General features: G+C 36.1%; 121 protein-coding genes, 1 pseudogene and 1 riboswitch (1 of these 123 cut by a window edge). Of the genes and pseudogenes, 91 read left to right on the top strand and 31 right to left on the bottom strand.

Annotated elements, in window-relative coordinates; genetic code table 11:
* Positions 1-1,306, bottom strand: partial view of a translocation/assembly module TamB domain-containing protein gene (locus ACZ9HT_RS12330; protein WP_476040780.1) — the beginning only. The gene continues 3,701 nt to the left of window position 1, outside the view; 1,306 of the gene's 5,007 nt are visible here — the first part of the coding sequence; it begins with the start codon at positions 1,304-1,306; the stop codon falls past the left edge of the window.
* A gap of 187 nt (positions 1,307-1,493) precedes the next feature.
* Between ACZ9HT_RS12330 and ACZ9HT_RS12325 the strand changes: the two genes are divergently transcribed.
* The 3 genes from ACZ9HT_RS12325 to ACZ9HT_RS12315 are packed head-to-tail and all read left to right on the top strand — an operon-like array spanning position 1,494 to position 3,841.
* Entirely contained in the window at positions 1,494-1,907 is a 414-nt protein-coding gene (locus ACZ9HT_RS12325) for a type II 3-dehydroquinate dehydratase (RefSeq protein WP_476040779.1), read from the top strand.
* A 52-nt stretch (positions 1,908-1,959) separates the two neighbouring features.
* Entirely contained in the window at positions 1,960-3,327 is a 1,368-nt protein-coding gene (locus ACZ9HT_RS12320; RefSeq protein WP_476040778.1) for an alpha-amylase family glycosyl hydrolase, read from the top strand.
* 31 nt (positions 3,328-3,358) lie between these two features.
* Positions 3,359-3,841 (top strand): hypothetical protein, encoded by a 483-nt coding sequence (locus ACZ9HT_RS12315; RefSeq protein WP_476040777.1) that lies wholly within the window; start codon positions 3,359-3,361, stop codon positions 3,839-3,841.
* On the opposite strand, the gene ACZ9HT_RS12310 is transcribed toward ACZ9HT_RS12315, so the two are convergent.
* Both ACZ9HT_RS12310 and ACZ9HT_RS12305 read right to left on the bottom strand, forming a co-directional pair.
* Positions 3,842-5,674: a monovalent cation:proton antiporter-2 (CPA2) family protein gene (locus tag ACZ9HT_RS12310; protein WP_476040809.1), complete on the bottom strand. Its 1,833-nt coding sequence runs from the start codon at positions 5,672-5,674 to the stop codon at positions 3,842-3,844. It abuts the gene before it with no gap.
* Positions 5,674-6,195: an NAD(P)H-dependent oxidoreductase gene (locus ACZ9HT_RS12305; protein ID WP_476040776.1), complete on the bottom strand. Its 522-nt coding sequence runs from the start codon at positions 6,193-6,195 to the stop codon at positions 5,674-5,676. The genes ACZ9HT_RS12310 and ACZ9HT_RS12305 overlap by 1 nt, the downstream gene beginning before the upstream one ends.
* Positions 6,196-6,276: 81 nt before the next feature.
* Here ACZ9HT_RS12305 and ACZ9HT_RS12300 point away from each other — a divergent pair, with 81 nt between their 5' ends.
* Positions 6,277-7,428 carry a hypothetical protein gene (locus ACZ9HT_RS12300; protein WP_476040775.1) on the top strand — a complete coding sequence of 384 codons (1,152 nt, stop codon included), beginning with the start codon at positions 6,277-6,279 and terminating at the stop codon, positions 7,426-7,428.
* An 11-nt stretch (positions 7,429-7,439) separates the two neighbouring features.
* Here the strand turns inward: ACZ9HT_RS12300 and recJ are convergent, their stop codons facing one another.
* Positions 7,440-9,149, bottom strand: coding sequence for a single-stranded-DNA-specific exonuclease RecJ (recJ, locus tag ACZ9HT_RS12295; protein WP_476040774.1), 1,710 nt, complete (start codon positions 9,147-9,149; stop codon positions 7,440-7,442).
* Positions 9,150-9,510: 361 nt separating this feature from the next.
* On the opposite strand from recJ, the gene ACZ9HT_RS12290 reads away from it, so the two are divergent.
* Together ACZ9HT_RS12290 and ACZ9HT_RS12285 are read left to right on the top strand one after the other, a co-directional pair.
* On the top strand, positions 9,511-10,224 hold the full coding sequence (locus tag ACZ9HT_RS12290; RefSeq protein WP_476040773.1) for a ferritin-like domain-containing protein: 714 nt from the start codon (positions 9,511-9,513) through the stop codon (positions 10,222-10,224).
* A 27-nt stretch (positions 10,225-10,251) separates the two neighbouring features.
* Positions 10,252-11,079: a ferritin-like domain-containing protein gene (locus ACZ9HT_RS12285; protein WP_476040772.1), complete on the top strand. Its 828-nt coding sequence runs from the start codon at positions 10,252-10,254 to the stop codon at positions 11,077-11,079.
* A 126-nt stretch (positions 11,080-11,205) separates the two neighbouring features.
* Here ACZ9HT_RS12285 and ACZ9HT_RS12280 read toward each other — a convergent pair whose 3' ends face one another.
* On the bottom strand, positions 11,206-12,828 hold the full coding sequence (locus ACZ9HT_RS12280) for an ABC-F family ATP-binding cassette domain-containing protein (RefSeq protein WP_476040771.1): 1,623 nt from the start codon (positions 12,826-12,828) through the stop codon (positions 11,206-11,208).
* 163 nt (positions 12,829-12,991) lie between these two features.
* Between ACZ9HT_RS12280 and smpB the strand changes: the two genes are divergently transcribed.
* The 5 genes from smpB to ACZ9HT_RS12255 all read left to right on the top strand — a co-directional run bounded on the left by smpB (position 12,992) and on the right by ACZ9HT_RS12255 (position 17,694).
* Positions 12,992-13,450: an SsrA-binding protein SmpB gene (smpB, locus tag ACZ9HT_RS12275; RefSeq protein WP_476040770.1), complete on the top strand. Its 459-nt coding sequence runs from the start codon at positions 12,992-12,994 to the stop codon at positions 13,448-13,450.
* 77 nt (positions 13,451-13,527) lie between these two features.
* Positions 13,528-15,006: an OmpA family protein gene (locus ACZ9HT_RS12270; protein ID WP_476040769.1), complete on the top strand. Its 1,479-nt coding sequence runs from the start codon at positions 13,528-13,530 to the stop codon at positions 15,004-15,006.
* A gap of 93 nt (positions 15,007-15,099) precedes the next feature.
* On the top strand, positions 15,100-15,840 hold the full coding sequence (locus tag ACZ9HT_RS12265; protein WP_476040768.1) for a YebC/PmpR family DNA-binding transcriptional regulator: 741 nt from the start codon (positions 15,100-15,102) through the stop codon (positions 15,838-15,840).
* 58 nt (positions 15,841-15,898) lie between these two features.
* Positions 15,899-16,723 carry a UDP-2,3-diacylglucosamine diphosphatase gene (locus ACZ9HT_RS12260; protein WP_476040767.1) on the top strand — a complete coding sequence of 275 codons (825 nt, stop codon included), beginning with the start codon at positions 15,899-15,901 and terminating at the stop codon, positions 16,721-16,723.
* Positions 16,723-17,694: a glycosyltransferase family protein gene (locus tag ACZ9HT_RS12255; protein ID WP_476040766.1), complete on the top strand. Its 972-nt coding sequence runs from the start codon at positions 16,723-16,725 to the stop codon at positions 17,692-17,694. The genes ACZ9HT_RS12260 and ACZ9HT_RS12255 overlap by 1 nt, the downstream gene beginning before the upstream one ends.
* Here the strand turns inward: ACZ9HT_RS12255 and ACZ9HT_RS12250 are convergent.
* Together ACZ9HT_RS12250 and ACZ9HT_RS12245 are read right to left on the bottom strand one after the other, a co-directional pair.
* Positions 17,683-17,973: a GNAT family N-acetyltransferase gene (locus ACZ9HT_RS12250; RefSeq protein WP_476040765.1), complete on the bottom strand. Its 291-nt coding sequence runs from the start codon at positions 17,971-17,973 to the stop codon at positions 17,683-17,685. The two genes, ACZ9HT_RS12255 and ACZ9HT_RS12250, sit on opposite strands and share 12 nt — an antisense overlap.
* A gap of 82 nt (positions 17,974-18,055) precedes the next feature.
* Positions 18,056-18,808 carry an RDD family protein gene (locus tag ACZ9HT_RS12245; protein WP_476040764.1) on the bottom strand — a complete coding sequence of 251 codons (753 nt, stop codon included), beginning with the start codon at positions 18,806-18,808 and terminating at the stop codon, positions 18,056-18,058.
* A 22-nt stretch (positions 18,809-18,830) separates the two neighbouring features.
* Here ACZ9HT_RS12245 and ACZ9HT_RS12240 point away from each other — a divergent pair, with 22 nt between their 5' ends.
* From ACZ9HT_RS12240 to ACZ9HT_RS12210, 7 genes are all read left to right on the top strand, one after another.
* The gene (locus ACZ9HT_RS12240) at positions 18,831-19,805 is read left to right on the top strand and encodes a stage II sporulation protein M (protein WP_476040763.1); all 975 of its coding nucleotides are present in this window, start codon (positions 18,831-18,833) and stop codon (positions 19,803-19,805) included.
* Entirely contained in the window at positions 19,789-20,757 is a 969-nt protein-coding gene (locus ACZ9HT_RS12235; protein ID WP_476040762.1) for a DUF4013 domain-containing protein, read from the top strand. Before ACZ9HT_RS12240 ends, ACZ9HT_RS12235 begins: the two co-directional genes overlap by 17 nt.
* A complete protein-coding gene (locus tag ACZ9HT_RS12230; RefSeq protein ID WP_476040761.1) occupies positions 20,747-21,526 on the top strand; it encodes a DUF4129 domain-containing protein in 780 nt (259 codons plus the stop codon). The genes ACZ9HT_RS12235 and ACZ9HT_RS12230 overlap by 11 nt, the downstream gene beginning before the upstream one ends.
* Before the next feature lie 47 nt (positions 21,527-21,573).
* Positions 21,574-22,731 carry a DUF4350 domain-containing protein gene (locus tag ACZ9HT_RS12225; RefSeq protein ID WP_476040760.1) on the top strand — a complete coding sequence of 386 codons (1,158 nt, stop codon included), beginning with the start codon at positions 21,574-21,576 and terminating at the stop codon, positions 22,729-22,731.
* Between the two features lie 55 nt (positions 22,732-22,786).
* Positions 22,787-23,809, top strand: coding sequence for an AAA family ATPase (locus ACZ9HT_RS12220; protein WP_476040759.1), 1,023 nt, complete (start codon positions 22,787-22,789; stop codon positions 23,807-23,809).
* A 29-nt stretch (positions 23,810-23,838) separates the two neighbouring features.
* Entirely contained in the window at positions 23,839-25,161 is a 1,323-nt protein-coding gene (locus tag ACZ9HT_RS12215; protein ID WP_476040758.1) for a DUF58 domain-containing protein, read from the top strand.
* Between the two features lie 149 nt (positions 25,162-25,310).
* Positions 25,311-25,736: an OsmC family protein gene (locus ACZ9HT_RS12210; protein ID WP_476040757.1), complete on the top strand. Its 426-nt coding sequence runs from the start codon at positions 25,311-25,313 to the stop codon at positions 25,734-25,736.
* A gap of 80 nt (positions 25,737-25,816) precedes the next feature.
* Here ACZ9HT_RS12210 and ACZ9HT_RS12205 read toward each other — a convergent pair whose 3' ends face one another.
* Entirely contained in the window at positions 25,817-28,441 is a 2,625-nt protein-coding gene (locus tag ACZ9HT_RS12205) for an MGH1-like glycoside hydrolase domain-containing protein (protein ID WP_476040756.1), read from the bottom strand.
* A 114-nt stretch (positions 28,442-28,555) separates the two neighbouring features.
* Positions 28,556-28,659, top strand: a riboswitch (SAM riboswitch).
* Positions 28,660-28,712: 53 nt separating this feature from the next.
* Here ACZ9HT_RS12205 and ACZ9HT_RS12200 point away from each other — a divergent pair.
* From ACZ9HT_RS12200 to metF, 7 genes are all read left to right on the top strand, one after another.
* Positions 28,713-29,663: an alpha/beta fold hydrolase gene (locus ACZ9HT_RS12200; RefSeq protein WP_476040755.1), complete on the top strand. Its 951-nt coding sequence runs from the start codon at positions 28,713-28,715 to the stop codon at positions 29,661-29,663.
* The gene (locus ACZ9HT_RS12195) at positions 29,653-31,191 is read left to right on the top strand and encodes an ACT domain-containing protein (protein WP_476040754.1); all 1,539 of its coding nucleotides are present in this window, start codon (positions 29,653-29,655) and stop codon (positions 31,189-31,191) included. Before ACZ9HT_RS12200 ends, ACZ9HT_RS12195 begins: the two co-directional genes overlap by 11 nt.
* Before the next feature lie 100 nt (positions 31,192-31,291).
* Complete coding sequence (locus tag ACZ9HT_RS12190; RefSeq protein ID WP_476040753.1) at positions 31,292-32,461, top strand: trans-sulfuration enzyme family protein; 1,170 nt, start codon at positions 31,292-31,294, stop codon at positions 32,459-32,461.
* Positions 32,462-32,585: 124 nt separating this feature from the next.
* The gene (locus ACZ9HT_RS12185) at positions 32,586-33,596 is read left to right on the top strand and encodes a homocysteine S-methyltransferase family protein (RefSeq protein ID WP_476040752.1); all 1,011 of its coding nucleotides are present in this window, start codon (positions 32,586-32,588) and stop codon (positions 33,594-33,596) included.
* A 247-nt stretch (positions 33,597-33,843) separates the two neighbouring features.
* Positions 33,844-34,296: an IS200/IS605 family transposase gene (gene tnpA, locus ACZ9HT_RS12180; protein ID WP_476040751.1), complete on the top strand. Its 453-nt coding sequence runs from the start codon at positions 33,844-33,846 to the stop codon at positions 34,294-34,296.
* A gap of 182 nt (positions 34,297-34,478) precedes the next feature.
* Positions 34,479-37,139, top strand: coding sequence for a methionine synthase (gene metH, locus ACZ9HT_RS12175; RefSeq protein ID WP_476040750.1), 2,661 nt, complete (start codon positions 34,479-34,481; stop codon positions 37,137-37,139).
* Between the two features lie 247 nt (positions 37,140-37,386).
* A complete protein-coding gene (gene metF / locus ACZ9HT_RS12170) occupies positions 37,387-38,343 on the top strand; it encodes a methylenetetrahydrofolate reductase [NAD(P)H] (RefSeq protein ID WP_476040749.1) in 957 nt (318 codons plus the stop codon).
* A gap of 67 nt (positions 38,344-38,410) precedes the next feature.
* On the opposite strand, the gene ACZ9HT_RS12165 is transcribed toward metF, so the two are convergent.
* From ACZ9HT_RS12165 to ACZ9HT_RS12130, 8 genes are all read right to left on the bottom strand, one after another.
* Entirely contained in the window at positions 38,411-39,088 is a 678-nt protein-coding gene (locus tag ACZ9HT_RS12165) for a hypothetical protein (RefSeq protein WP_476040748.1), read from the bottom strand.
* 63 nt (positions 39,089-39,151) lie between these two features.
* Complete coding sequence (locus ACZ9HT_RS12160; protein WP_476040747.1) at positions 39,152-39,829, bottom strand: hypothetical protein; 678 nt, start codon at positions 39,827-39,829, stop codon at positions 39,152-39,154.
* 118 nt (positions 39,830-39,947) lie between these two features.
* Positions 39,948-40,739, bottom strand: a complete 792-nt coding sequence (locus tag ACZ9HT_RS12155) for an SDR family oxidoreductase (protein ID WP_476040746.1) — start codon at positions 40,737-40,739, stop codon at positions 39,948-39,950.
* A 65-nt stretch (positions 40,740-40,804) separates the two neighbouring features.
* Complete coding sequence (locus ACZ9HT_RS12150) at positions 40,805-41,638, bottom strand: 5'-nucleotidase, lipoprotein e(P4) family (RefSeq protein ID WP_476040745.1); 834 nt, start codon at positions 41,636-41,638, stop codon at positions 40,805-40,807.
* A gap of 31 nt (positions 41,639-41,669) precedes the next feature.
* Positions 41,670-42,902, bottom strand: coding sequence for a 3-phosphoshikimate 1-carboxyvinyltransferase (locus ACZ9HT_RS12145; protein WP_476040744.1), 1,233 nt, complete (start codon positions 42,900-42,902; stop codon positions 41,670-41,672).
* A gap of 15 nt (positions 42,903-42,917) precedes the next feature.
* Entirely contained in the window at positions 42,918-43,244 is a 327-nt protein-coding gene (locus tag ACZ9HT_RS12140; protein ID WP_476040743.1) for a nucleotide pyrophosphohydrolase, read from the bottom strand.
* A 10-nt stretch (positions 43,245-43,254) separates the two neighbouring features.
* Positions 43,255-44,073 carry an alpha/beta hydrolase gene (locus ACZ9HT_RS12135; protein WP_476040742.1) on the bottom strand — a complete coding sequence of 273 codons (819 nt, stop codon included), beginning with the start codon at positions 44,071-44,073 and terminating at the stop codon, positions 43,255-43,257.
* A gap of 16 nt (positions 44,074-44,089) precedes the next feature.
* Positions 44,090-45,475 (bottom strand): hypothetical protein, encoded by a 1,386-nt coding sequence (locus ACZ9HT_RS12130; RefSeq protein WP_476040741.1) that lies wholly within the window; start codon positions 45,473-45,475, stop codon positions 44,090-44,092.
* Between the two features lie 182 nt (positions 45,476-45,657).
* Here ACZ9HT_RS12130 and ACZ9HT_RS12125 point away from each other — a divergent pair, with 182 nt between their 5' ends.
* From ACZ9HT_RS12125 to ACZ9HT_RS12110, 4 genes are all read left to right on the top strand, one after another.
* Positions 45,658-45,909, top strand: coding sequence for a type B 50S ribosomal protein L31 (locus ACZ9HT_RS12125; RefSeq protein WP_476040740.1), 252 nt, complete (start codon positions 45,658-45,660; stop codon positions 45,907-45,909).
* Between the two features lie 126 nt (positions 45,910-46,035).
* Complete coding sequence (locus ACZ9HT_RS12120; protein ID WP_476040739.1) at positions 46,036-47,196, top strand: GlmU family protein; 1,161 nt, start codon at positions 46,036-46,038, stop codon at positions 47,194-47,196.
* A 165-nt stretch (positions 47,197-47,361) separates the two neighbouring features.
* Positions 47,362-48,717: an oxygen-dependent tRNA uridine(34) hydroxylase TrhO gene (trhO, locus tag ACZ9HT_RS12115; RefSeq protein WP_476040738.1), complete on the top strand. Its 1,356-nt coding sequence runs from the start codon at positions 47,362-47,364 to the stop codon at positions 48,715-48,717.
* A gap of 100 nt (positions 48,718-48,817) precedes the next feature.
* Positions 48,818-49,384: a 5-formyltetrahydrofolate cyclo-ligase gene (locus tag ACZ9HT_RS12110; protein WP_476040737.1), complete on the top strand. Its 567-nt coding sequence runs from the start codon at positions 48,818-48,820 to the stop codon at positions 49,382-49,384.
* Here ACZ9HT_RS12110 and ACZ9HT_RS12105 read toward each other — a convergent pair.
* Entirely contained in the window at positions 49,342-49,926 is a 585-nt protein-coding gene (locus tag ACZ9HT_RS12105) for a hypothetical protein (protein ID WP_476040736.1), read from the bottom strand. The genes ACZ9HT_RS12110 and ACZ9HT_RS12105 overlap by 43 nt on opposite strands.
* On the bottom strand, positions 49,913-51,079 hold the full coding sequence (locus tag ACZ9HT_RS12100) for a hypothetical protein (protein WP_476040735.1): 1,167 nt from the start codon (positions 51,077-51,079) through the stop codon (positions 49,913-49,915). Before ACZ9HT_RS12100 ends, ACZ9HT_RS12105 begins: the two co-directional genes overlap by 14 nt.
* 168 nt (positions 51,080-51,247) lie before the next feature.
* Here ACZ9HT_RS12100 and ACZ9HT_RS12095 point away from each other — a divergent pair, with 168 nt between their 5' ends.
* Positions 51,248-51,589 (top strand): hypothetical protein, encoded by a 342-nt coding sequence (locus tag ACZ9HT_RS12095; RefSeq protein WP_476040734.1) that lies wholly within the window; start codon positions 51,248-51,250, stop codon positions 51,587-51,589.
* A 60-nt stretch (positions 51,590-51,649) separates the two neighbouring features.
* Here ACZ9HT_RS12095 and ACZ9HT_RS12090 read toward each other — a convergent pair whose 3' ends face one another.
* The 5 genes from ACZ9HT_RS12090 to ACZ9HT_RS12070 form a co-directional block, all read right to left on the bottom strand.
* Positions 51,650-52,417 (bottom strand): TrmH family RNA methyltransferase, encoded by a 768-nt coding sequence (locus ACZ9HT_RS12090; protein ID WP_476040733.1) that lies wholly within the window; start codon positions 52,415-52,417, stop codon positions 51,650-51,652.
* A gap of 21 nt (positions 52,418-52,438) precedes the next feature.
* Entirely contained in the window at positions 52,439-53,968 is a 1,530-nt protein-coding gene (locus ACZ9HT_RS12085) for a DNA recombination protein RmuC (RefSeq protein ID WP_476040732.1), read from the bottom strand.
* A 469-nt stretch (positions 53,969-54,437) separates the two neighbouring features.
* Positions 54,438-55,619, bottom strand: coding sequence for a nicotinate phosphoribosyltransferase (gene pncB, locus ACZ9HT_RS12080; protein WP_476040808.1), 1,182 nt, complete (start codon positions 55,617-55,619; stop codon positions 54,438-54,440).
* Between the two features lie 86 nt (positions 55,620-55,705).
* Complete coding sequence (locus ACZ9HT_RS12075; protein ID WP_476040731.1) at positions 55,706-56,182, bottom strand: Dps family protein; 477 nt, start codon at positions 56,180-56,182, stop codon at positions 55,706-55,708.
* A gap of 101 nt (positions 56,183-56,283) precedes the next feature.
* Positions 56,284-57,915, bottom strand: coding sequence for a leucine-rich repeat domain-containing protein (locus ACZ9HT_RS12070; protein WP_476040730.1), 1,632 nt, complete (start codon positions 57,913-57,915; stop codon positions 56,284-56,286).
* Positions 57,916-58,024: 109 nt separating this feature from the next.
* Between ACZ9HT_RS12070 and ACZ9HT_RS12065 the strand changes: the two genes are divergently transcribed.
* From ACZ9HT_RS12065 to ACZ9HT_RS12030, 8 genes are all read left to right on the top strand, one after another.
* Positions 58,025-58,288, top strand: coding sequence for a hypothetical protein (locus tag ACZ9HT_RS12065; protein WP_476040729.1), 264 nt, complete (start codon positions 58,025-58,027; stop codon positions 58,286-58,288).
* Positions 58,289-58,543: 255 nt separating this feature from the next.
* On the top strand, positions 58,544-59,398 hold the full coding sequence (locus ACZ9HT_RS12060; RefSeq protein ID WP_476040728.1) for a hypothetical protein: 855 nt from the start codon (positions 58,544-58,546) through the stop codon (positions 59,396-59,398).
* Between the two features lie 103 nt (positions 59,399-59,501).
* On the top strand, positions 59,502-59,915 hold the full coding sequence (rpsL, locus tag ACZ9HT_RS12055; protein WP_039349192.1) for a 30S ribosomal protein S12: 414 nt from the start codon (positions 59,502-59,504) through the stop codon (positions 59,913-59,915).
* 25 nt (positions 59,916-59,940) lie between these two features.
* On the top strand, positions 59,941-60,417 hold the full coding sequence (gene rpsG, locus ACZ9HT_RS12050) for a 30S ribosomal protein S7 (RefSeq protein ID WP_476040727.1): 477 nt from the start codon (positions 59,941-59,943) through the stop codon (positions 60,415-60,417).
* 6 nt (positions 60,418-60,423) lie between these two features.
* Positions 60,424-62,541 (top strand): elongation factor G, encoded by a 2,118-nt coding sequence (gene fusA / locus ACZ9HT_RS12045; RefSeq protein ID WP_476040726.1) that lies wholly within the window; start codon positions 60,424-60,426, stop codon positions 62,539-62,541.
* An 18-nt stretch (positions 62,542-62,559) separates the two neighbouring features.
* Positions 62,560-62,865 carry a 30S ribosomal protein S10 gene (gene rpsJ / locus ACZ9HT_RS12040; protein ID WP_039349183.1) on the top strand — a complete coding sequence of 102 codons (306 nt, stop codon included), beginning with the start codon at positions 62,560-62,562 and terminating at the stop codon, positions 62,863-62,865.
* A 506-nt stretch (positions 62,866-63,371) separates the two neighbouring features.
* Entirely contained in the window at positions 63,372-63,644 is a 273-nt protein-coding gene (locus tag ACZ9HT_RS12035; RefSeq protein ID WP_476040725.1) for a DUF1294 domain-containing protein, read from the top strand.
* Positions 63,641-64,462: a GLPGLI family protein gene (locus tag ACZ9HT_RS12030; protein ID WP_476040724.1), complete on the top strand. Its 822-nt coding sequence runs from the start codon at positions 63,641-63,643 to the stop codon at positions 64,460-64,462. The genes ACZ9HT_RS12035 and ACZ9HT_RS12030 overlap by 4 nt, the downstream gene beginning before the upstream one ends.
* 31 nt (positions 64,463-64,493) lie before the next feature.
* On the opposite strand, the gene ACZ9HT_RS12025 is transcribed toward ACZ9HT_RS12030, so the two are convergent.
* Together ACZ9HT_RS12025 and ACZ9HT_RS12020 are read right to left on the bottom strand one after the other, a co-directional pair.
* A complete protein-coding gene (locus ACZ9HT_RS12025; RefSeq protein ID WP_476040723.1) occupies positions 64,494-67,190 on the bottom strand; it encodes a hypothetical protein in 2,697 nt (898 codons plus the stop codon).
* A 1-nt stretch (position 67,191) separates the two neighbouring features.
* On the bottom strand, positions 67,192-68,160 hold the full coding sequence (locus ACZ9HT_RS12020; RefSeq protein WP_476040722.1) for a hypothetical protein: 969 nt from the start codon (positions 68,158-68,160) through the stop codon (positions 67,192-67,194).
* Between the two features lie 185 nt (positions 68,161-68,345).
* Here ACZ9HT_RS12020 and rplC point away from each other — a divergent pair, with 185 nt between their 5' ends.
* From rplC to rplQ, 28 genes are all read left to right on the top strand, one after another.
* Entirely contained in the window at positions 68,346-68,972 is a 627-nt protein-coding gene (rplC, locus tag ACZ9HT_RS12015) for a 50S ribosomal protein L3 (RefSeq protein ID WP_196080587.1), read from the top strand.
* Positions 68,963-69,592, top strand: a complete 630-nt coding sequence (rplD, locus tag ACZ9HT_RS12010) for a 50S ribosomal protein L4 (RefSeq protein ID WP_476040721.1) — start codon at positions 68,963-68,965, stop codon at positions 69,590-69,592. Before rplC ends, rplD begins: the two co-directional genes overlap by 10 nt.
* A gap of 3 nt (positions 69,593-69,595) precedes the next feature.
* The gene (rplW, locus tag ACZ9HT_RS12005; protein WP_476040720.1) at positions 69,596-69,886 is read left to right on the top strand and encodes a 50S ribosomal protein L23; all 291 of its coding nucleotides are present in this window, start codon (positions 69,596-69,598) and stop codon (positions 69,884-69,886) included.
* A 50-nt stretch (positions 69,887-69,936) separates the two neighbouring features.
* The gene (rplB, locus tag ACZ9HT_RS12000) at positions 69,937-70,758 is read left to right on the top strand and encodes a 50S ribosomal protein L2 (RefSeq protein ID WP_476040719.1); all 822 of its coding nucleotides are present in this window, start codon (positions 69,937-69,939) and stop codon (positions 70,756-70,758) included.
* Between the two features lie 2 nt (positions 70,759-70,760).
* Positions 70,761-71,039 carry a 30S ribosomal protein S19 gene (gene rpsS / locus ACZ9HT_RS11995; RefSeq protein ID WP_039349160.1) on the top strand — a complete coding sequence of 93 codons (279 nt, stop codon included), beginning with the start codon at positions 70,761-70,763 and terminating at the stop codon, positions 71,037-71,039.
* Between the two features lie 2 nt (positions 71,040-71,041).
* Positions 71,042-71,443, top strand: coding sequence for a 50S ribosomal protein L22 (rplV, locus tag ACZ9HT_RS11990; protein WP_476040718.1), 402 nt, complete (start codon positions 71,042-71,044; stop codon positions 71,441-71,443).
* Positions 71,444-71,450: 7 nt separating this feature from the next.
* The gene (gene rpsC, locus ACZ9HT_RS11985; protein ID WP_476040717.1) at positions 71,451-72,194 is read left to right on the top strand and encodes a 30S ribosomal protein S3; all 744 of its coding nucleotides are present in this window, start codon (positions 71,451-71,453) and stop codon (positions 72,192-72,194) included.
* Positions 72,195-72,275: 81 nt separating this feature from the next.
* Entirely contained in the window at positions 72,276-72,701 is a 426-nt protein-coding gene (gene rplP, locus ACZ9HT_RS11980) for a 50S ribosomal protein L16 (protein ID WP_476040716.1), read from the top strand.
* 11 nt (positions 72,702-72,712) lie between these two features.
* Complete coding sequence (gene rpmC / locus ACZ9HT_RS11975) at positions 72,713-72,901, top strand: 50S ribosomal protein L29 (protein ID WP_476040715.1); 189 nt, start codon at positions 72,713-72,715, stop codon at positions 72,899-72,901.
* A gap of 11 nt (positions 72,902-72,912) precedes the next feature.
* Positions 72,913-73,170: a 30S ribosomal protein S17 gene (gene rpsQ, locus ACZ9HT_RS11970; protein WP_126337186.1), complete on the top strand. Its 258-nt coding sequence runs from the start codon at positions 72,913-72,915 to the stop codon at positions 73,168-73,170.
* Entirely contained in the window at positions 73,170-73,538 is a 369-nt protein-coding gene (rplN, locus tag ACZ9HT_RS11965; protein ID WP_476040714.1) for a 50S ribosomal protein L14, read from the top strand. The genes rpsQ and rplN overlap by 1 nt, the downstream gene beginning before the upstream one ends.
* An 18-nt stretch (positions 73,539-73,556) precedes the next feature.
* Positions 73,557-73,883: a 50S ribosomal protein L24 gene (rplX, locus tag ACZ9HT_RS11960; protein ID WP_476040713.1), complete on the top strand. Its 327-nt coding sequence runs from the start codon at positions 73,557-73,559 to the stop codon at positions 73,881-73,883.
* A gap of 12 nt (positions 73,884-73,895) precedes the next feature.
* Positions 73,896-74,447 carry a 50S ribosomal protein L5 gene (rplE, locus tag ACZ9HT_RS11955; protein ID WP_039349138.1) on the top strand — a complete coding sequence of 184 codons (552 nt, stop codon included), beginning with the start codon at positions 73,896-73,898 and terminating at the stop codon, positions 74,445-74,447.
* A gap of 3 nt (positions 74,448-74,450) precedes the next feature.
* On the top strand, positions 74,451-74,720 hold the full coding sequence (gene rpsN, locus ACZ9HT_RS11950) for a 30S ribosomal protein S14 (RefSeq protein ID WP_476040712.1): 270 nt from the start codon (positions 74,451-74,453) through the stop codon (positions 74,718-74,720).
* 156 nt (positions 74,721-74,876) lie between these two features.
* Positions 74,877-75,275, top strand: a complete 399-nt coding sequence (rpsH, locus tag ACZ9HT_RS11945) for a 30S ribosomal protein S8 (protein WP_039349134.1) — start codon at positions 74,877-74,879, stop codon at positions 75,273-75,275.
* A 17-nt stretch (positions 75,276-75,292) separates the two neighbouring features.
* A complete protein-coding gene (gene rplF / locus ACZ9HT_RS11940; RefSeq protein ID WP_476040711.1) occupies positions 75,293-75,838 on the top strand; it encodes a 50S ribosomal protein L6 in 546 nt (181 codons plus the stop codon).
* A 17-nt stretch (positions 75,839-75,855) separates the two neighbouring features.
* The gene (rplR, locus tag ACZ9HT_RS11935; RefSeq protein WP_039349130.1) at positions 75,856-76,203 is read left to right on the top strand and encodes a 50S ribosomal protein L18; all 348 of its coding nucleotides are present in this window, start codon (positions 75,856-75,858) and stop codon (positions 76,201-76,203) included.
* Positions 76,204-76,221: 18 nt separating this feature from the next.
* The gene (gene rpsE, locus ACZ9HT_RS11930; RefSeq protein WP_235142954.1) at positions 76,222-76,743 is read left to right on the top strand and encodes a 30S ribosomal protein S5; all 522 of its coding nucleotides are present in this window, start codon (positions 76,222-76,224) and stop codon (positions 76,741-76,743) included.
* A 9-nt stretch (positions 76,744-76,752) separates the two neighbouring features.
* Positions 76,753-76,929 carry a 50S ribosomal protein L30 gene (rpmD, locus tag ACZ9HT_RS11925; RefSeq protein ID WP_476040710.1) on the top strand — a complete coding sequence of 59 codons (177 nt, stop codon included), beginning with the start codon at positions 76,753-76,755 and terminating at the stop codon, positions 76,927-76,929.
* 76 nt (positions 76,930-77,005) lie between these two features.
* Entirely contained in the window at positions 77,006-77,452 is a 447-nt protein-coding gene (gene rplO / locus ACZ9HT_RS11920; protein ID WP_476040709.1) for a 50S ribosomal protein L15, read from the top strand.
* 8 nt (positions 77,453-77,460) lie between these two features.
* A complete protein-coding gene (gene secY, locus ACZ9HT_RS11915; RefSeq protein WP_476040708.1) occupies positions 77,461-78,846 on the top strand; it encodes a preprotein translocase subunit SecY in 1,386 nt (461 codons plus the stop codon).
* Positions 78,847-78,851: 5 nt separating this feature from the next.
* Positions 78,852-79,067 carry a translation initiation factor IF-1 gene (infA, locus tag ACZ9HT_RS11910; protein WP_031503426.1) on the top strand — a complete coding sequence of 72 codons (216 nt, stop codon included), beginning with the start codon at positions 78,852-78,854 and terminating at the stop codon, positions 79,065-79,067.
* Positions 79,068-79,204: 137 nt separating this feature from the next.
* Positions 79,205-79,321, top strand: a complete 117-nt coding sequence (gene rpmJ / locus ACZ9HT_RS11905) for a 50S ribosomal protein L36 (protein ID WP_007839480.1) — start codon at positions 79,205-79,207, stop codon at positions 79,319-79,321.
* A 9-nt stretch (positions 79,322-79,330) separates the two neighbouring features.
* Positions 79,331-79,708, top strand: coding sequence for a 30S ribosomal protein S13 (gene rpsM, locus ACZ9HT_RS11900; protein WP_235142951.1), 378 nt, complete (start codon positions 79,331-79,333; stop codon positions 79,706-79,708).
* A gap of 12 nt (positions 79,709-79,720) precedes the next feature.
* The gene (gene rpsK, locus ACZ9HT_RS11895) at positions 79,721-80,110 is read left to right on the top strand and encodes a 30S ribosomal protein S11 (protein ID WP_039349111.1); all 390 of its coding nucleotides are present in this window, start codon (positions 79,721-79,723) and stop codon (positions 80,108-80,110) included.
* An 85-nt stretch (positions 80,111-80,195) separates the two neighbouring features.
* Positions 80,196-80,804: a 30S ribosomal protein S4 gene (rpsD, locus tag ACZ9HT_RS11890; protein WP_476040707.1), complete on the top strand. Its 609-nt coding sequence runs from the start codon at positions 80,196-80,198 to the stop codon at positions 80,802-80,804.
* A 34-nt stretch (positions 80,805-80,838) separates the two neighbouring features.
* On the top strand, positions 80,839-81,834 hold the full coding sequence (locus ACZ9HT_RS11885) for a DNA-directed RNA polymerase subunit alpha (RefSeq protein WP_476040706.1): 996 nt from the start codon (positions 80,839-80,841) through the stop codon (positions 81,832-81,834).
* A gap of 6 nt (positions 81,835-81,840) precedes the next feature.
* Positions 81,841-82,371: a 50S ribosomal protein L17 gene (gene rplQ, locus ACZ9HT_RS11880; RefSeq protein ID WP_476040705.1), complete on the top strand. Its 531-nt coding sequence runs from the start codon at positions 81,841-81,843 to the stop codon at positions 82,369-82,371.
* A gap of 347 nt (positions 82,372-82,718) precedes the next feature.
* On the opposite strand, the gene ACZ9HT_RS11875 is transcribed toward rplQ, so the two are convergent.
* Positions 82,719-83,078, bottom strand: a complete 360-nt coding sequence (locus ACZ9HT_RS11875) for a hypothetical protein (protein ID WP_476040704.1) — start codon at positions 83,076-83,078, stop codon at positions 82,719-82,721.
* Between the two features lie 173 nt (positions 83,079-83,251).
* Between ACZ9HT_RS11875 and eno the strand changes: the two genes are divergently transcribed.
* The 9 genes from eno to ACZ9HT_RS11830 all read left to right on the top strand — a co-directional run bounded on the left by eno (position 83,252) and on the right by ACZ9HT_RS11830 (position 93,064).
* On the top strand, positions 83,252-84,547 hold the full coding sequence (eno, locus tag ACZ9HT_RS11870) for a phosphopyruvate hydratase (protein WP_476040703.1): 1,296 nt from the start codon (positions 83,252-83,254) through the stop codon (positions 84,545-84,547).
* A gap of 78 nt (positions 84,548-84,625) precedes the next feature.
* The gene (locus ACZ9HT_RS11865) at positions 84,626-85,912 is read left to right on the top strand and encodes a citrate synthase (RefSeq protein ID WP_476040702.1); all 1,287 of its coding nucleotides are present in this window, start codon (positions 84,626-84,628) and stop codon (positions 85,910-85,912) included.
* 381 nt (positions 85,913-86,293) lie between these two features.
* Entirely contained in the window at positions 86,294-86,581 is a 288-nt protein-coding gene (locus ACZ9HT_RS11860; RefSeq protein WP_476040701.1) for a hypothetical protein, read from the top strand.
* Positions 86,578-89,073, top strand: a complete 2,496-nt coding sequence (gene paaZ, locus ACZ9HT_RS11855; protein ID WP_476040807.1) for a phenylacetic acid degradation bifunctional protein PaaZ — start codon at positions 86,578-86,580, stop codon at positions 89,071-89,073. Before ACZ9HT_RS11860 ends, paaZ begins: the two co-directional genes overlap by 4 nt.
* A gap of 11 nt (positions 89,074-89,084) precedes the next feature.
* Positions 89,085-89,420: a 7(1) septoil knot domain-containing protein gene (locus tag ACZ9HT_RS11850; protein ID WP_476040700.1), complete on the top strand. Its 336-nt coding sequence runs from the start codon at positions 89,085-89,087 to the stop codon at positions 89,418-89,420.
* 29 nt (positions 89,421-89,449) lie between these two features.
* On the top strand, positions 89,450-89,914 hold the full coding sequence (gene tnpA, locus ACZ9HT_RS11845) for an IS200/IS605 family transposase (RefSeq protein ID WP_476040699.1): 465 nt from the start codon (positions 89,450-89,452) through the stop codon (positions 89,912-89,914).
* 955 nt (positions 89,915-90,869) lie between these two features.
* Positions 90,870-91,559 (top strand): SMUG2 DNA glycosylase family protein, encoded by a 690-nt coding sequence (locus ACZ9HT_RS11840; protein ID WP_476040698.1) that lies wholly within the window; start codon positions 90,870-90,872, stop codon positions 91,557-91,559.
* Positions 91,559-92,326: an enoyl-CoA hydratase/isomerase family protein gene (locus ACZ9HT_RS11835; RefSeq protein WP_476040697.1), complete on the top strand. Its 768-nt coding sequence runs from the start codon at positions 91,559-91,561 to the stop codon at positions 92,324-92,326. Before ACZ9HT_RS11840 ends, ACZ9HT_RS11835 begins: the two co-directional genes overlap by 1 nt.
* A 3-nt stretch (positions 92,327-92,329) precedes the next feature.
* Complete coding sequence (locus ACZ9HT_RS11830) at positions 92,330-93,064, top strand: SDR family NAD(P)-dependent oxidoreductase (protein ID WP_476040696.1); 735 nt, start codon at positions 92,330-92,332, stop codon at positions 93,062-93,064.
* Positions 93,065-93,173: 109 nt separating this feature from the next.
* On the opposite strand, the gene recQ is transcribed toward ACZ9HT_RS11830, so the two are convergent.
* From recQ to ACZ9HT_RS11815, 3 genes are all read right to left on the bottom strand, one after another.
* Positions 93,174-95,366 carry a DNA helicase RecQ gene (gene recQ, locus ACZ9HT_RS11825; protein WP_476040695.1) on the bottom strand — a complete coding sequence of 731 codons (2,193 nt, stop codon included), beginning with the start codon at positions 95,364-95,366 and terminating at the stop codon, positions 93,174-93,176.
* Positions 95,367-95,499: 133 nt separating this feature from the next.
* Positions 95,500-97,254: an aspartate--tRNA ligase gene (gene aspS, locus ACZ9HT_RS11820; protein WP_476040694.1), complete on the bottom strand. Its 1,755-nt coding sequence runs from the start codon at positions 97,252-97,254 to the stop codon at positions 95,500-95,502.
* A gap of 231 nt (positions 97,255-97,485) precedes the next feature.
* Positions 97,486-97,641, bottom strand: coding sequence for a hypothetical protein (locus ACZ9HT_RS11815; RefSeq protein ID WP_476040693.1), 156 nt, complete (start codon positions 97,639-97,641; stop codon positions 97,486-97,488).
* Positions 97,642-97,723: 82 nt separating this feature from the next.
* Here ACZ9HT_RS11815 and ACZ9HT_RS11810 point away from each other — a divergent pair, with 82 nt between their 5' ends.
* Positions 97,724-98,104: a 30S ribosomal protein THX gene (locus tag ACZ9HT_RS11810; protein ID WP_476040692.1), complete on the top strand. Its 381-nt coding sequence runs from the start codon at positions 97,724-97,726 to the stop codon at positions 98,102-98,104.
* Positions 98,105-98,173: 69 nt separating this feature from the next.
* On the opposite strand, the gene ACZ9HT_RS11805 is transcribed toward ACZ9HT_RS11810, so the two are convergent.
* Together ACZ9HT_RS11805 and ACZ9HT_RS11800 are read right to left on the bottom strand one after the other, a co-directional pair.
* Complete coding sequence (locus ACZ9HT_RS11805) at positions 98,174-98,839, bottom strand: DUF937 domain-containing protein (protein ID WP_476040691.1); 666 nt, start codon at positions 98,837-98,839, stop codon at positions 98,174-98,176.
* Positions 98,840-98,948: 109 nt separating this feature from the next.
* Positions 98,949-99,458 (bottom strand): DUF2480 family protein, encoded by a 510-nt coding sequence (locus ACZ9HT_RS11800; protein ID WP_476040690.1) that lies wholly within the window; start codon positions 99,456-99,458, stop codon positions 98,949-98,951.
* Positions 99,459-99,554: 96 nt separating this feature from the next.
* On the opposite strand from ACZ9HT_RS11800, the gene lpxB reads away from it, so the two are divergent.
* The 15 genes and pseudogenes from lpxB to ACZ9HT_RS11725 all read left to right on the top strand — a co-directional run bounded on the left by lpxB (position 99,555) and on the right by ACZ9HT_RS11725 (position 115,159).
* Positions 99,555-100,661 (top strand): lipid-A-disaccharide synthase, encoded by a 1,107-nt coding sequence (gene lpxB, locus ACZ9HT_RS11795; protein ID WP_476040689.1) that lies wholly within the window; start codon positions 99,555-99,557, stop codon positions 100,659-100,661.
* 52 nt (positions 100,662-100,713) lie between these two features.
* Complete coding sequence (locus ACZ9HT_RS11790; protein WP_476040688.1) at positions 100,714-102,483, top strand: ComEC/Rec2 family competence protein; 1,770 nt, start codon at positions 100,714-100,716, stop codon at positions 102,481-102,483.
* A 177-nt stretch (positions 102,484-102,660) separates the two neighbouring features.
* Positions 102,661-103,323, top strand: coding sequence for a succinate dehydrogenase cytochrome b subunit (locus tag ACZ9HT_RS11785; protein ID WP_476040687.1), 663 nt, complete (start codon positions 102,661-102,663; stop codon positions 103,321-103,323).
* Between the two features lie 10 nt (positions 103,324-103,333).
* Complete coding sequence (locus ACZ9HT_RS11780) at positions 103,334-105,346, top strand: fumarate reductase/succinate dehydrogenase flavoprotein subunit (protein ID WP_476040686.1); 2,013 nt, start codon at positions 103,334-103,336, stop codon at positions 105,344-105,346.
* 6 nt (positions 105,347-105,352) lie between these two features.
* A complete protein-coding gene (locus ACZ9HT_RS11775; protein WP_476040685.1) occupies positions 105,353-105,931 on the top strand; it encodes a hypothetical protein in 579 nt (192 codons plus the stop codon).
* A gap of 23 nt (positions 105,932-105,954) precedes the next feature.
* Entirely contained in the window at positions 105,955-106,722 is a 768-nt protein-coding gene (locus ACZ9HT_RS11770) for a succinate dehydrogenase/fumarate reductase iron-sulfur subunit (protein ID WP_476040684.1), read from the top strand.
* Between the two features lie 262 nt (positions 106,723-106,984).
* Positions 106,985-107,644: pseudogene (locus tag ACZ9HT_RS11765) on the top strand (TonB-dependent receptor); the annotation flags it as partial.
* A 141-nt stretch (positions 107,645-107,785) separates the two neighbouring features.
* Positions 107,786-109,294 carry a TonB-dependent receptor plug domain-containing protein gene (locus tag ACZ9HT_RS11760; protein WP_476040806.1) on the top strand — a complete coding sequence of 503 codons (1,509 nt, stop codon included), beginning with the start codon at positions 107,786-107,788 and terminating at the stop codon, positions 109,292-109,294.
* Positions 109,295-109,332: 38 nt separating this feature from the next.
* Positions 109,333-109,788, top strand: coding sequence for a thioredoxin family protein (locus ACZ9HT_RS11755; RefSeq protein ID WP_476040683.1), 456 nt, complete (start codon positions 109,333-109,335; stop codon positions 109,786-109,788).
* A gap of 175 nt (positions 109,789-109,963) precedes the next feature.
* A complete protein-coding gene (locus tag ACZ9HT_RS11750; protein ID WP_476040682.1) occupies positions 109,964-111,472 on the top strand; it encodes a TlpA family protein disulfide reductase in 1,509 nt (502 codons plus the stop codon).
* A 76-nt stretch (positions 111,473-111,548) separates the two neighbouring features.
* A complete protein-coding gene (locus tag ACZ9HT_RS11745; protein WP_476040681.1) occupies positions 111,549-111,851 on the top strand; it encodes a hypothetical protein in 303 nt (100 codons plus the stop codon).
* 129 nt (positions 111,852-111,980) lie between these two features.
* The gene (rlmD, locus tag ACZ9HT_RS11740; protein WP_476040680.1) at positions 111,981-113,390 is read left to right on the top strand and encodes a 23S rRNA (uracil(1939)-C(5))-methyltransferase RlmD; all 1,410 of its coding nucleotides are present in this window, start codon (positions 111,981-111,983) and stop codon (positions 113,388-113,390) included.
* A gap of 28 nt (positions 113,391-113,418) precedes the next feature.
* Positions 113,419-113,943 carry a hypothetical protein gene (locus ACZ9HT_RS11735; RefSeq protein ID WP_476040679.1) on the top strand — a complete coding sequence of 175 codons (525 nt, stop codon included), beginning with the start codon at positions 113,419-113,421 and terminating at the stop codon, positions 113,941-113,943.
* 111 nt (positions 113,944-114,054) lie between these two features.
* Positions 114,055-114,534 (top strand): DUF6452 family protein, encoded by a 480-nt coding sequence (locus ACZ9HT_RS11730; RefSeq protein WP_476040678.1) that lies wholly within the window; start codon positions 114,055-114,057, stop codon positions 114,532-114,534.
* The gene (locus ACZ9HT_RS11725; RefSeq protein WP_476040677.1) at positions 114,500-115,159 is read left to right on the top strand and encodes a DUF6048 family protein; all 660 of its coding nucleotides are present in this window, start codon (positions 114,500-114,502) and stop codon (positions 115,157-115,159) included. The genes ACZ9HT_RS11730 and ACZ9HT_RS11725 overlap by 35 nt, the downstream gene beginning before the upstream one ends.
* The last annotated feature ends 184 nt before the right edge of the window (positions 115,160-115,343 follow it).

Genomic DNA, 115,343 nt, shown 5'->3' with positions numbered 1-115,343 from the left:
CGGCTCCGGGATTTGCGGTAAGTTGCTCTATAGAATTATAATTCAAAACCAATTCATCGCGCAAAAGGGTTTTTGAAGTTTGCAGATAAAGGTCTTTCAAATAAGCCTGCTTATCATCATACACGAAATCAGTCTCGAATTTCTGAATATCCAAACCGCGGCTTTCTTTGATCTCAGCCGAATTTACTGTTCCTGCAAAAGTGCCGTCTTTCATTTTGAAATTACGGACTTCCAGATTCATTTTCGAAAAATTTAAATGGTTGAAATCCATTCCGCTCCTCGAAGGAGTAATTGCAGTATTGTCGTAAACAACTTTTACATCGTCTAAAATTAATTTACTCAGGAGAAGAGCCAGAGAATTATCAGCCTTTGGATTTGTTGCAGTATCATCTGCAGCTTTTGGATTAGCATTTGTCGCCGGCATGAATAATTTTGCATTGATATCTGCACCTTTCAAATATAGATTATCGATACCGAAATTGCTCTGTTGCAAATCCAGCTGGTTTATTTTTGTGCTGAGTTCTTTAAAAATAACCTTCGCAAATGTTTTGGTGTTTTCATCGCCATAATCGATATTAAAATTAATTAATCTGATTTTATTCAAACCAATTTTCATAGGTTTCTGCTGATTCAGAGAATCCACTTTTTCCACCACTTTTTTGGAAACTTCTTCTAACAGATCCTGCTTTAATTTCAGGCGAAGTCCATCCATATTAATATCGTTCGCTGCGTAAGAATTATTTTGAAGATCAAAAGTTTTTACACGCGTGTCGAAAGATTTAAAATAAAGATTAATGTCGTTTCGTGATTGATTATCGATAAAAGAAACGCCAATATCTTTCAGATTGATCTTGTCCAAAGAAATGATGAAGGGTTTGGATGGCGTTTTTTCTTCATCTTTCGTGGCGAAAGCAGCCATAATGTAATCAAAATTGAAGGTGCCGTTTTTATTTCGAACCACATTCGCTTCAACGCCCTCAAGATCGATAGAGGTAATATCGGCGGTATTGTTTAGGAGTTTGGGAATATTTAGACCAACATCTAATTTTCTGGCAAATAAAAGCGTGTCTACTGTTTGACCTTTCAAATAAAGATTTTCCATCACCAAACTGCTTGGGAAATCGATGTAAACACGGTCTAAAGAAACCTGCGTATGTATTTTTTCCTGAAGATAATTAACGATCTTTCCTTTTGCAAAGTTTTGAACTGCAGGAATTTGAAGACTCAGAATCAACGCTACAAGCAAGATTAATATGGAGCCCAGGAAAATTCCTGTATATTTTAAAATTCTTTTAAAAATTGTCATCGGGTAAAATTAATAAATTCATAGGCACTGTGAAAATATAATTATCTTATTTTATAGGCAGTTAGCAACTTTATTTTGCTTTTTTTATTAATTATCATAATCTTTTCGATGATAATAATATTTATATTGTAAATGAAATGTGTCTTAATAATTTATCTAAACGGTATATATTTGTAAAAATTCTTACATGAAAATCTTAATTTTAAACGGTCCAAATCTAAATCTTCTGGGAACTCGGGAACCTGAAATATATGGTAATGTTTCTATGGATGACTATCTCAAAACCATTCAAAACGAATTCTCCGCACACGAGATTTTATATTATCAGTCTAATATCGAAGGTGAAATGATCAACCGTTTACAGGAATCTGATTTTGATGCCTTAATCATTAATCCCGGCGCTTTTACCCATTACTCCTACGCCATAGCCGACTGTTTAAAAAATATTACGGTCCCTAAAATCGAAGTTCACATCAGCAACATTTATAAAAGAGAAGATTTTCGACAGAAGTCAGTTACCGCAACCAATACAGATGCCGTTTTAAGTGGCTTCGGCTTGAGCGGTTATCGATTGGCGATCTTACATTTTATAGCTGATTAAGACGGTTTTAATCTGATTACTCCATAATTATTTACCTCTAAAAAAAACTCCGATGCGATATGCAATTTTTATGCTACTTTTCATATTGAGTGGTACTTATCTCAAGGCACAGACAAAAGACGTTCGGTATCAACCCAAAGAATATGTAGAAATTACGCACCCTGATTGGAGCAAAAATGCTACGATCTACCAGGTAAACGTTCGTCAATATACACTGAAAGGAACTTTTAAAGCTTTTGAAGCTCATCTGCCGCGCCTCAAAAAAATGGGTGTGGACATTATCTGGTTGATGCCGATTCATCCGATCGGCGAGAAAAACAGAAAGGGCACTCTTGGAAGTTACTATTCCGTAAAAGATTTTTATGGAATTAATCCGGAGTTCGGCACGATGAGGGATTTTCAGCATCTTGTAGATAAAATTCATTCGATGGGAATGTATGTGATTATCGATTGGGTAGGGAATCATTCTGCCTGGGATAATCCTTTGGCAACGCAACACCCGGATTGGTACACAAAAACCCGGGAGGGGAATTTTCAACCAACGCCCTGGTATGATTGGTATGATGTGATCGATTTTGATTACGACAATCCGGATCTTAGAAAATACATGACCGATGCATTAAAATATTGGGTAAAACAAACCAATATTGATGGGTACAGAGCTGATGTTGCGGGATTTATTCCCACAGATTTCTGGGAAAATGCACGATCGGAACTCGATGAGATAAAACCGGTTTTCATGTTGGCGGAGTGGGAAAGCCGGGATCTGTATAAAAAATCTTTCGACATGACTTATTCCTGGAGTTTGTGGGATCAACTGCGGATCGCGGTGAATCAGCAGAAATTGGGTGGTCTGGTAGAATATCTTTCTCACGACGTAAATACGGTTCCGCGAAATGCCTATAGAATGACTTTTACAGATAACCACGATAAAAATTCCTGGGAAGGAAATCCCTATTTAAATTTCGGAGATGGTTTAAAAACCGCCATTGTAATGACGGGAGTTGTGAATGGCATGATGCTTTGCTACAGTGGGCAGGAAGCGGGACTCAATCGCAGTTTAAAATTTTTTGAAAAAGATCCGATCGAATGGAAACATAACGAGAATGAAATATTGTTCGACAAGCTTTTCCATTTAAAACATAAAAATCAGGCTTTGTGGAACGGGAAATATGGTGGCGAAATGATCAGAGTCGTAAATGATCAGCAGGACAAAGTGATTTCTTTTCACCGGGAAAAAAATAAGGATGCGATTTTGCCGATTCTAAATTTTTCGAAAGAAAATGTTGATGTAAACCTTGATACTAAATATTTTCAAGGTAAATACAAGGAACTCTTCAGTGGAAAAATGTTCAATATTACAGCTAAAACAAACCTAAAACTTGCACAGTGGTCCTATTTGGTCCTGGTGAAGGAATGATTCTTGATATCTCAAAATCTTTAAAAAAAATATGAAAAAATTACTTTTATTAATGGCTTTCACGGTAATTGTCGCTTGTAAAAAAGACAAAGAAACGGTTACAGATAAAGTTGGTGCAGATTCTACAACTTCAGCCTTAGACAGTATTCAAATTCCATCTTTTCAGGATCCTGAAATTGATGGTCCATTTAAAATTATTCCGCAGAATATTACTTCAAAAAAAGGAAGGGCAATTTTTACGCAAAATGGGAAAGTCCTTTTTTACTTCGACCAAAATTCAAATGAAGGAATGATAAGTATTGGTGATAAACAATATGCTTTGGACCGATTCGATTTTACAGAAAACAATTACAAAATCTCTGGCGAAGGCATAATGATCGACGCGACAAACGGTGATTTTCAAGATGGTTCCGGTGATTGCATTGCAGGGAGTTTCGCCCAGATAAAAGTAGTTGTGAACAAAGAAACCCTCAATCTGGCCAACATAGAAGTTCAGGATTGCCCGAATTATTAATTAGAATTCTTCGTTCTCATTCCATTGGGATTCATCAAAAGAATGGCTGTCCTGCGCTAAAAGTTCTGCTTCCCGCTCCAGATATTCCTTCATTGTAAAAGTAATTTGTCCACTGGTGTTTTCTTTTGCTAATTTTCTTGTCACCGCTTTATCGATGAGCATAAACCGCTGACCAAGTCGTCTTGCTGCGTACGAACGCATACCGGTCGCTTTCAAAATATCTACTGCCATATTTACTGCAGTTCCCAATGTTTCCCTGTAAATATTATCAACGCCATTGTTGATGAAATCATACGCATCTAAACGGTTTTTTGCACGAACAAAAACTTTCAATTGCGGGAATTTTTCCTGTGCATATTGTAAAACGAACTTGTTTTTCTCCGGACTGTCTAAACAAAGAATGAGCAGATCTGCCGTTTCTGCGCCAGCCGACCGCAGAATTCCTGGTTTTGCAGCATCGCCAAAATATACTTTAAAACCATTAGAACGCAATAAGTTCACTCTTTCGGGATCATTATCAAGAACCGTAGCTTTTACGCCATTTACCCGCAGCAACCTACCAACCGTACTTCCGAAATGACCGAATCCTACAATAATTATTCTTTGCTGTTTAACAGGTTCCGTAATTTCGTCATCATTATTTTCGGGTTTTGGCCATCGTGGTTCAATAAATTTGTCGTTAATGATCAATAAAATCGGAGTAACACACATTGTGATCGCTGTAATTGCAAGCAGTTGTGCGTTCAGTTTTGGATCTAATAAATAAAGACTCGTGGAATAATTGATCAAAACAAACGCAAATTCCCCAATTTGTGACAAGGCAAAAGCCACCATGAAATTTTGATCCATTTTTAACTTAAAGAATTTCCCGACGCCGAAAAGCACACCAAATTTAACCGCAAGAACAACCACTGTCGTGGTAAAAATAAACATGGGATCTTCCATGATCACAAAGAAGTTGATGGTCGCGCCCACGCTTACGAAAAATACGGCTAAAAGCAATCCTTTAAATGGATCGATCTGGCTTTCTAACTCATGTCGAAATTCACTCGTTGCCAGCATTACGCCCGCGATAAAAGCCCCTAAAGCAGGACTTAAACCAACTGCATCCATCAACTCCGAAACTCCAATTACGAGAAAAAGAGAGGACGCGGTTAATAATTCATTCATTCCGGAGCGGGAAACGTAGCGCAGAAAAGGCACGAAAATATAGCGACCCAGAAATATAAGCAGCAAAACGCCCAGGATAATCGAAAAAGGCTGCAACCAATCCGGCAGATACTGTAAAAGAATCATCTTCTCATTATCTTTTGGTCTGGAAGCGATGATCGGCAATAAAGCCAAAATCGGGATCACCGAAATATCCTGAAAGAGCAAGATGGAAAACGATGATTCCCCAACTTCTGTACGGAAAATATTTTTTTCTTTTAAAGTTTGCAGTACGATCGCCGTAGATGAAAGGGCAAAACACAATGCCGCGACCAGTGCTTGATCAGGCCGCCATTTCGCCACATAAAAAATGCTGAATAAAATTAGCACGGTGAGAAGCATTTGACTCAAACCCATCCCGAAGATCTTCTTTCGAATTTTCCAGAATTTTTTTGGTTCGATTTCAAGACCGATCAAAAAAAGCAACATTATCACTCCAAACTCCGTCGTATGCATAATGTCATCGGAATCTCTGCCGGTCAGTTTCAAAACAAAAGGGCCAATGATTATTCCGCCTAAAATAAAACCGATCACAGAACTCAATCCCAATTTACGAACAAGCGGAACCATTACGATCGCTGCACCCAAAAAAATTAGTGCCGTCATTGAAAGTGAGTTTTCCATCATGGCAGAAGTAGGGTTTTTTTAATTTTTTTGGAGACTTTCAAGAGTGCTTCTTTTTCTAAGTCATCGGCGTCATAAACGGTGATCAGTTCGATCACTTCAATATTATTTACTTTCAAGGAGAGTGTTAACGAGGTTAATAATTCTGAAATTGAAGTTTGATATAATCCGCTTTCGGTATAGTTTTCTTCTTTCCCGCCGATGGTCACAATAATTACGGCGTCTTTATTTTGAAGCGGATGATTTACATCTGCAGTCCAGGTCATATCGAAAACTTCGTCGATCCAAAGTTTAAGAAGGGGCGGAATACTAAACCAGATCAGGGGAAAATGAAAAACCAGTCTCTCGTAATCTCTAATTCTTTTTCTTTCTTTAAACGCCTGAACGTGAAAATCCGGATATTCCTCATATAAATCTTTGAAATCTAAATTTTTAATATTTGCATAAACCTTTATTAATTCTAAGTTTGCCGTAGAATATTCAAAGTAAGGATGAGCAAAAATTACGAGGGTTTTTTTCAAGGTTTATAGTTTTTCTAAAAATAATAAAAAAAAGTAAAAATTCCTACTTTCATAAAATAAAATAATTCTTATTTTTGAGATATGAAGGCAGTTAAAGTCATTTCCGACGAACATCACCAATTATTCCTGAATTTTCCCACCCAGATTTTTAAAAACGATTCCCAGTATATTCGTCCGCTCGATAAAGATATTGAAGCGGTATTTGATCCTAAAAAAAATAAGTTTTTTCGGTCTGGAGAATGTGAACGGTATATTTTTTTGGATAATGAAGAGAAAGCTGTTGGAAAAATTGCCGTCTTCATCAATAAAAAATATAAGCAAAAACAACCGACTGGTGGAATAGGTTTTTTTGATTGTATCGATGATCAGCCAACGGCGAACTTTATTTTTGACTTTGCAAAAGAGCAACTTCAGAAAAAAGGTATGGAAGCGATGGATGGTCCAATTAATTTTGGAGAACGGGATCAATTTTGGGGTCTTTTGATCGAAGGTTTTATGGAACCTTTGTACGCCATGAATTACAATCCACCTTATTACCAGAAACTTTTTGAAAATTACGGCTTTAAGATTTATTTTAATCAATTATGTTTTGGCCGGAAGATTCGTAATGCGGTTGGTGAAACTTTTAAAGAAATGCACGCGCGGATTTTAAAAAATAAAAGCATCTCTGCGAAAAGAATGAAAGTGCGGGATTTAGAAAAATATGCCGCAGATTTTACTGAGGTTTACAACAAAGCCTGGGCAAATCACGGAGAAGGAAAGCAATTGACAAACCCGCAAACGCTGAGACTTTTCAACAAATTGAAACCCGTAATCAACGAACATATTTCCTGGTTTATTTATGAGAATGAAAAACCCATCGCCATGTGGATGAATATTCCAGATTTGAATCAATGGTTTAAATATTTAAATGGAAAGTTTGGGATCTGGGAAAAACTAAAATTCCTCTTGGTGAAAAAATTCACAAAAAATAAGAAAATGGTCGGCTTGGTTTTCGGAATCGTGCCCGAGTGGCAAAAGAAAGGGATCGACGGATTTATGATTTGGGAAGGCACTAAACATTTCAGCAAAGCGACCGATTTTATAGATTATGAAATGCAGTGGATCGGCGATTTTAATCCGAAAATGATGAAAATTGCAAAAAATCTGGAAACAGAAGTCACGAGAAAATTAGCAACTTATCGCTATCTCTTCGATCGCAACAAGGAATTTGAAAGACATCCTTATTTATGAAATTTCAAAAATCAATTAAATTTTACGTCGCGAATATTTAGGTAATAGGTAACGTTTCCTTTCCAGTGGTTTTCTTCCGCGGTAAAGGCAAGGTCGAAAGTTTTTGTGCGAAATTCATCTGAATATTTGCCGAGTTTAAAACCAACACATTCAATATTTCTGCCTGTAGACTCCTGCTTGATGAAGAATTTTAAATGGTTGCCATCTTTCCCCATCGTTTTTACATAACCCGAAACTTTTTGATTTTTTAAAACCAGTACTGGTTTCATGTTATTAGGACCGAATGGCGACAGTTTTCGGTGGAAATTGAAAAAATCTTTGTTTAGATCATCAATGCTAACATCGGAATCAATTTTTACACTTGGTTCTTTTTGATGTTCCTGAATTTTCTCGGCAACAACACTTTCAAATTTTTCTTTAAATAGATCGAACTTGTCTTTCTCCATAGAAAGGCCTGCTGCTGCGGGATGACCGCCAAATTTTAAAAAGAGGTCCGAACAGTTTTCGAGTGCGTCGTGAACATCAAAATCTGCGATCGATCGCGCAGAAGCTACCATTTCTCCGTTGTTCCCATCAGCAAAAACGATCGTAGGCTTAAAAAATGTTTCCGTAAGTCTTGAAGCTACAATTCCGATCACGCCTTTGTTCCAGCCAGCGCCATAAACGACGGTTGAAAAATTATTGACTTGACCTGTAGTTTCGACCTGCAAAAGAGCTTCGATCGTGCTGCTCGTATCCATTTCGCGGCGGGAATCGTTCAGTGTAATAATGTCATTTACAATTTGGTGCGCCTGTTTCAAATTATCGGAAACCATTAATTCTACCGCAGCTTTCCCTTGAGAAATTCTACCGGCAGCATTTATTTTGGGAGCGATTTCAAAAACGATATTAGAGATCTCGAAAGTTGCTAATTTATCTTCCGGAATTAACATTCGCAATCCTAGATTTCGGGATTTTCTTAAAACCTTTAATCCTTGTTTTGCTAAAACTCTGTTTTCGCCGGTCATAGATACAATGTCTGCAGCGATAGAGATGGCTAAAAGATCTGTCAGTTCAAAAAGTTCTGCTTCCGGAATTTTATAGATTGTATTTAAACCCTGACAAAGTTTAAAACCTACACCACAACCAGAAAGTTCTTTAAATGGATATCTGCAATCAACTCTTTTTGGATCCAGAACGGCAACCGCTGCAGGAATCTCTTCGCCGGGTAAATGATGGTCGCAAATAATAAAATCTACGCCTAAGTTTTTCGCATATTCTACTTTATCGATTGCCTTAATGCCACAGTCTAACGCGATAATTACCGAAAATCCATTTTCTTTCGCGAAATCTATTCCTTCGTTAGAAATCCCGTATCCCTCAATATTTCGATCTGGAATATAAAAAGTAAGATATTTCTTATCAACAATTTTGCTGAGGTATAAATACATGAGCGCTACCGCCGTAGTTCCATCAACATCATAATCGCCGTAAACCATTATTTTTTCTCCATTTTCAATAGCTGTTGCAACACGGTCTACCGCAAGCTGCATGTCTTTCATTAAAAAAGGATTGTGAATATCGTTGAGGTTGGGTTTAAAGAATTCCCGCGCTTTTTGGTATGTATCGATTCCGCGCATGACCAAGATTTTCGATTCAAATGTCCCAAAACCTAAAGAAGAACTTATTCCATCTACAATATCTTCATCGGGCTCTGGTTTATAAATCCATCTTTGCTTCATAGTGTCACAAAAATAGAGATTTTATTTTGATTTTTACGGAGTTAGTTATTTTTTGAATTTTTGATATTAAACTGATAGAAAAGTTTCGCTTATTGCAATTAATTTAAAGTTTATTTATAGAAAATGTAAAAAAGGTATGAAAATTGGTAGAAGAATAATTATTAAAAATTAAAAACGTTTAATAAATGGTTTTAGTGAAATGTGCACTTAAAATTTACATTTAATGATTTTTTTTATCACATTTAATATACAGAAACTCAACAAATTAAAAATTATTTTAAATTTTTTACAAAATCTGTAAATCTAAAGCGAGATGCTTCTCGTAACTAAAATTAAGAACCAATTAAAAAAAATATTTATTATGGAAAAAACGATTCACGTATCGAACAAAGGAGCAACTTTGGATACAAACAGAAGGAATTTTCTGAAGTTAGGCGGCGTAGGTCTTGTAGTAGCAGGTTTAACTTTAGCAGGCTGTAGAGATGACAATTATCAATATACAGAACCGGGAAGTATTTTCGACCTCGGCTCGGGCGACGTAGGTATTCTTAATTATGCTTATGCTCTAGAGCAGTTAGAAGCTGATTTTTACACGAAGGTTGTTAACAATTTTTACGGCGGTATTTCTTCTGTAGAGAAGCAAGTTTTCACCGATATTTATAATCATGAGGTTATTCACAGAGATTTCTTCAAAGCAGCAATCACTGCAGCAGGCGCTACACCAACTCCAAAATTGGAATTTAAATATGATGGTGTAGATTTTAATAGCAGAGCTTCAATTCTTGCAACTTCAAAAGCTTTGGAAGACACAGGTGTAGCTGCATATAACGGTGCAGGAAAATATATTAAAAATTTGGATTATCTGGTAATTGCTGGTAAAATAGTAAGTGTAGAGGCGAGACATGCTGCTGCAATTAGAGATCTTATTAATCCTGGATCTATGGATTTTGCAGGTGATGATGTAATTAATGTTACCACTGGTTTAGATGTAGCAAAAGAGCCTAAAGACATTGTTGCAGCTGCTGGTGCATTTTTCAAAACTCCATTTACCTGGAAAGAACAAGGAATCGGATAAACTAATTAATTTTTAAAATATTTTATTATGAACTTACTTAATATACTAGATAAACTTTCGGATGATAAATTTTTCTCTACCGAAACCTCACGCTTAGGAAGTCTGTCACAATTTTCAAACTTTGGAAAGAAAGCTGCTTTAGCTGGAATTCCACTTGGTTTGGGATCATTTATGGCAACTTCTGCAAAAGCAGAAACTACACAATCTTCAGGTGCAAGTTTCGCACCAGCTTCCGCTTTAACAACTGCATTACAGCTTGCTTTAACTTTGGAATATTTGGAAGACGAATATTACAGAACCGGAGTTGCAAAAGCAGGTTTGATCCCTACTGCAGACAGAGTAGTTTTTCAACAAATCAGCAAGCATGAGACCGCTCACGTTGCTTATTTGAAAGCAGCACTTACTTCGTTAGGAGAAGCTCCGGGCGCAAAACCAACATTTGATTTTACAGCAGGTGGAAACTTTCAACCGTTTGATGATTACAAAACATTTATGATTCTAGCACAAGCATTCGAAGATACAGGTGTTAGAGCTTACAAAGGTCAAGCTGGAAACGTAGCCTCCAATAAGGCGGTTTTACAGGCGGCTCTACAAATTCACTCTGTAGAAGCAAGACATGCGTCCCAAGTACGAAGAATGCGTATGAATAAAGGCTGGATCGAAGGAAGCGTTGGTGGAACTGGACTAGGAGCAATGCCTCCAGCAACAGATGCAGTATATGCTGGCGAAGGTAACGTTACCCAAGCAGGATACAACACTTCGACATTATTTGGCGCTGCAGCTGGATCAGCTTCTTTTGATGAAACGATCACAGGAGATCAAGCGGTAATGATAGCAAGTCTATTCATCGCTTAATATTCTCATTATATTTTTTTCTTCCCTTTTAGAATTTATTCTGAAGGGGATTTTTTTTGGTTAAAACCGAGACATAAAAAAAACCGCTCAAATTATTGAGCGGTTCGGTTATATTAAGAATTTTAACTAAGAATACATCTGCTGCTGCAGCTCCTTAATCTTTTTATCGTCTAAATATTCATCGTAAGTCATTTGTCGATCGATAATTCCTTTTGGAGTTAATTCAATAACCCTGTTACAAACAGTTTCCAGCATCTCGTGATCATGAGATGACAGTAAAAGAGTTCCTTTAAAATTAGTTAAGGAATTATTTAAGGTCGTAATACTCTCCAGGTCTAAGTGATTTGTTGGTTCATCCAGTAAAAGGACATTCGCTCTCTGTAGCATCATTCGCGAGAACATACAGCGCATCTTTTCACCACCTGAAAGAACTTTACAGGATTTTAAAGCTTCGTCACCTGAAAATAGCATTTTCCCGAGGAATCCACGCATAAATTCTTCGTGTCGCTCCTCATCATTTTTTGTGAACTGGCGTAACCAGTCAACAAGATTTATATCTTCTTGAAAAAATGGATTGTTATCTAAAGGCATGTACGATTGATTGGTTGTAATTCCCCAGTTATAAGTGCCGGAGTCCGCTTCACTATTTCCGCCCAGGATCTCAAAAAATTCGGTGATTGCTAAACTGTTCTTCGAAAGAACAGCAACTTTATCGCTTTTTTTCAGATTGAGATCAATGTTACTAAAGAGAAGTTCACCATCTTTCACCTTCTTCAAACCTTTAATTTCAAGGATTTGATCGCCGGCTTCTCTCTCGGTATCGAAAATGATGGCGGGATATCTTCTTGAGCTTGGTTTAATATCGTCAATATTTAATTTGTCGATCATTTTTTTACGGGCAGTTGCTTGTTTCGCTTTCGCAACGTTGGAAGAGAATCGGGCGATAAAATCCTGAAGTTCCTTTTTCTTATCTTCTGCTTTTTTATTGGCTTGCTGTTTTTGTCTCGTTGCTAATTGCGAGGCTTGATACCAGAATGAGTAGTTCCCCGTGTATAAATTAAGTTTCGAATAATCTAAATCGGCAATGTTTGTACAAACCGTATCTAAAAAGTGACGGTCATGAGATACAACTATTACCGTATTTTCATAGGTTGATAAAAAGTCTTCCAACCAGGCGATGGTTTCTATATCAAGATCATTCGTTGGCTCATCGAGAATTAAAACGTCAGGATTTCCGAATAAAGCCTGGGCTAAAAGAACCTTTACTTTATTTTGATTTTCCAGTTCACCCATCATTTGATAATGCATGTCATCTTTAACTCCTACGTTAGAAAGCATGGTCATAGCATCAGATTCTGAGTTCCAGCCGCCCATTTCATCGTAGACCACTCCAAGTTCGCCTGCTTTTAAACCATCGGCATCAGAAAAATTTTCCTTTGCGTAAAGAGCGTCCATTTCTTCTTTTATTTTATAAAGCTCCTCGTTACCCCGTAATACGGTTTCTAATACCGTAAAATTATCGTAGGCAAAGTGATCTTGCTCTAGAACAGACATTCTTTTTCCTGGCTCTAAGGAAATGTTACCTGTTGTGGGATCCTGATCCCCTGTTAATATTTTGAGGAACGTAGATTTCCCTGCTCCATTTGCACCGATTATTCCGTAGCAGTTTCCTTTCGTAAACATGATATTCACATCATCGAAAAGAATTCTTTTCCCAAATTGCAATGATAAATTAGATACTGTTAACATATAGTTTTGTAAATTTGGCGCAAAATTACGAAAAGAAATTGGCTTTGAAGTTTCAATTTTATTTTTGAATTGCAAAATATTGATTAGTAAGGAATTATTAAGATAATATTTCGTTAAAATGAAATAAATTTAACATATCTTTATAAAGCATAAACAGTACGAAATGAAGATCGAAAAATCAATCAATATATTCAACAAACGGGCTCGATTTGAATATGAGCTATCAGAAGAAATCGAGGCAGGAATGGTTCTAACAGGAACTGAAATTAAATCTTTAAGGTCTTCTAAGGCAAGTATTACAGATGCGTTTTGCCAGTTTATTGATGGGGAACTGTATATTATAAACATGATGATCGACGAATATAAATTGGGAACATTTTATAATCATAAAACAAAAAGGGAACGGAAGTTGCTCCTGCACAAAAGAGAACTTCAGAAATTTGAAAAGAAACTGAAAGACGTTGGAAACACGATAATTCCTTTAAAATTATATATCACAGATCAGGGAAAAGCTAAAGTTTTAATTGCTTTAGGTAAAGGAAAAAAACTCTTTGACAAACGCGAAGGGATAAAAGACAGAGAAAATAAACGGAATCTCGACAGAATATTAAAGAAAAGTTAAAAAAAGAGCAAAAATCTTTGTTTATAACGAAAATTTATATTTATTTTGCATTATCAATTATTTAATCATTTAATTCTATGAAAAATCTAAAATTAGGAATTTCAGCATTGGCACTTACTATTGCCTCTACTGTTTTCGCTCAGACTACCAGCAACCCGTGGTTAATCGGTGTTGGTGCTCACGGAGTAAACCATGCTGCGGCTGGAGGAAATATAGGGAATGTGTTCTCTACAGCTTTCGGAAGTGGAGATGGAGGCGAGTTGTACAATGTTAACAACTTTACCATTACACCACCACTATCGAAATTAACAGTTGCAAGAAACTTAAGCAAGTTCTTAGTTCTTGACTGGCAAACTTCCGTAGGGAATGTTGACAATCAAAGAATTGGAATGGGAAAAGAATTTTTCTTAATGACTGGTTTAGGTCTTCAATTCAAAATCAATGGTCTTTGGGATGAAGAATCTTGGTTTGATCCGTATTTAAGAGTTGGTGCTAACTACCTTAGACATGATTATTCAGGTGTTGCTTTCCCATTAACTGATGCTAATGGTACATACTACCCAGGATTCTCTGATGGTATGGCAAGTACACAAAGAAGAAAAGATCACTTTACAGTTTCTACTGGTATTGGATCTAACTTCTGGATTACTAAAAACTTCGGTTTAGGTGTTCAAGGTGATTACGTTTCTACTCCAACAGATAAATCCGATATCGCAAACTTTTGGCAAGCTTCAGCTTCATTATTGTTTAGATTCGGAAATAATGACAGAGATAAAGATGGTATCTTAGATAAAGACGATTTATGTCCAGATACTCCAGGTTTAGCAGAATTCCAAGGTTGTCCTGATACTGACGGCGACGGCGTACCAGATAAAGATGATCAATGTCCAGATGTTGCAGGACCAGTTGAAAACAACGGTTGTCCTTGGCCAGATACAGATGGAGATGGTGTTATCGACAAAGATGATGCTTGTCCAGATGTTGCAGGTCCAGCGGAAAACAATGGTTGTCCTTGGCCAGATACAGACGGAGACGGAATCTTAGATAAAGATGACGCTTGTCCTACAGTATTCGGTTTAGCACAATACAATGGTTGTCCAAAACCTAAATCTGTTACTGCTACTGAAGTAGAAGGTGAATTGAAAAATATTTATTTCGATTTTGCTAAAGCTACTATCAAAGCTGAATCAGGTGCAAGACTAGACGCTGCTGCAAATATTATCAAAACTGATGGTGGTAATTATTTACTAGAAGGTCAAACTGATAAAAAAGGTTCTGAAGCTTATAACTTAGACCTTTCTAGAAGAAGAGCTGCGTCTGTAGTATCTGCTCTAGACTCAAGAGGAGTAGATGCAATGTCACTTAAATCTATTGGTGTAGGTGAAGCTAAAGCAGTTGTTCCAGAAAACGCTTCGAACGAAGAAAGACAACAAGATAGAAAAGTTGTTGTAAAAGCAATCGAAGATGCTACTGAATGGGCTACTTATAACAAATCTGATGTTGCCGTGAAAAAAGCAGCAGCTAAGAAAAAAGCAGCAGCTAAAAGAAGAAAATAATTAAATTATTTTTCTAAATAATAAACACCCTCGGTTTCGAGGGTGTTTTTTTGTGAACAAATTTGTATTTTTGTACTTTAAATAAAATAAATTATGGGACGCGCATTCGAATATAGAAAAGCCTCAAAAATGGCTCGTTGGGATAAAATGGCCAAGTCATTCTCAAAAATTGGAAAAGACATTGCACTTGCAGTTAAAGCCGGCGGTCCCGATCCAGATTCAAATCCTTCATTGAGGAGATGTATTCAAAATGCGAAAGGCGCGAATATGCCGAAAGACAATGTAGAGAGAGCCATTAAAAAAGCAAGTGGAGCAGACGCAGAACAATACGAGGAAATAACTTACGAAGGTTACGGGCAAGGTGGTGTTGCTTTTTTTGTAGAATGTACCACCAACAATCCTACACGAACAGTCGCAAACGTTAGAGCAATTTTTAATAAATTCGACGGAAGTTTAGGGAAGAATGGAGAACTCGCTTTTATCTTCGATCGAAAAGGAATATTTTCGATCGATAAATCCTTAGTTAAAATGGATTGGGATGATTTCGAAATGGAAATGATCGATGGCGGCGCAGAAGATGTCGATAGCGATCACGAAGAAATAATGATCACCACAGCGTTCGAAGATTTCGGGGCTCTGTCGCACAAATTAGAGGATCTGGGAATGGATGCTAAAAGCTCCGATCTGGAAAGAATCCCTAACAATACGAAAGAAGTGACTGAAGAGCAATTCAAAATCAACATGAAAATGCTGGAACGGTTTGAAGAAGATGATGACGTTCAAAATGTCTATCACAATATGGAGGTCAGTGAAAAATTAATGAACTCGTTATAAAAAAGTAATATCAAATTCATCTGCAATTAATGTTCAAGTGTTTTCTTTGCATAAAAAGATGAAAAGAAACCTTGAGTTAGTTGTAATTTCAGATGTTCATTTAGGAACTTTTGGGTGTAAGGCTAAAGAATTGTTGAGGTATCTTAATTCAATCCAGCCCAAAACTTTAATTCTGAATGGAGATATTATCGATATCTGGCAATTTAAAAAATCATACTTCCCGAAATCACATCTGAAAGTTATTAAAAAAATACTTTCTTTCGCTACCAAAAATACAGAGGTTTACTACGTAACAGGAAATCACGATGAGATGTTCCGCAAGTTTACCGATTTCGAGTTAGGTAAACTTAAAGTGTGCAATAAAATTTGCCTCGAAATCGATAATAAAAAAACGTGGATTTTTCATGGCGATGTTTTTGATGCCTCCGTACATTATTCTAAATGGCTAGCGAAATTAGGTGGCAAAGGTTATGACTTACTTATTCTCTTTAATACTTTTGTCAATTGGTTTTTACAGAAAATGGGAAAAGACAAATATTCATTTTCAAAAAAAATTAAAAACAACGTAAAAAAAGCTGTAAAATTTATTGGAGATCTTGAATTAACTGCCTCGGAACTAGCAATTGATAATGATTATGACTACGTCATTTGCGGACATATTCATCAACCTCAAATACGCGAAGTCACTAACAAAAAAGGATCCTGTATTTATCTCAATTCCGGTGATTGGGTCGAAAATTTATCCGCACTTGAATACGATAATAAAAAGTGGTCTATTTTTTATTACGAGGAACACCAACATCTGTTAAAAGACGATGATTCGGATGAGATTCAGGAAATGGATCCTATGGAACTTTTGAAGATCGTTACCAATTTCTCCTAATGAAAGTTTTATACGCTTTTCAAGGGACAGGAAACGGGCATATTGCGCGAGCACAAGAGATTATTCCGATTCTTAAAAAACATGTGCGAGTAGATACGTTAATGAGTGGCCACCAATCGCAACTAAAGACTGGATTCGATATTGACAAGTCATTCAAAGGAATTTCTCTCCTATACAACAAAACGGGCGGTTTATCCTATCGAAAAACGCTGACCGATAACGACTTTTTTCGGGCAGCTAAAAATATGAATCAATTGCAACTTTCTCAGTACGATTTAATTATTAATGACTTCGAACCTCTAACAGCATGGGCTTGCAAGATCAAAAATTTACCATTGATCGAACTGAGTCATCAAGTTTCCTTAACTTTCAATGAAACGCCAAAGCCAAAGAAGAAAGATTATTTTGGAGAATTAATATTGAATTATTACGCGCCAAGTGTGCGGAAAATTGGTTTTCATTTTGAAAACTATCATCCCCAAATTAAAAAACCTGTCATAAGACAAAAGATCAGAAACTTGAATCCTGATAAAAAAGGTTTTTATATCGTTTATTTACCCAGTTTTTCGGATGAAAATATCATTCAGGTTTTAAAAAATATTCCTGTTCAGTGGAAGGTATTTTCAAAAGACACTCTTTTAAATTACAGAAAAGATAATATCGAAATATTTCCTATCGACGAATTGCAGTTTCTAAAATCTTTTGAAAACTGCGAGGGAATATTATGCAATGCTGGTTTTGAAACTCCCGCAGAAGCAATTTTTATGAACAAGAAATTATTCGTTATTCCGATTCACAATCAGTACGAACAAGAATGTAATGCTTTGGCATTAGAAAAAATGGGTTTTGCAACTTCTAAATTATTAAATGCTGAAGAAATTGAAAAATGGATCAATACAGATTTTCATCTTAAGATCATTTACCCAAATGATATTGAAGAAATCTTGATTAATGAAGTACTAATTCTCTAATAAAATATCTTTTACATCGGTCATTCGACTCATTACCGATCTTGCATAAGAGCAGTGCGGATAAACTTTCCAATTATTTTCCCGGGCAAATCTAATGGCTTCTTCTATCAGATATTTGCCCATTCCACGACCTTCAAATTTTGCATGAACCAAAACAAATGAAATAATGAATTTATTATCTTCAGGGAAAATGGTGTATGTTAATCTTCCAACTTCCGCCTCCTCATTATTCAGCGTAAAAACTCCGCCATTTCCTGATCTGTTATTTTCGTATTTCATTTTTGAACTTTTTTGATTTATTAAATTTAAGGAATAAAATTCAACAAAACTATTGTCATCAACGCAACTTAAAACATTCGCTTTAATGATCTTTTCCTGTGTAAAAATTATAATCTTTGATAATGACACTAATAAACTGTCTTTCAGTAAAGTGAGTCGGATCAATTTCTAATTTAAGGATTTCTTTTATTTTATTTGAAAGTTTCGAAATAACCTGTCGGTCATCTATTTTTAATGCTTTGTGATAATTTTCTTTAATGATCCTAACGTCGTTGTCAGAGAGCGCGATAACTTGTGGAAAAAGAGGAGAATAATCCGCTTTTAAATTTTCTAAAATCGTATGAGAAATGTTGACATTATTTTTCAGAGAGATTACTGCCGTGCCCGACGCAATTCCACCTAACCGCTGATTGTTCTTTGAGACGATCATTGTAATTAATCCTACCACTCCGGAATTAGAAAATACATCAACCAGCCGAAAAAACCAGCGCATCAGATAATCGCCAAATCCCGCCTGAAATCCATCTATCTTCACCACTTTTATTTTCACTGCTCTTTTTCCAAAGGTTTGGCCTTCCATCAGACTTTCGCAAACTAAAGTATAGATGTTAATGGGAAAGGTAATAACAATTAAAACCGCCATTATTGACCAACTGTCGAGCTGATCCAGAACTGCGCCCAGATTTAAACCTCGAAATAAAATAAAATACATAACCAGCAAATAAGCGCCTTTTATTAAGAGATCGATAACGAATGCCAAGATCCGTTCCCCAATACTTGCAACATTGAAATTAATATTCACATTTTGTGAACTATTTATGGCGATCTGCGACATATTTTTATTATTTTAGCTCCTTATGAGAGAGGTGGCGTTCATCAAACAAAATAAAGAAAAATGGTTGGGAATCGAGCAGGTTATCGAAGGAAAATTGAAAAAAAATCCCGATGATCTTTCGTCGCTGTACATTAATTTAGTGAATGATCTGTCTTTTGCACAAACCTACTATCCCAAAAGCAAAACGACCGTTTATCTTAACAATCTTTCTTCTCTTATTTTTCAGAAAATTTACAAAACCAGAAGAACGGAGCAAAACCGATTCTTTTACTTTTTCCGTACTGAAGTGCCATTATTAATCTACCAATATCGCCGATATTTATTTTACGCCTTCGGATTTTTTATATTATTTACTTTGATCGGTTTTATGTCTGCGTACTACGATAAAGAGTTTGTTAAAATTATTTTAGGCGAAGAATATGTCAACAAAACTATTGAAAACATTGAAAAAGGCAATGCAGTAGGAGTTTATCAGCAGGGTTCCAATTGGGGAAGTACGATCTCCATTACATTTAATAATCTGAAAGTCGGCGCGAGTCTTTTCATTTATGGCATTTTCGGTGGTGTGGGAACTTTGTTTGCCTTGCTTCAAAATTGCATCATGCTTGGTTCTTTTCAGTATTTCTTTCATGAGCATGGAGCGTTAAAAGAAAGTGCAAAAGGAATCTGGCTTCACGGTGTTTTCGAGATTTTTAGTATGGTCGTCGAAGCAATGGCGGGTTTAATATTAGGAGCTTCTACTCTTTTTCCAAAAACATATTCCAGATTCAATTCCTTCAAAATAGGTTTTAAAGATGCTTTCAAAATATTTCTGAGCACAGTTCCATTTACCATTATTGCTGGAATTATCGAGGGATATTTAACGAGATATGCGCTCACGATGCCTGCAGTTTTAAATGGTCTTGTTATTTTCGGAGCGCTTTCCTTTATTGGTTATTACTACTTTATTTATCCATATTTAATTTCAAAGCGAATGCTCAATGATGCAACTTTATAAAAAACGGGACTTTAGCGGTTTAATCAGCGATACTTTTTCTTTCTTTAAGGAGAATGGCAAGAACTATTTTAAAAACTATTTTTTGATCAACGGACTGCTCTTGATCCTGTTGGTCGTAATTTTCGTTTTTGGCTATCGGGAATTATTTTCGCAGATGTTGGGTTCCAATACAGGCGGACAGAAATATTACTTAGAGGCTTATTTTCAGAAAAACAGCGCCGTATTAATTGCCGTTTCTAGCATAGTTTTTATCCTTTTCTTAGCGGTAATAATGGTTTCCTATTCCTTTCCTATTTTATATATGAAAAGGCTGAGCGAAACCGGAAATCAAAATATTAAAGCCGACGAAATTTTAAGCGATCTTAAAAATAATACCGGTCGGTTTATGAAATTTTTTATTGGTTTACTATTTATTGTTGCACCATTAACAATGATCATTTTTGGAATTTCAGTAATGTTAATTGTGGTTGTGATCGGTTTCTTTCTCCTTATTTTATTAGGACCGGCGACGGTAAACGTGGTAAATTTTTTAATGTTCGATTACTTTCATACTAAAAAAGGTTTTTTTGAATCTTTAAGTTACGCATTACGGGCGCAGTTCTCCTACAATAACGGACGGGAGAAATCACCCTTTTGGAAGTATTGGGGTTCGACCATCATTATGTATATTATCGTCCAGATCATTACTTCTGTTTTTACATTTATTCCAATGATCATAATGGTTACAGGAATGTACACCGTTCCTCAAGGTGGAGAATTGCCACAAAATTTTATGGAAGGAAGTATGGGCATTTTATTCTTCGTTATTTACGGAGTTTCAATATTAGTTTCATTTTTATTGATGAATATTATTTTCGTCAACTCAGGATTACAGTATTACGACAGCCGGACAGATCTTCATAGAAATGTTGATCTATCTGAAATAGACTCGATTGGAACCAATGAAATTTAAAATTCTACTGCTCTTTTTACATTTTTTTACGTTTGGAATTTCTCAGGAAGTCCCACCGAAGATTTCTGTTGTAATTGATTCTGTAGTTTCAAAATCCGGACAGTACAAGGCAGATTCATTGCTGAAAATAAAACCTTCTACAGATAATGTCGTGTATCCCAAAAGTTTCGATTCTCAATTCCGGTCAAAGTATAAAGGGCAGGATTTTAATTATACGACCGTAAAGCCGAGAGAATCTCTCTGGCAGAAAATTCAGAAGAAGATCATCAAAATACTGGAATCCATTTTTGGAGAAGTTGATCCAAATAAAACAAGTTCTTACGCGGCGACCATTATGCGGATTTTTGGGATCCTAATTATTGGTTTCGTGCTTTATGTTTTAGTTAAATTTTTACTGAATAAAGATAGAAATTTCTTTTTCGGAAAAAAGAATAAGAAAATTGATATTACAAATCAGGATCTGCACGAGAATATTCACGAAATTAATTTTAAAGAAGCCATTGAAGGTTACGAAAGACAGAAAGATTATCGCTCTGCAATTCGGTATCAGTTTTTATTGATCCTGAAGAAACTTACAGATCAAAAACATCTCAACTGGAATCCGGAGAAAACGAATAAAGATTATCTGGCAGAAGTGAAGAACGAGAGTTTAAAAAGCAGTTTCAAAGAACTTATTTATATTTTCGATTATGTTTGGTATGGAGAGTTCGAAGTGAATGAAGACAATTACAATCATTTCAAACAAAAATTTTTAAAATTCAAAATCTAGGTTTAAAGCAATTCTCGAAATGAAAACTATCGGGAGGAAAATCAAATATGAATAAAACGTTTAAATTATACGGTATAATTTTCATCATCGTGATGGCGGTTTTGGCCTTGCTGGAATTCAACAAAAAGGAGGTGACGGACTGGCGTAAAAATTTTGATTTTAATAAAAAGAGCCCTTTCGGACTATTCGTTTTCAATAAAGAAGCTGATCACCTTTTAAAGAACAAAGTGAAGAGAACGGAACTTTCTCCTTACAATTACTACAAAAACACTAAGAAAAAACCGCACAATATTTTAATCATTCAGTCAGAAATAGACCCTGAATCCTGGAAAAAGATTCTTGCTCATGTTGATAAAGGTTCCTACGCACTTATTATCGCCGAAGATTTTCATCCGCAAATTACAGATACATTGTCGTTTTCTCCCTCTTACATCAGCCTGCGAAATGAAAATATTCTGAAGTTAACGGACAATAAATTTTCCGCAGACTCCATTGTTTTGGATAAATTATCTGGAGGTCAGGGATTTTCTTCCATCAAAAACTCGCATGAAATTTTAGGAAAAGCAGTTTTAGATGGTGGAAAAGTAAATTTCATTAAAATCGATCATGGCAAAGGTCATTTGTATTTACATGCAGAACCGTTGATTCTTACCAATTATTACTTGCTAAAACCAGGGAACGAAAAATATGTTCAGGATGTTTTTTCTTATCTTCCGGATAGGGAAACGGTCTGGTTTTCGGGGTCCAATAAAGTTTCTGCGGAATCCAAGTCGCCGCTCCGCTTTATTTTATCCAAACCTGCGCTTCGGTACGCGTGGTATTTGCTCTTGGGCGGACTCTTATTATTCGTTATTTTTAACGCGAAAAGAAAACAACGTATTATTCCGATCATTGAACCTTTAAAAAATAAGTCGGTAGAATTTGTAAAAAGTATTGGTAATTTATATTTGCAGGAAGGCGACTTTCACGATATGATGGCTAAAAAAGCCCAGTATTTTCTGAATCGCGTTCGAATGGATCTTCTTATCGATACCCAAAACTTAGATGAAAAATTTGCACATCTTCTTCATTTAAAAACAGGAAAAAGTATGGTGAAAATAAACGGAGCCATCGATCTCATCAAAAGAGGGCAGGATCCATACGCAAGTGTCATGAAAGATGATCTGGCAAAGATGAACATATTGCTCGACGAACTACTAAAATAATCGAAAATAGCGGTTAATTCTTTACTACGGAAACCGTTTTGAATTGTAAATAATTATGGAAAATTTTGAAAACTCCAGTCAGGAAAATTTTGACAAAGAAAATAGTAATCCTGAATTTCATTCCCGTATTGATATGACTGAACTTCAAAAAAGTTTAGAAGCGGTAAAGGCAGAAATCGGCAAAGTCATTATCGGTCAGGAATCGATGATCGAACATTTGTTGGCAGCGCTTTTATCCAATGGTCATGTTTTAATCGAAGGTGTTCCCGGTGTGGCGAAAACCATTACGGCGAAATTATTGGCAAAAACCGTCGATGTGGATTTCAGTCGAATTCAGTTTACGCCGGATTTAATGCCGTCGGATATTTTGGGAACCTCAATTTTCAATGTGAAAAATTCTGAATTTGAATTTAAAAAAGGTCCTATTTTTTCCAGCTTCATTTTGATCGATGAAATTAACCGGTCGCCCGCGAAAACACAATCCGCTTTATTCGAAGTCATGGAAGAACGCCAGATCACAATGGATGGGAAACAGTACGAAATGCAGGAACCCTTTTTGGTTGTTGCAACGCAAAATCCTATTGAGCATGAAGGCACTTATCGACTTCCGGAAGCGCAACTCGATCGTTTTCTCTTTAAAATAAACGTTGGCTACCCCAACTTTGCGCAGGAAGTACAGATCATTAAAAACCAGCATGAAAGTAAGTTGGAAGATAAAACCGATGCCGTTCAAAAAGCCATGACCGGAATTCAGTTGAAAACTTATCAGCACCTTGTAAAAAACATTCTCGTAGAACCACAATTGCTGGAATATATTGCGAAAATAATTGTGAATACAAGGGAAAACCAGTTCCTTTATTTAGGCGCGTCGCCAAGAGCGAGTCTGGCTTTATTAACCGCTTCTAAAGCGTTTGCTGCGATCCGAGGCAGAGATTTTGTCACACCGGAAGATATTAAAGAAGCGAGTTACGCCGTTTTGCGTCACCGAATTATGGTGTCTCCGGAAAGAGAAATGGAAGGTTTAACGGCAGACGAGATCATCAGACAGATTTTGGATGCTATTGAAATTCCGAGGTAAGAGGACCGATCAATTTCCGACTAAGAGTAATGAAAAATTTATACCTCAGTAACCGTTTTTTCTTCACGCTTTTCGGTGTGGGAATAACTTATGTTTTCGCTTTCTTCTTTCCGTTCTTGTTAGGAGTGGCGCACGGGTTTTTGATCGTAGTATTTCTCGCCTTTATCGTGGATTTTCTATTGTTATTCAATCAAAAAAATGTAATTCAGGCACAACGCATCTTGCCGGAAAAATTATCTAACGGCGACCAGAATTCAGTAAAGATTGACATCAAAAATAATTATGGATTCCGAATTAAAACAAAAGTGATTGATGAGATTCCGTTTCAATTTCAAAAGCGGGACTTTAATATTGAAAGAATCATCAATCCTAAAAATAACATTTTATTTGAATATATTCTGGAACCAAAAGAACGTGGCGAATACAGTTTTGGAAATTTAAATATTTTTGTAAACTCTCCGATCCATTTAGTTTCGCGCAGATTTACTTTTCAAAAAGATGCAATGTTGCCAAGTTATCCCTCCTTTATTCATCTGCGGAAATATGAATTAATGGCGCTTCAAAACGAATTTCTGTTGGGCGGAATTAAAAAAATCCGCAAGTTGGGTCATACGATGGAGTTTGAACAAATTAAAGAATATGTTCCCGGCGATGATATGCGAACCATTAACTGGAAAGCAACTTCGAAGCGAAATCAATTGATGGTGAATCAGTTTCAGGACGAAAAGTCACAACGGATTTTCATGCTGATCGATACGGGAAGAACAATGCAAATGCCCTTCAGCGGATTAAGTTTACTCGATTATTCCATTAATGCAACGATGGCTTTGAGTCATATTATTCTGAAGAAAAGTGATCGCGCAGGAATGATGACTTTCTCGAAAAAAGCTGAGAATAAGATTGCGGCAGATAATAAATCAGGTCAGCTGAAAAAGATCTCGCAGGCATTGTATAATATTAAAACGGATTTTTTTGAAAGTGATTTTAACAGATTGTATCAGGATGTGAAATTCTCCGTTGGACAAAGAAGTTTGATTTTGCTTTTTACCAATTTCGAAACTTTAGATGCCGTAAACCGACAGATGAAATATCTTCGCGCTATTGCGAAAAACCATCTGCTGGTCATTGTTTTCTTTAAAAATGCGGAGTTGCAAACCTTAATTCATAAAAACCCGGAGAGTATGCAGGAAATTTATGATGAGATCGTCGCAGAGAAATTCGAGTACGAGAAAAAGCTCATCATTCAGGAACTTAAAAAATTTGGGATTTACACAGTTTACACACTTCCTGAAAATCTGAATATTGAAGTCATTAATAGATATCTGGAGATCAAGGCAAGAGGAATTTTGTAGGAACGGCACTTTTTTTCCTAATTTTGAATGAGATGGAAAAAAATTCAACTTATTAATAGACCTGAACAAGATTAGTCTGATAGATAAAAGTATAGTGCTTAAACTATCGAATTGACTTATAAAATGAATAAATCTTAAAAAATAAAACAATGAAAATTATCCTTAATAGAATCAACGACGATTACTTATTTGAATGCAAAAACTCCATTGGAAATTCTATTCTGCTGGATAATATTTCGGAATCAGAAGGAACTAAAGCGGTTTCCCCGATGGAAAGTTTATTAATGGCAGTCGCAGGTTGCAGCGGAATCGACATGGTGTCCATCATGAAGAAACAAAGACAGGAACTGACGGGTTTTTCTGCTGAAGTAGAAGGCGAAAGAGTTCAGATGGATGAAGCCAAGCCCTTTAAAAGTATTATGGTGAAGTTCTTTCTTGAAGGAAAAATAGATCCGAAAAAAGCCCAGAAAGCCGCAGAACTTTCTTTCGAAAAATACTGCTCCGTTTCTAAAACTTTAGAACCAAATGTAACGGTAACCTATGAAGTTTTTGTGAACGGAGAAAAGATTGATTAGTAAACTTACATTTGGACGAAACCATTCGTTCTCTTTACATATAGAAAAGCAGCGTTTTTAAAATGCTGCTTTTCTATTTTCTATCTTGGTCTTGATCCCATTCGGGGTTGGATTAATTTTGCAATCGTCGCGGTCCAGCCGGTTTGGTGCGACGCGCCAATTCCTTTTCCCGTATCACCGTTGAAATATTCATAGAACATAATGTAATTTTTAAAAAACTCATTGTGATTCAGCAAGTCGTTTCCTCCGTTAAAAGGCCGTTCTCCATTTTCATTTTTACGAAAAATAGAGCAAAGTCTCTTGCTTAAATCGGTAGCAACATAATCAAGATTTCGCATTTGGTAGCTGTTTGCAGGATATTCGATTTGCAGGCTGTCTCCGTAATAATAGTGAAAACGTTGTAAACTTTCCACGATTAAAAAGTTAATTGGGAACCAAATCGGTCCGCGCCAGTTGCTGTTACCGCCGAACATGCTGCTGTCACTTTCTGCTGGAGTATATTTTACGGTAAAATTTTTGCCTTCAACATTAAACTCGTAAGGATTGTTTTCGTAAACTTTCGACATTGAGCGAATTCCGTAATCTGATAAAAATTCATTTTCATCTACCATTCTGGTCAACACTCGTTTTAAACGGTTTTTCCGAAGAATACTCATTAAATGTTTTCCACCTTTTCCTTCGACTTCCCAATGGGAAACCAATTCTGCAAGTCTGGGTTTGTTTTTTAGGATCCATTCCATTCTCTCCCGAAAATTTGGTAGTTTTTCCAAAAGACTGTGTTCTACAATTTCGACCGCAAATAAAGGGATTAGACCTACAATACTTCTTAGTTTTAATGATTTAGAATCGCCGTTGTTCAACTGCAGAACATCATAGAAAAATCCATCTTCTTCATTCCACAAACCATTTGTAGCTTCACCCAGATTTTCCATGGCATCGGCAATATAAAGATAATGCTCAAAAAATTTAATGGCCATATCTTCGTAGATCGGATTATACAGTGCCAGTTCCATGGAGATCCGCATCATGTTTAAAGCGAACATCGCCATCCAGCTTGTTCCGTCGGCTTGCTCCAAATGATCTCCATTTTTAAATTCCATGTTACGGTCGAAAGCTCCAATATTATCTAAGCCTAAGAAACCGCCGCCAAAAACATTATTTCCATTTTTATCTTTCCGGTTGACCCACCAGGTAAAATTCAATAATAATTTTTGAAAGACACTTTCCAGAAAAGGAACATCTGCCTTTCCGTTGATGCTTTCATCAATTTTGAAAACGCGGAAAGTAGACCATGCATGTACGGGCGGATTTACGTCACTAAAATCCCATTCATACGCCGGTAACTGTCCGTTCGGATGAATATACCATTCTTTCGTTAGTAATTTTAACTGATGTTTTGCGAATGTCGAATCTAAGATCGCGAAAGGCACACAATGAAACGCTAAATCCCAGGTCGCAAACCACGGATATTCCCATTTATCGGGCATAGAAATTATATCCTTATTTTGCATGTGTTCCCATTCTACATTCCGAATGAACTCATCTGAATCTCGAAAAACATTCAAGTTTGGATCACCATTTAGCCACTTCGAAACATTGTAGTGGTAAAACTGTTTGTTCCAGAGAAGTCCGGCAAAAGCTTGCCGCTGAATGATTTTTTCTTCTTCATCTGCAATTTCCTGCTGAATATCTGCATAGAAATCTTTTGCCTCATTTTCTCTAAGACGAATTACCTCGTCGAAGTCGAAAAATGCATTTTCCATATCGTGTGGACTCAGTCGAAAATCAAAACTTTTACTTTCTCCCGCTTCGATTTCAGAATTGATGATAAAACACGCCTTTGTCCCGGATTTTTCCGGATTTACAGCCTCTTTATTTTCGTGGATCAGATAATTGTTGATGCCGTCTTTATAAAATCTAGGTTCCGTACTCGCGCCTGAAACTACATCCGGATTACTTTCATTATTACAAAAGAAAGCTTCAGCGTTTTGATCTCTGGAATATAATTTAATGATCGGTAAAGATTCGTGATGAATTTCAATTTCACCATTAGCTGAAGAATTTAGTTGAGGAATATAGTCGCCATATCCCCAACTCCAGTTATTACGAAACCAAAGAGTAGGAAGGATATCGAGTGATGCTTTAGTGCTGCTGCGGTTTGTTGCTGTAACACGAACAAGAAAGTCGTCATGATTAATTTTTGCATATTCGATAAAAATATCAAAATAATTATCGTCATTAAAAATACCGGTGTCTACCAGTTCATATTCCTCATCCTGCTTATTCCGTCTGCCGTTTTCTTCTACCAGATCCTCATATGGAAATTCATTAATGGGATATTTGTACACCATTTTCATGTAAGAATGCGTAGGAGTATTGTCCAGATAATAATAAATTTCTTTAAGATCCTCGCCATGGTTTCCTTCATGATTGCTCAATCCAAAAAAACGTTCTTTGATCATTTTATCTTTGCGGTTCCAGAATGAAAAAGCAAAACAGAGCCGTTGTTTGTTGTCGCAAATCCCTGCAATTCCATCTTCGCTCCAGCGATAAGTTCGGCTAATTGCCTCGTTGTAAGTCGTATGTCCCCAAGCATTTCCGTCGGGACTGTAATCTTCGCGGACCGTTCCCCACTGTCTGTTGCTAACATAGGGACCCCATGTTCTCCACTGGTCATCCAGCATTCTTTGTCTTTCAGTAATCATTGCAAAAAAAAATATTCAGGCGCAAAATTAAGGAATAAAAATTTTATTAATGTTTGTCAGTTCTTATTTTAATGCTTTCCTTTGCAACAGATTTAGTTCATTTACATATTGAAAATGTTATCAAGAAAGGTGGAGAGATAAGACTCTATGAAACCTTGGCAACCCTTCGGAAACGAAGAAGGTGCTACATTCTTACCCAATTTGGGTGAAGATAACAGAAACTTTTTTACCCTTCTCAGGTAGCATTTTCAATTTAATTTTATATAAAAAATTGAAAAGTTCGCTACAACATATCAAACTCAGAAATCAACATTTAGTATCAGGAAAAATCCTTGATATTGATTTGTCCTATCAGATTTTCGGACAACCACTACATTCGGCTCCTATTATTTTGGTGAATCACGCTTTAACTGGAAACTCAAATGTTACGGGGCAAAATGGTTGGTGGAATTCTCTGATTGGGATAAATAAAATCATTGATACGACTGTTTATTCTGTCATTTGCTTTAATATTCCCGGAAATGGTTTCGATGGAAATCTTCTTGATGAACCAGATGTTTTCAAGACTAAAGACATCGCAAATATTTTTCTGAAAGGTTTAGAATTTCTAAATATTTCAAAACTTCACACTTTGATCGGAGGTTCTATTGGAGGTGCAATTGGCTGGGAAATGCTGGCAGAAAATCCTGAACTGACCGAAAATTTTATTCCTCTTGCCTGCGATTATAAAACTTCAGATTGGTTGCATTCCCAATGTCTGGTTCAGCAATTTTTATTAAGTCATCCTGTAGAACCCTTGCAAAAAGCCCGACATCATGCAATGCTCTGTTATAGAACTCCAACTTCATTAAATGAACGTTTTAAAAATGAAATTCATCCAGAAAAGCAAATTCTAAAATCTCACGATTGGCTTAATTTCCACGGAACATCGTTAAGTGAAAGATTTAATTTAAGTGCGTATCAACTCATGAATAATTTATTGATGTCCATTAATGCTGATCCAAAAAAATTGAAGAAAATCTCCTCAAATATTCATTTCATCGCAATAGATTCAGACTTATTTTTTCCAGCTTTTGAAGTGAAAAACTGTTATGAGTTTTTAAAGAAAAATAATCCAAACATTTTCTATCACGAAATAAATTCCATTCACGGTCACGATGCTTTTCTAATGGAATACGACCAACTAAACCAAATTTTAAAACCTATTTTTAATGAGAACTAACAATGAAATAAAAATTTTAAAGCATAAATCCATCATCAAATTTGAAGGAACAGATTTCTCCGGAGAAGTTGGAATTGACGGCCGGATTTTTAAAGCTTTGACGTACGGTAGAATTAGTATTGGCGTAATTTCCCAGCAAGCATCAGAAAATGGAATTTCGGTTTTAGTAAATGAAGTTGATTCAGAAAAAGCCGTGAATTGTCTGATCAATGAATTTGAAAATGAAAGAAAATCGGGTAAAGTAAAGCAGATCTACAGCATTAATAATGTTTCAGTTTTAGGATTTGCTGCAAAAGATGCTACTAAAATACTTTCAGAATTAGGTCGGAATAATATTTTCCCGCTTATACTGAATCAATCTGCGGTAGAAAGAAAAATGAATATCGTGGTAACTTCATCCCAGGATGAAAAGGCCAAAAACATCATTGAAGCAGAAATATTTGCCAGACCGAAAACAATTCATTTAGCCATCATCGGTCACGGCAAAGTGGGTTCTACTTTAATTGATCAGGTTTTGCAAAGTGCAGAAGTGATTCGCAACCGCAAGAAATTAGACTTGAAGATTGTAGCTGTAGCTAATTCCAGAAAAATGACTTTTAACAAAACTGGTTTTACAGAAAGTTGGGAGAACGATATTTTGATAGAAGAAAATAAGTCCAGTGTAGATTCACTTATTCACTTTGCACAACTTAATCAGTTAGAAAATTTAATCGTAGTCGATAATACAGCCAGTTTAGAGTTTGTGAAAAATTATACGACGTTGGCAGAAAATGGTTTCGACCTAGTTTCCTCCAACAAAATTTTTAATACGTTGCCGATTTCAGAATACCGCGATTTCCGACATGTTTTAGCGAAGAGAAATAAAAAATATCTCTATGAAACTAATGTTGGAGCAGGGTTGCCTTTGATTGATACCATTAAATTGCTTCATCTTTCCAGAGAAAATATCACCAGAATTAAAGGCGTTTTTTCAGGATCACTGAGTTATATTTTCAATAATTTTTCAGTTCGTGAAGACAAGTTTTCTACCATTTTAAAAGAAGCGATGGAAAAAGGTTTCACCGAACCAGATCCGCGAGAAGATTTATCCGGAAATGATGTCGCAAGAAAATTGTTGATTTTAGCCCGCGAACTCGACTTGAGCAATGAATTCGGCGATATTAAAATTGAAAATTTAATTCCGGAAGATTTATCAAAATTAAATAAAGATCAATTTATTTCAAGCCTAAATCTTTTAGATGACCATTTTGAAGCAGTTAAAAGAAATCAAAAAGAAAATCACGTTTTGCGTTTCGTAGGTGATTTACACGGTGATCTCCAACAGGAAAAAGGAGAGCTTGATGTGAAATTAGTTTCTGTTCCCGCCAATTCTGCACTTGGACAATTAAAAGGATCAGATTCAATTTTTGAGATCTACACCGAAAGTTACGGCGAAAATCCATTGGTCATTATGGGAGCAGGAGCAGGAGCAAAAGTCACTGCGAGAGGAGTTTTTGGAGATATTTTAAGACTTTCAGAAAATAAATAAGTACATAATGTAGCAATGAAACAATGTAACAGTTTACCAATAATCTATGAAAATTTGATTGTTACATTGTTAAACTATTACATTGGCAAATTAAATAAATATGGAAAATCAATATTCAAATTTCGAAACAATCGCAGTTCGCACTCAGTCGGAACGTTCTCATTTCGATGAACATTCTACGCCACTTTATCTAACTTCAAGTTTCGTTTTCGAGGATGCAGAAGATATGCGCGCAAGTTTTGCCGAAGAAAAACAGAAAAATATTTACAGCCGATTTTCCAATCCAAATGTGAATGAATTCACCGCAAAAATGGTTCAGTTGGAAGGTGCAGAAGACGGTTATTCCTTCGCAACGGGAATGGCTGCAATCTTTTCCACGTTTGGCGCGCTCCTTAATTCTGGCGATCATATTTTAAGTTGCCGTGCCGTTTTTGGTTCTACACATACGCTTTTCACCAAATATTTCCCGAAATGGAATATTGAAACCACTTATTTTGAAGCCAACGAAACTTATCTTGAAAAATATGTAAAACCTTCAACCAAAATCCTTTACATCGAAACACCTACAAATCCGGCGATCGAAGTTTTAGATTTAGAATTATTAGGGAAATTTTCGAAAAAGCACAATCTGATTTTCATCGTAGATAATTGTTTTGCGACGCCTTATTTGCAACAACCCATAAAATTCGGCGCTGATTTGGTCATTCATTCCGCCACGAAATTAATTGATGGACAAGGTCGAGTTTTGGGTGGCGTTACTGTTGGGAAAAAAGATTTGATCCGCGAAATTTATTTGTTCGCCAGAAATACGGGACCAGCAATGTCGCCTTTCAATGCGTGGGTTTTGAGTAAAAGTATAGAAACTTTAGCCGTTCGTGTCGATAAACATTGCGAAAATGCTTTAAAAGTTGCGGAATTTTTAGAAACCCATCTAAATGTTTCTTTGGTTAAATATCCTTTTTTAAAATCGCATGCCAATTACGAAACTACCAAAAATCAAATGAAAATGGGTGGAAATATTGTCGCTTTTGAAGTAAAAGGCGGCATCGAAGCAGGCCGAAATTTCCTCAACAAAATAAAAATGTGCTCCCTTTCCGCCAATCTCGGCGACACCCGAACAATTGTCACGCATCCCGCTTCTACGACGCATTCTAAGCTTTCCGAAGCTGAGCGAAACCAGGTCGGAATTACGGCTGGTTTGGTGCGCTGCTCCGTGGGTTTAGAGCATATTGATGATATAATTAATGATTTAAAACAAGCTTTAGATTAGGATTTTTTGGGTCTCGTCCTTAAAGACGAGACCTTCCGTTCCCTCCCGATTTTACATCGGGATCCGTTCAAGTCGGGCTGCAGAAAGTTTTTAAAAATGAAGACTTTAGTTAAAAATAAAAGAAATGAAAAACACAAAAGAATTATATAAAGCCCTAAACGAAAGAATTCTCATCCTCGATGGCGCGATGGGAACGATGCTACAACGCTATAATTTCACCGAAGAAGATTACCGCGGCGAAAGATTCAAAGATTGGGAGCATTCTTTAAAAGGAAATAACGATCTGCTATCATTAACGCAACCCGGTGCTATTGAAGAAGTTCACCGCAAATATTTAGAAGCCGATGCAGATATCATCGAAACGAACACTTTTTCGGGAACTACCATCGCAATGGCAGATTATCACATGGAAGATTTGGTTTATGAACTCAATTTTGAATCAGCAAAAATCGCCAGAAAAGTATGTGATGAATTCACCCAAGAAAATGCAGAAAAACCAAGATTCGTGGCAGGTTCAATCGGACCAACCAACAGAACCGCAAGTTTAAGTCCCGATGTTAATGATCCAGGATTTCGTGCGATTACTTTTGATCAATTGAGAATTTCTTACAAACAACAAGCAGAAGCGCTTTTAGACGGAGGTTCAGATATTTTATTAGTTGAAACAATTTTTGACACTTTAAATGCCAAAGCTGCTCTTTTTGCGATTGATGAAATTCAGGAAGAAAGAAATATTCAAATTCCAATAATGGTTTCAGGTACGATCACCGATGCTTCCGGACGAACTTTAAGCGGACAAACCGCAGAAGCTTTTTTAATTTCTATTTCCCATTTGAATTTATTAAGTGTCGGACTAAACTGCGCTTTAGGAGCAAAACAGTTAACACCGTATTTAGAAACATTATCCAAGAATTCAGACTTTTTTATTTCTGCTTATCCGAATGCAGGACTTCCAAATGCTTTCGGTCAATATGATGAAAGTCCAGAATTTATGGCAGAACAAATCCGTGAATATGCAGATAAAGGGTTAATTAATATTATCGGAGGTTGTTGCGGAACGACACCACCTCACATTAAGGCAATTGCCGATTTGGTAAAAAATTACGAACCGAGAAAAATCAGTGTAAAATCTTGAATTAGTACCTACTAATTCTCGCCATAAAGCCACGAAGTGGCGCTATCAAAAGCATTGGGTAAGCGCAGCGCCGCCCAATGAAATGAAACAAAACGAAAGAAACAAATTAAGGTCTGAAAGACCGAAATCAAAAGCATTGGGTAAGCAAAGCGCCGCCCAATGAAAAATGACCGAGATAAAACAAACCGAGGTCTGAAAGACCGCGATCAAAATCAACCGATGAAATTTTAAAATAAAATCATAAAACATGTCACAATCCCTAAATAAAATTTACGTTCATCTGGTTTTCAGCACCAAACATAGAAACTCGCTAATCACAGATTCAATCAAAGAAGAATTGTTTAATTATTTAGGGGGAATTTGTAAAAATTTGGAATGCAATCCAATTCAAGTTGGCGGACATAAAGATCATGTTCACATTTTATGTTTACTGTCAAAAAAAATCGCGTTAATGAAACTTATTGAAGAAGTAAAATCTCATTCCTCAAAATGGATTAAAACAAAAGGTAAAGAGTTCGAAAATTTTTATTGGCAAAATGGTTATGGTGCTTTTTCTGTAAATCCTACGGAAATAGATGTTGTTAAAAGTTATGTTATAAATCAGGAAGAGCATCATAAAAAGAAATCTTTTCAAGAAGAGTTTTTGGCATTTTTAAAAAAGTATAATATGGAGTATGATGAAAGGTATGTTTGGGATTAAAAGTGAGAAAGGGATTGCGCCCTTTCAGGGCTATCCTTTAAATCACACCAATTTCATTGGGCTTCACCCAATGCTTTTTATTTCGCCCTTTCAGGGCTGTGCTTCACATCTTACAAATTTCATTGGGCTAAACCCAATGCTAATGATTGCGCCACTTCGTGGCTTTTAAAAAATTAAAAAAAATGAGATATTTAAAACTTTCCGGTCTCGAACCGTTGATTATAACTCCAGAATCCAATTTTATAAATGTTGGGGAACGAACTAATGTGGCGGGTTCTAAAAAATTTCTTCGATTAATAAAAGAAGGAAATTACAGTGAAGCATTGGATATTGCACGAAATCAAGTGGAAGGTGGTGCGCAAATTTTGGATGTCAATTTTGATGATGGATTACTTGATGGGAAATTTGCCATGGTGAAATTCCTCAATTTAATTGCGTCTGAACCAGATATTTCCCGTATTCCAATTATGATCGATTCTTCTAAATGGGAAATTTTGGAAGCTGGATTACAAGTTGTTCAAGGAAAATCAGTCGTAAATTCAATCAGTTTAAAGGAAGGTGAAGAAGAATTTATCAGTCACGCAAAAACGATTAAAAGATTCGGAGCTGCAGTAATTGTGATGGCTTTTGACGAAAATGGTCAAGCCGATAATTATGACAGACGATTAGAAATCTGCAAAAGATCTTATGATATTTTGGTAAATGTGGTGAAATTTCCCTCCGAAGATATTATTTTCGATTTAAATATTTTCCCCGTTGCGACAGGAATGGATGAACATCGAAGAAACGCTTTGGATTTTATTGAAGCTACAAAATGGGTTCGAACAAATTTGCCAAATGTTTCCGTGAGTGGTGGAGTATCGAATGTTTCCTTTTCTTTCCGTGGAAATGACAATGTTCGGGAAGCGATGCATTCGGTTTTCCTTTATCACGCTATAAAAGCTGGAATGAACATGGGAATTGTAAATCCTACGATGTTGGAAGTTTATGATGAAATCCCGAAAGAATTATTGGAACTGGTTGAGGACGTAATGCTTGATCGCAGAGAAGACGCGACTGAAAGACTGTTGGATTATTCAGAGCGTGTAAAATCGACCAAAAAAGAATTTGTAGAAGAATTGGAATGGCGAAAAGAACCTTTGCAAAATAGAATTACGCATGCTTTGGTGAAAGGAACGGATCGGTTTATTATCGAAGATGTAGAAGAAGCGAGAGCAAATTCGAAAAGACCTTTAGATGTTATTGAAATTAATTTAATGACCGGAATGGGTGTTGTCGGAGATTTGTTTGGTAGCGGGAAAATGTTTTTGCCTCAAGTTGTAAAATCGGCACGTGTGATGAAAAAAGCCGTGGCTTATCTCCAACCTTACATTGAAGCAGAAAAAGATGAAAAACAAAAACCAAACGGAAAGATATTAATGGCGACCGTAAAAGGCGATGTTCATGATATCGGAAAGAATATTGTGAGTGTAGTTTTGGGTTGTAACAATTATGAAATCATCGATTTGGGAGTGATGGTTCCGGCGGAAAAAATTATTCAGGCGGCAATTGATCACCAAGTGGATGTCATCGGTTTGAGCGGATTGATTACGCCAAGTTTAGACGAAATGGTTCATGTTGCAGATGAGTTGCAAAGGAAAAATTTAAATTTCCCATTATTGATTGGTGGTGCAACAACTTCAAAAGCACATACTGCGGTGAAAATTTTCCCTAAATACGGACATACAGTTGTCCATGTTAACGACGCTTCCAGAGCAGTTGGAGTGGTTTCTCAATTGTTGGATCATAATAATGAACAATATAAAGCAGATTTAAAAGTAGATTATGAAGATTTTCGGGTGAAGTTTTTGGAACGGCAAATTGAAAAAGTTTATGTAACCATTGAAGAAGCCAGAAAACAAAATTTTACCATCGACTGGGAAAATGAAGAAATTGTGAAGCCGAAATTTTTGGGAGTAAAGATTATTGAAAATCAGGATTTGCGAGAATTGCTGGATTTTATGGATTGGTCTCCTTTTTTCCGAGCCTGGGAATTGCATGGAAAATATCCACAAATTTTAATGGATGAGGTTGTCGGGGAACAGGCTACAATATTATTTAAAGAAGCAAAAGTTTTATTAAATAAAATTCTAGATGAAAAATTATTTACAGCAAAAGGAGTTTTTGGAATTTTTCCCGCAAATTCAAATGAAGAAGATGATATTCTGATTGATGATGAAAACGGCAACGAAATAGCAAAATTCCATACTTTGAGACAACAATTAAAAAAATCGGCCGGAAAAGAATATTTAGCGATCAGCGATTTTGTTGCTCCTAAAAATTCAGGCAAACAAGATTACGTTGGTGCTTTTGCAGTGACAACAGGTTTTGGAACAGAAGAGTTAGCGCAGAAATATTATGATGATGGCGACGATTATAACGCAATTATTGTAAAAGCTTTAGCCGATCGTCTCGCAGAAGCTTTTGCTGAATTTCTGCATCATAAAGTTCGTACAGAATTCTGGGGTTATGCAGAAAACGAAACTTTAGAAAACGAAGATTTGATCGCGGAAAAATATTTAGGAATTCGACCTGCTCCGGGTTATCCAGCTTGTCCGGATCATTTGGAAAAAAAGACGATCTGGGAATTATTGAAAGTAAAAGAAAATATTGGTTTAGAACTAACAGAAAGTTTGGCGATGTTCCCAACAGCAGCCGTTTCCGGATATTATTTTGGAAATCCGAAAGCAAAATATTTTGGCGTAGGAAAAATTAAAGAAGATCAGTTAAAGGATTATACCGAAAGAAAAGGCGTTGATCTGGATTTCGCCAGAAAATGGTTGAGCCCGAATTTAGCAGATTAAGAAAGCCACGAAGTGGCGTAATCAATAGCAATGGGTGAAGCCCATTGAACAAAAATAGAAATCCGGTGCAAAGCCCTGAAAGGGTGAAATCAATTTGGAGGAAATGAGTTTATCTCAATTTATACAAAACTGATCAAACAACCGAAATTGCAGCCCGACTTGAACGGAGCTCTTTTTGTGAAACGAAGTGGAACAAAAAAGCGGGAGTGGAAGGCGGATTAAGCTGCCCCAAAATATTATAAAAAAAATGAAAATCACAGAACATATAAAAAACGCGAACGGGAAAACTTTATTCTCCCTCGAAGTCGTTCCGCCACAAAAAGGAATCGGTATTGAAGATCTCTATAAAAACATAGATCCTTTGATGGAATTTAAACCGCCGTTTATCGATGTTACGACTTCTCGGGAAGAATATATTTATCTCGATAAAGGAAACGGTTTGATGGAGCGAAAAATAACGAGAATGCGACCCGGAACTTTGGGAATTTGTGCGGCAATTCAGCATAAATATAATGTAGATACTGTTCCACACGTGCTTTGCGGAGGTTTTTCTAAAGAGGAAACCGAATATCTTTTGGTGGATTGTATGTATCTGGGAATTGAAAATATTATGGCGTTACGCGGTGATGCGATGAAAGGTCAGCAATATTTTGAACCCACAAATGGCGGACATAAAAACGCCATGGATCTGGTGCATCAAATGAATGATCTGGGTCGTGGAAAATATTTACATGAGGACAAAGAAAATAATGCCGACAGCAAATTTTGCATTGGTGTTGCGGGTTATCCGGAAAAACATATTGAAGCACCCTCAATGAATTATGATTTAAAATGGCTGAAAGAAAAGGTGGATTCCGGCGCAGATTATGTGGTGACGCAGATGTTTTTTGATAATAAAAAATTCATCGAATTTGTAAAACAAGCTAGAGAAATTGGAATTACGGTACCGATTATTCCCGGAATTAAACCGATCGCGACAAAAGGACATCTTCAAATGTTGCCGCAAGTTTTCAAAATTGATTTACCCGAAGATTTAATTTCTGCAGTGGAAAAAGCCAAAGATAATGCGACAGTAAAACAAATTGGAATTGAGTGGACCGTCAATCAATGCAGGGAATTAATGGAGTTTGGAGTTCCGGTTTTGCATTTCTATTCGATGGGAAAAAGCGATAATATCAAGAAAATAGCGAGAGAAATTTTTTAAGCTTAATTTGAAAGGTTCAAAATAAACCATTTTTCAATGGGCTTGAGAGTTGATTTTTTTAGAAAACTTATTGATTAAGGAAATTTCCCAGTTTGATCAAATCCTCTTCGCGGTTGAGTTTGATCTTATTTTTATTGATGAAATCAGATATTTCTTTTGTTTTATTTGGGAAATGACTCGCAAATTCTTTTGCACTTTTATCAATTTTGAAAAGATTATTTTCAAACTGAATAAAATAAAGAGGTTTTTGAATATTAAATTGTGCCGAAGTTCCGGCGATCAAAGAATTCTGTGCGGGGGTGGCGGGTTGGTATTTAGTGATGACTTTCTTTAAAATCCTGTACTTTCCAGATGTTAATTCGAAAAAATAACCAGTATAAGCATCGTCTGTTTTTACGAAAACCAACTTCTCCTTCGTGGTTTCAAAGGTAAAATCAGGAGTAGGCTCAGCCTTCAGAAGTTCGTAAACCTCTTCTTTCTCTACAATTTCTATGGTATCTAAAAAAGTATTATATCGAAGAAGAATTGTGCCAGACGTATCGCCAACTTTAGCTTTTATAAATTCAGGATAATAATACGGAATTCCCTGAATATCTGAATATTTAATTTTTTCAGGACCATTGTTAAATTCCTCAATTTGTTTATTGAAGCGTCCATTTCGAGATATTTCGCTCAAACTTATTTGTTGAGCCTGCAAAAATAATCCGGCTAGAAATAGACTGATAACGGTAAAAAATATTTTCATAAGAGAAGACTCATTTTATAATTTCAAAATAAATTTCACTGCCCTTATCTAAAATTTCCCTGTTCAAACAGGAGCGTTTAAAAATTTCACTAATTTGATGAGGTCGATCTCCTGATTTAATTTAAGTTTGTTTTTTTTGACGAAATCGTTAACAGCCTCTTTTTTACCAGGAATTGCTGTTGCCAGGTCTTTTGCGTTTTTAGAGATTTTGATGATTTCGGAGTCGGTTTTAATATAGTAAACAGGATTTAAATTTTCGAATCTTGGAGCGATCGCAGGTGTAAATGAATTTATTGCGGGAGAACCTTCCCGAAATTCGCTTTTCACTTTTTTTAATAACGTATATTTTCCTGTAGCCAATTCAAAGTAATATCCTGCCGGAACATCGCCAGAACTTATATAAACTAGGGTAGCGCCTGGTTTTAGAAATGTTATTTTCCCATACTTCGATGATTTCGGCAACTCGAAAATAGCGTCTTCATTTAGCAGTTCTACCGTGTCAGTATACGTGTTATATCGTGCCTTTATCAAGCTTGTTGCGTTTTCGATATTTGCAGAAATAAAACTTTTAGCAAAGTATGCATCACCTTCAATATCCCTATATGTAAGTTCGTTTCCTTTCGGCGAATTCACACGGTCGATAAATTTATTCCAGCGGATCGCTTCATTAAAAAGATTGGCCTGTGCGTTAATGCATATTGCTGTGAATAAAACAAGTGCAAATGTTATTAGTGATTTCATAAATGTAAAATTTAAGATTCTGTACTTGTAAATATACATTTTTATGGGGATATCTTAAAGCATATTTTTATTTGAGGAATACCTGAGAATTAATAATTATGGATATTCTTTTCTATTATCAATGATCCAGATTATTATATTTCTTCATGAGGTTTTCGTAGAAATTTTGAGGTAAGATCCATTTAAGTGGAACGCCGATTTTTTGGCCGAATTTTCCAAAATAATAGTGCGCTTTCCAGGATTTTTTGCTCAGAAGGTTTTCTATATACGTTGCAACTGCTTCTGGCTCTGCACCTTCGTTCACATGAGAATTCATTAAAGCATATACTTTTTCGAAAGTTTTTTTATATGGATCTGAGACTTTAGTTTTTACACGGCTTTCTGCAATTTTTGTTTTAATGTCGCCTAAATGCAAAGAGCAAACTTCAATATTCCAGGGATATACTTCGTAACGAATGGCTTCTGTAACTTTATCCAGAGCAGATTTTGAGGCAGAATAAAACCCACGGAAAGGCAAACCCATTTCTGATCCAATACTTGAAATATTGATGATTTTTCCGAATTTCTGATCCCGCATTACAGGTAAAACGGCGGTCATCATTTGCACAGAACCCACCAGATTCAAATTAAATAATTTTAGAATTTCATCTTGTGTAGAATCTTCAACAGCTCCAACCATTCCCATTCCAGCGTTATTAATGAGTACATCGATCCTTTTTTCAGTTTTTAAAATTTCTGAAATGGCGTTTTGAACTTGAGAATTGTCTGTAATATCGGTGAGAACAGTTTTGAAGTATTCGGAATCTGCCGGTTTTCTGCTTAAGCCAAAAACCCGGTGTCCTTTTTTTCCAAAATATTCCGCCAAAGCAAAGCCAATTCCGGTGGAACTTCCTGTAATTATAATTGTCATTTATTTTTAAATTAAAATTTTTCCCTGAATTGCAAGATTTTTTCTAAAATACTAAAACCCAAAACTTAATATCCTCGCAAATTTTTCATGATCACCGCATCTTTTTGTGCAGGAGTTAATTGAGAATTATAGCCTTCTAAAGCCGATTCCCAATCGCCATATCCGGAATTTGGCAGAATGATAAAGCGTTTTCCAAATTCATCAGAATTTTGATCAACCAGTTCATTGCGCTCCGTTTGTGGTTTTTTATTAAATATTTTAGAAAAATCTGCTAAATTATCGCCCATATAAATAATGATTTCGTAATTTTTTAAAACCTCTAAACGTCTCGCTTCTTTATCAGAAGTGCTACTCTTTAAAAGTAAGTGAGCGTCATCTGCATTAGGAAATCCCAAGTTTTTAAGAGTTTTCAACGTACCGATTCGGTCGTCTTCATTACGATTTGTGATATAAAAAATCGCCACATTTTTTGAGGCGGCGTAATTAAAGAATTTAAGCGAACCGGGAAATGCTTTTGCTTCTGCTTTTGAGGTCCAGTTCATCCAGGTTTTTGTCTCAAAAATTCTTCCATTTTCTGCTTCTGTTACGGCGTAGGGAGAATTATCTAAAAAAGTTTCATCGACATCTGTAATAATTGCAAAAGGTTTTTTTGAGGGATTCTTTAAATTTTCATCTATTCTCATCTGTGCTAGATTGTACGCTTGATAACACAAAGCACGAAATTCACCGGCATTTTGTTGCCAAAGCGCAGAATAGACTTTTCCATTTAAAGTAATATTCTGAAGTGATTGCGGCGCAGTTTCTCCTGTTTTATCAGGGAATGTATTGACTGAAACTTTACAGGAAGTCAAAAAAACCAGTAAAATTGAAAGCGCTGTAATTTTAAAATTTTTCATCATTTTTAAATCTATTTATTTAGAATTAATTTTTTTAAAGAATGGGTTCTATAATCGTTGCAAAATCTTTCCAAAACTCCGGATAAGATTTTTCGACCACCTTGTCATCATCAATATTTATTTTTTTAACGAGGCAAAATGGTGCGAAACTCATTGCCATACGATGATCGTTATAAGTTTCAATAGAAATATTTTCATTAGGTTCGAAAAATTTCTGCGAAGAAATAGAATCCTCTGTAATTTCTGCAATACATCCAATTTTGAAAAGCTCATTTTTCAAAGCCAAAAGCCGGTCTGTTTCTTTTACCTTTAAAGTTGACAAACCCGTAATTTCAAAAGGAATATTCATCGCAGTTGCCGTTACACAAAGCGTTTGTGCAATATCTGGACAATCATTCATATTTAAAACAATTTTTTCCGGAAAGTTGAAGAAATTGTCAGGCAGCAAAGAAATTCGCGATTCTGCACCTTCTGAAATCGTATTAACACCGAAGAATTTCCAGTAAATTTCTTTTAGAACAGAATCTCCCTGAAGAGAATAGGGTTTAAAGCTTTTTAAATTAACAGTGTCTCGCGAGATTGCTGCAAGGGAATAAAAATAAGAAGCAGAACTCCAGTCGCTTTCTACAACAAAAGGAAGGGTCTGCGAATTTTTTTCGATTTGTAAATTAGGAAAAATGTGGATTATATTTTCTTCCCATTGATAGGAAATTCCTAAAGTTCTCAAAATTTTCAAGGTCATTTCGAGATAGGGTTTACTGGTCACTTTGCCTTCTAAATGAATCTCCAAACCATCTTCCAGTTTAGCACCGATCAACATTAATGAAGAAATAAACTGACTCGAAATATTAGCGGGAATCGTTACCGAACTTTTTTCTAATCTTTTACCCGTGATCTTCAAAGGTGGAAATCCTTCATTTTCCAAATAAGAAATCTCTGCGCCTAAATCACGCAACGCATCGACCAAAAATTGTATCGGCCGTTGTTTCATTCGGTCGGAGCCCGTTAAAATAACTGTTTTATCTTCCTGAATAGCGTAATAGGAAGTCAGGAAACGCATCGCAGTTCCCGCGTGATGAATATCGATAGTTTCGGCCTCGTTATTTAAAGCATCCTCTAAAAGTTGTGTATCCTGAGAATTGGAAAGATTCTCGATATTGATATTTTCGAACAGCTTTTTTAAAATCAACAAACGATTCGAAATACTTTTCGAACCGCTGATTTCTATGGTCTTATTGCCAATTAATTTAGATTTTTCTAATACCATTTACTACTATAAAATTTATTTCAGTTTTTCATTATTTTGATGGCGATCTTTATCTCTGTCAGTTTTCACTATCATTTTTTTGTCGAAAGCTTCCTGCAAGTTCGTTCCTGTTTGGTTCGCCAAGCATAAAGTCACAAATAAAACATCGGCTAATTCTTCTCCCAGATCCTTAGATTTATCGCTCTCTTTTTCACTTTGTTCGCCATATCGTCGTGCGATAATTCTTGCAACTTCCCCAACTTCTTCTGTCAACATCGCCATATTGGTAAGTTCATTAAAATAACGAACTCCAACCGTTTTTATCCATTCATCAACTTCATTTTGAAGTTTTGTAATTTCCATATTTAAGAATTTATTGGTTTCCAAAAGTCCAGATCAAAGCCTTCTCTTTTGCTGTACGGAAGATGGTACTGTGGTCTTCTTTTGGTTCAGAAGAATACTGCCACTTAATATTTGGAGGAGCCGCCGATTTTAATATTTTTTCTAATGCGACCGTATTTTCAGAAATCCCTTTTGTGCCGGAACCTGCAAACCAGGAGCGTTTTTCTTCTTTTGGAAATTTTGACAAATCAACTGTTGCGGTCTTTACCAAAAAATCATCGTTCCACCATAAAGACGGATCAAAAGCAATATAGTAATCAAACATTTCAGGATGTTCTAAAAATGTTTCCGTCACGAAAAGTCCCGAAAGTGATTCGCCGATAATTCCTTTTTTTGAAGAAGTTCTGTACTTTTTATTGATAACCGGAAAAAGTTCCTCAGTAATAAAAGACCTGAATTTTGCTGAACCACCAACAACCGGAGCTATTTTTTTATCTTCTGCATTTTCTGTGAAACCGGTTAAATCCCGCCGACGCTGTGTGTTTTCAATTCCGACCAAAATCATTGGTGGAATTTTTTTTGCTTTAATCAGGTCTGAAATGGTATTTGCAATATGTGAAAAATCTTCTTTAATTCCGCCATCTGCCATGTAAAGAACCAGATAATTCTCGCCACTATTCTTGTAGTTTGCAGGAGTGGAGACATTAATTATTCTCGTTTCTCCAACAAATTTGGATTCAAGGGAAAATGTTTCATGTGCAGGAATGGGATCTTGAACAGGTGATGAACTTCTGCAGTTCATAAAAAGCAGGAAGATGATTACATAGTAAAAGTTCAGGCGAGTACTCATTGTCTAAACCTTCGATTTACTGGTAAGCTCCAATTGTTGGTGAAACCGTTCGGGAAATTTTTACAATATCCAAAGGAACCGAAGCTGCTGCCACAATATTTCCTTTTCCCTTTGCAGGCGAATCCTCCTTTACTCTTAAATTCATTTTCTGAGTAAAATAATTCTGGAATTTTGGATCTTCATTTTTAATATTGGAGGCATCTGAGTTAAATCCGGGATTGCTTCCGAATTTCAACAGAGAATTTAAAAAGGTATAATTAAAAGATTGTCCAGAGGTTTGTTTAAAGAGAATTTGATCCTCTTTCCTGCCATAAATGATCGAATTTTTAACATTCAAAATGAGTGGACCATATTCTAAAGCAGCACCATTTTGAAATTCGTTCGTCGCATAAATCCCCAGCGAAGGCATTGCAGTATTGAAATCCCAATAATTTGCTAAAGTGGAATGGGTAATGTTGTACGTTCCGCCTTTAAAGATGCCCAGATCTGCTTCTCCACAGTTATTCATGACCAAATTTGAAGCGGTAATATTCGATTTAACAGCGTAAATACCATATTCCTGGTGCGTGTGAATAATGGTGTTTTTAATAACTGCAGTGGTTTCCGTCATTTCTAAACCTCGTGTGCCACCAAAAACTCTGGCATAATTCATATTGAGATTAGAACCGACATCAAAGGAAATTCCGTTCCAGTTTTTTGGGATGGTATCGTAACGCGGATCATTTCTGGCTCCACGAAAAATTACCTCATGATTCAAATCTCCCATAATATTAAGATTTGCATTTTTAGAAATTTTTAAACCGCTGTTTTTAAAGAAATAGACTTTCGTTCCCTGCTGAACGTCTAAAGTCTTTCCGGCATCAAGCGTTAAATTTCCAAAAATAATTTTTGCTTTGTCTTTGGTCCAGGTCGTATTATTAAGTAAAATGTTGGGATTGCTTTTGCTTTCAATATAAAATTCAGCATCTTGAACGACAGAAAACAAGGTCACATGTTGATTTCCCGCTGGAGTTGTGAAATTAATCTGATCCTCTGCAATAGCTTCCGGAGCATTTGCAACAGGCGCGATTTCTACAAAAATATAAAGACTGTCTTTTTTTCTCAGTGGGACATTAGTGAAGTCCGTTCCCGCTTTTCCGTCTACATTGATGCGGTATAGAGAAGCGTTTCCATTTCCGAGAGAAATTTTCGGAATCATAACGTCTTTGTCTTCGTTATTGTAAATTTTTACAGCATAAGTTTCTGATCGGACCTGATTGTAAACAGTGTCGCAAAAAACAGTATCTGCCGAAAAACGGAGAAGTTCAGACGGGCTGTCGAAGTTAATATCGTCTCTATTACAGCTTACTGCCGTTAAAAGAGCCCAAAACGAAACTGCGAGTAAAAGTTTAAATTTATTCATTGAAATTAAAATAGGTAGCGGTTTCAAATTTAATTAAAATTGTTGAACATAAAAATTTAAAAATTATCAATGTCGGTGTTTGCAGATTAAAAAAATATTTGTACTTTTGCGGTCTAAAAATTAGCAGAGGAATGTCCATTACTATTTCTGAAGCAAAACTTTAATTTATTAAACTTTTTATTATGAAAAACGGAATCCACCCGGAAAATTATAGACTTGTTGTTTTCAAAGATATGAGTAACGACGAGATGTTTCTTTGCAAGTCTACATCAGATACCAAAGACACTATAGAGTACGAAGGAGAAACTTACCCATTGATCAAAATGGAGATCTCTTCGAGTTCACACCCTTTTTACACAGGGAAAGTAAAATTAGTTGACACTGCTGGTAGAGTTGACAAATTTATGAACAAGTACAAAAAATACGCAAAATAATTACTTGAGTATTTAAGAATATTTAAAAGTCTTTCAGTTTTCTGAAAGGCTTTTTTATTGTAAATTCACGTCTTGTTAGAATTTAGATACGAGAAATTCTAAATTCTTAAATCTAAAATTTTGATTATGCAAATTGCTTTTTCTGATGCCCAGTTCTGGGATGACTTTTTACCACTTACCTTCACCAGACCCGTTGCAGAAATGCGGTGTGGAATCTTAACCTTTTCGGAAAGATGGCAAAAATTACTCGATATCTCCGAAGTTTCTTATCTCACAGAAGATTATTTGCAGGAAAAATTTAAAAAACCGGAGAAAAAAGAAAGTCTTCTTTTGGTACCGAATTTTTTACCGAACGAAGGTGTTCTGCAACAGATAAAAGAGCTGAAAATGGGTGAAGCTCTAGTGTACGAAAACGAACTCCTGGCTGCAAAAATTAATATGGAAAATTTTTCGCTGAATCAGATCGAAAAAATGACCGATATTCATGAGGAACTTTTATTTTTTAAGCAACCGACAGATTTGTTTTCTTTTAATGATAAAGCCCTGGAATTTGATTTCGAATTGGTAACTAAAGGACGGACTTCTGCAGAACTTTCCAGCACGAATGGTTTTTTGGGTGATTCGCAGGATTTATTTATTGAAGAAGGTGCAAGTGTAGAATTCTCCACCATCAATACGAAATCCGGAAAAATCTACATCGGAAAAAATGCCGAAGTAATGGAAGGTTGCAATCTTCGAGGACCGATTGCTTTGTGTGAGGAATCCAAATTTAATATGGGTGCAAAGATTTATGGAGCAACAACCATAGGTCCGCATTGTAAAGTGGGCGGCGAAGTTAATAATATTGTGATTTTCGGTTATACCAATAAAGGACATGATGGTTTTGTGGGGAATTCGGTCATCGGCGAATGGTGCAATATCGGAGCGGACACCAATTCTTCAAACCTCAAAAATAATTACGCTTCCGTAAAACTCTGGAATTACAGAACCAAAAGATTTGTTGATACAGGATTGCAGTTTGCAGGTTTAATTATGGGAGATCATTCTAAAACTGCCATTAATACGCAGTTAAATACAGGAACTGTGGTTGGAGTGGCCGCTAATATTTTCAAAAGTGGTTTCCCTCCCAATTTGATCGACAGTTTTTCCTGGGGCGGAATGAAAGGCGATGAAAAATTTAAGCTGGAAAAAGCTTACGAAGTTGCTGAACTCGCAATGGCGAGAAGAAAAGTTCCTTTTACCGAAGTTGACCGTAATTTGTTGAAGCACATTTATCAAAACTATTAATTATTAAAAAGCTACACTTGCAGCCCGACTTGAGTGGATCCCGATGTAAGATCGGGAGGGAACGGAAGGCGGAAATGTCTGCCCAAAAAATTCAGAAAATTTTTAATGTCAAAAGTAAATTCCTTACCTTTGCACCACTAAAATTCTCCTTAAACCGTTTATAGCATGCAACTGTATAACACCTTAAGCGCAGAAGAAAGAGCTCGACTTATTGATGAAGCCGGGAAACAGCGGCTCACTTTGTCTTTCTATGCGTACGCCAAAATCTCAGATCCCAAAAACTTTCGCGACGAATTATTTATAGCCTGGAATGCCCTCGATGCGCTTGGTCGTATTTATGTAGCACACGAAGGAATCAACGCTCAAATGAGTATTCCTGCTGATCAAATCGAAGCTTTCCGCGATACACTGGAAGTTTACGACTTCATGAAAGGAATTCGCTTAAATGTCGCTGTTGATCAAGACGACCATTCTTTTCTTAAATTAACTATAAAAGTTCGGCATAAAATTGTTGCCGATGGTTTAAATGATGAAACTTTTGATGTTACCAATAAAGGTATTCACCTAAAAGCGCAGCAATTCAATAATTTACTCGAAGATCCAAATACGATCGTGGTCGATTTTAGAAATCATTACGAAAGTGAAGTCGGTCATTTTGAAGGTGCAATTACGCCGGATGTAGAAACTTTTCGGGAAAGCCTGCCGATCATTAATGAACAGTTAAAAGATTTCAAAGAAGATAAAAATCTTTTGATGTATTGTACCGGCGGAATCCGCTGCGAGAAAGCCAGCGCTTATTTTAAACATCAGGGTTTTAAAAATGTGTATCAACTGGAAGGTGGAATCATCGAATATACGCGTCAAATAAAAGAAGAAGACATTAAAAGCAAGTTCATTGGTAAAAACTTTGTGTTCGATCATCGACTTGGAGAACGAATTACAGATGATATTGTTTCGCAATGTCACCAATGTGGCAAACCTTGCGACAATCATACGAACTGCGCGAATGATGCCTGTCATCTGCTTTTTATTCAATGTGATGAGTGTCAGGAAAAAATGGAAAACTGCTGTTCTACCGAGTGTTTAGAAACTACGCATCTGCCTTTAGAGGAACAGGTGAAATTAAGAAGCGGACTGCAAGTTGGAAATAAAGTGTTCAGGAAAGGAAAATCTGAGGCTTTAAAGTTTAAAAACTCCGGCAATTTAACAAACAAACCTTTAGCAAAAGCAGAAATAAAAAATATCCGTCAAAAAATAGCTGTCAAAAAAGTCTTAGTAGGAAAAGCTGAACATTACTACACAAAATCGAAAATTGGACAGTTTTTAATTGAAAAGGAACTTTCAGTAGGAGATCAAGTTTTAATTTCCGGGCCAACAACTGGAGAACAGGAATTAACGGTCACAGAACTTTTCGTGAATGGCAGTTTTTGCGACACCGCAAAAGAAGGCGATCAGATCACTTTTGAAATTCCGTTTAGGATTCGTTTATCTGATAAATTATATAGAATTCTTCAGCCGTAAAAAAAGGATTAAATTTATTCTCGAAAGATTATTGGATTTTTTTTAAATTAGCTAGAGCGTTTTTTAGATCAATACTGTATCATTCAAAATAAATTTTACCATGAATAAATCAGAGTTAAAAGTAAAATACACAGATAAACGGGAAAGCTTTTCTCAGGATGAGATTAATTCTTTATCAGAAAAGATATTCTCCAATTTCTTAGCAGAATTTAAGCCGGTAAAAGGTCAAAAGGTTCACTGTTTTTTATCTATAAAGGAAAAGAAGGAAATTAATACACGACCTTTTATCAAATATTTTTTAGATCATCAAATTGATGTTTACGTTCCAAAAATTTTAGAGGGGAAATTAATCTCTGTTGAAGTAACGCCGAAAACAGCATTTATTAAAGGTTTTTACGGAATTCTGGAACCGGAAAGTAATCTTGATTCAGAAGAAAAAGATTTTGATTTTGTGATTGCTCCATTGTTATACTGCGATGGTCAAGGCAATCGGGTAGGTTATGGAAAAGGTTTTTACGATGCATTCTTTGCAAAAATAAATCCCGAAGCTTTAAAGATCGGAGCAGGATTATTCGCGCCAAATGAAAAAGTTGATGATGTTTGGGAGAAAGATATTCCTTTAAACTATTTGGTTACGCCAACAGAAATACTGTCTTTCGGTGGCTGAACATCGAAGTCCACGAAATAAAATTTAAACTCTTTTTTAAATTTCACGGGCGAAAGCTTCAACATATATTGTGCATTTTTTTCAAACTTGCCAATTAAGCGGTCTTTTGCATCAAAATATTCAACATCAAATTTTGCGAAATCCAGCGTATCTTTTGCGGTGATTTTTTTAGTGACTGCGATATTACCCACTTTTACATTTTTCACTTTAAAACTGTCCAGCTGTTTCAAAATAGGTTTTAATTCGTTGGAATCGCTTTCTGCAAAGTAACTTTTCATTTGGGAATAGATCACAGAATCAATTTCTGTGTCACGATTTCCAGAGGTGTACAAAGTAGAAAGATCCATTAATTCCTGGATTTTCTGTTTGGTAATAAATGAAATTGCCTGAGCACTGTCCATTTTTGTAGCGGGATAAAACTTTTCATTGTTGTTATTTCTCACCTTTTGTAGATCCGATATTTCGCTATTTTCCTTCGAACAGGCAAGAATTACAAAAAGCAACGCATATATAAGGAGTGTAAATTTATTATTTTTCTTCATTAGTGTCTATTTTAAATTTAATCATAATTATTTTCCCTGCTTTGTCCGTCTGCGTATCAATCACATCCAGGTTCTCCAGGGAAGCCGAAGGAAGTGTAACTAAATTGATATAACGCTGCTTATCCATCGTTTCTACCCCATAAAACTGATTGTCGAAAACCTGATAAATTAGGGCGTTATCGTTGATCAAATAATTTAAACTTACTCTTTTCTTTTTTAAATCCTTTATTGATTTCGAATAGTAGAAAAGCATAATAGCGTAATCATTCGGTTTAAGTTCTATATTTTCTGCTTCCGGTGCGTTTTCCAGATTTCTCTGGATGGTGTCGGTTTTATAATAAGGCGAGGAAACAACCATCGTTAATGTTTTCGATTTGGTAGTATAGACAAATGGTTCGTTCGGTTTCGCTACATAAAGAATAGGTGATTCATTTTCTTTAATGATCTGAACCTGCAGTTCGGCATTTATTTTTGAATTCCGGTCGGCATCTATAAAGCTGTAGTAGAATTTTTTACTGAAGAGTTCGTCTTTAAAACCTAAAAGTCCCACAAGAATTGCCAGAATTGCCGAAATTCCTAACCAAAGATATTTTTTTACAAGAGAAAAGGTGGATTTTTTTCGGTCGTTATCATTTTCCTCAAAAGTTGGGCGGTTATTCGTAATGACTTCATTATCAGTATTTGATTTTTGTAAATCAATATTGTTGTCGGTTTCAGAATTGACTTTTTGTGCAGATACTAAAGTAATTTCCGGTATTTTATCGATCAGCGGAATAATTTCAGAATTCTGGACCTCTTTTTCAAGTTGATCGATTTCAGACTGCTCCAGATCTTCGAACTCTTTTAATATTTCATCTGTAAAAAGATGGTTCTTTTTGAAGTCATACCATGATACGTAGCCCGCATAAATGCTGAGGATATTCAGCATATCAATTCTCGGAAGCTTCGTTACCGGGGAGGTTTTAAAATACGTATAAAATGACTTCTCACTAATGTTTCCTTTAGCGATTTTTCTTAAATCTTCCTGGAAATAAATGATGTCGATGCCTTTCCATTTCGAAATATCATCGAAGGAAGGGGTATGATTTTCTAAATATTGAGTTTGGACCTCGCTTTTTAGCTGTTCAAAGTGTAATAAATCTAAATCGCTCAATTGCTAAAAATTATATAAGGAGTTGAATATCAGAATGTTTATTTTGTAAAACTGTTTTACAAATATATTACAATTAATTTGCTAAAACAAATTTAAATGTCGCTATACATTTGTCCTGTTCAAATAGCTGAACACAATTATAAAGAAAACAATTAAATTTAATTTATTATGAAAAAATCATTATTCGTAGCTGCTTTCGCTGCATTAGCTCTTGTAGCTTGTAAAAAAACTGAAACTGTAGAAACTGCTAACGCTGCTGATTCAGCTGCTGTTGCTGCAACTGATTCTGCTGCTGTAATCGCTGATTCTGCTGCTATGGTTGTTGATTCTGCTGCTTCTGTAACTGTTGATGCTGCTAAAGATGCTGCTTCTGCAACTACTGCTGCTGGTGCTGACATGGCTAAAGAATCTGCTAAAGGTGCTGCTGATGCTGCAACTGGTGCTGCTGACGCTGCTAAAGCTGCTTCTGCTGACGCTAAAGATGCTGTAAAAGACGCTAACAAGAAATAATTAGCAAATCTTTTTAAAAGAATAACCGTTTCTCCTGGAGAAGCGGTTTTTTTTGTTCCTTTAATTTAGTTTCTGTCGCAGAATTTCATAACAACTGATCGCAACAGCATTGCTCAGGTTTAAAGAATCAATACTTCCCGACATTGGGATCAATGTATTTTCTCCTTTTCCCATCCAAAATTTGCTTAGTCCCGAATGTTCTGTTCCGAAAAGTAAAGCACTTCTTTTTTTAAAATCTTTTTTATAAAGATCTTCTGCGCTTTCATCCATCAAAGTGGTGAAGATTTTAAAATTATTGGTCTGTAAGAAATTTAAAAGTTCCTGATTGTTTGATTGAAAAACATTCATTCCAAATAAGCAACCAACACTTGACCGGATAACGTTCGGATTATAAAAATCGATTTTAGGATCCGTTACGATCAAGGCGTCAATTCCGAAAGCTTCGCAGCTTCTCAAGATCGCGCCCAGATTTCCCGGTTTTTCTACGCTTTCTAAAATAATTATAGAGGAGTTTTCTCCAGGTTGAAATCGGCTTAGATCTTCGTTCTTTATTTTATAAACTCCAATAATTCCTTCGGATGTTCCGCGGTAGGCGAGTTTCTCATACACTTTCTCGGAAACTAAAGTGATCTTTCCTTTCGGGAAATCTGCATCATAAATACTTTCACAGATCATAAATTCCTCTGCTTGAAAGCCAAATTTGAGAGCCCGTTCATTTTCCTGTTTTCCCTCGACCACAAAATAGCCAGATTTTTTCCGAAATCTGTTATCGGTGATCAATCGGGTTAAGTTTTTTACTTTCTCGTTGCTTAGGCTTTCAATTAACATGGTGCAAATTTAAAAAAAAATCTATTCGCTGGAATTAATTTCGTTATCTGAATTTTCAGTTGAATTTTTTTCATTATCAAAATCAATCCTTTCCACGTTTGCCCGTTCTAAAATGGTTGACGGCAACGACTTTTTTGGTTTCACGCCAAGAAGTTTCAATTTTTCTGCCGAACGTACTAAATTTCCATTTCCGGTTGATAGTTTTTTCATGGCGCTTTCATAATCCTGTTTCGCACCTTCCATTTTTTTACCCACATTTAATAGATCAGAAACGAATCCTTCAAATTTATCGTAAAGCGCGGCGGCTTGTCTTGCGATCTCCTCGGCATTTTGATTTTGATCTGCACGTTTCCAGACATCTGAAATTAATTTCAGGTATGCGATCAGATTGGTTGGACTTAAGAGAATAATATGTTTGTGATAAGCATAATTCCATAATTTTTGATCCTGTTGAACAGCCAGTAAAAATGCAGGTTCCACTGGAAAAAACATGATGGTGAAATCCAAGGATTCCTTAAGATCATCATAACGTTTTAGCGCTAGTGTATCAATATGTTTTTTTACGGCAGCGAGATGAAGGGTGAGATTCTGCTTTTTTTCTTCCTCAGTTTCCGCCGAAACCATTCTTTCATAAGCATTTAAAGAAACTTTGGAATCGATGATCACGAGTTGATTTCCCGGAAGTTTCAAAACAAAATCGGGTCTTTGATTATCGCCAGCTTCATTTTTTATATTGTACTGCGAGAAATATTCGCGGTCTTTCGTCAAGCCAGAATCTTCTAAGATCCGTTCCAAAATCATTTCGCCCCAATCGCCCTGAGTTTTTGTCTGACCTTTTAATGCGGTTGCTAAATTATTGGCTTCCTGACTAATTTTCGTAGTCTGCTCCATCATTAATTTGATGGTACTGTTCAAAGAAAACCTTTCCCGCGCTTCATTCTCATAAACTTCATTCACCCGTTTCTTGAAAATTTCCAGGTTTTCTCCGAGCGGTTCCAGGATTGTTTTCAGTTGGGTTTGATTTAACGCCGTGAATTTTTCTGTTTTTTCCTCTAATATTTTGTTGGCTAAGTTTTGAAATTCGCTTTTGGCCAGTTCTTGCATTTTCGATATTTCTTCTTTTTGATTATCCAGAAGTTTTTGAAGATTTTCTTTTTGGGCAGAAAGCTGCGATCTAACTGCAATCAATTCCTGTTTTTCCTCTTGTAAATTTTTTAGATTTACAGTTTGAGCAAGGTTAACTTCAGAGAGTTCGACGATTTTTTGATTTTGAGAATTATTGGTAGCAGAAATAGTCGCCACCTCATTTTTAAGCTGGTTGAAAATTTCAGTCTGCTCCAGATTTCTTTGTTTTTCGATCTGATAAAAACCATCTACTTCTTTAGTTTTCAAATTAGAATTGTCCAGATCGGAATTCATTCGGATGAAATTATGATTTAATTCATCGAATGATTTTCGGGGAACGTGTGCAGATTTTAAGATGAAATACAAAATAACGGCGCCAACGATTGCGCCAAAAATAATTCCAATCAGTAAGGTCGATATTTCCATATTTCAAAAATAGGAAGAAAATAAGGGAATTATCTGCATTGTGGAAAAGTTATCCAAAAGAATTTTTAGATTTTTGTGGAGGAAAGAATTTTGATATTTTTAGCCACATCTTTGCTTTCAAAAGATTGCATGTTCTTTAAATGCTGTGGCGGCGTTTTACCGGAAAGAATGATATTTCTACTTATTTTTCACGCAAAGTCGCGAAGTTTTTGACGCAAAGAACGCGGTGGATTTTTTGGTGAATAAATATTATTTGTTTTGTAAAAGTCGCAATGGTGTTTTACTTATCAAAGTTTGCAGAGTAACATTAGAAAAATTCATGGTACAAAGTTTCAGTGCGCGAATTTAAAACTGGTAGAATGCTTTATAGCCCCGATTGCAGCGGCATCCTTTTTCTTTTTTGCAAAGGGAAATGCGAGGCGAAAAAGAAAAAGATACAGCGGAAAGCGGGATTAAGCTCCTAAAAAAATTAATCTTTGATCCGCAAAAATTCTTTTGCGAGCTCGATCATTTTTGGATCGCCGGTATATTTTCCATGCTCGTCCGAAAGTTTTACAGTTGGCGTCCAGTCGCCGTTGATGGATTGCACACCGATCAATTTCATGACGATATTCATGGGTTTTAAACCGACATCGTTTGTTAAGTTGGTGCCGATCCCAAAAGAAATCCCGATTCTTCCCTTGCAGGCGTGCGTGATTTCTTCTACTTTTTCCAGGTTTAATCCATCGGAGAAAATGATGTATTTGAATAAAGGATCAATCCCATTTTTCACATAATGCGCAATCGTTTTATTGGCGAATTCGATGGGATCTCCACTGTCATGACGAACGCCATCAAAGAGTTTTGCGAATTTTTTATCGAACTGCTGAAAGAAAACTTCTGTCGTATAAGTATCGGAAAGCGCGACTCCCAGATCGCCACGATAAACATCAACCCAGTGCTCCAGGGAAAGTGCGTTTGCCATTTTGAAACCATACTCTGCAGCGTGAAACATAAACCACTCGTGCGCGTGAGTTCCGATGGGTTTAATGCCGTATTTCATTGCGAAATGTACGTTGGAAGAACCGATGAATCTGCCGGTTGTATTATTTTTCGTCAGAGATTCTACGACCAAAGCCTGAACCTGATAAGAATGTCGGCGGCGGGTACCAAATTCAGCAAACGTTACTCCTAATTCATTGAGTTGATCGGCTTTCTCCAGCGTTTTTTTGATGACGGTTTCGTTAGATTCTCTTTCTAAAAAATTGGTTTCGTAATAGAGTTCAGAAATTAGAGCCAAAAGTGGAACTTCCCACAGGATCGTGCGGTACCATTCGCCTTCAACGGTAACCTGGAGTTCATTTTCGGTTTGTATAATAGTAACTTCGGAGGGATCGTAATGATAGCCCGCGAGAAAATCGAGGTAAGGCAGATCCATGTAAGGACAGGTAACGCGGAGGAATTCTTTTTCGTCTTTGGTGAGTTTTAATTCCGCCATTGCATTCACTGCTTTTCGTAGCTCTGTGGCGAATCCGGCAGGAAATTGATGCTTGCCGCGATTAATGAACTGATACTTTACCTTCTCATTAGGGAATAATTTTACCACAGCATTTTGCATGGTGATCTTATAAAAATCGTTGTCGAGAATCGATTTAAAACGGACTTCATTCATCATTAAAACAATATTTAAACAAATGTAGAAATTCAAAATAAAAATCGCCTTAGAAAGACGATTTTTTGAAGAAATATTTTGAAATTTTATTTTCCGAGGTAGGAATTGTACATCCATACTTCTTTTTCCTGTTCCGTAATATAGTCGCTCATTTGGGAATTGGTTCCTTCGTCGCCAGCCTTTTCTGTTATATCGAGCAGTTCCCGTTGCAGATCGATGATCGTTTTAAAGGAGGCCAGAATATTTTCAACATCTTTCGAACCGTCGGTAACATCGGTGCTTTCAATGATAGTGGAAAGTTTTAGATAGTCGGAATAGTTGTGTTTTGGAGTAGAACCAAGCGTAAGAATTCTTTCCGCAATCTCATCAATTTTTAACACAAGATTGTTGTAAAGTTCCTCGAATTTCGGATGAAGCGTAAAAAACTGGTCTCCTTTAATATTCCAGTGAGCGCCCCGTGTATTTTGATAGAAAACAGAATAGTTGGCTAAGAGTGCGTTTAATTTTTCAGAGATCTGTGTGCAATCAGTTTCATTTAAACCAATGATGTTCGAATTTTTCATAACTTTTTATTTCTACGAAGTTACGGAAGTTAAGTTCGGATCGCGGAAATTACTAATTGATGATGACTATTCAATCTATCGTTTCCAATTAATTGAATCTATTACTTTTTGATCAACTTAAATGATTTGATACCGTTATAAGTTTTGATGGAGATAATATAATTGGCAGAAGGCAAATGACTGATGTTGATGTCTTTTTTAGTTTCGGTCATGATTAGTTTACCACTCAAGTCAAAAATAAATACTTTCTCGACATCTAATTTCATGGTTTTGATGTGGATAAAATCTGTAGCCGGATTTGGATAAACCACCAGATCGCTTTTTATTTCGTCCGTTCCCAGGTCTTTCGCCAAAGTAACCGGTTCTCTGAAAAAAGAAATTTCCATTAAGGCGGCTGGCAATTGTTCGAAGACATAAGCTTCACAAGTGTAATCCGTAAAATCTTCGTCTTCAACGCTGCTAATGTAACAGGATTCAGAAGTTACAGGCGTTATTTGCTCCAGATTTTTGAACCAGGTGAATTGATATTCATCTCCGGAAAGTGCTTGTGGCAAAGAAGCTGAACTTCCGATCGATGCAAAAACCGTTTTCACATCATCATATCTTTGGGGAGAATACGTGAAATCTGCTAAACCTTTATCTTTCAATATAAAATTTCTAATTTCCTGTTTTGTAAATCTGTTATTTTCCAAAAAAGTTAAGGCTGGAATATTATCCGGAATTTCGCCGGAAAGCTGATTGCCCGTTAATGAAACCATTTGAAGTTGTTTCAGTTGAAGGAGTTCGCCCGGAAAATTTCCCGTGAATAAATTCTTATCAAGATAGAGTTGTTCCAGATCCTTTAATACTAATAAATTTCCCAGGCCGCCAGAAATCTGATTGTTGGAAATATTTAAGTGCACTAATTTTTTAAGTTGAGAAAGTTCGGTGGGAAATACGCTGATCTGATTTCCCGCTAAAGAAAGCCATTCTAAATTTTTGAAATTTGATAAGGTCGCGGAGTAATTGCCTGCAAATAAATTATGACTAACATCAAGTGAAGTTAGCGCGGTTAAGCCCGAAAGTTCTGTTGGAATTTTGAGGAGTTGATTGCCGGATAAATTTAATTCTGTTAATTTCAGGAGGGTGGATAAACTGGAGTAGCCCGACGAAATTGTGTTGTTGCTTAAATTAAGTGCTTCTAAATTCGTTAACATTGAAATTTTTGAAGGAACTGCATTTAAGCCAATGTGCGATAGATCTAAAACCTGCAACGCCGGAAAATTCTGTACAAAATTATTAATGTCTGCAAAAGTAAACTGGTTGTTCCCGATAGAAATTTCTTTCAGATTCGAAAGGGGTAATATTGACGACATAGGATCACCGGTTAATCGGTTGTTGCTGATGTCTAAACGGACTAAATTGCTGATGGAGGAAAGTGAAGGTGTCACTTCTCCGGTTAATTGGTTCGAACTTAGATCCAGTTTCTGGAGTTTCGGGAATGAAGATGCGTAAGGCGGAAAATTACCTTTCAATGCATTGCCACGAAGATTGATCTCGATAACGCTGCCGTTTTTTATTTTGATGCCATACCAATATTTCGGATCTTTATCTAAATCCCATTTCTGGCTCCACTGTTCACCAGAGGTGGAATTGTTTAGATTCACAAGAGCGCTTCTTTCCGCAAAGGAAATGCTGTATTGCTGGGAAAAAAAGAATTGAGAAATAAATAAAAAGAGTAGAATTTTCTTCACCGATTTTGTGTTTTTTTGCGAAGCAAATATATGGTAAAAGTTAATATGAGCGATTAAATATTAAAATTTTGCATATTTGCCCAATGAAGAAATATTTTTATAACTGCTTATGAGGAAGTACGTTTTATTGGCCATAGTAATTGTTTTGATCTATTTTTTACAATCGTTTTTTAATGCTACGGGCGGAATTGGTGCAGACAGTCTTTCTTATTTTGGGATCGCATCTGATCTGCCAGAACTGAAGACCAATTTGTTTCCCCTCGGTTTTCCCCTTTTGATCAAGTTCTTTCATTTTATTTTTCAGGATTATTTCTGGGCGGCTAAAATTCTGAATATTTCTATGGTGGTAATTATATTTGCCTTTTCATACTAAAAAAAGTTTTATTTTAGAGAAACCGTTCTGCTCTTCGCTGGTAAAACGCTTTTTTTTGCACTGAATTACGCCTCCTCGGAAGAGCCATTTCTTTTTCTGCTCTACTTCCTTCTCTACTTTCTTCATGAAAGATTTTCCGACCGTATTAAATCGCGAAATTTTATATTTTTTACCTCTTTACTATTAATTCTGTTATTTACGGTTCGGTATTCCGGAATCTACATTTATCTCGGCATCGGTCTTTTCTGGTTATTTATGATCTTGAGAAAAAAACGTTTTCCGCTTAAAAAAGATCTGTTTTTCGCTCTTTTGATCTCAGGATTTGGAATTGCCGCTTATCTAGGTTTTAATCTTTATATATATGACAGCTTCACGGGGGAAAATCTTCGTGGTGCACCTGCTCAATATTATTATGTTTATATACTTCGGGATCTATTGGCAGTTACCAATGTTATTGATCCTTTTATTGGAATTAAACCTGCATCAAATAGTTTAGTAAGTTTTGGATTTCAGATAGGGTTGATGATATTTGACGTTACACTTCTTTTATATTTGATCAGATTAATTCGCACAAAAAAAGAAACGATCCTTCTGGACTTTCATCGTTTGGTCTGGATTGATGCGGGTGTTTATACAATTGCTTTATTTACGTCTGGTTATTTTCAGCAGATTGAAGAGATAAATGTGCGAATGCTGGCTGCGGGTAATTTTATTTTATTTTTTTCCTTTCTGATGATTTACTTCAAAAATTTAAAATCTGACAAAATTATATTTAAAATTGGATGTTTTTTTCTAATCTTTCTTACTTTCTATAGTTTAAAGATGCCTGTAAATTATTTTGAGAACAGAAAACAGATCGAAGCTCAGATGCCAAAATTTGAATCTAAAAAGTTCCTGTTTAATAATGAAAAAGAAGGAGATGGTTTGCTGACGAATTATCGCATACCCATCATCAAACAAACATTTCAATACAAGCATACCAATAACCAAAAGGGAGAAATCAAACAGTCGATCGCGGATACGGTTAATCCTCAAATTAAATGGTTGAAGTATGACACCATCAAAGATAAATCGCAGGTCTTATATACTTCAGATATTATTTTGAAATAAATTTTATGCACTGAATGCTCACAATTTTTGATAAATTCATTATTTGTGATTGTAGATTTAAAAATTATCACTACTTTTGCCCCCTAAAATAAAAAGCAATTAAATGCCTACTATTCAACAATTAGTTAGAAAAGGAAGAGTCGCACTTACCAAGAAGAGTAAATCGGCTGCCCTTGATTCATGTCCACAAAGACGAGGTGTATGTACTAGAGTATATACAACTACTCCTAAGAAACCTAACTCTGCACTTAGAAAAGTTGCAAGGGTAAGACTTTCAAACGGTAAAGAGATCAACGCCTATATTCCCGGCGAAGGACATAATCTTCAAGAGCACTCGATAGTATTGGTACGCGGAGGAAGGGTGAAAGACCTTCCGGGAGTACGTTATCACATTGTTCGTGGAGCTTTGGATACCGCAGGTGTAGCTGGAAGAACTCAAAGGAGATCTAAGTACGGAGCGAAAAGACCAAAACCAGGTCAGGCAGCTGCAGCACCGGCAAAAGGTAAGAAAAAGTAATTATTAATTAGTAAGAAACGAAACAATGAGAAAGACAAAAGCGAAAAAAAGACCGTTGTTACCTGATCCGAAATTTGATGATCAACTGGTAACAAGATTTGTAAACAATTTGATGTATGACGGTAAAAAGTCAATCGCATTCAAAATTTTCTATGATGCAATGGATATCGTAGAAGCAAAGAAAGGAGAAAACGAAAAAGAATCTTTGGAGATCTGGAAAGATGCTTTAACTAACGTAATGCCACACGTAGAAGTACGTTCACGCAGAATCGGTGGTGCAAACTTCCAAATTCCTATGCCAATTCGTGCGGATAGAAAAATTTCTATGGCAATGAAATGGTTAATTAAATATTCTAAAGCAAGAAACGATAAATCTATGGCTATGAAATTAGCTTCTGAAGTTATCGCTGCTGCTAAAGAAGAAGGTGCTGCGTATAAAAAGAAAACAGACACTCATAGAATGGCTGAAGCAAACAAAGCATTTTCACACTTTAAATTCTAATCTGAAATGGCAAGAGATCTTAAATTAACAAGAAACATTGGTATCGCTGCTCACATTGATGCAGGGAAGACCACCACTACAGAAAGAATTTTATTTTACACCGGAGTTAATCACAAAATTGGAGAAGTACATGATGGTGCTTCTACGATGGACTGGATGGAGCAGGAAGCAGAAAGAGGGATAACCATTACTTCTGCAGCTACAACTTGTGAATGGAATTTTCCAACAACGCAGGGGAAAGTACTTCCAGAATCTAAATCTTATCACTTTAACATTATTGATACTCCTGGACACGTAGATTTTACGGTTGAGGTAAACAGATCTTTAAGAGTTTTAGATGGTTTGGTATTTTTATTTTCAGCAGTTGATGGGGTAGAGCCACAATCTGAAACCAACTGGAGATTAGCTGATAATTACAACGTAGCGAGACTTGGTTTCGTGAATAAAATGGACCGTCAAGGTGCAGATTTCTTAAATGTTGTTAATCAGGTAAAAGAAATGTTAGGTTCTAATGCAGTTCCTATCGTTTTGCCAATTGGTTCTGAAGAAACATTTAAAGGTGTTGTAGATCTAATTAAAAACAGAGCAATCGTTTGGGATGAAGCAGGACAAGGTGCAACTTACGAAGTAGTGCCAATTCCTGAAGACATGAAAGCGGAAGTTCTGGAATACAGAGAGAAATTAGTAGAAGCTGTTGCAGATTACGATGATACTTTGATGGAGAAATTCTTCGAAGATTCGGATTCTATTTCAGAAGAAGAGATCAACGAAGCTTTGAGAAAAGCAACAATTGATTTATCTATTATACCAATGACTTGCGGTTCTTCCTTTAAAAATAAAGGAGTTCAGTTTATGCTGGATGCAGTTTGTAAATATCTTCCTTCTCCAATGGATAAAGATGATATCGTAGGAACAAATCCTGATACTGAATTAGAAGTTACAAGAAAACCTAGTGTTACAGAACCTTTTGCAGCATTAGCGTTTAAAATTGCAACCGATCCTTTCGTAGGTAGATTGGCATTTTTTAGAGCTTACTCCGGAAGATTAGATGCAGGTTCTTATGTATTAAACACAAGATCTGGTAACAAAGAAAGAATTTCCCGTATCTATCAGATGCATGCTAACAAGCAGAATCCTGTAGAATATATTGAAGCAGGTGATATTGGTGCAGCTGTTGGATTTAAATCCATCAAAACCGGTGATACACTTTGTGATGAAAAACATCCAATTGTTTTAGAATCGATGAACTTCCCTGATCCCGTTATCGGTATCGCGGTAGAACCAAAAACTAAAGCAGATCAGGATAAAATGGGTAACGCTTTGGCTAAATTAGCGGAAGAAGATCCTACTTTCCAGGTTAAAACCGACGAGGCTTCTGGTCAAACAATCATTTCAGGAATGGGTGAACTTCACTTAGATATTCTTGTTGATCGTATGAGAAGAGAATTTAAAGTGGAGGTTAATCAAGGTCAGCCACAAGTTGAATATAAAGAAAATCTTACGCAAACAGCTAATCACAGAGAAGTTTACAAAAAACAATCTGGTGGTCGTGGTAAATTTGCTGATATTGTTTTCACAATTGGACCAGCTACAGATGGCAAACCAGGTTTGGAATTTGTAAATGAGATCAAAGGTGGTAACGTTCCAAAAGAATTTGTACCGGCTGTAGAAAAAGGATTTAAAGAATGTTTGAAAAACGGACCTTTAGCAGGATTCGAAGTAGAAGGTTTCAAAATCGTTTTAAAAGACGGATCTTTCCACCCGGTGGATTCAGATGCACTTTCTTTTGAATTAGCCGCGAAAATCGGTTTTAGAGAAGCTGGTAAAAAAGCAAAACCTGTCATCATGGAACCAATCATGAAAATTGAAGTGGTAACTCCGGAAGAATACATGGGAGACATCGTAGGTGACCTTAACAAAAGAAGGGGAACTATCAATGGAATGGATGATCGTAACAACGCGAAAGTAATTAAAGGATTCGTTCCACTTTCAGAAATGTTTGGTTATGTAACTACTCTTAGAACGCTTTCTTCAGGTAGAGCAACATCTTCAATGGAATTCGAAAGATACGAAGCAGCACCTCAAAATGTCGCTGAAGCTGTAATCGAAAAAGCAAGAGGTTAATATTTAAATTAGATTAAAATGTCACAAAGAATCAGAATAAAATTAAAATCTTACGATTACAATTTGGTAGACAAATCTGCTGAAAAGATCGTAAGAACGGTTAAAGCAACCGGCGCTATCGTGAATGGCCCGATTCCTTTGCCAACAAATAAGAGAATCTTCACTGTGTTGAGATCTCCCCACGTAAACAAAAAAGCAAGAGAGCAATTTCAGTTATCTGCACATAAGAGATTGATGGATATTTATTCATCTTCTTCTAAAACGGTAGATGCGTTAATGAAATTAGAACTTCCTTCAGGAGTTGACGTAGAAATTAAAGTATGATGATGAAGTTAGAAGATGGAGGATTGAAGTCTGAAGTTTTTTAATATCATTTTACTCCATATAAATCCCTTTTCGAAAGATCAGGGATTTTTTACTTTGTCAAAGTTAAAATCTTTGACAAAATTTATTCAAGCTAATTCGTAGATATGTGCAAATCTTTGAAATTCGTTTGCAAAACTTATAAGAAGCAACAAAATCTGCCCTATTTTCCACAACACGTCGCGCTGTCCACTATATCTTTTTTATTGGGCACTTCGACTTTGCTCAGTGTACGATAAAAAAGGATGCCGTTTCCATCGCGGCTAGAATAAAGGGCAATTTATTATTTAATAGAATTCCAATCCTTCAAGGATTTAAAATCTTTGAAGTATTCTAAAAGCGATCCACCCTTTTAGCCTTCCAAAGGCTGAAAGGATTTTAAAAAGTAAGTTATCTTTGAAAGTACCATCTTAACAATTCCAAACCAAAGAAGGTTAAATCCAAAATATTTCCCGAAATTTAGTCCTATGAACAAATTCTTTCTTCTCTATTTTGTCTTCATCACCATATTCACTGCTCTCATTTTTAGATTCGATAAATTGAAGGCTAAAAAAAACCAACCCCGAATCTCCGAAAATACCTTATTTTTTCTCACTTTGATAGGTGGAACAGTCGGCACAATTTTAGGAATGATGACGTTTCACCACAAAACTTCCAAAAAAAGTTTCATCCTTAAAATTTCCTTTTTGATTCTGTTTCAGATTTTGATCTTATATTTACTTTTTAAAAATTATCAATGAAAAAGAATTTCATTCTTTGCTTTTTCCCAATATTTTTTGCTGCCCAAACCCATCGCTTCATCTATGAATATCATTTCAAAACTGATTCTACCGCCGTCGAATACGAGAAAAGCAATATGACTTTAGATAGTAGTCCGAATGAAGTGAAATTTTACGACTTTGAATATGCGGAAAATGATTCTTTAAATAAGATAAGAAACTACACCAACAATATCTGGAATGAAACTCCTGCGATCATTAGAAAAAGAAATTCCAGTGAAAATATAAATTTCGAGTTGCTGAATGATTATTTTAAATATGTTTCTACCGATCCCATCAACTGGAAATTGAGTTCTGAAACCAAAAAAGTGGGTCAGTACAATTTACAGAAAGCCACCTGTGATTTCGGTGGCAGAAAATGGATCGCTTATTTCAATCCGGAAATTCCGCTTAACGAAGGGCCTTATAAATTTCGGGGTTTGCCCGGTTTGATTTTTGAAATTGTAGATTCGCAAAAGCAGTTCAGCTTTAAACTTCTTAAAAGCTACCAATTAAAAGCAACCTACGATACATCTGGTTTTTTAGAATCAGCAATCAATAAAAAACCTTTGTTGGTTAATCTGAAAACATTAAATAAGCTGAAACTAGATTTTTACAATGATCCATTTCACGAGGTCAGTAAATCTTTCGTTTACAATCCCGACGAGAAGATCCAGTTAATGGGCACAAGAATTACTTCCAAAGATCAGATCAAAGAAGCAACGATTAAATATCAAAAATATCTTCGCGATAATAACAATCCGATCGAAATCGACAAAGCCATAAAATATCCGAAATAAAAAAAAGGAATCGCATTGATTCCTTTTTTGTTTAATTTCTCTTCATGAAGTAATCATAATAGGAACAACTCGTTTGCAAAGCTTTTGAAGTTTGCGTTTGGCCGTAATTTTTCTTCAACTCCGCAAAATAGGTTCTGTATTTTGTATTTTTTGTTTCGTTTAAAGATTTCATGTATTCGTCCTCTTTTCTGGAATATTCGGGATCATCGTAATTAACTTCATGATGATCGTTCGCTTCATACTGGTAATATTTGCCCTGTTCTGCACTGGCCATTTGAAACAAAATTCGGGCTTTCTGTTCAGCGTCATTAGAATTCGAAAGTGCCTTGTTATAAAAGTTGATCGCTAAATCGAAATTATCCGGTTTGATAAAAATATTATTGCTGTAGTTTTTATAATAATATTGAAAAGGACTTTTATTAGATCCAAAATAATATTTCCCGCCATTTGAATTATCAAAATCCATCACAAAAACTTCCCGGTAATATCCGAGCATGGAAGTGTTGTATAACAAATTCCCAATCAATTGGTTTGCTTTTGCACTTTTTTCATCTTTTCCATTTCCGATCTTCTGAAGATCCAGAACTGCCGCAGCCAATTCCAGTTTGGTCACATTTGATTTAACCTGCGGAAATTGGTTCACGAAATCTTCCGCTTTCATGCTTTGATCTTCATCGCTTTGATAACTTTCCCAAACGTTATGTCCGAAAATCAAACCTGAAACATTTCTGTAACCATCATACAAAATGGCGCTGTCTTCATGTTTTTTATAGTCGCCGGTTTCATTATCAAACCGCTCTTTAGGTAAAGGCAATCCCGAAAATTTCTCCCCTTTTTCATAATGTTTTTTAGCATCGACAAAATCGCCTGATCTCATTGCAAAATCACCATAAATAACATTAAAGAAAGCTTCTGGATTTCCAACTTCATTTACATTCTTGGCTATAATTTCTTTCTCGAAATCGGTCTTGTCTTTTTTATTAATAAATTCTTCAAGCTTTTTAGTCAGGTCTAAATTTGGATTATATCGCAAATCGGAAAGTTGATTGTTCATCAAAAATGATTTCGCATCGTCACCCTGAATAAAATAGCGGTTGGCGATTATGTCCCGCAAAAATTCTTTGGTCGACGGACTCGAATATTCTTCATACCCAAAATTCTCTGCCATCGAGTCTGTTTCTATTTTTGGCGCTTTTTCTACTAAAAAATCTTTGTAATCTTTCATCAAATGATCTTCGAACTCGGAGTTGATCTCTGGTTGCGCAACAATATCATTCAACATTTTCATTCTCGTGATCTGAGTTAGATAGTCCGGATTTGTTGTTTTGATCTGGTCTAAAGTTTTCTTGCTCTTTTCGTAATCCTTATTTAGAAAAGAAAGATACGCATCGGTGATCTGCCAGAATTCATCGGGCGATTTCTCTTTTATTTTAGACGTTAACTTTTCAAAATCATTAATGAAATTTTCTGAATTATTTTTACTGCCGTAATATTGGTTTTGGGTATAAAATGGCAATCGGTTTGGATTATTGAGCAACTGATCATCACTTTGCCCGGAACTTTTTGGTGAAGCTTTATCTTCTTTGGATGAAAATAAGTTCGTGAAGAAATTTTTGATCTTTTGCCAAAAACCTACGTCAGTTTTTTCAACTTCTTCTCTTGTGGTATCAGTAGTTTTTAAGTTCGAAGAGTTTTTTACCGACTTTTCCGTATTAGTTGTATTAAAGTAGGTTGGCAAATAACTTCTTTCCAGTTCATTCACACTCCTTGCTGCCAAAACTTTTAGAATGTCTGAATTAGGATCAATGTCGTACATTTTTTCCATCATCGGAATGGGATTACTGAAATCTTCGTAGGCCAAAAGAAAATAAGCCATATTTTTTTCTTCCGGAGTTTTCGCTCTCTTTAATAAATCATCGAACGAAACTGAATCCGAAAGTTTCATCGAAATAAATGCGCTTTCTTTCCTACTCTTGCTGTTCATGAAAACCTGAAAGAAATTCCAGTTCGCGTCCGCCGTCATTTTTAATCCACGTTGCGCTCCGGCTAATTGATCTAAAGCAAGAAAATAAGACGCTGCTTTTAATTGTAAAGGTTCTACGTATTTTTTAAAAGCCTGCGTCGAAGCTTCATAATTACGGTTGTAATGATTAAAACGAACCAATTGATAACCGTAACGTAATTTAATTTCCGGATTTTTGGCTGCATTATAAAGTGAAGTTAGCGCCGAAATTGTTTTTGTATAATCGAGCTTCGTTGCATTTTTTTCATTTTGTTCCGGAGTGTAATAAAAGGAGTCCGGACTTTCGACATAATTAATTCGCATGAAAGGTTCCAGATATTTTGCTTCAATTAAATAGTCGATTGCTTCCGCATATTTTTGATAGGAACCTAATTTTGAAAGTATCGCATTTGTTGAAATTCCTCTCTTAAAAGAATTCAGATCGCTCATCGGCATTTTTTCCACCAAAGTTTGCGTTTCAGAATAACTCAGTGAATTGCCAAAAAACTTTTGCCAGCTTTCGATGTTTTCGTTCGGAATTTCGAAATGTTCGTGGCCGTGAAAACGGTTCGAAAGCGTATGTAAAAAAGGCAGATAGGTTTTGTCTTTAATAATACTCTGCGTAAACAGATTAAAATATTCGTAATCGGGATCGTACCAGGAACATGCCTCAGATTTCGAATACATCAAAAAAAACAGAGCGGTGGACAGAATAATTTTTTTCATACTATAGTTCGTAGTTGTTAACAAATTTACTATCTAAATGATAATACACAACATTGTAATTCCCTAATTTTTTGTCTAAGTAATTTTTGACTTCCTTTAACTGGCCCTCAGAAATTTCTTCGACCTTAATCGTAAAACCTTTATTTAGATAATTTCCGAAATAAAAACCATCTTTTAAGACCTTTACTTTGTTATCAGCTATTTTCTTGAAGTTTGGATTGTCGAGATCTTTTTCAGAAAGTGCATTGATAAGTTTATGTTTACCTAAGTGATTCGTTACAATTCCCCAGGAATAAATCGGGAGTGCAACATCGATATCCAAAGGATAGCGGTTTACCAATTTTAGATAATCTTTTAAAGTCGGTAGATCAAGAATAGAATTTCGAGTAGAGTTTTCTAAAGGTGATGAAGTCGAGTAGCACATCAAGTAAACTTTATGAACCGGCGGAATTCCGGAAAGGCTGCTGTTTTTCACCTGATGTAATCGCAGCGTGCACGTGATCTCTTTTTGGGAGATCTCTTTCAGTTTTACGAGGAAAGCGAAGTATTCTTTATTGGTTCCTGCCGTCCAGTCGCAGTCGATCTGAATTTCGGCGGAAGATTTGAATCCAAATTCCTTTTGCTTTTTCTGAATTAAAGAGGAAACGTTTTTCGCCAGAAAATTTATTTCATCTAAACTAATCCCGTAAAAGACTTCATTTTTAATAAAAACGATGGGAACGATTTGTTTGTCGGTTTCAAAACTTTGATCTTTGGTAAGAACTGCAACGGGTTGAAATTTGCCATTAACCTTTTCAATATCAAAAAATCTGGTGTAGAGATATGGGATATCTGCTTTTTGCAAGGCAGCTTTTTCTGCACCGTTTAAGGTAAGGTTTGTTCGCCAATAATAAAAGGTGTAAGCATGCTTATCTGAATTTTGACAGGAGAACGTAAATGCGAAAAGAAAAATTAAAGTGAATATTTTCATGCAATAAAAGTATAAAAAATTGTAATATGTTAAAAATCAAAATATTTTTACATGTAATATTGTCATTTCAAAAATTCTTCATACATTTGCACACTCAATTTAAGGAAGAAGTGCGCCTATTTCAAAAGTAGAAATCACCGCAACCTTGGTTGGCAATCAGTGAATATAAATAATATATATAAACAATGTCAGGTATTATTGGAAAAAAAATCGGGATGACTTCTCTGTTTGACGAAAACGGCAAAAATATGCCGTGTACCGTTATTCAAGCAGGTCCTTGCTCGGTTTTACAGGTCAGAACCATAGAAAAAGATGGGTACAAAGCTGCTCAACTTGGTTTCGATGACAAGAGTGAAAAGAACGTTGGTAAAGCGTTAATCGGCCATTTTAAAAAGGCTGGTTCTACTCCTAAAGCTAAATTGGTAGAATTCTATCATGCTTTCGTAGAAAAGTTAAGCGTAGGAGATGAAGTGAAAGTAGATCTGTTTGCTCAGGGCGAATATGTAGATGTTACCGGAACTTCAAAAGGTAAAGGTTTCCAAGGGGTTGTAAAAAGACACAACTTTGCGGGGGTAATGCAAGCAACTCACGGACAGCATAACCGATTAAGAGCCCCGGGTTCTATTGGTGCAGGTTCCGATCCATCCAGAGTATTCAAAGGAATGCGTATGGCTGGTAGAATGGGTGGTAAGCAAGTTACTGTACAAAACCTTCAAGTGTTAAGAGTGGATCAAGAACAAAATCTTTTAGTAGTAAAAGGAGCTGTTCCGGGAGCAAAAAATTCTTATGTAATTATTAGAAAATGGAATTAGTAGTACTTAATACATCAGGAAAAGAAACCGGAAGAAAAGTAACTCTAGACGAAGCGATCTTCGGTATAGAGCCAAATCAGCACGCGGTTTACTTAGAAGTAAAGCAATATCTTGCCGCTCAGCGTCAGGGTACTCATAAATCAAAAGAAAGAAGCGAAATTACTGGTTCAACTAAAAAGTTGAAAAAGCAAAAAGGTTCAGGTTCTGCAAGATATGGTGATATTAAATCCCCAGTTTTCAGAGGTGGAGGTCGTATTTTCGGTCCAAAACCAAGAGACTACCGTTTCAAACTGAACAAAGCTTTAAAAAGATTAGCTAAAAAATCTGTGCTTTCTCAAAAAATGAGAGACAATTCTATTATGGTATTAGAAAGTTTCAATTTTGATGCTCCTAAAACCAAAGAATTTATCAATTTGAATACAGCATTAGGTTTCGAAGGTAAAAAAGCTTTATACATTTTGCCAGAAGCGAACAAGAATGCTTATTTGTCATCAAGAAACTTAGCGAAAACTAAAGTTTTGACTTATAACGAAATTAGTTCTTATGACTTAGTTCATGCAGGCGAGATCGTATTTTTAGAAGGTGCTATCGAGAAATTTCAAGAAAATTTAAAGAAATAAATCATGTCTATTATTATTAAACCCATCATCTCAGAAAAAGCAAACTATCTTACTGATCTAAGAGGCGCTTATTCTTTCTTGGTTAATCCTAAGGCGAATAAAATCCAGGTTAGAAAAGCGATAGAAGTACTTTACGGTGTGAAAGTTTCAGAAGTAAGAACTATGATTTACGCTCCGAAAGTTTCTTCGAAAAACACCAAAAAAGGATTGCAGGTTGGTAAAACCAGCAAATTGAAAAAAGCGATCGTTACCCTTGCAGAAGGAGAAGTGATCGATATTTTCGCTACAGCTTAGGTTTAACCTTCGCTTTATAAATACTATTTTATTAATTATAAATAATTGTAATGTCTGTTAGAAAATTAAAACCTATCACCCCGGGACAGAGATTCAGAGTTGTAAATAACTTTGAGGAAATTACTACCAACAAACCAGAGAAATCTCTAACCGTTGGATTAAGTAAGTCAGGTGGTCGTAACAATACTGGTAAAATGACCATGCGTTACACCGGAGGTGGACACAAGAAAAAATACAGAATTATCGACTTCAAAAGAAATAAATTCGATGTTGAAGCTACGGTAAAATCTGTGGAGTACGATCCAAACAGAACTGCATTCATCGCTTTACTAGAGTACACAGACGGAGAGAAGAGATACATCATCGCTCCAAACGGTATTAAAGTAGACATGACTGTAATTTCTGCAGAAACCGCAGAGCCAAACGTTGGTAATGCAATGAAGTTGAAAAACATTCCTTTGGGAACTGTTGTTTCTTGTATCGAATTGAGACCTGGTCAAGGTGCAATTATGGCAAGAAGTGCAGGTTCATCGGCACAGTTAACTTCAAGAGACGGTAAATACGCCATTGTTAAATTACCTTCAGGAGAATCCAGAATGATCCTTACTGAATGTATGGCAATGATCGGATCTGTTTCTAACTCTGATCACCAGCTTACCGTTTCCGGTAAAGCAGGTAGAAGCAGATGGTTAGGAAGAAGACCTAGAACAAGACCAGTAGTAATGAACCCTGTAGATCACCCAATGGGAGGTGGTGAAGGTAAATCTTCTGGAGGTCACCCAAGATCTAGAAACGGTATGCCGGCAAAAGGTTACAAAACAAGAAAGAAAAACAAAGCGTCTAACCGATTCATTATATCTAAAAGAAAATAATTATGGCAAGATCACTTAAAAAAGGACCTTTCATTGCTCACACTTTAGATAAAAAGGTTCAGGCAAATATAGAGTCCAGTAAAAAAACAGTTATTAAAACTTGGTCCAGAGCATCTATGATCTCCCCGGACTTCGTAGGACAAACTATCGCAGTACACAACGGGAAATCATTTATCCCTGTTTATGTAACTGAGAACATGGTTGGTCACAAGTTAGGCGAATTTTCTCCGACAAGATCTTTTAGAGGTCACGGTGGTAACAAAAATAAAGGAGGTAGATAATCATGGGATCAAGAAAAAGAGAAAGTGCTTTGGCACGTAAAATAGCAAACCAGGATGTAGCGAAAGCTTTGCATAACGATTGCCCGTCTTCCCCAAGAAAGATGAGATTAGTTGTAGATATCATTAGAGGAGTTGAAGTTGATAAAGCTTTGGCAATTCTTAAATTTTCGAAAAAAGAAGCTTCTAACAAGTTAGAAAAAGTTTTACTTTCAGCAATGGCCAACTGGCAGTTGAAAAATGAAGGTGCGGATATTGAGGAAGCAAATTTAATCGTAAAAGAAATTATGGTTGATAGTGCAAGACAATTGAAGAGACTAAGACCAGCGCCACAAGGTAGAGGTCATAGAATCAGAAAAAGATCAAACCACATTACATTAATTTTAGGTAACAAAGAAACTAAATAATCAAGGTATGGGACAAAAAACAAATCCAATAGGCAACAGATTAGGAATCATCAGAGGATGGGATTCTAACTGGTATGGCGGAAAAGATTATGGTGACAGACTTGCTGAAGACTATAAGATCCGAAGATACCTTGAAGCTCGTTTATCAAAAGGAGGAATTTCAAGAATTTATATTGAAAGAACTTTAAAACTGGTTACAATTACAATTACTACAGCAAGACCCGGTTTAATCATCGGTAAAGGTGGGCAGGAAGTTGATAAATTAAAAGAAGAATTGAAAAAATTGACGGATAAAGACATCCAGATCAATATTTTCGAAATCAAAAGACCTGAACTTGACGCGGTTTTAGTTGCAGACAGCATCGCAAAACAAATCGAGAACAGAATATCTTATAGAAGAGCAGTTAAAATGTCGATCCAAAGTACCATGAGAATGGGAGCTGAAGGAATCAAAGTTCAAATCTCTGGTAGATTAAACGGAGCGGAGATGGCAAGAAGCGAATCTTTTAAAGACGGTAGAATTCCTTTGTCAACATTTAGAGCAGATATCGATTATCATATTGGTGAAGCTTTAACGCAGTACGGTAAATTAGGAGTAAAAGTTTGGATTATGAAAGGCGAAGTTTACGGTAAACGTGATCTTTCCCCACTAGTAGGACAACAGAAAAAAGCACCTGCCGGAAGAGGAGACAGAAACGACAGAAATGATCGTGGAGACCGACCAGACAGAAGACCAAGAGATAGAAAATAATTATAAAAATTTTAGAGGACAGTTTTAAATGACCGTTACTTTTTTAAAATCTAAATTCTAAAATCTAAAATTTAAGAAATTATGTTACAACCAAAAAGAACCAAATTCCGTAAAGTTCACAAGATGAAAATGAAGGGGATTGCTCAAAGAGGCAGTCAACTTGCTTACGGAACTTTCGGGATCAAAGCCAATGAAGGTGCTTGGATTACTGCAAGACAAATTGAAGCAGCGCGTATCGCAGCTACAAGATATATGAAAAGAGAAGGTCAGTTATGGATCAAAATTTTTCCGGATAAGCCGATTACTAAAAAACCAGCCGAAGTACGGATGGGAAAAGGTAAAGGTGCTGTGGAATATTGGGTATCTGTAGTGAAACCCGGTAAAATAATGTTCGAAGTAGGAGGTGTTTCTTACGAAGTAGCAAAAGAAGCTTTGCGTCTTGCTGCTCAAAAACTTCCTGTAACTACAAGATTTGTAGTGGCGAATGATTTTGTTCAACCTCAATAATCTGAATTATTATGAAAAAAGCTGACATCAAAAATCTAAGCGCAGGAGATATTCAAAACAAGTTGACTGAAACTAGAGCAGATTTCAATAAATTGAAAATGTCTCACAGCATCAGTCCAATTGAAAATCCTATTCAAATCAGAGACATGAGAAAAACAATCGCACGTCTGGAAACTGAATTAACACTAAAACAACAATAGAATTTCATTTTATCATGGATAGAAATTTAAGAAAAGAGAGAATCGGAATTGTTTCCAGCAATAAAATGGAAAAGACCATTGTTGTTAGTGAAACTACGAGAGTAAAACACCCAATGTATGGTAAATTCGTTTTAAAAACGAAAAAATATACCGCTCACGACGAGAACAATGAGTGTACTGAAGGCGATACTGTAATGATTACAGAAACAAGACCTTTAAGTAAAAGTAAGAGATGGAGATTAGTACGAATCATTGAAAAAGCTAAGTAATGTTACAAACCGAATCAAGATTAAAAGTTGCTGATAACACAGGTGCAAAAGAAGTACTGGTTATTAGAGTTCTAGGAGGAACTAGAAGAAGATATGCTTCAGTTGGTGATAAGATTGTAGTTAGTATCAAAGATTCTGCACCACAGGGAACTGCAAAAAAAGGAACTGTTACGAAAGCAGTAGTTGTAAGAACAAAAAAAGCGGTACGTAGAAAAGATGGTTCATACATCAAATTCGACGATAATGCTTGTGTTCTTTTAAATGCTACTGGTGAAATGAGAGGAACCCGTGTTTTCGGACCGGTTGCGCGTGAACTAAGAGATAAAGAATTTATGAAAGTCATTTCATTAGCTCCAGAAGTACTTTAATTTTAAAATTTACAAAAAATGACAAAGTTAAAAATCAAAAGAGGAGATAACGTAATCATCACTACCGGTAAGAAAGAAATTAAAGGTAAAAAAGGGGAGGTTATTGAAGTGATCAGAAAAGAAGGCAAAGACGCAAGAGTAATTATCGCAGGTTTAAATATCGTTAAAAAACATACTAAACCATCTGCAGGTAACCCACAAGGCGGAATTGTTGAAAAAGAAGCATCTATCCATATTTCCAATGTTATGCTTATCGATAAAGATGGCAAAACAACTAAAACCGGATCTAAAATGGAAGGTGATAAAAAAGTAAGAGTTGCGAAATCAACCGGTGAAACTTTATAATTATAAAAGACGATGGAATATATAGTAAGACCAAAACAACAATATAAAGAGAAAATTGTTCCTGCAATGATGGAAGAGTTTGGGTATAAATCTGTTATGCAGGTTCCTAAATTACTTAAAATTGTTGTGTCACAAGGTTTGGGTGCTGCATCTGCCGACAAGAAAATTGTTGACTATGCGATCGAAGAACTAACGGCAATTACCGGTCAAAAAGCGGTAGGAACTATTTCTAAGAAAGATGAAGCTGCTTTTAAATTAAGAAAAGGAATGCCGATTGGTGCAAGAGTTACTCTTAGAGCTAATCAAATGTATGAGTTTCTTGATCGATTAAACTCTTCAGCTTTACCACGAATCCGTGATTTTAACGGTATCAAGGCTGATGGTTTCGACGGAAGAGGAAATTACAATTTAGGGATCACTGAGCAAATCATTTTTCCTGAGATCGTAATTGACAAAGTAAAAAAAATCCAAGGGATGGACATTACTTTCGTTACTTCTGCCAAAACAGATAAAGAAGCGAAATCATTATTAACGCATTTTGGTATGCCTTTTAAAAAGAACTAAAAGATGGCTAAAGAATCAATGAAAGCGCGTGAGCGCAAAAGAGAAGCTACGGTAGCAAAATATGCAGAGAAAAGAAAAGCTTTGAAAGAAGCTAAGGACTATGCAGGTTTGCAATTATTGCCGAAAGATGCTTCACCAGTAAGACTACACAACAGATGTAAATTAACTGGAAGACCAAGAGGTTACATGAGAACATTCGGTCTTTCAAGAGTAACTTTCAGAGAAATGGCCAACAAAGGTCTGATCCCGGGGGTGAAAAAAGCAAGTTGGTAATAATTTAGAACAATCGAGATGATCAAGTTGATCTTTAAGATGATAAACAAATAGGTGTAAGAATGAGAGACCTTAAAATCTCTCCTCTTTCATCTCGGCGTTGCTAGTCTTAAAATCAAAACTGCTCATCACAAACCAATAATTTAAAATAGAAAAATGGTAACAGATCCAATTTCAGATTTCCTAACCAGAGTAAGGAACGCACAAAGCGCAGGCCACAAAGTGGTGGATATTCCTGCATCGAAAATCAAAAAGGAGATTACAAAAATTTTGTTTGACCAGGGTTTTATCTTGAACTACAAGTTCGAGGAAAGCGCTGTTCAGGGAAATATCAAAATCGCTTTAAAGTACGACAAAACAACCAACAAACCGGTTATCAAAAGCATTCAAAGAGCTTCTAGACCAGGTTTAAGACAATACAAAGGATCAGGTGAACTGCCAAGAGTATTAAATGGATTGGGAATCGCTATTATCTCAACTTCCCGCGGAGTGATGACAGATAAAAAAGCACGTCAGGAAAAAGTTGGTGGAGAAGTAATCTGCTATGTTTATTAATAAATAATCAAAGGAAAATGTCAAGAATTGGTAAAGCAATTATAGAAATTCCCGCTAATGTTACGGTAACCGAAAAAGACGGGCTGGTAACTGTGAAAGGACCGAAAGGCGAACTTACACAGCAATTAGAAGAGGGAATCACTCTAAAACAAGAAGACGGAATCTTAACTTTAGACCGTCCATCTGAATCAAAATCACACAAAGCATTACACGGTCTTTACAGAGCGTTAATCAATAATATGGTTTTAGGAACTTCCGAAGGTTGGTCCAAAAAACTAGAATTAGTAGGAGTAGGATACAGAGCATCTAATCAAGGTAACAAGTTAGAATTAGCTTTGGGATTCTCCCACGGTATTGTATTGGATCTACCGAAAGAAATCGTTGTAGAAACTTTATCTGAAAAAGGTAAAAACCCGATCATTACCTTATCATCTTTCGACAAACAATTATTAGGAATGGTAGCTGCAAAGATCAGATCTTTCAGAAGACCAGAACCATATAAAGGAAAAGGAGTAAGATTCGTTGGAGAAATTGTAAGACGTAAAGCTGGTAAATCTGCTTAATTTTTAAACTTAAGAACATGGCACTAAGCAAAGTACAAAAAAGAAATAGAATTAAAAGAAGAGTAAGAGGAAAAATCTCTGGCTCTGCTGAATTACCAAGATTATCCGTTTACAAAAGCAATAAAGAAATTTACGCGCAATTAATCGACGATAAAGATGGTAAAACATTAGCTTCAGCCTCTTCCAGAGCGTTGACTGCTAAAGGTAACAAAGTAGAAATCTCTGCAGAAGTTGGTAAAGCAATTGCTGAAAAAGCAAAAGCTGCAGGAATTGAAAAAATAGTGTTCGACAGAAACGGATTTGTATATCATGGTAGAGTGAAAGCTTTGGCAGACGGTGCAAGAGAAGGCGGACTAAAATTCTAATCATTAAATTTCGGAAATATGTTAGGACTAGATAATATAGAAAAAGTAAAACCGGGAGGATTAGAACTTAAAGATCGTCTCGTTTCAGTAAATAGAGTTACCAAAGTAACCAAAGGGGGTAGAGCTTTCGGGTTTTCTGCAATCGTGGTTGTTGGTGATGAAGCTGGAACCGTTGGTTTCGGATTAGGAAAATCTAAAGAAGTAGCTTCAGCTATTGCAAAAGCAGTAGAAGATGCTAAGAAAAATTTAGTAAAAGTTCCTGTAGTAAATCATACGATTCCTCATCAAACTTCCGCTAGATACGGTGGTGCAGATATCTTTTTAAGACCTGCAACTCATGGTACCGGTGTAATCGCAGGTGGTACTGTTCGTATGGTAGTAGAAGCTGCTGGGATCAAAGATATTCTTTCAAAATCTAAAGGTTCATCTAACCCACATAATGTTGTGAAAGCTACTTTCAAAGCATTATTGGACATCAGAAGACCAGAAGAAATTGCAAAATTGAGAGGTATTTCATTAAATAAAGTGTTTAACGGTTAATTTAAAACAATGGCAAAGATTCAAGTAAAACAAGTAAAAAGCGCTATTGGTAGAACAAAAACCCAAAAAAGAACGCTAGAAGCATTAGGATTAAAAAAACTTCACCAGGTTGTGGAACACGACGATACCCCTTCTATCTTAGGAATGGTATCTGCAGTAAGTCACCTCGTAGAAGTTGTAAAATAGAAATAGACAAAAGTTGAGAGACTTTATTTTTTATACAGTCTCTTAATTTTATCTTTAAATCTCAAATCTAAAAATAATGAATTTAAATAATATTAGACCTGCAGCAGGTTCTACTCACAGCACCAAGAGAATTGGTAGAGGACAAGGTAGTGGTAAAGGTGGTACTGCTGGGAAAGGTCACAATGGTCAGCAGGCAAGAGCTGGTTATTCACAAAAAATTGGTTTCGAAGGTGGTCAAATGCCTTTGCAAAGAAGATTACCGAAATTCGGTTTTACCAATATCAACAGAAAAGAGTATAGAGGAATTAATATCGATACGCTTCAGCTTTTAGCAGACAGCAGAAACATTACTGAAATTACTCAGGAAGTTTTAGTTGAAAATAATTTGGCTAAGAAAAGCGAGATCATCAAAATTATGGGTAGAGGCGAATTGAAAGCTGGTATTTCAGTTTCTGCACACAAATTCACTAAATCTGCAGAGGAAGCAATTGCTAAAGCAGGCGGTAAAGCAATTACTCTATAATTAAGACAATGAAAGAATTTATACAAACACTAAAAAACATTTGGAGTCTTAAGGAACTAAGGGATAAAATTATGTTTACCCTCGGTATCATCCTCGTGTATAGATTCGCATCTTATATTTCTCTACCTGCTATTAACATGGCAGAAGTAGGGAATCTTTTGGATATTTATAAAGAGCAGGGAGGCAACAAGCAAGGAGCAGGACTTCTTGGCTTGCTTTCTTCGTTTACAGGTGGTGCATTCAGTAGAGCCTCTATTATGGCGCTCGGGATCATGCCTTATATTTCTGCTTCCATTATTGTGCAGTTAATGGGTATGGCAATACCGTACCTTCAGAAATTGCAGAAAGATGGGGAAAGTGGTAGAAATACTTTGAACCAAATTACAAGATGGTTAACGATTGCAGTTTGTTTAGTTCAGGCACCTTCTTACCTTACTTCAATTACCCAAATGTTCTTGCCGCATGCACAGTTTGCTTCTGCATACTTTGTACATCCGGAATCAATTATGTTTTGGTTACCAAGTATTGTAATTCTGGTAGCAGGTTCTGTATTCGCAATGTGGTTAGGAGAAAAAATTACAGACAAAGGAATCGGAAACGGTATTTCAATCTTGATTATGGTTGGTATTTTAGCAGATTTCCCTGGAGCATTTATTCAGGAGGTTGCTACACAAACTGGGAAAGGCGGTTTTGGTACTATTATGATTTTAGTTGAAATTTTATTCTGGATGTTGGTTGTCTTATTAGCGATCATACTATCTGTGGCGGTAAGAAAAATTCCTATTCAATATGTAAGCAGAGCACAGGCAAGAGGTGGAGTGACAAAAAATTTAATGCAGGGCGCTAGGCAGTGGATTCCTTTAAAGGTTAACGCTGCCGGAGTTATGCCGATCATTTTTGCACAGGCTTTAATGTTTGTACCGGGACTTTTAACTAAGGTTGATGAGTCTAATACATTCCTTGCTGGATTCAAAAATGTATTTAGCTGGCAGTACAATGTTTTATTTGCACTATTAATTATCATCTTCTCCTTTTTCTATACTGCAATTACGATTCCTGTGAATCAAATGGCAGATGATTTAAAGAGAAACGGTGGGCTGATTCCTAAGGTGAGACCAGGGAAAGAAACCTCTGATTATCTGGATGATATTTTGTCAAAAATAACTTTGCCGGGCTCAATCTTTTTGGCTATCTTTGCAATCCTTCCGGCAATAGTGCACGGAGCGTTTGTTCAAACTGATAGATTTGCCCTGTTCTTCGGTGGAACATCACTATTAATCATGGTTGGTGTAATATTGGACACAGTTCAGCAGATCAATACGTATTTATTGAATCATCATTATGATGGTTTAATGCAGTCGAAATTATCCAGAACAAACAACAATCCGTTATAAATTAAATGGCTAAACAAAAACATATTGAACAAGACGGCGTTATTACGGAAGCACTTTCGAACGCGCAGTTTCGTGTTGAACTAGAAAATGGGCATGTTCTTATTGCTCATATCTCTGGTAAAATGAGAATGCATTACATTAAACTTTTACCTGGCGATAAGGTAAAATTAGAATTATCTCCTTATGATTTATCAAAAGGCAGAATAACCTTCAGATATTAATTTCAGCAAGACTGAATTTAACTATAAAAAGAAAACTTGTAGAATTAGAGAATTTTATTGAAGTTTTAAATTTAAACAAAATGGGAATGATTCCGTAAGATCTCATTTAACCGTTGTAAAATTAGAAAAAGTAACGAATGAAAGTTAGAGCATCTATCAAAAAAAGAAGTGCTGATTGCAAGATCGTTCGCCGAAAAGGCGTTCTGTTTGTAATCAACAAGAAGAACCCAAAATTTAAACAAAGACAAGGTTAAAATTAAATTATGGCGAGAATTTCCGGTATTGATTTACCAAAGAACAAAAGAGGCGTTATCGGCTTAACATACATTTTCGGAATTGGAAGAAGTACTTCTTCTAAAATTCTTAAAGCGGCCGGTATCAGCGAAGACAAGAAAGTCAACGAATGGAATGACGATGAATTGGCATTGATCAGAAACTATATCACCGAAAGCGTAAAAGTAGAAGGTGAATTACGTTCTGAAACTTCAACAAATATCAAGCGATTGATGGATATTGGTTGCCAACGAGGAATACGTCACAGACTTGGATTACCTTTAAGAGGACAAAGAACTAAAAATAATTCTAGAACCCGAAAAGGAAAACGAAAAACTGTTGCTAACAAGAAAAAAGCAAGTAAATAATCGGTAAGAATTATGGCAAAACAGACAAAAGCAGTTAAAAAAAGAAAAGTTAAAGTTGAAGCGATTGGAGAAGCACATATCCAGGCGACTTTTAACAATATCATTATTTCTTTAACGAATAAAAACGGAGAAGTAATCTCTTGGGCATCTGCCGGAAAAATGGGATTCAGAGGTTCTAAAAAGAATACTCCCTTCGCAGCGCAAATGGCTGCAGAAAATTGCTCAACAGTAGCCCACGACGCTGGTTTACGTAGAGTAAAGGTTTACGTGAAAGGTCCTGGAGCAGGTAGAGAATCTGCGATCAGAACAATTCACAATTCAGGAATTGAAGTTAGTGAGATCGTTGATGTGACTCCTATGCCACACAACGGATGTAGACCACCAAAAAGAAGAAGAGTATAATAATTAGAATTTAAATTCTAAATTCTAATACATGGAATCTCCATCGTATAGATCTAGAATCTAAAATCTACAATCCTAAAGAATTATGGCAAGATATATTGGACCTAAAACGAAGATTGCTAGAAAGTTTGGCGCTGCAATCTACGGAGACGACAAGAACTTCGAGAAAAGAAAAAACCAACCGCCGGGACAACACGGTGTTAATAAAAGAAGAGGATCGAAAAAATCCGAGTATGCTGTTCAGTTAATGGAAAAGCAGAAAGCAAAATATACCTACGGTATTTTGGAGAAACAATTTGCGAACTTATACGAAAAAGCCAACAGAGCAAAAGGCGTTACGGGTGAAGTTCTATTACAATTGTGTGAATCTAGATTAGACAATGTAGTGTACAGATTAGGGTTTGCAAAAACCAGAGCAGGTGCAAGACAATTGGTTTCTCACAGACACATCACGGTAAATGGAGAATTGGTAAACATAGCATCTTATTCACTTAAAGCAGGAGACGTAATTGCAATCAGAGAGAAATCTAGATCTTTGGAGGTTATTGCTGACTCATTAGCTTATAAGTCAAATTATGAGTGGTTACAATTTAACGACGAAACAAAACAAGGTACATTCGTATCAGCTCCAGAGAGAATCCAAATCCCGGAAGATCTTAGAGAGCAGTTGATCGTCGAACTTTACTCTAAATAATAATTTTTTCAAATTTTTGCTCAACCCAAATTATATGGCAATTTTAACATTTATTAAACCCGATAAAGTAATCCTTCTTAACTCCGATGATTTCAAAGGTCAATTTGAATTCAGACCATTGGAGCCAGGATTTGGACTTACGATCGGTAATGCTTTGAGAAGAGTATTGCTTTCTTCTCTTGAAGGATATGCTATTTCCTCTATCAAAATAGAAGGCGTAGAGCACGAATTTTCAACAATTCCAGGTGTAATAGAAGATGTTACAGAAATTATTCTTAATCTAAAACAACTGAGACTTAAAGCAAAAACAGAAACTGCTACCGCAGAATCTATTACTGCTAAAGTTTCTGGACAAACTACAGTAACTGCTGGAGATTTAGGAAAATCAATTCAAGGTTTCGAAATTTTGAACCCAGAATTGGTCATCTGTAATCTTAACAAGGATGTGAAATTTGAAATTACATTCAACGTAGAAAAAGGAAGAGGTTATGTTCCATCGGATCAAAACAAAACTGGTAATGCTGCCATTGGTACTATTGCTATTGACTCTATCTTTACCCCGATCAAGAAAGTACAGTACAGTGTTGAGAATTATCGTGTAGAGCAAAAAACAGACTACGAAAAACTCGTTTTAGATATTGAGACTGATGGTTCCATCTCGCCTCAAAATGCTTTAACTGAAGCTTCAAAAATATTAATTTATCATTTCATGTTATTCTCCGACGAGAGAATTACGTTGGAAACTGAAGCTGTAAAAGCATCTATTCAATACGATGAAGAAACTTTACATACAAGACAACTCCTTAAATCTAAATTAACAGATATGGACTTGTCCGTAAGAGCATTAAACTGCTTGAAAGCTGCTGAAGTAGAAACTTTAGGAGAACTGGTTTCTTACACGAAGTCTGATTTGATGAAATTCCGAAACTTCGGTAAAAAATCATTAACAGAATTAGAAGAATTAGTGCATGCAAAAGGTCTTAACTTCGGTTTCGACGTTGCTAAATATAAATTAGACGCTGACAAATAACAAACAATGAGACACGGTAAAAAATTCAATCACCTATCTAGAACGACTTCGCATAGAAGTGCAATGCTTTCTAATATGGCTTGTTCTCTTATTGAGCATAAAAGAATCAACACGACTGTTGCTAAAGCGAAAGCTTTAAGAGTGTACGTTGAACCTATCCTTACAAGAGCGAAAGACGATACTACCCATAACAGAAGAACAGTTTTCTCTTACCTGCAAAGTAAAGAAGCAGTTACTGAATTATTCAGAACAGTTGCACCTAAAATCGCAGCAAGACCAGGAGGTTATACAAGAATCATTAAAACAGGATTTAGACAAGGAGATGCTGCCGATATGGCAATGATCGAATTGGTAGATTTCAATGAGCTTTACAACCCGAATGCTGAAGAGAAAAAAGTAACAAGAAGAAGCAGAAGAGCGACTCCAAAAGCTACAGAAACTGTGGCTGATGCAGCAACAATTCCTGCTAAAGAAGTTAAAACTGAAGAGCCAACAGCAGAAGCTGCTGATTCAACAGAAGAAAAAGCTGCGGAATAATTATCCCCAACTTTATATACAAAAAAGCCATTCATTTATTTGAATGGCTTTTTTTTTAGCTTATTCCCGCTTGTAGTTTATCCTGAGCCTGTCGAAGGTCTGTATCTTTTCCTCGTCGTTCCTCCTCAGAAAAGGATGCCGCTTCAATCAGGGCTACTTTAGATTCGTTTTTAAATTAAAACTTAGAAAAATTCTATTGTTCTCAAAAATAATAAGAATAATTATTAATACGTTCGGGAAAATATTTTAATTTTGATAATCCTCAAATCCTCAAATCCTCAAATCCTCAAATCCTCAAATCCTCAAATCCTCCCTGGCTCTTTCTACTTTTTACTTTTCTCTTCTACCTAATTCACTCTCGCTTTCTTCAGCTTAATCACATTATCACCCTGCGTAATAGTAACGCTGTCGTTTTGGGCTGTGATTTGAAAATCGTGGTCTGCATAAACGCCCGCTGTCTCCGTTTCCGGTGCTTGGATCGTCATTTTATTACTTGTAATGCTAATTGATTTTTTACCATCATCAGTTTTGAAAGTTACAAGTGTCGATGTTCCATCATCTGCAACGTAGCGGTCTGTAACTTCAGTAATGTCTTTGGTTGCAGTAGAGTCAACAGGTAAAACGCCTGTATTTCCTTCAGCACTTTTGTTACAGCTCATGTTGCTCAAAAGTAACGCTAGTACGACAGGATAAATAAACTTTTTCATGATAAATATTTTTATTGACTCAAATTTACGATTACTTTTCTGATATTAAAAATACCGGAATTAACGTAATTTTAACGGAAAACATCCTTTAAATCATTCCTTAGACCCTTTAAAATAGTTCAATTTTCACTAAATTTGTAATTCGCTTATTAATTATAAAAATAAAAAATACGATGAGTTATATTTCTTACATTGAAGCAAGACAAATTTTGGATTCCCGCGGAAACCCTACCATTGAGGTTGACGTTTTTACTGAAGATGGCAACATGGGTCGTGCTGCAGTTCCATCCGGAGCCTCAACAGGCGAACATGAAGCCGTAGAACTACGCGACGGTGCAAAAGAATTTGGCGGAAAAGGAGTCTTGAAAGCAGTAGAAAATGTAAGAGAAGTAATTGCTCCAGAATTAATGGGGATTTCTGTCTTCGAGCAGAACTTGATCGATCAGATCATGATCGAATTAGATGGTACTCCAAATAAAGCAAACTTGGGTGCAAACGCAATTTTAGGAGTTTCGTTGGCAGTTGCAAAAGCCGCAGCTTTAGATCTAAAAATTCCTTTGTACAAATATATTGGTGGTGTGAATGCAAATACGCTTCCTGTTCCGATGATGAATGTAATTAATGGCGGTTCGCACTCCGATGCGCCGATCGCATTTCAGGAATTTATGGTGATGCCCGTAAAAGCAGATTCTTTTTCTCACGCCTTACAGAAAGGAACTGAGATTTTTCACGAATTAAAAGCAATTTTAAAATCAAGAAATCTTTCTACCGCAGTAGGTGACGAAGGTGGTTTTGCACCAAAATTCAACGGTACTGAAGATGCATTAGATACCTTAACGCAAGCAATTTCAAACGCAGGTTACAAAGCCGGCGATGATATTATGTTCGCTTTAGATTCTGCAGCTTCAGAATTTTACGTTGATGGAAAATACGATTACAAAAAATTCGAAGGCGAAAACGGAGCCTGCAGAACTCGCGAAGAGCAAGTTGATTACTTAGCTGAATTAGCTTCAAAATATCCAATTATCTCCATAGAAGATGGAATGGATGAAAACGACTGGGAAGGCTGGAAATTGTTAACAGAAAGATTAGGTAAAACCGTTCAGATCGTTGGTGATGACTTATTTGTAACTAATACAGAAATTTTAGCCAAAGGAATTGAAGGAGACATCGCGAATTCAATTTTAATCAAAGTCAATCAGATCGGAACTTTGTCCGAAACAATGGCGGCAGTTCAAATGGCGCAGCATAATAAATATACGACCATCATTTCTCACAGATCCGGGGAAACAGAAGATTCTACAATCGCAGATCTTGCAGTTGCCATGAATTGTGGACAGATTAAAACAGGTTCAGCCTCCCGTTCAGACCGTATGGCAAAATATAATCAACTTCTTCGTATTGAAGAGGCTTTGGGCGAAACAGCGATCTTTCCAGGTTTAGATGCTTTCAAAATAAAACGATCATAGAAAAAATTGATGGAGATTGGCAAAAATCATTTGCAGTTTCCTCTCAATATTCATAAATTAGTAAAAAAATAAATTATAATGTCAGATAATAAAGTTGTATTGAACTATGATGGTAAATCTTTCGAGTACCCAATCATAGATAGCACGATCGGTGACAGAGGAATCGATATATCAAAATTAAGAGATCAAACAGGCTTAATTACTTTAGATCTAGGATATAAAAATACTGGAGCAACAATAAGCGACATCACTTATTTAGATGGTGATAACGGTGAATTGTACTACAGAGGCTATCCGATCGAGCAAATTGCCGAAAAATCAAATTTTACAGAAGTAATGTATCTTTTGTTAAACGGCAGTTTGCCAACAACAGATCAGTTCTCAGGTTTCGAAAAAGGAATTAAAAAATATAATTTCGTTGCAGACGAAATGAAAAGACTGATCGATGTATTTCCTCGTTCTGCGCATCCAATGGGTGTTTTATCTTCCTTAACTTCTGCGTTAACCGCCTTTAATCCTAAAGCGGTAGATGTTTCCTCCAAAGAAGAAATGGATCACGCAGCAGAAATGCTTATCGCTAAATTCTCTCACCTTTGTGCATGGACGTACCGTAAAAAAATGGGACTTCCCATCAATCATGGTGATGACAGTTTAAATTATGTAGAGAATTTCTACAAAATGTGTTTCCGTCGTCCAAACCAGGAATTCGAATTGGATCCTGTCGTTGTGGGAGCTCTAGATAAATTATTAATTCTTCATGCAGATCACGAGCAAAACTGTTCTACATCAACCGTAAGAATGGTTGGTTCAGCACACACTGGATTATTCGCTTCCGTTTCAGCCGGGATTTCTGCACTTTGGGGACCACTTCATGGTGGCGCAAACCAGGCGGTGATCGAAATGTTAGAGATGATCGAAAAAGATGGTGGTGACGTTGCAAAATATGTAGAAAAAGCTAAAAATAAAGATGATAATTTCCGTTTGATGGGCTTCGGACATAGAGTTTACAAAAACTTCGATCCTAGAGCAACCATTATCAAAAAAGCCGCAGATGACATTCTTAATTCATTAGGAATCGAAGACAAAGCTTTAGATATTGCACGTCAGTTAGAAAGAGTAGCGCTGGAAGATGAGTATTTCGTAAGCAGAAAACTATATCCAAACGTAGATTTCTATTCCGGAATTATTTACAGAGCTTTAGGAATCCCTACAGAAATGTTCACCGTAATGTTCGCCTTAGGACGTTTACCAGGCTGGATTTCTCAGTGGAAAGAAATGAGATTACACAACGATCCGATCGGTCGTCCAAGACAAGTTTATCAAGGTTCGCCAAAACGTGATTATGTTGACATGAGCGCAAGATAATTTGAACTTATAAATAGTTCTAATCCCTTTCAATTCATTTTGAGAGGGATTTTTTCTGAATTATTTGGGCGCCTTCATCCGTATTCCGTTCCCTCCAGATTTTACATCGGGATCCACTCAAGCCGGGGCGCATATTAGTTCCCAAAATTAGATTTTAGCAAAATTGAAAATTTCAGTACCTTAACACTCGCAAAAATAAAGAGTAAAAAAACCATTGCACAAGAGCAAGTATCAATTGTTTTTTGAGAGAAAATCAATAGGAATGGACTTTAGCCCGTTTAAATAATCTAATAACGAATTGGCTTAAGCCGAAAACTATAATGAAGCAGAATACAATATCGATCCCAAAAGAGATCCGAAAATTCTACACCAATAATCTATATGTTAAAAAAATTCACTAAAAAACAACTTTATATTTTCTGCGCATTAATTCTGCTGCTTTTAAACGCAGTCGCTTTCTATTTTGTAAAACAAAGCATCGGAATCATCGAAGCGCTTCAACATGTAGATAATCAAAACGCAATAGAATCTTTAAAACAAAAGAGTTTGATCTACAATTCCTTTTCCGCGATTGTTATCACCTTAGATCTGGTCGCTATTTTATTCGGCTTATATCTTTTGCATAAACTCCTTTTTAAAACATTAAAAAAATCCATACCCACTAAATAATGAAACTTAAAAATTACATCAACGGACAATGGATCGAAGGATCAGGAAATGAAGTTCCACTTTATAACGCTGTTAACGGCGACTTGGTTGCGATTTCAGATACAGGCGGAATCAACTTCGAAGAAGCCTTAGATTACGGAAGAACAGTAGGTTACAAAAATCTTTCCTCCATGACGTTCTACGATCGTGGCGAAATGTTGAAAAAAGTAGCTTTATATTTATTAGAAAGAAAGAAAAAATATTACGAATTATCTTATAAAACGGGAGCAACTCACGCAGATTCCTGGGTCGATATCGAAGGCGGTTTCGGAACATTTTTTACCTATTCAGGTTTGGCAAAGCGAATGCTGCCGAATACGCCTTTTTGGGTTGATGGAGATACACAAAAACTGGGAGCAAACGGAACTTTTTTAGGAACGCATATTCTAACGCCAAGCGAAGGAGTTTCCATACAAATAAATGCATACAATTTTCCAGTTTGGGGAATGTTGGAGAAATTATCGACTTCACTTTTAGCCGGAGTTCCAAGTATCGTAAAACCAGCGACGCCAGGTTCTTACTTGACGAATGCAGTTTTCCAAGATATGATCGAAAGTGGAATTCTTCCGGAAGGAGCCATTCAGTTGGTTTGCGGGGAACCTGGAAATATTCTGGATTATGTTCAAGATGGTGATTCTGTCCTTTTCACAGGTTCAGCTTCCACCGGAAAAAAATTAAAATCTTTACCTTCAGTTTCTAAGAATGCCGTCCGTTTTAATATGGAAGCAGATTCTTTAAACTGTTCAATTCTTGGTCTGGATGCAAAACCTGGAACACCAGAATTTGATTTGTTTATTAAAGAAGTTCGGACGGAAATGACAACCAAGGCAGGACAAAAATGTACTGCGATCCGAAGAATAATTGTTCCGGAGAATTTGGTTGGTGAGGTTCAAAATGCTTTAAGCAAAGCATTAGATCAAACAAAAATAGGTAATCCATTAAGCAGAGAAACCAGAATGGGTTCCATCGTTGGGAAAAAAGAAATGGCAGTTCTTCAGGGAAAAATAGATTTACTGAAAGCCGAAACAGAATTGATTTACGATGGTAAACAGGAACTCGTAGATGCCGATTATGAAAACGGCGCTTTTATGACTCCAAAAGTTTTTTATAACGACAAACCTTTTGATAAAAATATTTCCCATGAAGTCGAAGCTTTCGGTCCAGTTTCAACAATGATGCCGTACAAAGATGCAGACGAAGCTGCAGCTTTAGCAAAACGGGGTAAAGGAAGTTTGGTCGGTTCCATAATTTCTCACGATGAAAAATTTGTGGCAGAAACCTCTTGGAAAATGGCTTCTTCGCACGGAAGAATTTTCGTGCTGAATCGCGATAACGCAAAAGAATCAACAGGTCACGGATCACCATTGCCTACCTTAATGCACGGCGGTCCCGGAAGAGCAGGAGGTGGAGAAGAAATGGGTGGATTAAATGGGCTACATTTCTTTTTGCAAAAAACAGCAATTCAAGGTTCACCAGATATTTTAACTGCGATCACCAAAATTTATCAACAAGGTGCGACTCCAACTTATTCAGATAAACATCCATTTAGAAAATATTTCGAAGAAGTAGAAATTGGAGATTCTCTCGAAACCGCTGGAAGAACTGTAACAGAAGCAGACATCGTGAATTTTGGAAATGTTTCCTGGGATCATTTTTACGCACATACCGATTCAACTTCTTTAAACGGAACCATCTTCGATCAAACTGTTGCTCATGGATATTTCATTCTTTCTGCCGCGGCAGGACTATTCGTTTCAGGTAAAAAAGGACCGGTAATTGCGAACTACGGTTTAGAAAATGCGAGTTTCTTCAAACCGGTTTACGCTGGAGATACAATCACCGTTTATTTAACGGCTAAAGAAAGAATCAACAAAGGTGTTAAAGGAAGAAATGTTCCGAGTGGCGTTGTCAAGTGGTTGGTTGAAGTCATGAATCAAAGAGAAGAAACCGTTTGTATAGCAACAATTTTAACTTTAGTAGCCAAGAAAACACCTTTCATTAAAATCGATTATAAAGATTTTGCAAAACGATTAAATAATTTAGTGGCCGAGTCTTTACCGAACTGGGGAAGAATGAAAGCGCAGGAAATGCTGGAACATTTGGAAACCACAATGAAATACAGCACTGGTGAATTGGAAACATCTCATTGTAAAACTCCGGAAGATCAAATAGAGAAATTTCAGGATTCTCTCTATAACTTCTGGAAGATGCCACAAGATTTCCCAGCACCGTTTTTAGAAGACGGAAAATTACCAGAATTGAAATATAAGAATTTAGAAGAAGCCAAAACGCATTTCATCGAATCGGTGAAGAATTATCAAATCTATTATCGGGAGAATCCCGACGCTGAACATTTGCATTTTGTCTTCGGAAAATTAAATAAAGAGATGATGGAGTTATTTCACCAAAAACATGTGACGCATCATTTCGAGCAATTCGGATTAACGGATTAATTTTAACTGAAATGAAAATATTGACTTCTGCGTTTTTTGTTCTCTTATTTACTTTGCAACTTTCTGCGCAGAAGGTTTTTTCTGTGGATTATCAAAGTCAGGCCAATGTAAAAGTTTTCGTAGCGAAATATGAAAGTCAGGCAGATTTGAAAGTTTATAAAGTAGATTATCAAAGCCAAGCCGACGGAAATGATGGGAAATGGTTTTTTGTAAAATATCCAAGTCAAGCCGATAAAAAGATTTATTTCGTCGATTACGAAAGCCAAGCCGATTTGAAAATTTTCTTTGTAAAATATCAAAGTCAAGCAGGGTGGAATAAAAAAGAGAAGAAACAGCTGATGTATTGAGGTGATTATTTTAATTAAAAATTGTATAAATGCCGAATACTTACACTCAAATTTATATTCAATTGGTTTTTGCCACAAAAGGGCGAACGAACAAAATACGTTCTGAATTCCGTGAAGAGATTGAGAAATATATAACGGGAATATTTACCAATAAAGAACAAAAGATCATTGCAATATATTTAAATCCAGATCATATTCATATCTTTTTCAGTTATAAAAATTTGAAAATTAGTATTTCGGATTTAGTGAAGGTAGTGAAAGCGGAATCGACAAATTTCATTAACGAAAAGAATTTAGTTGTCGGTAAATTTTATTGGCAGGAAGGTTATGGCGCATTTTCTTATGCGAAAAGTCAAAAGGAAGCGGTGACGAAATATATTCTTAATCAGGAAGACCATCATAAGAAAAGGAATTTCAGAGAGGAATATTTAGATTTATTGAATAAATTTGAAATTGATTTTAAGGAGAAGTATTTGTTTGAATTTTATGAATAAATTTTTGGAAGAAGGTATTAACGTTTTTAAGATGGCGTTCCTACGGAACGCTTTGGAAATTATATCCTATATTTTCTACACAGATACGATTCCTACGGAATCAATTCGAAGATGAGATTTGTTGTAAGCGTAAAATTTGTTCCATAGGAATAATATCTGTGTAGCAATAAATTGAAAACAGAAATTCGCATTCTGTAGACACGCTATTTAAGTGATCCAAATAATTTTAATAATAAATATTTGGATTGTGTAAATGTTTCGTGGGAATAATATCTGTGTAGCAATAAATTGAAAACAGAAATTCGCATTCTGTAGACACGCTATTTAAGTGATCCAAATAATTTTAATAATAAATATTTGGATTGTGTAAATGTTTCGTGGGAATAATATCTGTGTAGCAATAAATTGAAAAAAGAAATTCGCATTCTGTAGACACGCTATTTAAGTGATTCAGATAATTTTAATAACAAATATTTGGATTGTGTAAATGTTCCGTAGGAACAATATCTGTGTAGAAATATGTTGGAATAAGAAATTTGCATTCTGTAGACACGCTATTTAAGTGATTCAGATAATTTTAATAACAAATATTTGGATTGTGTAAATGTTCCGTAGGAACAATATCTGTGTAGAAATATGTTGGAATAAGAAATTTGCTTTTAAAAATATAGTTTGTTTGATAGGAACAATATCTGAGTAGTTCACAGATACGATTTCTACGGAATCAGTGTGAAGCTAAGAGCGATTTTTAAATATAAAGTGTGTTCGGTAGGAACATTATCTTAGCATTTCATAGATTCGATTCTACAGAATCAGTGGGAAGTTAAGAGTGACTTTTAAATATAAAGGTTGTTCCGTAGGAACAATATCTGTGTAGCAATATTTGGAAATATGAAATTTGCGTTCCGTAGGAACGCCATCTAAATGAGTATGATTTTAAAACAAAAATAATATTTTGAAAAAAACCATCGGCGAAAAAGTAGTGGCATTCAACAAAAAACTACATTATTCAGGAGAACTTCCTGAAGGTTTCGACGTGCTCAATCCTTTCTTCGATAATCCCGAAACTTTAACGGTGATGACCGATTTTTATCAGAAATTTTACAACGATCACAACCAAAGAAAATTTATCATCGGAATCAATCCTAGTCGCCATGGAGCCGGAGTTACAGGCGTTCCATTTACCGATACAAAACGACTGGAAACTATTTGTGGGATTGAAATGAAATCTGCTCATACGCATGAAATTTCTTCTGTTTATTTATACGATGTCATCATGAACTTCGGTGGACCGGAACTTTTTTATAAAGAATTTTATATCAATTCACCTTTCCCACTAGCAATCATTCGAAAGACAATTCGGGGTGGATTAAACGCTAATTATTACGACGATAAAAAACTCTTCGAAGCCGTGAAACCATTTATGATTCAAAGTTTAAAAGATCATATCAGTTTAGGTTTAGATACTTCGGAAGTTTTTATTTTAGGAAAAAAGAACGCCACTTTCATTGATAAAATCAACAGTCAGGAACATTTATTTGATAAACTAACGGTGTTGGAACATCCCAGATATATTCAACAATACAAAAGCAAAGAGAAACAATTATACATCGATAAATATATAATCGCCTTAAATAAAGCATAATGAACAACGGATTCGTCAATCAAGAAATTAAAAATAATATTTCAGAAATCACTTTTGGACATCCCAAAAGCAATTCTTTGCCGGGAGAAATTTTAGAACTACTCGCTCAAACAATTTTAAATGAAGGTGCAAAAAAAGAAGTAAAGGCAATTCTTTTAAAATCCGAAGGTGAGAAATCATTTTGCGCCGGAGCTAGTTTCGATGAATTATTGGAAATTGAAGAATTGGAAAAATCCAAAATATTCTTCGGAGGTTTTGCTAAAGTTTTAAACGCCATGAGATCCTGCGGGAAATTAGTGATCGTAAGAGTTCAGGGAAAAACAACTGGAGGTGGAGTCGGAATTGCCTGTGCAGCCGATTACTGTTTTGCAACGAAGGATTCTGCTTTGGCGTTAACTGAATTAAATTTAGGAATTGGACCTTTCGTAATTGGACCATTCGTGGAAAGAAAAATCGGAAAATCCGCTTATTCTGCAATGTCCATCGATGCCGATTTCCGCAGTGCAGAATGGTGTGAAAAACACGATATTTATCAGTCGGTTTCCGAAAATATTCCGGAGATGGATGCTAAAATTGAAAAATTTCTTCAAGTATTATCAAGTCGAAGTTCCGAGGCTTTGACTTTAATTAAAAAAGTTTCCTGGGAAGGAACAGAACATTTCGAACACTTAATGCCGGAAAGAATTCTGATGAGCGCAAGTTTAATTCTAGAAGATTCTGCGAAAGAAAATATTGGTAAAATTAAAGAAAGACTTCGCTCGAAATAATTGATGAAAACGAATTCTACCAAAACAGTTCTTTTCCTCGGTGCCAATTCTGATGTTGCGAAACAATGTATTTTACAATATCTGGAAAAGGGATTTACGATTATTGCTTCTTCGCGAAATCTTGCTTCTCTGGAAAGTTTTGTGCGAGAAAATAATATTGATTCTTCCAAAATTACACTTAGACATTTCGACGCAGCCGATTTTTCTTCCCATCAAAAATTTTACGATGAACTTCCAACAAAACCCAATATTATAATTTACGCCGCAGGTTTTTTAGTGGAGAATCAGATAGCACTTCACGATTTTGCAGCAGCAAAACAAATGATGGAAGTCAATTACATTGGTGCCGTTTCTATTCTAAATATTATTGCGATGGACCAAACCAACAAAAATTTAGAAAGAATTATTGGTTTGTCTTCACTTTCGGGAGTTCGTGGTAGAAAAAGTAATTTCATTTACGGAAGTACAAAATCTGCGTTCACGCAATATTTAGCCGGACTTCGACAGGAACTATCTTCAAGAAAAATCATCGTAAATGTTTTAGTAAGTGGTTACATTAATACTAAAATTAATAATGGTTTAACGCTCAATAAAAATCTGCTCATGGAACCAGATTATGTCGCAGAATATATTGTCAATGCTGGAAATTCCTTTTCAATCGTTCCTAACTTTAAATGGAAAATAATTTATTATATCTTGAAAATTTTACCAGAAAATTTAGTTTCGAAATTGCCATAAAAGAAGCGTAAAAATTAGTTTTCTGCTTCTGATCGTAAGTCGTTATAGATCACGATTTATAATATATTCAAAAACAGCATCTTTCGTAGCAAGATAACTTTTGCCCTCTTTAAAGCATCTTTTTCTCGCTTTCTTGGTATTTATAAAAAGCCACAGCAATATGAATTTCAAAGTACGAATATTCTTCGCCCAGTTCCTCCTTTATCGCCTTTAAAGATGGGATAGTTTGAGTTTTCACAATAGAAATAATAGGATTTATTTTATTGATGTCCATTAACTCGCTGGCTTTAATTGTTCCCACTCCTACGAAATTGGCGAGGTGATTTTGAATGGTATTTGAAGATAAATTTCTACTTTTTGCGATTTCTTCTACGCTGTTTCCCTCTTTGTACATTTGGAAAGTTGTCCTATAAGTTCCCGCTTCATACTTATTTGTTTTTTTTGGTGCGCGTTTTATTTTCGGTGTTTTTTCGGCAATCTTGCTGCTCAAATTATTTTTGTTGCAATAATCTACTATTATCTGTAAAAATAGTTCACCGTATTTTTCTATTTTAAAGGCTCCGAAACCACTTATCTGTTCGAGTTCTTCTTTTGTATTAGGAAGATAACTCGCCAATTCCATCAAACTAGCATCAGAAAAAATAACATAAGGCGGTACGTTTTCTTGCTCGGCTTGCTGTCTTCTCAAAATTCTCAATTCATCAAATAATTCCAGATTTGTTTCTATATACTCGGAGGAATTAGATGTTTCTATTTCTGCTACCGTTACTGCTTTGGCTTGTTCTTTTACTTTTTGCAGATTTACTTTTCTATTGCCAAATAATAATTCTTTACTCGTTTCAGTTAGTTTTAATACAGAAAACTCTTCATTCGATTCACGCAGAAAATCATTAATTACTAACTGCTTTATAAGATTTTGCCAGTACGTTTTGTCAGCATTGGCGCCAATGCCATAAGTGGGTAAGTTGCGCATGTATTCAGTTATTTTAACGCTTTTCGAACCGCGAAGAAAATCGATAACTAAATTTTTTCCATAACGTTCTTTTAATCGATAAACGGCGCTCAATAATTTCTGAGCATCTACAGTGGCGTCCCAGTTTTCAAAATCACTGAGACAATAATCACAAGAATTACAATTTCCAGGATGTGATTCTCCAAAATATTCCATCAGATATTGTCGTCTGCATTTTTGCATTTCGGCAAAGTCTGTCATTTGTTGCAATTTTCGCAGCATCAAGGATGATTGTTCCTCGTTGCCTTCGACCATTGCAAATTTTTTCAATTTCATCACATCGGCGTTGGAGTAAAATAGAATCGCTTCACTTGGCAATCCATCTCTGCCGGCTCTTCCTGTTTCCTGGTAATAACTTTCTATATTTTTCGGAAGATCTGCATGCATCACAAATCGGACGTTGCTCTTGTCGATCCCCATTCCAAACGCAATGGTAGCAACCATTACTCTGATTTTATCTTTGATGAAATCATCTTGAACCTGCGCTCGTTCTGTGGAAGAAATTCCTGCGTGATAAAACGCAGCGTTTACTCCGTTTTCTTTTAAATTATTCGCCAAATCTTCAGTTCCTTTTCTTGACAAACAGTAGATAATTCCTGAATCATTTGGATGCTCATTGAGATATTGAACAATATGATTGAGAACAGATTGTTTCGGCTGCACAAAATATTTAATATTGGCTCTGTCAAAAGATGAAATTAAAACAGTCGGTTCTTGAAGATTGAGTTGTTTAATAATATCTTTCCTCGTAATTTCATCCGCACTTGCAGTTAAAGCAATAATTGGAGTTTGGGGAAATTGTTCTTTTAAGCTATTTAAAAATAAATAATCCGGCCGAAAATCATGTCCCCAATGCGAGACACAATGCGCTTCATCTACTGCAAATAAAGAAATATTGATGTCTTTCAGCAAGTTTAAAAACGAACCATTGTCTGCGCTCAATTTTTCTGGCGCAACATATAAAAGTTTGAGTTTCTCTTCTTTTAATTGATGAAAAGTTTCATTTTGCTCCAAAGGATTCATCGAAGAATTAAGGAAAGCCGCAGAAATTCCATTAACACGTAAAGCATCCACTTGATCTTTCATTAATGCAATCAATGGGGAAATTACAATTGCCGTTCCGTCCAAAACCAATGCTGGAACTTGATAGCACAAAGATTTTCCACCGCCTGTTGGCATCAAGACAAACGTGTCTTTTTTTGCAATTACATTTTCAACTGCACTCGCTTGGTTCAATCTGAAACTATCGTAACCAAAATATTGTTGAAGTATTTCTGTGGATCTTTCCATTGTTCAAAATTTGTGTAAGCGTAAAATTAGTCAATTAAAGACGACCCTTATATTTGAATTAACTAAAAAAAGCCTCACCGTTTTTGATAACAATGAGGCTTTTTATGTGATCGTGAAATTTAAATAGAAGTCTTTATGCTTTTAAATTTAATTTCAATTCCAACTCATCCAATTGCTCATCAGCGATTGAACTTGGCGCATCGATCATGACATCTCTTCCAGAATTATTTTTTGGGAAAGCGATATAATCTCTTATCACTTCATTACCATCAAGAATTGCAACCAATCGGTCGAAACCTAAGGCCAAACCTGCGTGAGGCGGTGCTCCATATTGGAAAGCATTCATTAAAAATCCAAATTGCGCTTCTGCATCTTCTTTCGTAAACCCTAAAAGATTAAACATTTTCGCCTGCAGATCTTTATCGAAAATTCTTACTGAACCACCACCAATTTCATTTCCATTCAGAATTAAATCATACGCATTTGCTCTGGCTTTTCCGGGATCGGTTTCTAATAGATGAACGTCTTCTGGTTTTGGTGCAGTAAACGGATGGTGCATTGCGTGATAACGATTTGTTTCTTCATCCCATTCTAACAATGGAAAATCTACGACCCAAAGTGGTGCGAATTCTTTTGGATTTCTTAATCCTAATCTGTTCCCCAATTCCATTCTCAAGGCAGAAAGTTGGGTTCTTACTTTATTTTCGTTTCCAGACATTAGGAAAATTAAATCTCCTGCTTTTGCGCCGAATTTCTCTGTAATTTTTTTTAAATCTTCTTCGTTGTAAAATTTATTTACAGAAGAAGTAACAACACCATCATTCTGGAATTTAATCCAAATCATTCCGTTTGCGCCAACCTGTGGACGTTTTACCCAATCAATTAATTCGTCGATTTGTTTTCTGGTATATTCTGCGCAACCCTCAACATTGATTCCGACTACCAATTCTGCGTCATCGAATATTTTAAAATCTTTTCCTTTTACCAATTCGTTTACTTCCACGAATTCCATCCCAAATCTGATGTCCGGTTTATCGTTTCCGTATTTTTGCATCGCGTCGGCGAAAGTCATTCTGGGGAATTTACCGAATTCTTTTCCAGCAATATCTTTCAATAAAGTTGCGGTCATTCCTTCGAAAATTTCTAAAACATCTTCCTGTTCTACAAATGCCATTTCGCAATCGATCTGCGTAAATTCCGGTTGACGGTCGGCTCTTAAATCTTCATCACGGAAACATTTTACAATCTGGAAATAACGGTCCATTCCACCAATCATCAATAATTGTTTGAAAGTTTGCGGCGATTGTGGCAACGCATAAAACTGTCCAGGATTCATACGGCTTGGAACCACGAAATCACGCGCTCCTTCCGGAGTTGACTTGATGAGAACGGGAGTTTCTACTTCGATAAAATCTTTTTCGGAAAGATAATTACGGACTTTCTGCGCCATTTTATGACGGAAAATTAATTTGTCTTTAACCGGATTTCTTCGGATATCTAAATATCTGTATTTCATACGAAGTTCTTCGCCTCCATCAGTTTCGTCTTCGATGGTGAATGGTGGAACTTCGGATTGGTTTAAAATCGTTAGTTTTTCTACTAAAATCTCAATTTCTCCCGTTGGGATCTTCGGATTTTTACTCACTCTTTCGATCACTTTTCCTTCAACTTGGATCACGAATTCCCGTCCGAGTTTGTGAGCGTTTTCTAATAGTTCTGCGGAGGAACGGTCTGTGTCGAAAACCAACTGCGTAATTCCATATCGGTCGCGCAAATCGATCCAAATCATAAATCCTTTATCACGAATGGTTTGAACCCAGCCGGAAAGGGTTACGTTTTCGTCTAGATTTTTCAGGGATAATTCTCCGTTAGTGTGCGTCCGAAACATAGTTCTTAGATATTTTAAGTTAGGGTTGAAATGTTTAGATCTTAGCTAAAATTTCAGGTGCAAAGATAAGATTTTTGGATGATTGACAGAAGCGTGGGAAATACTTTATTTGATGTTGAATTTCTTTTTTTTGAAGGAACTCGAATGAAGCAATCGCTCAACAGGACAATTTTTTTTGTCCTTTTTTTCTCTATTAAAGAGTTTTTTTTAAATTATAGCAATTGCCGAATATTATGCGCAATCTGCGTGAGGGATTGCAATGGAAATCCCGGAATGCAGTTTCGTCTCCAAAGACGAGACGGAATGAGGAATTGGAATGAAAAGCCCGACCCAGGCGGCGGCAAATATTCCAGTTTCAACATAAGCGCTGGGAAGGGTCACGCCCAAAACTTTATGAATTTTTAAGATTTGAAATGCTTCTTTTTTACTTAACTTTGAATTAAATCAACCTCAAAAAAATAATGTAATTATGGGAAAAGGAGATCAAAAATCAAAACGCGGAAAAATTAACGCTGGAAGCTACGGTAATAAAAGGCCTAGAAAATCGAGCTCAGTAAAAAATATTCCGGTCAATGTATTGGATGAGGATGAGAAAAAAGCACCCAAAACTAAAGTAAGAAAAGAAGTGGGTTACCCCGTAGATAAGTCAGAAAATGCTGAAGGGCCGAAAGAAACAAAAGCGAAGGCAGCAGACAAACCGAAAGCCGATAAAGGTGAAGAGACCAAAGAGGTAAAACCAAAAGCGGCAAAAGCTGAGGAACCAAAAGAAACGAAACCGAAAGCTGAAAAAGCGGAGGAAACAAAAGAAGATGAACCAAAAGAAACTAAAGCCAAAAAAACCGAAGAATAATCAACGGTCAACTTGCTTAACAATATTTAAAATCCCTTTCGATTTGAAAGGGATTTTTTGTGATCTGAATTATCTTCCGCCTCCTAATATGCTGCCTAAGAGCCCGCCCAGTCCGCCTTGTTGTTGCTGTTGACCGCCGCCGCCGAGGACACTGCCCAAAATATCATTTAAAGGATTCCCTGAAGAGTTTGCCTGTGATCCGCCACCAAGAACGCTTCCCAGAATATCGTTAAGTGGATTTGAAGGTTCTGCCTGAGCCTGACTTTGAGCACCGCCCAAAATTCCTCCCAACAGATCTCCTAAACCGCCACCGGTTGTAACTCCGTTTGATTGTTTTTGCTTGCCAATATAACCCATGATGATGGGCGCCAACATGGCTAAAATAGGACCGATCTTATCCATGGAAATTCCAGTATTCTGGGAAAGTTGGTTTTCAACCGTTGATTTCTGAGCACCAAAAACGTGATCTAAAATAGAGCCTCCTTCCTGTTGGCGGGATTCTACTTGAGAAGGATCGTTTAAGATACTTCCGTCGTGATCTTTATCTAAAGCTGTATTTAAAGCTTCTGCTTCTTGAGGGTCGTCTTGCGATTTTTTTCTCAGATAAGAAATAACCAAGGGCGCTGCCACTGCCAAAAGTGCAATAATCTGATTTTTGCTGATACCGAATTTATTTTCTGCCTGGGTTGCTACTTCGTTTCCTGCGTTTCCTGTAATTAAATCAATTAAACTCATCGTTTGTATTATTTTATTTGGTTAGGATATCAAAGCTAACAAAACCTGTTCCTATTTTTTTAATGGATTTAATAAAATAGTGTTAAGGAAGTAAAACTACAGCTGCTTATTAATTTTTAAAAATCGGAACATTGGAACATGCTTCTCCAAACATCAAAGATTTTACAAGTGGTTTTAACTGTTCTACCAGTTCAATGTAGGCGTTTTCCGGTATAGATTCATCGGTGCAGCCTTTTACTAAAACTCTCTTGCCCATCATTTCTGTATAATCATAATTTTGGACGGCGTTGTGCATTAAAAGAACTTCCAGATCTTCGCGATTTCCGTAAACGATTTTCTTCGCAGATTCGGTCAGTTTCGCGGTGAGAAGAAAGTAGGCCCACAAAGGAACAATAGCGTCAGCGGAATTGTAAATGTAAATGTAGGAATCTGCGAAATCTTCTGCATTCAGGGCTGAAACCTTTTCCCGGAAATCTTTTTCCTTCAAAATCAGCTCTTGGAAAAGAAAATCTTTTAAGTCAATTCCTATTCGTTTTCCTTTGGGCAGAAGGGTTGAGAGATCGAAATTGACCAATCCACTCTCTGCTATTTTATTTTTTATTTCTAAATCTTCAGACATTTTTATCTTTATATTTACACAAAATTAAGGTAATTAATCGGTTTATTTTGAAGGTTGAGAGATCTAAAATCTAAATCCTAAAATCTAAAAAATCAATTGAAATACTATATTATCGCAGGAGAGGCCTCTGGAGATTTGCATGCCTCCAACTTAATGAAGTCGATTTTGAAAAAAGATTCTACCGTAGAATTTCGGTTCTGGGGCGGGGATTTAATGACAGAAGTCGCCGGATTTCAACCCGTAAAACATTATCGTGATCTAGCTTTTATGGGTTTTCTGGAGGTGGCTAAAAATCTTACAACGATTTTAAAAAATATTAAATTTTGTAAACAGGATATTCAGGAATACAAACCCGACGTTTTGATCTTGGTCGATTACCCCGGCTTCAATTTAAGAATTGCAGAATTTGCGAAGAGTTTAGGAATTAAAATTATCTATTATATTTCTCCGCAATTATGGGCGTGGAAGGAAGGTCGTGTAGAAAAGATCAGAAAATTTGTGGATGAAATGCTCGTCATTCTTCCATTTGAAAAAGACTTTTACAAAAAACATGAGGTCGATGCGCATTTTGTCGGACATCCCTTACTCGATGCGATTTCAGATTTAAAGGAGATTGATATCAAAAAATTTAAGTCAGAAAATAATCTTAACGAAAAGGAAATTATTGCGCTTTTGCCTGGCTCACGGGAACAGGAAGTTACCAAGATGTTAGAGTTGATGCTATCTGTACGTCAATATTTTAAAGGATATCAGTTTGTTATTGCCGGTGCGCCAAGTTTACCGAAAGAATTTTATCAGAAATATGTTGATGAAAACGTGCATTTTGTATCCAATAAGACTTATGATTTACTGCGATGTTCAAAAGCCGCTTTAGTGACATCCGGAACAGCAACATTGGAAACAGCCTTACTCAATATTCCCGAAGTCGTTTGTTACAGAAGTAGCAGAATTTCTTATGAAATAGGAAAAAGAGTTGTAAAAAATATCAAATATATTTCCTTGGTCAACTTAATTATGGATCGGGAAGTGGTTACGGAATTGATTCAAAATGATTTAAATACCAAAAGCTTAGTGAAAGAATTGAAGCATATTTTGGAAGGGGAATCCAGAGAAAAAATGTTGATGGAATTTGAACTTCTTCGTGAAAAATTAGGAGGAAAAGGAGCAAGCGATCACGCTGCGGATATTATTATGAAAGGGTGATTTTACGGGTGATTTTTTGCGTGGAAGTTGATAAATTTACACCAAAACGCCATTGCATAAACAACCTCTACTCATTTTCTGCATCTGTTTTGTTCTTGGGATATTCTTTCAGGATTTTCTTGTTTTGAAAGTCACAGATATTTATATTTTATTGATAATCAGTTTTTTGTCACTGATCATTTTTCTTTTTAAAAACTTTTATCTTTATCGTTTACGTGCAGTTTCGTTATTCCTTTTATTTTTTTCCATGGGGATTTTTGCACATCATCTGAATTCGCAAAAACCGAAACTCCCGGAACTTGAAAGCAAAGAAAATATTGTTTTCAAAATCACTAAAAAACTTAATTCCAATGAGAAAAACCGGCGCTACGAAATAGATGCGTGGAAAGGAAATGAACCCTTCAAAAGCGTTTTGTCATTTCCAAGATCCGAAAAGGAGCTGGATTTTATCCACTATTATAAAGCAGAAGTTTACATCAACAAAATTGAAAAACCTTACAGCGATTTTCAATTCGATTACGGAAAATATTTAGCCCGAAAAGATATATTTTTTCAGAGTTATTTACCAGACAGTTTTCAAACCGGAAAAAGAAATGATCTTTCGTTTGCGGAGATAATTCGTCAGAAAATATTAGAAACGCTGCAGAAAATTGATAACGCTCCTCTCACCAAACAAACACGTGAATTTACGAAAGGGATTATTCTGGCAGACCGAACCGAAATGGACAAGGATGTTGTTCAGGATTTCAGCAAATCCGGTTTGGTACATATTTTAGCGATTTCTGGTTCGCACATGGCAATTATTTTCTGGCTTATTTTATTAATCTTAAATCCTGTTTTCCCGCCAAAACTGAAAAATTATAAAATTGTCATCTCGCTATTATTGATCTGGACTTTTGCCATTTTTATTGATTACGGAAGTTCGGTTGTTAGAAGTTGCATTATGATAACGGCCTATTACACCTTTATTTTACTGCAAAGAAAAACCGATTTGCTACATTCTATGGCGGTTGCTGGATTTGCGATTTTAATTACAGATACGAATCAGCTTTTTGATGTAGGATTTCAGTTAAGCTTTCTCGCTGTATTCGGGATCTTTTGGTTCAATCAACCCATTCTTAAGTATTTGCCGCAGCCTAAAAATAAATTTCAGAATTTTTTAGTGAACATTGTGTCTATCAGTATTTCTGCGCAGATTGCGACACTGCCGTTGGTCGTGTATTATTTTCATCAGTATTCTTTTATTTCTATTATCGCAAATCTGGTCGTGATTCCCTTCTCTGAGTTTTTAATTATTTTCTCTTTGTTGATGACTTTTTTAATTGCTTTTTCTCTGCAGTTTCCCTGGTTAAATGTGATTTATGATTTCTGTGTAATTCATACTTTAAAAGTAATTCACTTTTTTGCAGAATTGGATTTTGCTTTTTATAAAATGATCCCAATGACTATTTTAGAAGTGTTAACCGCTTTCATTATTCTGTTCGTTTTAAGATTTGGCATTAAAAAATTCAATATTAAGAATGGACTTCGCTTAATTTATTTTATTTTAACGTTCGTTGCTTTGCGGTTTATTTTGAATTTTAGAGCCGGTCAGATCGATGAGGTTTTAGAACACCGTTATTTTAAACAAAAGATTGTTTCAGTGAAAAATAACAAGGAGGTTCAGTTTATAATGAATGAAAATGTGGATTCAGCGAAAGTTCAAAAATATGTGATAGAGCCTTATCTTACTTCCAGAAGAACAAAAAATTTCTCAATCTCAACGGTACCGACATCTGTAAACCAGATAGACATCAACGGAAAAAGCTATCAATTGAAATAGTGATGCACTTAAACTTCCTACCACTTTACAAAAAATTCCAAAATCATAAATACAAGTTTACGTATTCAACTGCTTGTTATTTAGAAGTATTACAAACTAAAAAATTCTGACTTTTCTCACCCCGAAGTAGCTTAACATTTTTTTAACTTTGTGAAAATTCAAAATTAAATATTAATTATGTCAAGTTTAACCAGTTCTTCGATCGGTAGAAAATATGCGATGGCACTTTCGGCGATGTTTTTAATATCTTTTTTGGTATTACATCTCGTTGTGAACCTGCTATCACTTTTCGGTCCGGAAGTTTATAACAACGCTTCCAATTTCATGGGATACAACCCTTTGGTACAATTTATAATGCAGCCAATTTTGGTGGCGGGTGTTGTTTTTCACTTTGTGATGGGTCTTGTTTTAGAGATCAAAAATAACAACGCACGACCAATTAAATACGGCATGAACAATCGTTCTGTAAATTCCAGCTGGATGTCGCGAAACATGTTGGTTACCGGTTTAGTGATTTTGGCTTTCCTCGGTTTACACATGTTTGACTTTTGGTACCACGAGATGAACTATAAATATATAGAAGGACTTCCTGTGGAAAAAAGCAGATTCTACACGGATCTACACGATAAATTTGAAAATCCGATCAGAGTAGGAATTTACATTGTTGCTTTTGTGTTGTTAGGTTTACACCTGGCGCATGGTTTTCAATCATCGTTTCAATCAGTTGGTGCAAGACATCCAAAATATACTCCATTTTTAAAAGCATTCGGAACGTGGTTTTCTATACTGGTTCCTGCTGGTTTTATTGTTATTGCATTATTTCACTTTCTAAATCGATAATCACAGTATTATGAACAAATTAGATTCAAAAATTCCATCCGGACCTGTAGCGGATAAATGGACCAATCATAAAAATCACATGAATCTTGTTGCGCCTAATAATCGTGATAAGATTGATATAATTGTAGTCGGAACTGGCTTAGCCGGTGGCTCTGCTGCTGCGACTTTAGCAGAACAGGGATATAATGTGAAAGCATTTTGTTTTCAGGATTCTCCAAGACGAGCGCATTCAATTGCTGCACAGGGTGGAATTAACGCTGCAAAAAATTATCAGGGAGACGGCGATTCAACGTACCGTTTGTTTTACGATACCATTAAAGGTGGTGACTACCGTTCCCGTGAAGCCAATGTTTACAGACTTGCAGAAGTCTCTACCAATATTATTGACCAGTGTGTGTCGCAAGGTGTTCCTTTTGGAAGGGATTACGGCGGACAATTAGATAACCGTTCATTCGGTGGTGTTCAGGTTAAAAGAACTTTTTATGCAAAAGGTCAAACCGGACAGCAGCTTCTTTTAGGAGCTTATTCTGCAATGAGCCGGCAAATCGGAAAAGGCAGGATCAAAATGTACAACCGTCACGAAATGCTGGATCTGGTGATCGTTGATGGTAAAGCAAGAGGAATTATTGCAAGAAACTTAGTAACAGGTGAAATCGAAAGACATTCTGCACACGCAGTTGTAATTGCTTCCGGTGGATACGGAAATGTTTATTTCCTTTCTACAAACGCAATGGGATCTAACGTTTCTGCAGCCTGGAAAATTCATAAGAAAGGAGCGTATTTCGCAAATCCTTGTTATGTACAAATTCACCCAACTTGTATTCCTGTTCATGGAACGCAACAGTCGAAACTGACTTTGATGTCGGAATCATTAAGAAATTCAGGCAGAATCTGGGTTCCTAAAAATATTGAAGATGCAGTAGCCGTTCGCGAAGGTAAATTAAGACCGGAAAGCATTCTCCCGGAAAACCGCGATTACTATTTGGAAAGAAGATATCCAGCTTTTGGGAATCTTGTTCCACGTGATGTTGCATCCAGAGCTGCAAAAGAAAGATGTGACGCAGGTTACGGAATCGAAAATAACGAAACGAAAGAAGGTGTTTTCTTAGATTTCTCTACAGAGATCATTAAAAAAGGAAAAGAAGCCGCTCTTGAGCAAAATATTCATAATCCTACAGATCAGCAGATCAGTGATTTAGGGAAAGCCTGGATCGAGGAAAAATATGGAAACCTTTTTGTAATGTATGAAAAAATTACAGGCGAAAACCCATATGTAACTCCAATGAAGATTTATCCCGCGGTTCATTACACTATGGGCGGCGTTTGGGTAGATTATAATTTACAGTCTACCATTCCGGGATGTTTTGTAATTGGTGAAGCGAATTTTTCCGACCATGGAGCGAACAGATTAGGAGCTTCGGCTCTGATGCAAGGTTTGGCAGATGGTTATTTCGTGCTTCCTTACACGATTGCAGATTATCTTTCATCAGATATCAGAACAGGCGCGATTCCAACGAACACTCCTGATTTTGACGTTGCTGAAAAAGGAGTTCAGGAAAAAGTTGAATTCTTTTTGACGAATAAAGGAACCCATTCTGTAGATCATTTCCACAAACAATTGGGACACATTATGTGGAACAAAGTTGGAATGGGCAGAACGCCGGAAGGTCTAAGAGAAGCGATTCAGGAAATTGAAGCGGTTAAAAACGATTTCTGGCAAAATGTAAAAGTAATCGGTGACGCGCAAAGCATGAATCCAGAACTGGAAAAAGCTTTTAGGGTTGCAGACTTTTTAGAATTAGGACAGTTAATGGCGATTGATGCTTTAAATAGAGAAGAATCTTGTGGCGGACATTTCCGCTGGGATCACGCAACGCCGGAAGGTGAAGCTGAGAGAGATGATGAACATTACAAATTTGTTTCGTCCTGGGAATATAAAGGTCCAGACATTAAGCAGGAAGTTTTACACAAGGAGGATTTGATCTATGAGAACATCGAAGTTAAAACAAGAAGTTACAAATAACAGAATATGAAAAATTTAAAAAAAATAATATTTCTTCTTGCCTTTTTCTTTGGGATAATTTCTGTTTCATCGCAGAAAATTACCACTCAAGAAATTGCAAAACCGTCAGAAGGTAAGTCTTTGGTTTATTTTCTTCGAACAGGAGCCGGTCCATTATTGAATTTTAGAATTTATGATAATGATAAATTTTTAGGAGCGCTTTCCGGATTTAAATATCTGGTCTATGAATGTGAGCCTGGAGAACATATCTTTTGGGCAGCTTCTGAAAACAGAGATTATATTGAGGCTAATTTGGAACCAAATGCGGTTTACGTTCTGAATGCCGAAGGACAAATGGGCGCATTTATTGCGAGCGTAGGTTTTTTGCCATTAAATCCAAATGAATTTAGAGATAAGAGAACTTTCTTTCAAGTTGTTAAAGGTGCTAAAAAGCAAGACTATGTAGCGACTGATGTTGATAAAACTGAAAATATTCAAAAAGGTTTGGAAAAATATAAGGATTTAAAAGCCAGCAGTTCTAAGAAAATTAAAGTTTTGGATCCAAGTTGGAAATTCGAAAACGCCGACAAACCCGTTAAACAATAATCTCCAATAAAGTAAATAAGAAAATGAGTACACAAAAAGGATTAAACCTGACTCTAAAAATTTGGAGACAGAAAAGCAATAAGACGAAAGGTCAGTTCGAGACCTACAAAATATCAGATGTTTCTACAGCTTCTTCATTTCTCGAAATGTTAGACATGCTTAATGAGCAGCTGATTAATGAAGGCAAGGAATCGATTGCATTCGACCACGACTGTCGCGAAGGAATTTGCGGAAGTTGTTCCCTATATATCAACGGAAGACCACACGGACCAGATACCGGAATCACGACTTGCCAGTTGCACATGAGAATGTTTAAAGATGGCGAAACCATTCTTATCGAACCTTGGAGAAGCGCTGCTTTTCCGGTAATTAAAGATTTAGTGGTTGACAGAAGTTCTTTTGACAGAGTAATGGCTGCAGGTGGATTTATTTCGGTAAACACTTCTGGACATACAACAGACGCCAATTCAATTCTGGTTCCGAAAGAAGATGCTGATAAAGCCATGGATGCCGCAGCTTGTATCGCATGTGGAGCTTGTGTTGCGACCTGTAAAAATGGTTCTGCCATGTTATTTGTGGGAGCTAAAGTTTCCCAATACGCATTACTGCCTCAAGGTAAAGTAGAAGCCAAACGAAGAGTTCTAAACATGGTAAAAGCTATGGACGAAGAAGGATTTGGAAACTGTTCTAATACCGGAGCGTGTGAGGTTGAATGTCCGAAAGGAATTACGTTAGAAGTGATCGCAAGAATGAACAGAGAGTTTGCGGTAGCCAATATTGAGAAAGAATAAAACAGAAATTTTTTGTAAAATTAAATCACCTTTTTAACAGAAGGTGATTTTTTTGTGCTTTTGATTTCCTCTAATATTTGTATTATGAACCTTAAAGTCATCCTTCTATCAGCCAAATTTGCCCAATAATGCGCTGTTCAGACATGAAAAAAAGATTTAATTTACTGCGATATTGATTTATTATTTAAAAAGGTTAGACTAATCTAACATTTATAGTTTTAGTAACAAAACATTTTTCTATATTTGCTCCTATAATTATTTTATGAAGCAAATATCTACATTCATTTTAGTGCTCTTATGCATTTTGCAAGTTTCTGCACAAACAGGAAACTTAACCGGAAACGTAAGTTCCAAAGATCAAATTCTTTCGGATGTTGTGGTAAATGTGCAGAAAACAGCATATTCAAAAGCGACAGATTCTTTAGGCAATTATTTAATTGCAAACATGCCGACAGGTTCTTATCAGGCGATCATTTCCATAGATGGGTATAAAAAAAGTACGCAATCTTTTACGATCAACGAAGATCAAACGACTACTTTAAATTTTGATTTAGTTTCTGAATTATTTTCTATAGAACAGGTTGTTATCACCGGAACCAGAACTCCGAAAAGGAAGACCAATTCTGCGGTGATCGTAAATTTGATCAATAGCAAAACTTTGGATCAGGTTGTTGCGACGACTCTTTCAGAAGGATTAAAATATCAACCTGGATTACGTGTAGAAACCGATTGCCAGACCTGTAATTACACTCAACTTAGAATTAATGGATTACAAGGTGGGTATTCCCAGATCCTTATTAATAGCCGTCCAATTTTTAGCCCGTTAATGGAATTGTACTGAATGGAACAGATCCCTACGAATATGATCGATCGAATAGAAGTAGTTCGAGGTGGAGTTTCCGCACTTTACGGCTCCAGCGCGATTGGTGGCACCGTGAATGTGATCACCAAAATACCCGATGGAAATAATTACAGTTTAACCAATACGCTGCAAAGTATCAAAGGTAAAACCACCGATAATATCATTACCGGAAATGCCTCTTTTGTAAATGAAGACCGAAACATGGGTGTTAGTTTATTTGTCAACAACAGAAATAGAGGACAATATGATGCAAATGGCGATAATTACTCTGAACTGCCGGAATTGAAAGACAATACTTTTGGAGCTAATTTTTTCTTTAAACCGGCCAAAAATCAAAAGCTGGAATTAAGTTTAAGCAGTATTAATGAGTATAGATTTGGAGGAGAAATTGTAGATAAACCGGCTTATCTGGCAAAACAGTCAGAAGAAAGAACGCATAATATTTTAATGGGAAGCGCCGATTATACCATTGGATTTAATGATAATAAAAATTCCTTAAGCTTTTTCTATGGTGGTCAGAAAACAGACCGTAAACATTACACTGGAATAAATCCGGATGATCCCGATGAACTGGCTGTCTTTTTTGCCAATCCTCCTTATGGAACTTCCGACGTAATTACGCATCAGGGGGGAGTTCAGTTTAATAATAAATTTGAAAAGTTTTTAGGTGGAAGTTCAGTCTTAACTGCCGGTGCCGAATATGTTTATGATTCTGTGTTTGATGAGATCCCGACTTACAGATATGAGATTGATCAAACCACGAAAAACTTTGGCGCTTACGTTCAAAACGACTGGGACGTGACGCCAATACTAAACTTTTTGACGGGATTTAGATTAGACAAACACAATTTACTCAACAAAGCGATTTTTAGCCCAAGATTATCTCTACTCTACAAAGGTCTGGAAAACACCCAGTTTAGAGCTGGTTGGGGAACAGGATTTCGCGCGCCACAAGCTTTTGACACTGATCTGCATATTGCTTTTGCAGGTGGTGGAGTTTCCAGAATTACTTTGGGTCCTGATTTAAAAGAAGAACGATCCAACAGTTTTACGGGTTCTATAAATTATGATAAAGCCACCGAGCATTTCATCGCCGGATTTACAGTTGAAGGTTTCTACACCCGATTGAAAGATGCTTTTTTCCAGTTTCCTTTAGGTACAGATGAATTCGGTGATATTTTCGAAAAGAGAAATGGCGACGCAGCTGTTGTGAAGGGAATTACCATCGAAGCGCGTGCAAATTTCGATTATGTGGTGCAGTTAGACGGCGGTTTTACCTTTCAAAAAAGTCAGTTTAAAACCGCAGTTTCAAATGTTGAGGGATTAGAACCGAAAAGAGAATTCCTGCGCACTCCCAATAATTACGGATACGCGACGATCACTTACAATCCCAATAAAAACTGGAATATTAGTGCGAATGGCGTTTTTACAGGAAAAATGTTGCTTGCGCACGTTGCAGGCGAGGGAACGGGACAAAATATTGATGAATATTTTCAGGCGAAATCATTTACAGATGTAGGATTGCGCACCGGACATTCCTTTAATTTCCCGAGCATTAAATCAGGTATCGAGGTATTTGGTGGAATGAAGAATATATTCGATTCCTATCAGAAAAATTTCGACACCGGAAAAAATCGAGACAGTAACTTTATTTACGGACCCAACATGCCCAGAACAGTGTTTGTAGGACTTCGTTTAAAATCCATTTAATTTTTGTTGGTTTGAATCGTTCAGCTTTATTAATTTTCTTGTTTATTATTTTTGGTGGAAATCTTGCTTGCTCGCAAAATCTCACCCAGAAGATCAATTGGATTAATTTTACACAGCTGAACGATTCTTTATTAATTAAACCGAAAAAAGTTTTTGTCAATTTTTACGCGGACTGGTGCTTATACTGCAGAGAAATGGAGCGAACCACTTTTCAGGATCCGGAGGTTATTAAAATCATGAATCAGGATTATTATGCCGTGAATATGAATGTTGAAAGTAAAGAAACTATTGTTTTTGGTAATCAAATATTCACCAATAAAAGGATTAAAAAAGTAAATGCCGTTCACGAAATTGCCCTGCTTCTCGCGAGTAGAAAAGACAAACCATTTTCGCTACCGGCTTATCTTTTTTTTGATGAAAATTTTCAGGCTCAATCCAGGTATTTTCAATTTTTAGATGAGGTCGCCCTTTTAAAGCTTTTACAGAAAGAATAGACATCAAGGAAAATTAAACCTTCCGAAATTGATAAAAAGCCGAATCGATCCATTTATGTTAATTTATACTGAAATAATGATTCCAGCATTTACAAATCTTAACGTTTTATTGTGAATTCATAAGGGATACATTCAAAATAAAACACCTATTTTTGCGGAAATTTAATTATAAACGATGAAAAATTATTTGTTGATGCTTTTCGTTGCGATCGCTACGATCTCATGTTCAAAAAAAGTAGAAGTAAAAGGAAATTTTGCAGGCGGTTCTCCACTGGAAAGGATCGAGTTTGTTGAAGCTTCCGGTGTTGCGACATTGCCACTGGTAAATATGGGTGTTGATGCTAAAGGAAGTTTTTCCGGGAGTTTCGAGGCACCAAAAGATGGAATGTACATTATGTCCTACGCCGGTAAAACGGCCATGATCTACTTAAAAGGTGGTCAGGATCTAAATATTTCAGGACAGGCGAGTAACTTTCCTAATCAGTTTACCATTACTGGTGACGCCAAAAAAAATAATGACTTCCTTCTCGAAGTTCAGAAATTCATTCAAACCTACGCTGCAAAAATCAATGTAGGAGATATGGTTACTAAAAATGAAGCTACCTTTTTAAAAGAAGCGGATAAAATTAAAACCGACATTGATAAAAACATCGATATTGCTGCGAAGAAAACTTCTGCAGACAACGATGTAGTGGAATGGAAAAAAGATGAGCTGCACGCCAGTATTTTGGGTTTAATGAACCAATACCAAATTAACCATCCGCAAGCGACACAGGATGCAGGTTACAAGCCTTCACAAGCTTTTAAGGATGCGGTTGCAAAATTAGACAGCGACAGCGATAGAATGTTAAAATCTCAACCAATTTACCGAAATTATTTGTTAGGAAAATTAAGTCCGGAAATTCAGACTTTCAGTACTGCTAATAAAAAAGGCGATTCCGAAATTCCTTCTTCTATGTTTTCCAGATTCTTAGATACGAAGAAAGATATGCCACAGCTGACCAAAGATTATCTTTTGGCTTACGTTTTAAGTGGTGATATTACGCCCGGCATGACTGCAGAACATTCAACTACTGTGAACAAAATTATTACCGATAAGATTAAAGATGCAACGATCAAGAAAGAATTAGAGCGTCTGGAGTTTGTAATCGGCGGACCGAAAATGGGTTCCGATGTATCAACAGCTAAATTAATTAAAGCAGATGGCAGCGATTTTAAAATTGCTGATGTGAAAGGCAAACCGACATTAGTAATGTTTTACGCTTCCTGGAATCCTTATATTTCCGAAGCGACAATTCCTGTTTTGAAAGAAGTGGTGAATTTTTATAAATCTAAAATGGATTTCACTTACGTGAATTTAGATGATACGAAAGAACAGTTCACCAAAACAAGCAGTGCAATGTTGAAAGGATTACCTGGTAATAATGTTTATGCAGAAGGCGGAGTAAATTCTCAAATCGCGAAGGATCTTGGTCTTTATGGTTTTAAACTACCTTCTTTTGTCATCTTAGATAAGAACGGAAAAATTGCAAGTCGCTTTTTCTCCAATCTTGGTGATCCAGAAATTATTACTGTTTTGGATAAAGTTTCAGGTTTAAAAGCGCCGGCCGTTGCGCCAGAAGCTCAGTTACAGAATGATCTAATGACACCGGAACCAGATCCACAAATGACTCCAGCTAAATAAAAGCTGATCCTTATTATTATATTTCCTGATAGATTATTTCTGTCAGGATTTTTTTTATATTTGGTAAAAATCCGCCATGAAAACAAAATTACTTATTCCGCAAAACATTCTTTTTCCTATCGCTTTATTTGGCGCCATTTTTACCGTTTTTACGTTAAGTTTCGATCTTACGAATTTCGGAATTCCATTGGCTGCAGGAAAATTTGTGACTTTGATTGCAGTGCTTTGTAGTTTTATTACCGCAGTTGTTTTGATTATCGATGTTTTTAAAAATAATGTTCCGGCAAAATATCTTTGGACGTTAGGTCTGCTTTTTACGGGAGGCATCGCTGGTGTGATTTATTTAATGAACCGTAACAAATATGTTATTGAATCTTAATTCAGCAACTTAAAGACTTTTTATAAACAGAATTCTAAAAGTGTAAGATGATTCTAAATTTAAAACAGAGGGCGATTTATCGTCTTTTTTTTATTTTAAAACCTTACTTTTGCGCTCATTAAAAGACCCATGAGAAAGAAAAATAAAAATATAGTTTTAGAAAATATCAGATTGGTTTCTGCAGGTTCGAAAGGGATTGCCGTAGGCAGAACTGAAGAAGGAAAAACCGTTTTGGTTTCTGGCGCAGTTCCCGGTGATCTGGTAAATGTGCGGGTTAAGAAGTCTAAATCAAATTATTTTGAAGCTGAAGCCATCGAAATTTTAGAACGATCTCCGTTTCGTGTGGAGCCAAAATGTATTCATTTCGGCGTTTGTGGCGGCTGTAAATGGCAGAATCTTTCTTATGAGAAACAACTCGACATTAAACAGGACGAAGTTTTCAATAATATTAAAAGAATTGGAGGCGTAGATGATTTTGAAACTTTACCAATTTTAGGAAGTGCGGAACAATATTTTTACCGCAACAAAATGGAATTTTCTTTTTCCAATGCACGCTGGCTGACTCAATATGAGATCAGTTCCGAAGAAAATTTCGGCAACAGAGATGCCTTAGGATTTCATATTCCCGGAATGTGGAGCAAGATCTTAGATTTAAAAGAATGTCTTCTTCAGGAAGATCCTTCAAATGCAATTCGACTCGCAGTGAAAAATTATGCGGTAAAAAATGGTCTGGAATTTTTCGATGTTCGGGAACAAAAAGGTTTTCTAAGAACTCTAATGTTGCGTCAGAACTCAAAAGGCGAATGGATGGTTTTATTCCAGCTTTTCCGCGACGAAAAAGAGAATCGGGAGAAATTATTCGATTTTCTGTTAGCTGAGTTTCCGCAGATCACAACTTTGGTGTACTGTATCAATTCAAAACAAAATGATTCCATTTACGATCAGGAGGTTCAGACTTATTTCGGCGAAGGATTTATTATGGAGGAAATGGATGGTTTGCAATTTAAGATCGGTCCTAAATCTTTCTTCCAGACGAACTACAAACAGGCTTTAGAATTATACCGAAAAACTTTAGAATTTGCTGATCTTCAAGGGCATGAGGTTGTTTATGATCTTTACACAGGAACAGGAACGATCGCGCAATATGTTGCCCGAAACGCCAAACATGTTATTGGAATTGAATCGGTGCCGGAAGCAATCGATGCAGCCAGAGAACATGCAGAGTTGAATGGTTTAACCAACTGTACTTTTTATTGTGGCGATATGAAAGCGATCTTTAACGATGAGTTTTTAGCGCTTCATCCAAAAGCAGATGTATTGATTACCGATCCGCCAAGAGACGGAATGCACCAGAAAGTAGTGGAGCAGATCCTAAAACTTTCTCCCGATAAAATTGTTTATGTAAGTTGTAATTCTGCAACACAGGCAAGAGATATCGCTTTAATGAAAGAGCAGTACAAAGTAGTTAAAATACTTCCTGTTGATATGTTTCCACAAACGCATCATGTGGAAAATATTGCCCTTTTGGTAAAAATTTAAATTCTTAATTTGAATAGTAAATCAACCAATGAACGAAAATACTATTGCCATTCTAGAATACATTAAGGAAAACAAAAAGCTTATAAAAATTACTTTAGCAATAATTGTAATTTTTAATTTATTTCAAATTATTTGGCCTTCTGATAATGATCCTGAATTAAATGATCGATTTCCTTTTATTTTCTATGTTTACTGTTTTTTAGCGGAGTTAATAATATTCACCATCATTATTCTGATCAGTTTTTTAGCAAAACAGAAATATATTGATGCAATTGATATTGTACCTTTTTTTGTGAATGTAATTGTGCAGTTTTTTTTTAATGCTTATTTACTCATAACGCTTAATTCAAAAGTTATACATGGCTACGACATGGGAATTGTGTCGATTCCATTTTATTCTATTATAGGTGCAATTATTGCCTCAATGGCATTTTTGTTTGTGTTTTTACTAATTTCTTTATCTAAAAGAAAAAAATTAATTAAGATTATAATTTCCTTAATTGTTTCATTTATGATAACATACATTTATGAAGTATTTTATCTGCAACGATAATTTATTTTTTAATGATTGTATTGGATGATTTGCTAATGGTTAATCTATCTAATGCTAAAAAAAAATCTTATTTTGCAAGACCAGTTTTAAATAAAAATTAAATAATATTTAATGAAATTTATAAGAACATTTTTACTCGGTTTATTGTTAATTTCCCTTTTTTCCTGTGGAAGTGATGATGATATTTGTATTGGTGGTGAAGCAACTCCCAGAATGAAACTGAAATTTAAAACCAAAGCCAACGGAAAGGATAAAACTTTAGATTCTTTATATATTAATGTGGATTACGGAAACGGACCTGTTTCTGTGGTAGCGACAAAGTCTAAAACGGACTCAGTACTAATTCCTTTGCGTGTTGATGATGTTTCTTTTACAAAAATATTTGTTGGCACTACAAAAACCAAAATAACATCTGAAATAAAAATAAACTACACTACAAAATCCTCTTATGTTTCTCCTGCTTGCGGTATCAAAAAAATATACGAGGACGTAAGTGCAACGCTGGACGTTCCGAATCCTGTCTTAGATGTAGAACAGAATCAAAACCAAATTATTGATGAATCCAAAACTCATTTTTACCTTCTTTTTTAGTGTACTGTTTTCTTTCAGTTTTGCACAGAAGGATCAGGATACCATTGCAAAAAAATGGAAATACGAACCCAATTTTATGGTGGGTTTTGATGTCTTGAATGCGGGTGTTGGATTATTTTCTGACCGCAAACTTTTTCAGGGATTTATCTCCTCCAGAATTTCAAAAAAAATTCATGCAGTCGCAGAGGCAGGTTTCGAAAAAAATATTTATCTTAAAAATGGATATGATGTATCTGTAAACGGGCCTTTTTTGAAGTTAGGCGCCTTTTACATGCTGGCCAATGATAAGGAGAATGAATTGAATGGTTTCTACGGTGGTGGAAAAGTCGGTGCCTCATTTTATCATCAGGAATATAAGGCAGTTCCGGTTCGCGGATTTGGTGGCAGTGAAACATCTGTAGCTTTTCCGCCTTCATCTCAAAGTTCTTACTGGATCGAAGCTACCGTTGGTGGAAGAGTGCAGTTATTTGAATCTCCATTTTATATTGATGTGAATATGCAGCCGCGGTATCTGGTGTTTTCTACCACGCAGGACGAAATTAAACCGATGATTGTTCCCGGTTTTGGCAAAAGCTCTGCAAAATTCAATTTAGGCTTCTCCTGGAATGTTGCCTACCATTTTTAAATAATATAAGTACTATGCAATGAATATTTTATCAATATTTTTGTATCAATTATTTTATAAATACTTTCTTAATTTTTTTTATTCGATTGAATAATTTATAATTTTTAATTGATATCGCTATCAATAATCTATTAATACTTCTTAAGAATTGCCTGATTTTTTTAAAAAATCCCAAAAGTTTTAA

The sequence above is a fragment of the Chryseobacterium sp. UYP7 genome, from assembly GCF_056279225.1.
Note: the sequence above shows the minus strand (reverse complement) of the source record. Positions and strands in the feature narration are given on the sequence as shown.

Excerpts from the sequence above, each read along its gene's own strand:
- ACZ9HT_RS11780 (WP_476040686.1), top strand. The coding sequence starts at position 103,334 with ATGAACAAATTAGATTCAAAAATTCCATCCGGACCTGTAGCGGATAAA.
- ACZ9HT_RS12300 (WP_476040775.1), top strand. The coding sequence starts at position 6,277 with ATGAAGGCAGTTAAAGTCATTTCCGACGAACATCACCAATTATTCCTG.
- ACZ9HT_RS12025 (WP_476040723.1), bottom strand. The coding sequence starts at position 67,190 with ATGAAAAAAATTATTCTGTCCACCGCTCTGTTTTTTTTGATGTATTCG.
- ACZ9HT_RS12260 (WP_476040767.1), top strand. The coding sequence starts at position 15,899 with ATGAAAAGAAACCTTGAGTTAGTTGTAATTTCAGATGTTCATTTAGGA.
- trhO (WP_476040738.1), top strand. The coding sequence starts at position 47,362 with ATGCAACTGTATAACACCTTAAGCGCAGAAGAAAGAGCTCGACTTATT.
- ACZ9HT_RS12215 (WP_476040758.1), top strand. The coding sequence starts at position 23,839 with ATGAAAAATTTATACCTCAGTAACCGTTTTTTCTTCACGCTTTTCGGT.
- recJ (WP_476040774.1), bottom strand. The coding sequence starts at position 9,149 with ATGAAGCAAAGATGGATTTATAAACCAGAGCCCGATGAAGATATTGTA.
- rplB (WP_476040719.1), top strand. The coding sequence starts at position 69,937 with ATGTCTGTTAGAAAATTAAAACCTATCACCCCGGGACAGAGATTCAGA.
- ACZ9HT_RS12145 (WP_476040744.1), bottom strand. The coding sequence starts at position 42,902 with ATGGTATTAGAAAAATCTAAATTAATTGGCAATAAGACCATAGAAATC.
- ACZ9HT_RS12240 (WP_476040763.1), top strand. The coding sequence starts at position 18,831 with ATGAGAGAGGTGGCGTTCATCAAACAAAATAAAGAAAAATGGTTGGGA.
- rpsC (WP_476040717.1), top strand. The coding sequence starts at position 71,451 with ATGGGACAAAAAACAAATCCAATAGGCAACAGATTAGGAATCATCAGA.
- metF (WP_476040749.1), top strand. The coding sequence starts at position 37,387 with ATGAAAATCACAGAACATATAAAAAACGCGAACGGGAAAACTTTATTC.
- ACZ9HT_RS11875 (WP_476040704.1), bottom strand. The coding sequence starts at position 83,078 with ATGAAAAAGTTTATTTATCCTGTCGTACTAGCGTTACTTTTGAGCAAC.
- rpsK (WP_039349111.1), top strand. The coding sequence starts at position 79,721 with ATGGCAAAACAGACAAAAGCAGTTAAAAAAAGAAAAGTTAAAGTTGAA.
- ACZ9HT_RS12265 (WP_476040768.1), top strand. The coding sequence starts at position 15,100 with ATGGGACGCGCATTCGAATATAGAAAAGCCTCAAAAATGGCTCGTTGG.
- recQ (WP_476040695.1), bottom strand. The coding sequence starts at position 95,366 with ATGGAAAGATCCACAGAAATACTTCAACAATATTTTGGTTACGATAGT.
- ACZ9HT_RS11735 (WP_476040679.1), top strand. The coding sequence starts at position 113,419 with ATGAACGAAAATACTATTGCCATTCTAGAATACATTAAGGAAAACAAA.
- smpB (WP_476040770.1), top strand. The coding sequence starts at position 12,992 with ATGAAGATCGAAAAATCAATCAATATATTCAACAAACGGGCTCGATTT.
- ACZ9HT_RS11830 (WP_476040696.1), top strand. The coding sequence starts at position 92,330 with ATGAAAACGAATTCTACCAAAACAGTTCTTTTCCTCGGTGCCAATTCT.
- ACZ9HT_RS11730 (WP_476040678.1), top strand. The coding sequence starts at position 114,055 with ATGAAATTTATAAGAACATTTTTACTCGGTTTATTGTTAATTTCCCTT.
- infA (WP_031503426.1), top strand. The coding sequence starts at position 78,852 with ATGGCTAAACAAAAACATATTGAACAAGACGGCGTTATTACGGAAGCA.
- ACZ9HT_RS11810 (WP_476040692.1), top strand. The coding sequence starts at position 97,724 with ATGGGAAAAGGAGATCAAAAATCAAAACGCGGAAAAATTAACGCTGGA.
- rplR (WP_039349130.1), top strand. The coding sequence starts at position 75,856 with ATGGCACTAAGCAAAGTACAAAAAAGAAATAGAATTAAAAGAAGAGTA.
- fusA (WP_476040726.1), top strand. The coding sequence starts at position 60,424 with ATGGCAAGAGATCTTAAATTAACAAGAAACATTGGTATCGCTGCTCAC.
- ACZ9HT_RS12205 (WP_476040756.1), bottom strand. The coding sequence starts at position 28,441 with ATGATTACTGAAAGACAAAGAATGCTGGATGACCAGTGGAGAACATGG.
- rpsJ (WP_039349183.1), top strand. The coding sequence starts at position 62,560 with ATGTCACAAAGAATCAGAATAAAATTAAAATCTTACGATTACAATTTG.
- rpsG (WP_476040727.1), top strand. The coding sequence starts at position 59,941 with ATGAGAAAGACAAAAGCGAAAAAAAGACCGTTGTTACCTGATCCGAAA.
- ACZ9HT_RS12290 (WP_476040773.1), top strand. The coding sequence starts at position 9,511 with ATGGAAAAAACGATTCACGTATCGAACAAAGGAGCAACTTTGGATACA.
- ACZ9HT_RS12140 (WP_476040743.1), bottom strand. The coding sequence starts at position 43,244 with ATGGAAATTACAAAACTTCAAAATGAAGTTGATGAATGGATAAAAACG.
- tnpA (WP_476040751.1), top strand. The coding sequence starts at position 33,844 with ATGTCACAATCCCTAAATAAAATTTACGTTCATCTGGTTTTCAGCACC.
- ACZ9HT_RS11785 (WP_476040687.1), top strand. The coding sequence starts at position 102,661 with ATGTCAAGTTTAACCAGTTCTTCGATCGGTAGAAAATATGCGATGGCA.
- ACZ9HT_RS12160 (WP_476040747.1), bottom strand. The coding sequence starts at position 39,829 with ATGAAATCACTAATAACATTTGCACTTGTTTTATTCACAGCAATATGC.
- ACZ9HT_RS12165 (WP_476040748.1), bottom strand. The coding sequence starts at position 39,088 with ATGAAAATATTTTTTACCGTTATCAGTCTATTTCTAGCCGGATTATTT.
- metH (WP_476040750.1), top strand. The coding sequence starts at position 34,479 with ATGAGATATTTAAAACTTTCCGGTCTCGAACCGTTGATTATAACTCCA.
- ACZ9HT_RS12120 (WP_476040739.1), top strand. The coding sequence starts at position 46,036 with ATGCAAATTGCTTTTTCTGATGCCCAGTTCTGGGATGACTTTTTACCA.
- ACZ9HT_RS12195 (WP_476040754.1), top strand. The coding sequence starts at position 29,653 with ATGAGAACTAACAATGAAATAAAAATTTTAAAGCATAAATCCATCATC.
- ACZ9HT_RS12315 (WP_476040777.1), top strand. The coding sequence starts at position 3,359 with ATGAAAAAATTACTTTTATTAATGGCTTTCACGGTAATTGTCGCTTGT.
- ACZ9HT_RS12110 (WP_476040737.1), top strand. The coding sequence starts at position 48,818 with ATGAATAAATCAGAGTTAAAAGTAAAATACACAGATAAACGGGAAAGC.
- ACZ9HT_RS12135 (WP_476040742.1), bottom strand. The coding sequence starts at position 44,073 with ATGAGTACTCGCCTGAACTTTTACTATGTAATCATCTTCCTGCTTTTT.
- rpsD (WP_476040707.1), top strand. The coding sequence starts at position 80,196 with ATGGCAAGATATATTGGACCTAAAACGAAGATTGCTAGAAAGTTTGGC.
- ACZ9HT_RS12105 (WP_476040736.1), bottom strand. The coding sequence starts at position 49,926 with ATGAAGAAAAATAATAAATTTACACTCCTTATATATGCGTTGCTTTTT.
- ACZ9HT_RS12085 (WP_476040732.1), bottom strand. The coding sequence starts at position 53,968 with ATGGAAATATCGACCTTACTGATTGGAATTATTTTTGGCGCAATCGTT.
- ACZ9HT_RS12060 (WP_476040728.1), top strand. The coding sequence starts at position 58,544 with ATGATCTTGAGAAAAAAACGTTTTCCGCTTAAAAAAGATCTGTTTTTC.
- ACZ9HT_RS11865 (WP_476040702.1), top strand. The coding sequence starts at position 84,626 with ATGTCAGATAATAAAGTTGTATTGAACTATGATGGTAAATCTTTCGAG.
- ACZ9HT_RS12190 (WP_476040753.1), top strand. The coding sequence starts at position 31,292 with ATGGAAAATCAATATTCAAATTTCGAAACAATCGCAGTTCGCACTCAG.
- ACZ9HT_RS11760 (WP_476040806.1), top strand. The coding sequence starts at position 107,786 with ATGGGTGTTAGTTTATTTGTCAACAACAGAAATAGAGGACAATATGAT.
- ACZ9HT_RS12210 (WP_476040757.1), top strand. The coding sequence starts at position 25,311 with ATGAAAATTATCCTTAATAGAATCAACGACGATTACTTATTTGAATGC.
- rpsN (WP_476040712.1), top strand. The coding sequence starts at position 74,451 with ATGGCTAAAGAATCAATGAAAGCGCGTGAGCGCAAAAGAGAAGCTACG.
- pncB (WP_476040808.1), bottom strand. The coding sequence starts at position 55,619 with ATGAATGAAGTCCGTTTTAAATCGATTCTCGACAACGATTTTTATAAG.
- rpsM (WP_235142951.1), top strand. The coding sequence starts at position 79,331 with ATGGCGAGAATTTCCGGTATTGATTTACCAAAGAACAAAAGAGGCGTT.
- rplE (WP_039349138.1), top strand. The coding sequence starts at position 73,896 with ATGGAATATATAGTAAGACCAAAACAACAATATAAAGAGAAAATTGTT.
- rplD (WP_476040721.1), top strand. The coding sequence starts at position 68,963 with ATGGAATTAGTAGTACTTAATACATCAGGAAAAGAAACCGGAAGAAAA.
- rpsH (WP_039349134.1), top strand. The coding sequence starts at position 74,877 with ATGGTAACAGATCCAATTTCAGATTTCCTAACCAGAGTAAGGAACGCA.
- ACZ9HT_RS11770 (WP_476040684.1), top strand. The coding sequence starts at position 105,955 with ATGAGTACACAAAAAGGATTAAACCTGACTCTAAAAATTTGGAGACAG.
- ACZ9HT_RS12270 (WP_476040769.1), top strand. The coding sequence starts at position 13,528 with ATGAAAAATCTAAAATTAGGAATTTCAGCATTGGCACTTACTATTGCC.
- ACZ9HT_RS12320 (WP_476040778.1), top strand. The coding sequence starts at position 1,960 with ATGCGATATGCAATTTTTATGCTACTTTTCATATTGAGTGGTACTTAT.
- rplP (WP_476040716.1), top strand. The coding sequence starts at position 72,276 with ATGTTACAACCAAAAAGAACCAAATTCCGTAAAGTTCACAAGATGAAA.
- rplV (WP_476040718.1), top strand. The coding sequence starts at position 71,042 with ATGGGATCAAGAAAAAGAGAAAGTGCTTTGGCACGTAAAATAGCAAAC.
- eno (WP_476040703.1), top strand. The coding sequence starts at position 83,252 with ATGAGTTATATTTCTTACATTGAAGCAAGACAAATTTTGGATTCCCGC.
- ACZ9HT_RS12065 (WP_476040729.1), top strand. The coding sequence starts at position 58,025 with ATGAGGAAGTACGTTTTATTGGCCATAGTAATTGTTTTGATCTATTTT.
- ACZ9HT_RS11860 (WP_476040701.1), top strand. The coding sequence starts at position 86,294 with ATGTTAAAAAAATTCACTAAAAAACAACTTTATATTTTCTGCGCATTA.
- ACZ9HT_RS12245 (WP_476040764.1), bottom strand. The coding sequence starts at position 18,808 with ATGTCGCAGATCGCCATAAATAGTTCACAAAATGTGAATATTAATTTC.
- ACZ9HT_RS12225 (WP_476040760.1), top strand. The coding sequence starts at position 21,574 with ATGAATAAAACGTTTAAATTATACGGTATAATTTTCATCATCGTGATG.
- ACZ9HT_RS12125 (WP_476040740.1), top strand. The coding sequence starts at position 45,658 with ATGAAAAACGGAATCCACCCGGAAAATTATAGACTTGTTGTTTTCAAA.
- ACZ9HT_RS11745 (WP_476040681.1), top strand. The coding sequence starts at position 111,549 with ATGAAAACAAAATTACTTATTCCGCAAAACATTCTTTTTCCTATCGCT.
- ACZ9HT_RS12310 (WP_476040809.1), bottom strand. The coding sequence starts at position 5,674 with ATGGAAAACTCACTTTCAATGACGGCACTAATTTTTTTGGGTGCAGCG.
- ACZ9HT_RS12185 (WP_476040752.1), top strand. The coding sequence starts at position 32,586 with ATGAAAAACACAAAAGAATTATATAAAGCCCTAAACGAAAGAATTCTC.
- ACZ9HT_RS12255 (WP_476040766.1), top strand. The coding sequence starts at position 16,723 with ATGAAAGTTTTATACGCTTTTCAAGGGACAGGAAACGGGCATATTGCG.
- ACZ9HT_RS11775 (WP_476040685.1), top strand. The coding sequence starts at position 105,353 with ATGAAAAATTTAAAAAAAATAATATTTCTTCTTGCCTTTTTCTTTGGG.
- rplF (WP_476040711.1), top strand. The coding sequence starts at position 75,293 with ATGTCAAGAATTGGTAAAGCAATTATAGAAATTCCCGCTAATGTTACG.
- rlmD (WP_476040680.1), top strand. The coding sequence starts at position 111,981 with ATGAGAAAGAAAAATAAAAATATAGTTTTAGAAAATATCAGATTGGTT.
- ACZ9HT_RS12155 (WP_476040746.1), bottom strand. The coding sequence starts at position 40,739 with ATGACAATTATAATTACAGGAAGTTCCACCGGAATTGGCTTTGCTTTG.
- rpmD (WP_476040710.1), top strand. The coding sequence starts at position 76,753 with ATGGCAAAGATTCAAGTAAAACAAGTAAAAAGCGCTATTGGTAGAACA.
- ACZ9HT_RS12035 (WP_476040725.1), top strand. The coding sequence starts at position 63,372 with ATGAACAAATTCTTTCTTCTCTATTTTGTCTTCATCACCATATTCACT.
- ACZ9HT_RS12095 (WP_476040734.1), top strand. The coding sequence starts at position 51,248 with ATGAAAAAATCATTATTCGTAGCTGCTTTCGCTGCATTAGCTCTTGTA.
- ACZ9HT_RS12280 (WP_476040771.1), bottom strand. The coding sequence starts at position 12,828 with ATGTTAACAGTATCTAATTTATCATTGCAATTTGGGAAAAGAATTCTT.
- ACZ9HT_RS12250 (WP_476040765.1), bottom strand. The coding sequence starts at position 17,973 with ATGAAATACGAAAATAACAGATCAGGAAATGGCGGAGTTTTTACGCTG.
- ACZ9HT_RS12230 (WP_476040761.1), top strand. The coding sequence starts at position 20,747 with ATGAAATTTAAAATTCTACTGCTCTTTTTACATTTTTTTACGTTTGGA.
- rplO (WP_476040709.1), top strand. The coding sequence starts at position 77,006 with ATGAATTTAAATAATATTAGACCTGCAGCAGGTTCTACTCACAGCACC.
- ACZ9HT_RS12325 (WP_476040779.1), top strand. The coding sequence starts at position 1,494 with ATGAAAATCTTAATTTTAAACGGTCCAAATCTAAATCTTCTGGGAACT.
- ACZ9HT_RS12090 (WP_476040733.1), bottom strand. The coding sequence starts at position 52,417 with ATGTTAATTGAAAGCCTAAGCAACGAGAAAGTAAAAAACTTAACCCGA.
- rpsE (WP_235142954.1), top strand. The coding sequence starts at position 76,222 with ATGTTAGGACTAGATAATATAGAAAAAGTAAAACCGGGAGGATTAGAA.
- aspS (WP_476040694.1), bottom strand. The coding sequence starts at position 97,254 with ATGTTTCGGACGCACACTAACGGAGAATTATCCCTGAAAAATCTAGAC.
- tnpA (WP_476040699.1), top strand. The coding sequence starts at position 89,450 with ATGCCGAATACTTACACTCAAATTTATATTCAATTGGTTTTTGCCACA.
- rplX (WP_476040713.1), top strand. The coding sequence starts at position 73,557 with ATGACAAAGTTAAAAATCAAAAGAGGAGATAACGTAATCATCACTACC.
- ACZ9HT_RS12220 (WP_476040759.1), top strand. The coding sequence starts at position 22,787 with ATGGAAAATTTTGAAAACTCCAGTCAGGAAAATTTTGACAAAGAAAAT.
- rpmC (WP_476040715.1), top strand. The coding sequence starts at position 72,713 with ATGAAAAAAGCTGACATCAAAAATCTAAGCGCAGGAGATATTCAAAAC.
- ACZ9HT_RS11850 (WP_476040700.1), top strand. The coding sequence starts at position 89,085 with ATGAAAATATTGACTTCTGCGTTTTTTGTTCTCTTATTTACTTTGCAA.
- rplQ (WP_476040705.1), top strand. The coding sequence starts at position 81,841 with ATGAGACACGGTAAAAAATTCAATCACCTATCTAGAACGACTTCGCAT.
- ACZ9HT_RS12030 (WP_476040724.1), top strand. The coding sequence starts at position 63,641 with ATGAAAAAGAATTTCATTCTTTGCTTTTTCCCAATATTTTTTGCTGCC.
- rpsS (WP_039349160.1), top strand. The coding sequence starts at position 70,761 with ATGGCAAGATCACTTAAAAAAGGACCTTTCATTGCTCACACTTTAGAT.
- rpmJ (WP_007839480.1), top strand. The coding sequence starts at position 79,205 with ATGAAAGTTAGAGCATCTATCAAAAAAAGAAGTGCTGATTGCAAGATC.
- ACZ9HT_RS12150 (WP_476040745.1), bottom strand. The coding sequence starts at position 41,638 with ATGATGAAAAATTTTAAAATTACAGCGCTTTCAATTTTACTGGTTTTT.
- ACZ9HT_RS12235 (WP_476040762.1), top strand. The coding sequence starts at position 19,789 with ATGATGCAACTTTATAAAAAACGGGACTTTAGCGGTTTAATCAGCGAT.
- ACZ9HT_RS11750 (WP_476040682.1), top strand. The coding sequence starts at position 109,964 with ATGAAAAATTATTTGTTGATGCTTTTCGTTGCGATCGCTACGATCTCA.
- ACZ9HT_RS12285 (WP_476040772.1), top strand. The coding sequence starts at position 10,252 with ATGAACTTACTTAATATACTAGATAAACTTTCGGATGATAAATTTTTC.
- ACZ9HT_RS11805 (WP_476040691.1), bottom strand. The coding sequence starts at position 98,839 with ATGAGTTTAATTGATTTAATTACAGGAAACGCAGGAAACGAAGTAGCA.
- ACZ9HT_RS11835 (WP_476040697.1), top strand. The coding sequence starts at position 91,559 with ATGAACAACGGATTCGTCAATCAAGAAATTAAAAATAATATTTCAGAA.
- ACZ9HT_RS12130 (WP_476040741.1), bottom strand. The coding sequence starts at position 45,475 with ATGAATAAATTTAAACTTTTACTCGCAGTTTCGTTTTGGGCTCTTTTA.
- ACZ9HT_RS11885 (WP_476040706.1), top strand. The coding sequence starts at position 80,839 with ATGGCAATTTTAACATTTATTAAACCCGATAAAGTAATCCTTCTTAAC.
- rplW (WP_476040720.1), top strand. The coding sequence starts at position 69,596 with ATGTCTATTATTATTAAACCCATCATCTCAGAAAAAGCAAACTATCTT.
- ACZ9HT_RS11800 (WP_476040690.1), bottom strand. The coding sequence starts at position 99,458 with ATGTCTGAAGATTTAGAAATAAAAAATAAAATAGCAGAGAGTGGATTG.
- ACZ9HT_RS11725 (WP_476040677.1), top strand. The coding sequence starts at position 114,500 with ATGAATCCAAAACTCATTTTTACCTTCTTTTTTAGTGTACTGTTTTCT.
- secY (WP_476040708.1), top strand. The coding sequence starts at position 77,461 with ATGAAAGAATTTATACAAACACTAAAAAACATTTGGAGTCTTAAGGAA.
- ACZ9HT_RS12075 (WP_476040731.1), bottom strand. The coding sequence starts at position 56,182 with ATGAAAAATTCGAACATCATTGGTTTAAATGAAACTGATTGCACACAG.
- rplN (WP_476040714.1), top strand. The coding sequence starts at position 73,170 with ATGTTACAAACCGAATCAAGATTAAAAGTTGCTGATAACACAGGTGCA.
- ACZ9HT_RS12020 (WP_476040722.1), bottom strand. The coding sequence starts at position 68,160 with ATGAAAATATTCACTTTAATTTTTCTTTTCGCATTTACGTTCTCCTGT.
- rplC (WP_196080587.1), top strand. The coding sequence starts at position 68,346 with ATGTCAGGTATTATTGGAAAAAAAATCGGGATGACTTCTCTGTTTGAC.
- rpsL (WP_039349192.1), top strand. The coding sequence starts at position 59,502 with ATGCCTACTATTCAACAATTAGTTAGAAAAGGAAGAGTCGCACTTACC.